Source organism: Corynebacterium aurimucosum ATCC 700975 (assembly GCF_000022905.1).
GTDB classification, from domain to species: Bacteria; Actinomycetota; Actinomycetes; order Mycobacteriales; family Mycobacteriaceae; genus Corynebacterium; species Corynebacterium aurimucosum_F.
This window is the reverse complement of sequence record NC_012590.1, coordinates 2,404,374-2,517,631: the sequence shown is the minus strand read 5'-3', so window position 1 is coordinate 2,517,631 and position 113,258 is coordinate 2,404,374. Positions and strand designations below refer to the sequence as shown.

Here is a 113,258-nt window from a genome sequence, read left to right as displayed (position 1 = left end):
TAACGAATTCACATTGTGAGAATGATGAGACAAAAGTGTTAGAGAAATGGTCCCACCGCGCCGACCTTGCGGAAACAGCCATCAATGAGCGCCACGCGCAGGCCGTGTGGGGCTTGCCCCGTACCAACCTTGCCGTGGTGAGTTGGCCACCCACCACCAAGGAATCACTCTTTGTGCACTGGCATTATTGGTGGCAGGCGCATTATCTGGACTGTCTTGTTGACGCGGCCCTGCGCAAAAACACCAAAGCACGCCGCGCACGCATCGCCGATACCATCCGTGGCATTCATGTGCGCAACCTCCGCGCGCTGACCAAGAACCGCTACTACGACGACAAAGCATGGCTCGCCCTGGCCATCGCCCGCGCTGGTGAGCTCAAAAAGCAGCGCCCCTACAAGAAGTTGGGCACCCTGCAGCACAACATCCGCGATGGCATCGACACCCAGGTGGGCGTGCTGCCCTGGCGCGAAGGCGAGACCTTCCTCAACGTTCCTTCCAACGGTCCGGGCGCCATCATGCTGGCCCGGATGGGGCGCGTGGACGAGGCCCGCCATATCGTGGATTGGATCTACGATCACCTCATTGATGACGATGGCTTCGTCATGGACGGCATCCGCATGCGTATGGACGGGCAGGAGATTGTCCGCAACATCCACCCCTACTGCCAAGGCGTGGTGCTCGGCGCCTGCTTGGAAATCGTGCTGGCGCTGCGAGAGAAGACCGGCCTGCGCTCCGTGGAGGATATCGACTCCGTCCACGAGGCAGAACTCGCTGCGGACATGATGGACTACACCACTCGCATCCGCGGCCTAGTCCAAGCGGTGGCCACGGGCATGGCGACGTACACGGGCGTCATCGACTGGCAGACTGGTGACGGCGACGGCGGCCTCTTCAAGGGCATCCTTGCCCGCTACCTCGCGGACGTGGCGGTGCGCCTGCCGGGCGATTCCCCGGCTAACCGCGCGACGAAGAAGCTAGCCGCTCGCCTCGTGACGGCCTCGGCGGAATCCGTGTGGGAACACCGCCTAGAGGTAGACGGCCTACCCATCTTCGGCTCCGATTGGACCGCGGATGCCAAGCTTCCCCATAACTACGGTTTCGGCCCCTCGTCATTGAGCCAGAAGATGGGCATTATCCGCGTGGCTGAGCGCGATTTATCCGTTCAATTGTCCGGTTGGATGTTGTTGGAGGCCTGCACCCGGATTGTGAAGTACAAGTCAGAATCCAAGAAATAGCAGAGTTTCCCCAGGTGGTCGGGGGATTTCTGCCCATGCGGAGCGCTGTTTAAGTGAGGTCACATCTCATCTCGCGGCGGAAAACCACAACAACAGGCATACTTGGGTGTTGGAACGTGTTGTTTCGCTGGTTTGTGAGACGGCACGGCTTACTGCACAGCAACTCCAAAGGATGGAATTTCATGCCTATTGCAACCCCTGAGGTTTATAACCAGATGCTGGATACCGCCAAGAAGGGCGGCTTCGCATTCCCGGCAATCAACTGCACCTCCTCCGAAACCATCAACGCCGCTCTCCGCGGCTTCGCCGAGGCTGAGTCCGACGGCATCATCCAGTTCTCCACCGGCGGCGCCGAGTTCGGTTCCGGCCTGTCCGTGAAGAACAAGGTTGCCGGCGCCAAGGCACTGGCTGCCTTCGCTCACGAGGCTGCACAGCACTACGGCATTAACGTTGCGCTGCACACTGACCACTGCCAGAAGGAAGTCCTGGATGAGTACGTGCGCCCGCTGATCGCCTTCTCCCAGGAGCGCGTTGACCGCGGCGAGCTGCCGCTCTTCCAGTCCCACATGTGGGATGGCTCCGCTATCCCGATCGATGAGAACCTTGTGATCGCTCAGGAGCTCCTCGAGAAGGCCCACAACGCCAACATCATCCTTGAGGTTGAGATCGGCGTCGTTGGCGGCGAAGAGGACGGCGTTGAGGCCAAGGCCGGCGCTAACCTCTACACCTCCCCGGAGGACTTTGAGAAGACCGTCGACGCCCTCGGTACCGGTGAGAAGGGTCGCTACCTGCTGGCCGCTACCTTCGGTAACGTCCACGGCGTGTACAAGCCGGGCAACGTGAAGCTGCGCCCGGAGGTTCTGGATGAGGGCCAGAAGGTTGCTGTGAAGAAGCTCGGCCTGGAGGAAGGCTCCCAGCCCTTCGACTTCGTCTTCCACGGCGGCTCCGGCTCCGAGAAGGAGAAGATCGAGGAGGCCCTGCGCTATGGCGTCATCAAGATGAACGTTGACACCGATACCCAGTACGCCTTCACCAACCCGGTTGCACGCCACATGTTCGCTAACTACGACGGCGTCTTCAAGATCGACGGCGAGGTAGGCAACAAGAAGGTCTACGACCCGCGCTCCTACCTCAAGAAGGCTGAGCAGGGCATGGCTGACCGCGTGGTTGAGGCCTGCCAGGACCTGCACTCCGTGGGCAAGACCGTTTCTAAGTAGCGGTTCCACGCTGCGGTTGACGGTGCCGTTCTTGTAGCGGTACCTCGCCGTTCTAGCACTGAGGCACGATAAATTCTTCCATTCTTTAAAATGGGGAAGCCATCGTGCCTTTTGTGTTCTCTAGCCGTACCTGTGGGTTGTTTCTGGCTGCGACACTTACCGCCGATGCTTGTCGCCGCTCACTGGTCCTAGCGTAGAAAAATTCTTCCGTTTGTGTGGGGGCGTTTCGAAGGGGCAATCAATTCGAAACACTGTCGTTGCACAATTCCCAACGGTTACCATAAAAGTCATGTCCGAGTTCTATGCTGAACATACCCCACCTGCTCGCTCTGCAGCTTGGCGTCAGTACGTCTACGACATCGGTTCATACCACTACAATTGGCATTCGCCCATCGAGCTTCTCACTATCCTTGGCGGAAGCGTTGAAATTAACCGAGCCTCGGGAACCCGGGTACTCTCTCGCGGAGATGTCGTCCTATTCAATTCCAACGAAGGACACGCCACGATGTCTCTGGAGCCTCGCGAAGGAACAGCCAGCGCGCAGGCGCTTTTAATTCATCTCGACACCTCCTACGTAGCCAGCTTCAATCGCGGCTTCATCCCCCAATTTTCTTGTTGTTCCACTGATTTTTCGGGCACTCACCTGGGGATTAGTGAACTACGGAAGCTGTCGTCGCAGATGATGTTAGAGGCGCAGAAGGTCGATTCTCTAAGCAAAGAGGTTGCGCAAGAATCGCGTTTAGCAGCCATATGTGCAGTTCTTTATCGGGACTTTTTTGAAGGTGACGCGCCAGCAGCACGATCGGCTGATGCAGAGCGACTCCAGGAAATGCGGCGAGTGATTGAATACGTGGATGAGCATTATCAACAGAAGATAACGCTGCGAAACCTTGCTGACTTCGCCGGCTATTCACCGGCCTATTTCTCAGATCTCTTTAGCTCCGTTGTAGGGATTCCAGTTAGTGAGTACATCACGAGGGTGCGGTTAGCCGAAGCCGTACAGCTTTTACGCCGGACCGATTGGCCCATTACTGACGTTGCTTTGGCCGCAGGATTTCCAGATAACAAGGCACTCAGCTTGGCTTTTAGAAGAGCGTTTAGCAAAACGGCGAGCCAGTACCGAAAGCAGCTGCGTTCGGTAGAAAAGACTGGTGTCAATGTGGCAGCGGTGGATGAACGATTTCACGAATATTTTGTGAGCACCACCGATTCCTTTGTTCGCGATACTCTTTCCGAGTTCGCGGGTGAAAGCGCAGAAGGGCGTGTGGCAGCTGAACGCGAGCAGCTCCAGTCTCTGCTTGCAGAAGTGTCACAACAGGCCGAAAAATCTGGCAGACACGGTGCGGAACGGGATGACGCGGTAGATCCGGTAAAAGCGGTAATTCTTTCGGAGCGCTACTGGAATTGAGGGTAAATATAACGTTTGTACTGCATAAACGCAGCGTAGAGTCCCAAAGTTTTGGGATGCCGGGTGCGTAGGTATTGGGAGATTCTGGAGTTGTTCAGTCCCCTGGATAGCAAAGGAAACTCACCATGACGACCACTGAATCTGAAGTACTGCGCGGTGTTCCACAGCGCGCTACCCGGCGTGCAGAGACTCCGAGCACGTCGACAGTGCCGGTAGAGATTGAGTTCGCTCCGTCCACCAAGAAACCTTCCGAGCTCGGGCACCAGTTCAGCCCTGAAGTTCAGCTTCTGATCGATCGTGTTGCCAAGTTCACCGACTTGGTATCGAAGCGTCTTCCAGACGACGTCACTGAGCGTCTTCGCCAGCTGGCAGAGGAAGAAGACCAGCCCATGGCAAAGATGATCTACAAGACCATGCAGCGCAACCAGAAGCTTGCGCTCGACCTGGACCGCCCGTCATGCCAGGACACCGGACAGATCCAAATTTTCGCACGTGTAGGTACCGAGTTCCCGTACCTTTCGGAGCTCGAGCCCGCGATGAAGGAGGCGATTGGTATCGCCTCAGAGACGGCGCCTTTGCGTCGCAACTCTGTTGAAACATTCAACGAGTACAACCCTGGTACCAACATCGGCACCAAGTCCCCGTGGCTCTATACCGAGCTGATATCTGGTTCGGATGAACTTGAGCTCGACGTCTACCTCGCCGGTGGCGGATGTTCTCTACCTGGCCAGGGAAAGACTCTGATGCCAGGCGAGGGCTATGAGGCGGCGATGAAGTTCATTCTGGATGTCATGACGTCCTACGGCGTCAACGCCTGCCCACCAATGCTGATTGGTGTTGGTATTGGAACGTCCATCGATACGGCTGGTTTCATGTCCAAGCTCGCGCTGATGCGCCCGGTGCAGTCCCACAATCAGAACGAGGTTGTCGCCGAGTTGGAGAAGAACCTGGAGACCGCCATTAACGACTTGGGGCTCGGACCACAGGGCCTGGGAGGTAAGCGTTCTGTCATGGGCGTCAACATCGAGAACTCTGCTCGTCACCCGTCCGTCCTTTCGGTCGCCGTCAATACCGGTTGCTGGTCTCACCGCCGTGGCACCATCCATTTGGACCGTGATCTCAACTACCGCCTGCTGACGCACTCCGGCTTCGAGCTTTAAACACCGTATTCTCTGAAAGAAGGATTCATCATGAGCGAGAACACTACTGCCAAGACTCTCACTACTCCCATCTCGCAAGAGGACCTCCAAGACATCAAAGCTGGCGATGTCATCTTCCTCGATGGCTACATCGTGACATGCCGCGACGTAGGCCACCGTCGTGTCGTCGAGCTGGGCCGCGAATTGCCTCTTGATTTGAAGGGCGGCGCAATTCTTCACGCTGGGCCCATCATGCAGAAGGTGGAAGGCACTGACCGCAACGGTGACGAGAAGTATGAAGTGGTTTCCGTGGGCCCCACGACCTCCATGCGCATGGAAATGTTTGAGTATGACTTCATCGAGCAGACCGGTGTGCGCCTAATCGTCGGCAAGGGCTCTATGGGGCCTAATACTGAGGCAGGCTGCAAGGAATTTGGTGCGTTGCACTGCGTGTTCCCCGCGGGAAACGCGGTCATCGCGGCAACTGAAGTTGAGGAAGTCGAAGAGTCTTATTGGCGTGAGCTCGGGATGCCTGAGGCCCTGTGGGTAATGCGGGTGAAGCAATTTGGGCCACTCATTGTGTCCATCGATGCCAACGGCAACAACTTGTATACCCAGAAAAAGGAAGAGTACAACGCACGCAAGGAGACGATCCTCGAGGATCTGTACGAAAAGGTTAGGTACATCAAATGAGTGCCGTGCTTCCTACGGACACACCTCCGGAGGATCATCATGCGGTAGCGGAGCGCCCACCTTCTGCTGAGGTTCACCCCATCGGTCTTGCCATAGCGGTGGGGGTAGGCGTTGCCGTATGGCTTGTGCCCACTCCTGAAGGACTTCAGCCGAATGCATGGCACCTTTTGGCAATATTTCTCGCGACCATCGTGGGAATCATCATCAAGGCAGCTCCCATGGGTGCGTTGTCTGTTGTCGCTATCGCGTTATGCGCGGGCACTCAAGTCCTCGCACCAGGGGAGCCTGGCGAGTCAATGTCGTTGGCGTTGTCTGGATTTTCCAATTCCACAATTTGGCTCATTGTATCCGCGTTCTTCGTCTCCCGGGCAGTGATTACCTCGGGTTTAGGCACACGCATGGCCCTGTGCTTCGTGCGGTTGTTTGGTAAATCGACGTTAGGCTTGGCCTATGGGCTCGGGTTAACGGATCTTGCTCTCAGCCCATTCATCCCTTCAAACACTGCCCGCGCCGGCGGAATTGTATATCCCATTACCAAGTCCATTTGCTTGAGTTCAGGCTCAGACCCAAACGATCCGAGTACGTTCCGCCGCATCGGCAGCTATCTCGCATTGACCGGCTACAACATGAATCTCGCGGTGTCCGTTGTCTTTTTCACCGGTGCTGCTCCCAACGCAATGGCAGCGAAATTTGCAGCAAATGACAACGTGTCGATTACGTGGGGCGGCTGGTTCCTCGCGGCTGCAGTACCGGCAATGGTAGGCGTGTTGCTCGTACCGCTTGTGGTCTATGCCATGAACAAACCTGAGCTGACCAAGACCCCGGAGGCCCCGGCAGCAGCCGCACGGGACCTGGCGGCGCTTGGGCCTATGCGGCGTTCAGAGTGGGTCACGCTGGGAGTTTTCCTCCTCATGATTGTCCTGTGGATCTTTGGCGGGCGTCTTGTCTCTGCTACGGCAGTAGCTTTCTTAGGGCTCGGCATCTTGCTCTTGACCAGTGCCCTGACCTGGAAGGACATGAAATCTGAGAAAGCAGCGTGGGACACGCTCGTATGGTTCTCTGCCTTAGTCATGATGGGCACGCAGCTGAACGAGCTTGGCTTTGTTGGCTGGTTTGGAGACAACGTCGGTTCGTGGGTAGAGGGGCTTAACATGGGGACGCTGGGCACGTTTGCTCTGCTCACAATTCTGTACGCACTGGCGCATTATATGTTTGCCTCTGGTACAGCGCATACCGCAGCCATGTTCACAGTCTTCTTCAGCGTCGGCTTAGCCCTGGGCCTTCCTGGGGTGCCATTGGCCGTCTTCCTCGGAGCGATTCCAACGATTTTCGGTTGTCTTACTCACTACGGAAATGGCCCTGCACCGATTTATTACGGCTCCGGTTATGTGGATCTGGGCCTGTGGTGGAAGGTCGGCGGCGTCCTCGGAGCCTTGTACGTTCTAATCTGGCTCTGTATCGGTATTCCTTGGTGGATGCTTTTAGGCCTGTGGTAGTTCGCACAGCCATGGTTTTCAGTTATGAGTAAAATACGGAAACCATGGCTGAGGAAACGTCGAGTTCGTCAAGTACCGTCAAGCGCGTTCGCAAAACTACCCGCGAGCAGCTGCGGTTGGTGGATAAGTCACTCAAAGCGCGCCTCACGCGTATCCGCAACCGGCTCGTGTTTATGCTTCAGTGCACCCTCGGTGCGGGCTTGGCCTTCTACGTGGCACACGACTTCTTCGGCCACGATCAGCCTTTCTTCGCACCGATGGCCGTGATCATCATCCTGGGCCTATCTGGCAACGATCGCCTCAAGCGCGCCATCGACATGTCCATTGGCGGCATCGTGGGCGTGCTGGTGGGCACGCTGCTTGTCGATGCCCTCGGGACCGGGCCTATCCATATGACCATCATCATCGGGTTGGCCCTGATTATCGGCTCCTTTGTCACCAGCTCGCAGCTGGTGAGCAACCAGATCGTCATCGCGGCCATCCTCATCGCCACGATTCTTCCACCGGAAGAAATGGGTGGGCTCTCCCGCGCCATTGACGCCATCATCGGCGCGGTCATTGGCCTCACAATGATCGTGTTGATCCCCTCCTCGCCCCTGCGCGCAGGGCGCTCGGAAGTCTCGAAAGTCTTGGGCATTACCTCACTGGTCCTGTCTGATGTGGCCAAGGGACTAGAGGAGAATGACCCCGAAACCATCACTGAGGCCCGCGATGCCGTGCGCGGCACGCAGGATGACATCAACAACATGCTCAACGCCACCAAAGGTGGTGCGGAGACTGCACGGCTATCACCCTTCCTGTGGAGCACGCAGCGCACCGTGCGCTCCCTGGAGCGCATCCTCACTCCTGTTGACAACATGGTCCGTGGCACCCGCGTGCTCTCCCGCCGTGCGCTTGTTCTCGCCGAGGACGGCGACCAAGCCACCGCCGAGCAAGTTGAGATCATCGACGAACTTGCTGAAATCACGATGGAGCTCTCCGACCTCTATACCCACCAAACAGCGCATGAGCGCCGCGTGGATGAAGCGCAAGCCATTCCGGAAATAGTCAACCGCCTGCGCCAGCTAGGTGCCCGCTGCTCGATGGACATCGCCGGCGAGGAAGCAGTGCTCTCCGCCTATGCCGTACTGGCCCAGACTCGCTCCATCATCGTGGACCTGCTCATGGTGTGCGGCATGTCCCGCGAGTCAGCCGTGGCGCAGCTCGTGCCCACCTCCAAGCACCCGGCCTATCCGCCGGAGGTCTGGGAAGAGGATTAGGGTTTGAGACTCGGGCAGTGAGAATTTTGGAGGAAATTCGAGCTATTTGCTCGGTGAGGGCAAATCAGAAGTGACTCTGGCGGCCAATAGCGAACTGCTTTGGAAGTACCGAGGTCTCTTCACAAATGCGGATCCACGACCGCTAGCTTCGTGCACGATGTCTTGCTTTTCAGCGGTAGTGAGAGTTGAGGGATGCTTGGACCCACTGAGATGATAAACCTTGTACGTATTCTCTGGAGGGTAGCTTTTAACGAATGGATCAGAGAGCGCGTGGCTCATAATTTTCCCGAGGCGTTTTTCCTCGGGGTCGGATGATTTCTTAAGCGCATCTGAAGTCTTTTTATTCCAGCTGGAAGCGATTTCAATGTCTAAGACCTTTGGATAGATTCCGACGATTTTCTGGCTGAAATAGAAGCCAATGTAATCCACTTTCGCAAGAGGCGTGGAGGCTTCCAGGATGACGGCACCTACCCTTTGATAAAAGGTGAAAAGAGAATCGTCGGCATGTCCCAAGATGGCGGTGTTGAGTTTTGGTGTGCGTTGAGCAGCCAGCTTGGTAACACGTTCGAGGTTTTCTAGCCATAGCCTTGCATCTTGGTCTATCCAACTGGCGAGTCTAAGAATTTTCTTTAATTCTACGGTTGGATCCACGTTGAGAAGTGAGTCCTGATGCGCACACCGGTTTCGAAGGACATTGAGGTCTGTCAACAGGGCTGCAACTATCTTTCTGCTGCCTTGGCCTGGAAATGCGTTGCGAAGGTATTTTCTCCAGATTTCCTCATTGGCATCGGATTTCGTGGAAAGAAGTGAAGCCCAGTACCCCATGTTCAGATGCGCGATGATGTCGTCTTTGGTGACAGGGCGCTTGTATTTCTTAGCTAGCTATCGTTGATAGTGCTGAAATATCGAAAGAATCTTGGTTCCAGCCGAAGTCAAATGGGTGAGCGTTGGCAAGTGAATCGCTCATAGCGTTTCGAAGCAAGACTTCTGTGTGATGAATTACTTCAGACAGCGCAGCTGCGATTTGTGCGTTCAGTTCATAGAGCTTCCATGCCTCTTCCACCGTTCCGCATTCTTCGAGGTATGGGGCGAATCTGGCATCAGATACCCAAGAAATTTTGTGCGTTAGTGGCATGGGTTTGTTCTTTCGGGAGTTGAGAGTGGTAGAGTCTTCCGCAGACCGCCTAGGTGCATTGCACAATGCGCATGCGGTGAGGATTCGGTTTCGAGCCTAGTGCCGAAAAGGTAATGCTGGCCGAATCCTCCTTTCGTTTTACATTCAACCCGAGAATCGTGCCCGCTTTCCCAGATAGTGGCGCTGCAGTTGAGGGCAGTTGTTCGAAGGCTGGGAAGTGAATTAGGGCCGCACTATCTGTAGGTCCCGCAGGTGACGGTAGAACGTCACGCGCTTGACCGGCCGCTTGGCGCGGACTCCATCGACGCTCACGCTTAGTGACGGCCCCCCGGCCTGCACCGCTCGGCCCTGTATGACGCTGGCGGGGTCGAGCTGGCCCGGTTGGGCAGGCTTGCGCAGGCGGGCGAAGAGTCCACGGCGCGGTGCTGCGTCCGCCTCAAAACTGGTAACCGCCTTCGCCGCCACGATGCCCGGCGCATCTGTCATTGGTACGAGCTTTGCACCGAAGACATTTTTCTTGCGGTCAGCACGCAGTAGTATGGCATCGTCGACGATAATTTCCCCGGTTATTTCCTCATTCGACCATTCCGCAATCGTTGCCGAACCCGCCACGGCAAGGCCCGCATCGTTGCGGATAAGCGGCACCGGCTTGACCGGTGCGGTCAGGGCAAAGGAGAGCGCCTCCTCGACAACCGCGACCTGGTCGGCAAGACCCTGGCCGGTTTCGTGTGTTTTCAGGCCCCAATTCATCGCCGCGGTGGAGTACTCGCCGGTGGGGACGAAGCCCACCTCGGCCCACAGGTAATCCGCTCGCATCATGCGGGTCAGTACGGCGCTAAGAGCGGCATCGTTGCCGATCACCACGATGCGCAGCGACTCGTTCAGGAATGGGGCTTGCGGTGCTGGCCCCGGTGCGCCGAGGTGGCTCACGTCCGGTTGCGCGGCAATCTCATCCAGCGATGGGGTGGGGTCCTCCGGCAGGATTTCCTTGGCCAGTGCATCAATAGTCTTCAGCTCTTGCCGGCTGGGAACCTCCGCGACGCGGAAGTACTCGATACGTACTCCGTGCCGGGCAGTCTCAGTGAGTGCAGTGGTATGAGCGTCGGTGAGGTGGCCGCCGCAGTCTAAAAGTGCACAGATCATACAAGAAGCATAGAAGCGTTGGAAGGGCTTGGCTAAAAAGCTCCTTCAGTGACGCACAAACAGCGGAGCTTTCCCCAGAAAAGTAGTGCGCGTCACATTCTGCCAGTAGGCTCCAAGGCAACGCCAAACTTCTTAATACTCAACTCTTCCACTCAATTCTTCTTTGTCTAACAGCTGGAGGTAATCACCATGTCCGCCCGTATGACAACCCTTGCGCTTGTATCCACCGCTGGTCTCTTGATGAGCTCGTGCAGCTTCATGGGAGGTTCGCTAATTGAAACCGAGGAGCCGGCATTCACTGAGGCCGCCGCTGAGTCGACGACGAGTTCTGCGACGACTACTTCTTCTAAGGCCACCTCGACGTCCAGCAGTGCATCCTCCTCAAGCGTCAACGCTGACTGCGACGAGAAGCAAGAACTCGAGGACACCAAACTCAGTAAGGTCCTAGAGAATGAAGAAGCCTACGTGAAGGGATCCACTGAGAAATTTGAAGACGTGAGCGTCGGTGAGGATGAATATGATCCCTGTAAGTTCCTCAGCTATGTGGTGTTGGAAGGCAAGTTTGATGGGAAGGATGTCAAGGTTCCCGTCTTCTTTTCCAAGGGTGCTCTCAGGGACGAGGATGCCCTCTACATCACGTCCTCTTCCTTAGAGGTGGAAGAGGATGGTGAAGGCTATACCTATGAGTCCGAGACCGATGGCGACATCGTCGGTGTCGAGGGCAAAGTAAACAAGCGTCCGGGCACCGAAGCCACGTCGATGGAAAATTCCTTCGACGGCGTGAACTCGGACATCTTCTTCATTGACGTCAAGTCAGAGACCACCGACTCGGCGGATCTAGCCCAGGATGAGGAGGATCTCCGCGGCGAAACGCTCTTCGATATTTCCGCTGATGGCTGGAACTTGGTGTGCGGTATTGATGCGTCTGAAAAATCCATTGACTGTGCACATGGCGATGACGGAGCCTGGGTCGTCAAAAGCGATAAGACTAACCTGCCGGAAGATATGGAATTCGATGTGGTGAGCCTCCGTCCGCTGGAGGGAGAAACCAGTTTCAACCAGGGCGGTGTCGACAACCTCCCAACTGATGGCAAGAAGATCGAAAGCAACGGTCTCTACCGAATTGGCGTCGATGACATCGAAGCCCAAATTGCCGTTGTTGACGATGGCGTCATTATCAGCACCCCAAACAATTCGAGGCTGATGTTCACCAATGACGCTATCTTCATCGAAGAGAAAGACAAGGGCGACGGTGCTAATTCAAACACCGAAACCGCTTAGGAGGGCTTAAAGGAGATTCGAGACGAACCTCTCCCCGGTGTGAGGGCGCATCATTTCCTGACGAGCTTGTCACAAACTCAACACTGCACCAATATGGCGGGTAAAGTAGGTGCGTATTTGACTTCAATAAATAGGAAGTGACACCAAACATGGCAGCGATCGTCATCGTCGGCGCCCAATGGGGCGATGAAGGCAAGGGCAAGGCTACTGACATTCTCGGCGGCAAAGTCGATTACGTAGTGAAGCCCAACGGCGGTAACAATGCCGGCCACACCGTCGTGGTCGGCGGCGAGAAGTATGAGCTGAAGCTCCTTCCCGCCGGCATTCTTTCTGAAAACGCCACCCCGGTCCTGGGCAACGGCGTGGTGATTAATCTGGAGGCCCTCTTCGACGAGATCGATGGCCTCGAAGCCCGCGGCGCTAACGCGTCGCGCCTGAAGATTTCCGCCAACGCGCACCTCGTGGCGCCCTACCACCAGACCTTGGACCGCGTGCAGGAGCGCTTCCTGGGCAAGCGTGCCATCGGTACCACCGGCCGTGGTATTGGCCCGGCCTATGCCGATAAGGTCGCGCGCATCGGTATCCGCGTGCAGGACATCTTTGATGAGTCCATCCTGCGCCAGAAGGTCGAGTCCGCCTTGGACATTAAGAACCAGATGCTGGTGAAGATGTACAACCGCAAGGCCATCGAGCCGGAGCAGGTTGTGGAATACTTCCTGAGCTACCGTGACCGCCTGCGCCCAATGGTTATTGAGGCCGAGCTGGAACTGAACCAGGCCCTGGATGAAGGCAAGCACGTTCTCATGGAGGGCGGCCAGGCCACCATGCTGGATGTTGACCACGGCACCTACCCGTTCGTTACCTCCTCGAACCCGACTGCTGGCGGCGCCGCTGTGGGCTCTGGTATTGGCCCGACGCGCATTACTACCTCCCTGGGCATCATCAAGGCTTACACCACCCGCGTCGGCGCGGGTCCTTTCCCCACGGAGCTTTTCGATAAGTGGGGCGAGTACCTACAGACCACCGGTGGTGAAATCGGTGTCAATACTGGCCGCAAGCGCCGCTGCGGCTGGTACGACTCTGTGATCGCCCGCTACGCCACCCGCGTCAACGGCTTCACGGATTACTTCCTGACCAAGCTGGACGTGCTCACCGGCATCGGTGAGATCCCCATCTGCGTGGCCTATGACGTTGACGGCAAGCGTTACGACGAGATGCCGCTGACCCAGTCTGAGTTCCACCACGCCGAGCCCATCTTTGAGACCATGCCGGCCTGGGATGAGGACATCACGGGCTGCCAGACCTTTGAGGAGCTCCCGCAGAAGGCTCAGGATTACGTTCTGCGCCTGGAAGAGCTCTCCGGCTGCCGCATCTCCTACATCGGTGTCGGCCCCGGACGTGACCAGACCATCGTGCGCCACGACGTCATGCAAGATCAGTAAGGCGCCGCCTAGTCCAGGGCGCTCATCGTCCCACCCCTTCCAAAACCATCGCATGGAGAGGGATGGGACGATTTTACTGTTTTGTTGTTGCTAAAGACTCTAGAACCGGATGATGGGAACGAGACGGGACGTCGCCAAGCAATGCAGTGCTAAAAGTATGCGATAATTCGAGAATGACTACCGTAGGCGACATCGCAGGCCAGATCGGAACCCCTCTAACAGGAAACGCCACCAAGGTGCTGCTCCTAGGAGCAGGTGAGCTGGGCAAGCAGTTGGTAATTGCCTTTCAGAACTTAGGGCTTGAGGTTCACGCCGTGGACCGCTACGCAGGAGCACCCGCGCAGCAGCTTGCGCACTTTAGCTACATCGCAGACATTAGGGACCCGTACAAGGTGTGGGAGCTGACCGAGCGCATCAAGCCGGACTACGTGGTCCCAGAGGTGGAGACTGTCGCGGTGGAGGCGCTGAAGCGCATTGAGGAATTCGGCACCACCGTCGTGCCCTCGGCGCGGGCGTGTGAGCTGACACAGTGTCGGGAGAGCGTGCGTGAGGTAGCTGAAAGCATCGGCCTGCCCGTCACTGCCTATCGCTTTGCTGAGTCCGCTGAGGAGCTGCAAGAGGCAGTGGGGGAGTTGGGACTGCCGTGCATCGTGAAGCCGGATATTACGACCTCCGGGAAGGGGCACGTTCTTCTAAAGGATGAGGAGGACGTGGAGGAGACCTGGTCCATGGTGCGACACGTGTCCTCGGAATATAAGCGCGTCGTGGTGGAGCGCTTCGTTGACTTTGATTATGAGGTCACGCTGCTTGCTGTGCGCTCCATTGACCCGGCTACGGGCAAGATGGCTACGTGGTTCAGTGAGCCCATTGGCCACCGCCACGAGAAGGGGGATCTGGTGGAGTCCTGGCAGCCTATGGCGATGAGTGAGGATGCCCTGGCGAACGCACGCTCCGTTGCGGCGCGTATCTCCAATGAATTGGGCGGGCGTGGCGTCTACGGCGTTGAGCTTTTTGTTGCGGGTGATGAGGTGTATTTCTCCTCCGTCTCTCCGCGTCCTTTGGACACCGCCATGCTGACTGGATATACCCAGCGCTTCTCTGAATTTGAGCTACATGTCCGCGCGATTCTGGGCTTCCCCATCGACGTGACGTTGGTCAGCCCCGGTGCTGCGGTTATTCTGCACGCAGACGCGGAGCTTGATGACGTTACCTTTACCGGCCTCGACACCGCCCTCTCCTACGAGGAGACGGATGTGCGCCTGTTTGGTAAGCCGTGGGCCTATGCCGGCCGCCGCATGGGCATGGTGGCCACGACTGCCGAGGACGTTGAGACCGCCCGTGACAGGGCGGCGCTGGCGGCGGGAAAGATTACTGTCGGGCCGAATGCTGATAGAACCGTTCACGGTGACTCGCAGCCCGTGGAGCCGACCGCCACGGTCGTCTCCGACATTGAGGTCATTGAAGTGCCAGAGCCGGTTATCGACGTCGACCCTAAACTCATGCGTTCCACCGATGATTAAAGAAACAGTGACGTTATAAGTTAAGGGGAATGTTACCCCACGCCTTGACTGCGAGTGGGGTGCTGAATGTGATTGGAGTGGCCGTGCGATACGTGCGGCCACTTCCGCGTATTTTTGGGGGCTATTTACCGGCGGGCCGGGGTGATGCGTGTGGGGTATCTTCCGTGCGGGAAGTTAGTCGGCGCAGCACCGCCTTAAGAAAATGCTTATGCAAAAATTAAGAAAGCTTAAATGAGCTAGCCTAAGAAAATCTAAGCTATGTGTCGTGTCAACATTAAGGGGAGCATAGTGGCGAAAAACGGACCAAAGGCGGTGTGCATAGCACGTTTTCCTGCTAAATTATTGCCCGATGGGGATATAGGGAAAGCTTATGCAGAAATCAACTATCTTGCAGCTAGCTGTGAGCGATGATAGTATCCTGAGCGGGCTATAAGATTATGTGAGATTCTTAAGGGGAATCGCCCGTAAGGGCATAAAACCCTACGTCCAGATTTCAGATTGTCGCAGCGGAAACTTGCTGCTGTGCAGAACAGCTTGTAGACATTCACATCATTCTAAGGGGAAACAATGGGTAAATTAAGCAATATTTCCAGAGAGGGGTGGATGGTCCTTACTGCTGTTTTCACAGCAATAGTAGTGATTGCGGCCATGGTCACCGTTCCCTGGGCTAAGGCCAATGCGGCTGAGCCAACTGACTTCGTACCGAATATGACGCTGGGAGCGCAAGCAGAGAATCCTTATGTTGACCACTCGTGGGGGGAATTGGTCTGGGCGGGAAAGCCGCCGCGTGTAGCCGGTAATGCCGAACGGGGGAACGAGGCTAACGATGTTGGATGGGCATGGTGTATCGATACGACTATTTATGGGCCCATGAATACCTACAGCGCCTACAAAGCTGAAACTGCCGGTAAGGCTCCCATTCCTGAAGGCTTCCGTGATGCTGCGATCAACTTAGCCGTGAAATTGCGGGATGCCACCGAGCGTGAAGACAAGGGCGCGGCCAGTCGGTACTCGGTGTATTTGGCTGCTGTTCTTGGTGCAGACCAAAAAACCAAACTGCCGCAGTGTTAACAATCACTGGTGAGGACCGTGCCTACAAGGCGCCCGGAGGTTTTGAATGGTATCCGTATTTCAATGGGTCTCCCGAGGAGTTTAAACAGCTTACAGGCTATGGGATCGAGACTTTCAGAATCACTGATGATTACGGATTTGAAACTGATGATTACGGATTTGAATTTGTAGCTGACCCTACAGTCGATATCCCGGCAGCTCCTGCCGATTCATTTATTACGATTGTTGGCCCGGACGGAAACCTCGAAAGGGGCGATCTCGATGCACAGCGTGTCATGCCGCCGGATCAGCCGGGACTGCCGGATGACGAGGGGGAGTCTGTTGAGCCGAAGATTTCGACGAATGCTGACTTTGCGAATGGTGCAACTGAGGTTGTTGCTGGTGCGCAGGTTAACGATACGGTGAAGTATGAGGGTCTGGTTCCGGGTAAGGAGTACACCCTTAATGCTGAGCTGATTTCTAAGAAGGACGGCAAGACCGTTCTGGGTGAGGGTGAAGAGACCTTTACTCCGGATGCTGCTAACGGCGAAGTTGTCGTTGAGATTGTTGTTGATGAGTCTGTGACGGAGCCGGTTGAGGCTGCGGTTGCTTTCGAGGAGTTGACTTCTGTTGAGGTCGACAAGGATGGCGAGGAGACCCCGGATGCTACTCCGGAGAACCCGAACCCCATCGCTGAGCACAAGGACATCAACGATGAGGCTCAGACTGTGACCTCTGAGAAGAAGCCTGTTGAGCCGAAGATTTCGACGAATGCTGACTTTGCGAATGGTGCAACTGAGGTTGTTGCTGGTGCGCAGGTTAACGATACGGTGAAGTATGAGGGTCTGGTTCCGGGTAAGGAGTACACCCTTAATGCTGAGCTGATTTCTAAGAAGGACGGCAAGACCGTTCTGGGTGAGGGTGAAGAGACCTTTACTCCGGATGCTGCTAACGGCGAAGTTGTCGTTGAGATTGTTGTTGATGAGTCTGTGACGGAGCCGGTTGAGGCTGCGGTTGCTTTCGAGGAGTTGACTTCTGTTGAGGTCGACAAGGATGGCGAGGAGACCCCGGATGCTACTCCGGAGAACCCGAACCCCATCGCTGAGCACAAGGACATCAACGATGAGGCTCAGACTGTGACCTCTGAGAAGAAGCCGTCCGAGACCCCGACTCCGGACAAGCCGGGCGAGTCCACGACTCCGGCAACGTCTGAGGAGACCACTTCGGAAACGACTTCGAAGACGCCTGAGGAGTCCACTTCCAAGACAACTGAGGAGACTACCTCGAAGACGACTCCGAAGACGACCGAGCCGGGTGACGAGACCTGCGAGTCGACAACCCCGAACAAGCCGGGGGAGTCTACAACTCCGGGTAAGCCTGGTGAGTCCACGACGCCGACCGATCCGTGCGAGTCCACGACTCCGAAGACGACTTCGAAGACTTCTGAGCCGGGTAACTCTACTGAGAAGACCACTCCGAAGACGACTGAGCCGGGTGACGAGACCTGCGAGTCCACGACCCCGTCTAAGCCGGGTGAGGAGACGACCCCGAACGAGCCGGGTGAGTCCACGACTCCGAATAACCCTTGTGAGTCCACCACGCCGGGCAAACCTGGTGAGGAGCCGTCTGAGTCGACGACTCCGCGTGAGCCGGGTGATGAGTCTGGTAAGCCGAAGATTTCGACGAATGCTGACTTTGCGAATGGTGCAACTGAGGTTGTTGCTGGTGCGCAGGTTAACGATACGGTGAAGTATGAGGGTCTGGTTCCGGGTAAGGAGTACACCCTTAATGCTGAGCTGATTTCTAAGAAGGACGGCAAGACCGTTCTGGGTGAGGGTGAAGAGACCTTTACTCCGGATGCTGCTAACGGCGAAGTTGTCGTTGAGATTGTTGTTGATGAGTCTGTGACGGAGCCGGTTGAGGCTGCGGTTGCTTTCGAGGAGTTGACTTCTGTTGAGGTCGACAAGGATGGCGAGGAGACCCCGGATGCTACTCCGGAGAACCCGAACCCCATCGCTGAGCACAAGGACATCAACGATCAGAACCAGACGGTTCCGAAGCCGACCGAGGAAACGACCCCGAACAACCCGGGTGAGGAGACCACCCCGAACGAGCCGGGTGAGGAGACCACCCCGAACCAGCCGGGCGAGGAAACCACTCCGAACAACCCGGGCGAGGAGACCACCCCGAACCAGCCGGGTGAGGAGACCACCCCGAACCAGCCGGGCGAGGAAACCACTCCGAACAACCCGGGTGAGGAAACGACCCCGAACCAGCCGGGTGAGGAAACCACTCCGAACAACCCGGGTGAGGAAACGACCCCGAACCAGCCGGGTGAGGAAACCACTCCGAACAACCCGGGTGAGGAGACGACCCCGAACGAGCCGGGTGACGAGCCGTCGGAGTCCACGACCGAGACCCCGGATAAGGGCGACGGCAATGACAAGGACGACAACGATGGCAGCTCGAAGAAGTCTGACCTGCCGTGGTGGCTGCTGCTCATCCCAGGTCTGGGCCTCATCAAGCTCATCATCGATGGTGGCAACGGTGGCAACGGTGGTGACCACGATGGTGGTAAGGGCACCTCTGAGGTCGTCGAGGAGAACGGCCGTGGCGGTGACCATGGTGAGTCCACCGGTGACAACGCTGGTGAGCCGTCCGAGCAGACTGGTGACAACACCGGTCGTGATGACCGTGAGGTCACGGTCCTGGACACTACCCCGCCGGAGGACGCTGGCATGCCGCTGCCGTCCAATGCTGAGCGTGTCGAGATCAAGCACGTACCGTCCGGTGCGACCAAGCTTGAGCCTGGCATGAAGGACTTCATCAAGTAGTCCGCCTCATCTGCCGGCCCCTAGCCCCACAGGGCAGGGGTTGGTAAGGGCAGAACTTGTGTAGGGCAGTCCCCTCCAGGGTTCATCGTGAACGCTGGAGGGGATTTGTCATCTATTGTTTAATTGGAAAATTTTTACTGAAGTGTGTTAGAAGCGCGCTGTCAGCTGTTTGGTGCTGTTGACTGCAGGTGTGATTTAAGGAGTTAGGAAGTTATGGCTGATTCGGAAGAGCCAAACGGTATCCCGGAGTACCCCGCGCAGGGCTCTGGGTCAGAATCGGAAACCGAGCCGACATCGTCGTCCGCGGCGGTGCCATCTGGTGGTGCGCACAGAAAGCCGGAAGACGGTGAGAAGAAGGGCGGTAAGAAAGCACTCTGGGCCATTCTGGCGTTGATTGCTATTGTTCTGGTGATCGTCCAGTTGGTGGTGTACTTCGGCCGTGGTGGCGACGATGACGATGCTGGCGATTCGGCGGCATCGTCCACGGTGGCTGAGCAGTCGGAGGAAGCCGCACCGACGACGAACAATGATCCCTTCGTGGATGACTCCGGTGAGCAGGATAAGGAGATTGATGCGGCACCGGGTGAGTTCCGTGGCTTCGGTGCCATGTCCTTGGGCATCAACGATGAGTTCGCCGCCGTGGACCCGATTCAGGTTACGGATACCGGCATGCTGATTCCGCCGCGCGATGTGCAGCGCTTGGGTTGGTACTCCGCCTCCGCAGTACCGGGCGAGGCTGGCCCGGTGGGGTCCAGCGTTATCACCGGGCACATCAACTACCAGGGTCAGGGAACGGGCTTTGCGGAGAAGTTCACCACCCTGGAGCAGGGCCAGGAATTCACCGTCTTCATCGACGGTGAGGAGCGCAAGTTCCGTGTGACGGAGGCGCCGTACCGTCTGCCGAAGGGCTCAGGCTTCCCCGACGTGGTGAACGATACGCAGGGAGATAACCGCTTGGTCCTCATCACCTGTGGCGGCAAGTTTGTCGGCGGCGAGCTGGGCTACGAGGATAACATCATCACCGTGGCAGAGCCGGTGGCGCCCGTGGAAGGCGGTGCTGAGGCGCCGACCGATGGTGCTGTTGACGCGCCCGCTGAGGGCGCTGTCGAGGCGCCGGCGGCTTAGCCTGGTTGGTGAATCGCCTAAGCGGGGGTGATGGCTTAGGCGGAGGCCTCCTCCAGGCGCGCTATGTGCAGCGTCAGGTAGGAGACCTCATCGGGGGTAAGGGTGTCATCGAGGCGCAGCTCAATAAGGTTAGCCACCATCTGGGCGGTCTCGACGGCGTCGGGGTAGCGGGCGGAGATTGCCGTGGCCACTTGGCGGTCGTCAGAGTCGAGTTGTTGGTGCTCCGCCATGCGCACGAAGAGGTAGCGCAGGTGCGTGATGAAGCGGGCGACGGAGATGTCCTCGCTGTTGAGTTCCGTATCGTTGTGAGAGCCGATAACGGCCAGGATTTGCTGAATCAGACCTGTCATGCGGTAAGTGCCGGAGAGATCCCCGACCGCGAAGCCGGCGTTGACCAGATGCAGGGTGATGGCCACGGCTTCATCTGGAGCCAGCGGCTTGTGCAGGCCACTGTTGATGGCAGTGAGCAGTTGCTGCGCGAGGGCAAAGTCATCGGCGTAGAGGTGGCGCACCTCAGCTTCCAATGGATAAGTCACAGGCTTGCCGCGGCTGACCGCACCGTGGATGTGATCCGCAATCGCTACGACGAGCGTGAGTTTGCCGCGCAGAGCCTCAGACATGTCGACGGAATGCATGGCATCGATGACCAGCTGCACGTACTCGCCGGGGATACCGGCAATCATGGCGGCGAGGTGGTCCGGATCGCGGCCGGAATCGGGAACAAAGACCTTAACCACCTTGGCCGGGTCAACCTCAGTGCCAGGCTTTGCCTGGAAGCCAATGCCGCGGCCGGTGACAATGACGTCCTCCGCGCCGCGCCGTGCGAGCACGACGTTGTTATTGAACACGCGCAACAGTTGCACAGAGCACCTTTCTGGTTGAGGTTAAAACGACTAAAGCCGGCCACGATGGTGATTACATCGAGCCAGCTTAGTCAGGGTTCGTTAAAGGCGTGCTAAAGGTTCCCTAGTGGGTCCTTTAGCGGGTCGTGGTGATGACCGTATCGCCAGCGGAGGCATGGTTGAGGCCAGCCGGGGTGACGGCAGACAGTGCCTTGGTGTTGGTCACGGCCAGGACAATGGTGGTGTCGTAGCCGGCTTCGGTGACCTTGGCAAAGTCAACGGTGGCAAGCAGCTCGCCCTGCTTGACGGTGTCACCCTTCTTGACGGCCGGGGCGAAACCTTCGCCCTTCATCTTGACGGTGTTGATGCCGATGTGGACCAGGACCTCCACGCCGTCCTCGGTCTTGATGCCGTAGGCGTGGCCGGACTTCATGGCGCTGACAATCGTGCCGCTCACCGGGGAGTAAACGTCGTTGCCCTCAGGGACGATGCCCACGCCATCGCCCAGCGTTCCAGCTGAGAAGACCGGGTCATCGATCTCAGCCATCGGGACAACCTTGCCGTTGGCAGGGGAGGCGATGTCGGTGGTGGTGCCAGCGGCAGGCTCAGCAGCCTTGGCCGGGGCGTCTGCCTTGGTAGCGGTTGCGGTGGCAGCACCAGCACCGGCGCCGGCAGTCGCGGTGGCTGCGGGGGCGTCGGCAAGCGCGGCGTTGTCAGCGTTGTCGGCGTTGTCGAGCTCGGCCTTCTCAGCTGCCTCGCGGGCGGCCTTGGCCTCAGCGCGCTCCTCCGGGGTGCGGTAGTCGGTGAAGAGGATGAGCAGGAAGGCCACGAAGAAGGCCACAGCAATGGAGATGGCGTACTTGGCCATCGGGGTGAAGACCGGGATGGTCAAAAGGGAGGTGAAGACGAAGGCGTCGGTCGTAATGCCGTTCGTGCCCAGGGTCAGCAGAGCCACGGTCAGACCACCAGCGAAGCAGCCCACCAGCATGCGCGGGTAAATGCGCTTGTAGCGCAGGTGGATACCGTAGAGGGAAGGCTCAGACACACCACCGAGCAGGCCAGCCAGGAGAGCAGAACCGGAGGTCTGGCGCATCACGTTGTCGTGGTCACGGATGGACAGAGCCAGCACACCAGCGGTGGCACCGAAGCAGGCGAAGTTCCATGCACCCATCGGGCCTTGGATGAAGTCATAGCCCAAAGTCTGAATGTTGACCAGCATGAGGGCGTTAAGCGGCCAGTGCAGGCCCAGCGGAACCAGGAACGGGTAGAGCATCGGGATGGCCAGGGCGAAGACGAACGGAACGTTGTCATTCATCCAGGACAGTCCGGCGCCAATGCCGTTACCGGCCCACACGCCGAAGGGGCCAATGAGGAAGGCCGTCAGCGGGATGAGGACGATCATGGTGAGGAAGGGAACGAAGACCATGTGCACCGCGGACGGGATGATCTTCTGGAAACCCTTGTAGAAGAGTGCGGCAACAGCAGCCATGATGAGCGGGACGAAGACGTTTCCGCCGTAGTCCTGCAGCTGCATGGTCATGCCAAAGATCTCAATGGAGCACTGCTCCGCACCGAGGGTGTCGTTGGTGACACACTGGACCGCGGGGTTCTCCGAGAGATCGAGGAACTCCGGGGTGAATAGTGCGAGCATGACTGCCGCGGGAACCCAGGGGTCGATGCGCAGCTTCTTACCAGCGTTATAGGCCACCATCACCGGCAGGAAGAAGAAGACGGAACGCCACATGGCATCCACGAAGAACCAGGAGGCCGGCTTGTCCGGGGAGCGGAAGTCCACGACGCCGAAAGCATCCAGCACCGAGGCGAAGGCGATGACCAGGGAGGCACCCAGCAGCACGCCCAGGATGGGGCGGAAGGAATCTGAGAGATACTCGAAGAAGGTATCCATCCACGGCACCTTGCCCTTGGACTTGGCGCGGGCCGCGGCCTTGACATCGTCGTTGGATTGGCCGGCGGAGGCGCCGGCGTTCTTCATCTGTGGGAGAGCGTTGATCTCGTCATAGACCGTGGCCACGTCACCGCCGATGACCACCTGGTAGTTGCGGCCACCCTGGGGCACAGCGCCCATTACCTTGGGGATAGATTCGAGTGCTTCCTTATCGGCTTTGGAGGCATCAGCCAGCTCAAAGCGCAGGCGCGTAGCGCAGTGCGTGAAAGAGGTGATGTTCTCCGCTCCGCCGATGCCATCCAAGATGGCCTCGGCTGCCGAGCGAGTCTCTGTCGACATGAGAATCCTTTCGAGAGTAGGCAGGCACTGTGGCTAAAAACCACGAAAGACCTAGGCCACAATGGTTCATAGCGAACCATCCCCACACGGCTAAGAGTGGGGAGCCTAGGTCTTGCCCGAAGTAACAATCCTGGTTAGGAGCCTACTCCGGGGTTTTAATGGAGACAAGTTTCTGTGGGATAACGCACTTTGTCTTCGGGTGGGGCGCCAGTGGCCTGGGGAGTTGCTGAGGGAAGGCGATGGATTGGCGGCGAGAAGAGGTGCGTTGCCGTACTGTGAAAGTGTCGTAGTGTCACTGTGTGCCCCACTATGTGAGCCCGGGTACACGCTTTCTAAGCAGAGAAAGGTTTCTTATGACCGCCAAGTCCTCACGGAATTCCGCCTTTATCAGCGTCATCGGGCGCGGCTTTGACGGTTTGGACGTTGCTGCTGTGGCTCAGGAACTGGGGGCCACCTTCGCCCAGGTAGATGACTTGGGAACCACGCTCAGCGAAGTCCTGGAGAATGCCCCTACGGGCAACCTGGTCCTCCAGGGCACCGGCGTTATGGACTTTGATGCCAAGGCCGCCGCCGCCCTAGGTCTGCCCTTCGTGTTGATTTCCGCTGCACCCGCACGCGCCGCGGAGTTGGCGCTGAACCACGCGCGTTCGGTGGGTGCCACGGTGGTGGGCGCGTTGACCGACGTCTCCTCGGTTCCTGGTGCGATTTCCTCCCTGGAGGAGATCGAACCTTATATGAGCGCTGAGCTTTTCCAGAAGCAGCTTTTGGATCAGGCCCGCGAGATTGGCGCGCACATCGTTTTGCCGGAGGGTGAGGATGACCGCATCTTGGAAGCCGCGGGTGAGCTCATCAAGGGTAAGGTGGCGAAGCTGACGATTCTGGGTGATGGGAACGTTGAGAAGCGTGCCCAGGAACTCGGGATCGACCTGTCCAGCGTGGACATCATCAACCACCTGGAATCCCCGCTGGCAGAAGAATTTGCGGCGGACTTCGCGGAGCTGCGCAAGCAGAAGGGCGTGACGCTGGAGCAGGCGCGCGAGACGATGAAGGACGTGTCCTACTTCGCCACGATGATGGTGCACAAGGGCTTGGCCGATGGCATGGTCTCCGGCGCGGCGCACACCACGGCGCACACCATTAAGCCTTCCTTCCAGATCATTAAGACCAAGCCGGAGGCCTCGGTGGTCTCCTCCATCTTCCTCATGGTGATGCCGGGCCGCCTGTGGGCCTTCGGTGACTGCGCGGTCAACCCGAACCCGACCCCGGAGCAGCTCGGCGAGATCGCCATCGTCTCTGCGCAGACCGCAGCGCAGTTCGGCTTGGACCCGCGCGTGGCGTTGCTGTCCTATTCCACGGGTACTTCGGGCGCTGGCCCGGATGTGGAGAAGGTGGGGCAGGCCGTCGAAGTGGCTCGCGGCATCGATTCCTCCGTGGCGGTGGATGGTCCGCTGCAGTTTGACGCTGCCTGCGACCCCGGCGTGGCCGCCAAGAAGGCGCCGGAATCCGACGTTGCGGGTAAGGCCACGGTCTTCGTCTTCCCAGACCTGGAGGCCGGCAATATCGGTTATAAGACGGCACAGCGCACCGGTGGCGCACTGGCGGTGGGCCCGATTCTGCAGGGGCTGAATAAGCCGGTCAATGACCTTTCGCGCGGCGCGACCGTTCCAGACATCATCAACACGGTGGCTATTACCGCAATTCAGGCAGGGGTGAAGTAGATGGCGTACGTACTCGTTCTCAACTCGGGTTCCTCCTCGGTTAAATTCCAGCTGGTGGACCCGGAAAGCTCGGCCACGGATACGCCGCTGGTCTCCGGTTTGGTGGAGCAGGTCGGTGAGCCGCAGGGCGCGGTGACCGTCAAGACGGGCGGTGAGGAATTCAAGGAAGAACTGGAGATCCCCACCCACTCCTTCGGCTTGGACCGCGCGTTTAGCATCATGCACGAGCACGGCGTGGGTCCGACGGATGTCGAGGTCATTGCCGTGGGGCACCGCGTGGTGCACGGCGGGCGCCTGTTCAGCGAGCCGCAGCTCATCGTGGACCAGATCGAGTCCATGATCGAGGACCTCATCCCGCTCGCACCGCTGCACAACCCGGCGAACCTGGACGGTATCCGCGTGGCGCGTAAGCTGCTGCCGGAGATCCCGCACGTGGCGGTCTTCGATACGGCCTTCTTCAATCACATGCCGCCGGCGGCAGCGCTCTACGCCATCAACAATGATGTGGCCTCGCAGTACGATATCCGCCGCTACGGCTTCCACGGAACCTCCCACGAGTTTGTCTCGCAGCAGGTGCCGAAGCTTCTTGACCGCGACCCGGGGCATGTTCACCAGATCACGCTGCACCTGGGCAACGGTGCCTCCGCCGCGGCGATTCGCAACGGCCGCCCGATCGATACCTCGATGGGCCTGACCCCGCTGGCAGGTTTGGCCATGGGCACGCGCTCGGGCGATATTGACCCGGGTATTATCTTCCACCTCTCGCGCGAGGCGGGTATGTCGATCGATGAGATCGACAACCTTCTGAACAAGCGCTCCGGTGTGAAGGGTATTGCGGGTGTCAACGATTTCCGGGTGCTGCGCGAGCGCATCAACAACGAGGACCAGGATGCCTGGCTGGCCTATAACATCTACATCCACCAGCTGCGCCGCTTCATTGGTGCATACATGATTGCGTTGGGCCGCGTGGACGCGATTACGTTTACCGCCGGCGTGGGTGAGAACGATACCGAGGTCCGCCAGGATTCGTTGTACAACCTGGACATGTACGGCATTGACTTCGATAAGGAAGCCAACCTGGTGCGCTCGAAGGAGCCGCGCATGATTTCGACCGCGGATTCCCAGGTCAAGGTCTTCGTGGTGCCGACGAACGAGGAGCTGGCTATTGCACAGAAGTCCGCGGGTATCGCGGCCATGGCCCGGGAGGCGGGCCTGTACTAGAACATCGTGACTGGGCGGACCTTGTTGGCCAGGTCCACCAGCGCGTAGCGGTGGCGAGCGAACGGCGCCTGGCGAGCTAGTGCCCGCAGGGTATCCGCCAGGCCATAGCGCAGGCCGCGCTGGGTAAAGGGGAACTCGAAGAGATCGTTGGGGGAGGCCGCAGCCTTGAGGTCTGATTCACGCAGGAAGGTCAGCCCGGCGGAGATGACCGCAATCTTGATCTGCAAAAAGCGCGGCTCGTTCTGCGGAATCTCCTCCAAGCGGCGGGCGGCGCGCCGGATGCGGGACTCGGAAAGGTCGTGCACGATGAGCTGCAGAACCGTGGTCAAGCGGGCCATGCGGTGGTGGCGTGACGCATTGGGGACCTTATCCAAGGTGGCCACGGCGAGCTCCACCTGGTGCTCGGCGCGCAGCTGGCGGGCCAAGCCGAAGGCGGAGGAGACCGTCGTCGGGTTCGTGGCCCACACGATGCCGTAGAGACGCAGCGAATTGAAACGCAGGTGGGCCGGATCATCGGTGATGTGGTCCCAGATGCCCGGCTGGTCCTCAAAAGCATCATTGGGCAAATCCGCCAGCGAGGTGGTCAGGTTGGCGCAGGCGCGGGCAACGGCAGCGTCGATAAGCGCGGCTTCCGAAAAACCCAGCTGCTGCAGGATGAGCTCGTTGACCGCGCCGATGGCCAGCTTCGGTGCGGCCTCACCGGGCAGGACGTCGAGGACGTGCGCGAAGTGGGCCTGGGCCTCACGGTATTTGTCCAAGAGCAGTTCGGTCACGCCCGAGTACCAGTGGAAGCGCCAGTCCTTGCCCAAGCGCTCCTCGATGGAGGTCAACCACTCGCGGGCCTGGCCGATATAGCCCAGGTCAATCATGGCGCGCACCACGCCGAGGGGAATCTCGGCGGATTCTTCGTACTCCGGGGCCTGCATGGCCTGGCGCAGGGTTTCTAGCGCTTCCTGCGGCTCGGTATAGGAGGAGCCCTGCAGCAGCGGGGCTCCGATATCGGAGCGGACAACCAGCGGGATGGGCAGCGCGGAGACCACCTCGGGGGCGGTGATGCGGACGGTGCGGTCGATGCCATCGATGAGCTGGTCTGTGCGGAAGACCAGGTGCTTCGTGCCGAAGGTCGTACGCTGCGGGGAGAAGACGGAGTGCTGGGCCGGGTGCTGGATGCCATCACGGAGCGCGATGACCTCGCGCAGGACGCCGAAGAGCTGGTCGCGCAGCTCGGAGACCGACGCGAAGCGCTGCTCCGGGTCAGGGTCAGTCGCGCGCAAGAGCAGGCGGTAGAAGGAGAGGTAGCGGCGCAGCAGCGGCTCCTCCGTGGGGGAGGGGAGGCCGGGCTTGTAGACGCCATCCTCCACCGGCAGTTTCAACGTCAGGCAGGCCAGGGTGCGGCCGATGGTATAAATATCGCTGGCCACCGAGGGGCCCTGGGTGGAGATCTCCGGCGCCTGAAAACCCTGTGTTCCGTAGATATGCCCGAAGGCACCGATGCCGGAGACCGCGCCCAGATCGATGAGTTTGACCTGGTCCTCGGTGACGATGATGTTGGAGGGCTTTAAGTCGTTGTAGACCACGCCGCGGGCGTGCAGGTAATCCAGGGCGGGCAGGATTTCCAAGATATAGGCAATGGCCGTATCGACCGGGAAGCGGTCATTGGCCTGGTCGTTGCGGCGCTGCTTCAGCGAAGGTCCGCCGACGTATTCCATGACGATGAAGCCGCCGGGCACGCGGGGATCATCGATGAAGTTGAAAATCTTGACGATATTCGGGTGCGTGATATCCGCGAGGAACTCACGCTCCGCCTCCGCAGTCGCCGTTTCCTCGGCGGAGTTGGTGGATTGCATGCCCTTGAGCACCACGATGCGCCCGGAGACGAAATGGTCATTGGCCAGGTAGATCCAGCCCAGCCCGCCATGCGCCAGCACGCCGAGGATTTCGTATTGGCCCGCCACCATGTCACCCGGCTTAAGCTGCGGCGGGGCGGCGCGGGGCGCATCCTGCGGATCGATGAGTGCTTGAGTGGGATCATCCGGGACGACGAAGGGCAAGGTGGCCATGCCATCGGCCACTTCGCGGTCGGTGCGCTTGGTGCTGCGGCGCTGGCGGAAGGTATCGAGCGCGCGGCGGCGGGAGGCCTGCGAAGGGTCCTCTGCTTTGCGACGATCTCGCAGCTGCCCCAGCTCCTCGATCAGTGCCGCGATATTGTCTGAATCGACGTATTCGCCATCGCCAGGCTTGTTCGTCGCGCTGCCGTGCGCGCCGGGCTGACCGGCGGGGGAGAGGACGGCGCCAGTGGCGGCGGGTTCATCCTCCCCGAAGTCATCGGCGAAAGGATCGAAAGGTACCGCCGCGGTGCGGTCGGAGGCTTCCGTGTTGTCGGCGCCGGAGGCTGCTGTTCTCGGATCGCCTGGTTTCGCAGGCGAGGTGCCGAGAAGGTGATCCTCCGAATAATCGTCATCGTCATCCGCGAAGGGATCGAAGCGGACGGCTTGCGTGGCGTCGGCAGGAGCTTCGGGCTCCGCGGTCTCGTGCTCTTCGGGCGTGAGGTGGTCGAGCTCATCCTCGCTGAAGCGGTGCGACATTAGTGTCCCTCCTTCTTCTCGCCGGGTGGGTTGCTGGTTGGGGAAGTCGGCTGGGATTCCGTCGCGGGTGGGGTCTCATCGAGGTACTTCGGCGCCGGGAGCACCGGCTGTTCCATATAATCCCCCAGCCACGTTGTGAAGAGCCTCTGCCAGGTCCCGTCCTTGCGAATGCGCTCCAGCGTGGAGTTCACCTGACGGATAAGCGGGCGCGAATCATACGAGCCATCGGGTTTGCGCACGGCCACGCCGTAGCTTTGGCTTTCGAGGGGACCACCGACAATCTCGGTGTAGCGATCCTGGGCCAGCATGCCAGAGAGCAGCGCATCATCTACCACGATGCCATCCGCTTGCCCCAGTTGCAGGGCCATGAGGCAATCGCCCCAGGCGCGGGTTTCTAGGATGTCGGAAGCAGGCGCGTGCGTGCGTATCGCGTCCACCATGGTGGAACCCTTTGTTGCACACAAGGTCATCCCAGCGGTATCCGCGATGGACTCAACGCCGGAGTTCTTCAGCACCAGCAAACGCGCGTCGGTTTGCATATAGGGAATGGAGAAGGAGACTTCGCGCTGGCGGCTGGGGCTAATCGTCATGGTGCGGATGACGATATCCACCGTGCGATCATTGAGCGCACGCGCGCGTTCGGAAGCCTCCACGAAGCGGAAGTCCACCTTGTTGGGATCCCCGAAGATATCGCGGGCGATTTCGCGAGCAATATCGACCTCGAAGCCGCGGACCTCGCCGCTGGCGGTATCGCGGTAGCTGAGCAGGTTATTGGAGCGATCCACACCCACGATAAGCCGGCCGCGCGCCAGGATATCGGGCACGCGCTCCTCCGGCTTCTTATCGTCCGGGCGGTAGGAGCCATAGGCCTCTTCGGTGCTTTGTTTGGACGCCTCACCGGCGCCAGCGGGCTCGATGATGGCATCCTCCGGCAGTGGTGGTCCCGGCGTGGAATCGAGGTTCGCGGTGGAGGGGAGGATGGGGTCCTGCGTGCTGGGCGGCTCCGGCTCACAGCCGCTGAGCGCCACGGCGCTGCTGAGCAAGAGCAAGGCTGTGGTCCACGCTAAGCGTTGAGGGTTTCGGCGGCGCATCACAGGTACTCCTGAAGACGGGGACGAATACCTAGCCACACGGCAATAATCGCACCAAAGGTGGCCAGGAGCACGCCGGTCGAGACCATCGTCATGGCATTGAGTCCCTGGACCAGATAGGTGCGCATGGCATCGCGGGCTTGATCGATGAGTGCTGCCAAGGAGCTATCCACGGCGTTGAAAGCACTGGCGGCGGTCGGGTCACCATCCGGATCGATGGCGGTGGCCTGGTACAGCGCGCCATCGTAGTCGCCCATGGCAAGGTCCTCGGTGAACTTCTCGTGCGTGGATGTCCAGTCTTCTACTGCCTGCTTGGCGCGGGGAATCAGGGAAGGATCGGAGGAGGGGAAGTCGTCGTCGTTAAGCGCCTGCTCATAATCCCGCAGGGCCTGGTCCACGGAGTACACCGTGGAGCTAAAGTGCACGGACATGTCCTGCTCGGAGGAGCGCAAGACTAGCGCGAGAGTCTCCGAGGTGCGCATCTGCTGGGCCTCGATGCGCGAGGCAGTCAGTGAATCCCAGGGGCGCGATACCGTCTCGAAACCCTGGTGGCCCGAGGCCCACGTGGCGAAGTTGGAGGCGGAGGCCCATACCAGCGCGAGGAACAGCAACCCCGTGGCCGCCACAAAGCCACGGTTGAAGCGGCGGCGGGTCAGCCGCCACAGCCACCACTGCGCCAAGCCGAGGAAAATGAGTGCGGCAACCAGCCCGGACAGCGGAACCCACTGCGGGCGGGTCAGACGCTGCTGCTGTTGGCTCACCTTCTCCGAGGTCAGGGTGAACAGCTCCGCGGCGGCGGGGAGAATCTGGGTCCGCATGAGCGCCGAGGCGTTGGACATATAGGAATTCGCCACGGCGTGGCCCGCGCGGTGATTGACACGCGCCTTTTCCACGAGGGCGGTGTACACCGGCAACTCGCGTTGGATAAAGGTGACGAGCTCGCGCACGCGCTCATCCTCGGCGGAGGTGCCCACGATGGCCTGCGTGGCGGCGACCGACGCGGCATCGATGGCCTCGTTATAGCGGTTGCGGTTATGCTCCGGTTCGACGCCCGCCTGCACGAAGCCGGTGGTGGCCACGGTATCGGCCAGAGACAGGTTGGTGTAGAGGTGATGCGCCGCATTCGACATCGGCTCCGTGGAGGTCAGCAGAGTATCCAGGTCATCGTGGCGCGCGGCCGAGGAAGAAGACATAGAAAACCCGGCTGCCGCGAGCGCGGCGGTCAGGATGACGGTGACCGTAAACAGCTTGCCGGGCGTGGTGGAAGCAAAGCTATAAAAGCGCCGGAGGACGCGCGCTGGGCCGGAGAAGGAACTCATGGCCAGCTGCGTGGGGCGGCTAAAAGCCGGGGCAGCAGGCTCGGTGACCTCATCGAGCCAATGATCGCCCCATGATTCGGGGGAGTGCTCGCGCAGTTCGGTGGCCGGGCCGGTCATTCCCTTAGGATAGCGCCCCGCACCCCATCGCGCGATGATTTGGGGCAGGGTGGCGTGGGCTTATTCTCGCGTATCGTATAAGGCATGTGTACACGCGTTAACCCAGAGCTTTCCGGTGATGGCTGGTCTAAAGGCCCGGGCGGGGTGCCGGTATGGGGCAAGTTTGGAGCAGCTGGCCTCTTCCTCGTGGCGGGGGACCAAGTGCTGCTGCAGCATCGCGCTACGTGGACGAATAACGGTGGGACCTGGGGAATCCCGGGCGGGGCGCGGGATAAGCCGGAGTCGCCGGAGCGGGCCGCGCTGCGGGAGACGGAGGAAGAAACCGGAATCTCGCCGGCGGACGTCGAGGTTCTAGGCTCGCTCGTTACCGCCGGGCCCTTCGAGGAAGGCTGGACCTATACCACGGTGTTAGCGCGGACGGTTTCGGGGCAGCGCTTAGCCACGACCGCCAACGAAGAATCCGCAGAGCTGCGCTGGGTGCCCTTTAACCAGATGGAAGAGCTGGAGCTTTTGGCTCCCTTCCGGGAAGCACTGCCGCGGTTGCTGAAGTATTGGGAAGAAAACGGCAGCTGATACAGGCGCGCGACGGGAACCTGTGGCACGCTGTAGGACATGATTGAAGTAGCCGGACTGACCAAACAGTACAAGTCTGTCCGCGCCGTCGATGACCTCACCTTTCAGGTGGAGCCGGGCCAAGTGACCGGCTTTCTGGGGCCCAACGGCGCTGGAAAATCAACGACGATGCGCATGATCCTGGGCTTGGACAAGCCCACCGCTGGCACCGCCCTAGTACACGGTAAACCCTACCGCGAGCTGAAGAACCCGCTGCGTGAGGTGGGCGCGCTTCTCGACGCCAAAGCGGTCCACGCCAACCGCACCGCCGCTAACCACCTGACGTGGATGGCGCAAGCCAACGGCATCCCCACCTCCCGCGTCGATGAGGTGCTCGGGCTTGTGGGCTTGGCTGATGTTGCGGGCAAGAAGGCCGGCGGCTTCTCCCTTGGTATGGGGCAGCGCCTGGGCTTGGCGGCTGCATTGCTGGGGGACCCGGGCGTGCTGATTTTGGATGAGCCGGTCAACGGCTTGGACCCGGAGGGCATTCGCTGGGTGCGCTCGCTCGTGCGCGCGCTGGCAGCAGAAGGCCGCACGGTGCTCATCTCCTCCCACCTGCTGGCGGAGATGGCGCAGACGGCCGACCACTTGGTGGTCATTGGCCGCGGCAGGCTCTTGGCTAATCAGCGCACCTATGACTTTGTGAAGGAGAATTCCAGCTCTTCGGTCATCGTGCGCTCGGAGCACCTGCGCGAGTTCGGCTCGGCGCTCAAGGAAGCCGGGATTTTTTACCACGAGTCGGCTGATGAGGAACAGCGACCAACGCTAGTGATTCCTCACCAGACCACGGACTACGTGGGCCAGCTGGCTTATTCCACGGGTGTGCCGCTGACGGAATTGACGCTCCACCGCGCCTCGCTGGAAGAGGCTTATGTGGCTATGACGGATCGCGCGGTGCAGTACCAGGCGGAGGCACCGCAGGAAGGGGTAAACCGCTAATGTTTCTCAATACTGTTCACTCGGAGTGGACGAAGCTGCGCACGACGAAGTCCTTCTGGTGGACCACGGTCCTCATCTTCCTCATTGTGACCGGCTGGACGCTGCTGAACTCGCTCAACGCGGGCGAAGCGGTTCTGGGTATTAGCCCGCTGCAGGAGCGCAGCCTGGGTTCCATCATCTTGCTCATGGGCATGCCGATCATCATGATCCAGGCCGCGATGGTGGTGACTACGGAGTACCGCTATAGGACGCAATCCCTGACCTTCATGGCTAACCCGAAGCGTTGGACCGTGGCCTGCGCCAAGCTGCTGCTCTACGGAGTCATTGCGGCGATTATTGCTTTTTTGGGCTTGGTGTACATCTTCGTGTTGGCGGATGTGACTACGAACGAATCTGCGGCGGAGGCCTTCCAGCCCTTTGCCAGCGAGGATGGCAAGTACATGCTGTGGGCCTTCCCGCTCGCCGCTTTTGGCGTGGTTGCCTTTGTCCAAGGCTTAGGCATGCTCTTGCGGCAGACCGCCGGCACGGTGGCCATCTGCCTCATCTTGTACTTGGGCTTGGAAAATATCGTGCGCGTGCTGCCGCTAGTGGGCGATAAGGCCATTCACTTCATGCCCTTTACCGCCTTCCAGAACTGGGCGGTGAACTATGTCGATGAGAACGCGCCGTGGTCATCGGTAGGCTTTGAGGCTCTCGTCTTCTTCGGCTGGGCCGCAGTTCTGTGGATTGTGGGCGTCATCGTGCTGGAGAAGCGCGACGCGTGATTCCATATCCACTCCTGGCTACATTGGCGCTGTTGTCCGCAACAGCGCCTTTTGCCACAGATATGTATTTGCCGGTGATGCCGGAGATCGTCGCCGAACTGGGCACTACCCGGTCCATGGTGCAGCTGACTATCTCGGGCTTCTTCATCGGCATGGGCGTGGGCCAGCTCGTGATGGGCCCGCTGTCCGACGCCATCGGGCGCAAACGCCTCCTCGTTGCCGGTGCCGCCCTCGCGCTGGCGGCCTCTGTCCTGGCAGCGATGGCTCCTACCGCCACCGTTCTCGTGGCTGCCCGTGTGCTGCAGGGCCTCGGTGGCGGTGCGTGCACGGTGCTGGCCCGCGCGGTGGTTCCTGACCTTGTGCACGGATCGGCGGCTGCGAAGGCTTATTCGCTGCTCATGGCGTTGCAAGGCATCGCACCGGCGGTGGCCCCGGTGCTCGGTGGCGTCCTGGCGGAGCCGTTGGGCTGGCGTGGCATCTTTTGGGTGCTGGCCGGGCTGCATGCGGTGCAATTGGTGCTGGCGGTTGCCATCGTCCCGGAAACCGCGGGCGGGCGCTCCCGCGCCGGGCTGTTTCGCACGGTCGCGGGCAACTACTGGGCGGTACTGACCAATGCCCGGGTGTGGGGCTACTTGGTAACCATGGCCTTCGGCTTCTGCTCGATGTTTTGCTACATCTCCGCCTCGGCCTTCGTGGTGCAGGATCAGTGGGGATTCTCGCCTTTGGGCTATTCGCTGATTTTCGGCGTCAACTCCGTGGGCCTCTTCGCGGCCACGCTGGTGAATTCGCGGGCGATGGATTCGGTCTCCCCGGCGGTCATGTTGCGCATCGGCGTGACCGGCGTTTTCGTGTGCGGGGTGCTCTTGTTGCTGTCGGTGCTGTTTGGCGCTCCGGTCTGGGTCTGCCTCACTGTGCTTTTTGCCTGCGTGGCGCCGACCGGCTTCATCATGGGCAACGCCACGGCGTTGGCCACGGGTCTCATGCGCCCGCGAGCGGGTAGCGTATCCGCGATCATGGGCTTCGGCCAGTCCATGCTGGCCAGCGCCATCAGCCCGCTCATGGGCTGGGACTCAAACGCGGCGCTGACCATGGCCATCGGAATGGTGTGCTGCAGCTTCATCTCGCTGTACGGCCTCGTGGTATCCACGCGGCTGGCCCGCGGCGCTGCGTGACGCGCAGCGCCGCCTAGTGCGGAGCTGTGCACCAGGACGTTGCACAAGGTCCCGAGTACAAGCCGCTGAGCAAACGGGTACCGTCACAAGACAACGAGCACCGCGTGCTACGCAGTTGGAGCCTTGCAAACGGCATCTCACAAAAGGCATCAGTCAAAGGGCGTCTTTGCCTCTGAAAACGCCTTTTGCGGGCGCTAGTTGGCGTTTTTAGGACCAAAAGCGCCTTTTGGTAGACGCCTTCTAGGAGACGCCTTCTAGGAGATGCCTTCTGCGTGCTGTTCGGCTCCCTTGGCAATAAGGGAACCATGTGCGGGTCCCCATGCATCCCCTACTGCAGGGCGGAGGTCAGGCGCATGACGTTGTCCACGTAGCGGCGCAGCAGGCCGCGCTCGTTCCACTCCTCGAGGGTGAGCTCGTGGCAGACCTTCTTGTAGTTGCTGGCCAACTGGGTGAAGTCATCGATGAGGTCGCCCTTGGCCACCAACATGGTCGATTCATAGTTGAGGCCGAAGGAGCGCATGTCCATGTTGGAGGAACCAAACATGCACAAGGAGTCGCGCTCCGGCAGGTTCGGGTCCGCAAGAATGAACTTGGAGTGCAGCACGAAGGGCTCGGGGAATTGGAAGATCCGCACGCCAGCCTCCAACAGTGCTTGGTAGTAGGAGGACTGCGCGTGGTTGACCATGAACTGGTCCGCCTTCGCGGACACCAACAACTCCACTTCAACGTCGCGGTAGCACGCGGTGGTGACCGCCTCCAAGAGGGACTCGTCCGGGATGAAGTAGGGCGAGCAGAGAATGAGCTTTTCCTTGGCGTGGTGCACCACCGAATTGAACATGCGCAGGTTGGGTTCCGTGGTGTATCCGGGGCCGGAGGGGACCAACTGGAGGTGGTTGGAATCCGCGGTCATGGCGTCGTCGTAGGGCTGCATGTCCAAGGACAGCTGTTCCTCGGATTCTAGGTACCAATCCACCGCGAACACCGCAGCCAAAGACGTCACCACCGGGCCGGTGAGCTCCACCATGTAATCGATCCACGCGCGGTCCTTGGTTTTGTATTCGCGCTTAATCATGTTCATCGAACCCAAGAACCCCGTGTGGCCGTCGATGACCACGATCTTCCGGTGATTGCGCAGGTCCGGGCGGCGGAAGCGGCCCTTGTGCAGCTGCAGCGGAAGCATGAGCCGCCAGTCGACGTCAATCTCGGTGAGGCGTTTGCCCAGCGTGAAGTAGCCCTTGTACTTCAAACTGCCGATCTGGTCTAGCAGCAGCTTGACCTCCACGCCGCGCTCGCGGGCGCGCGCGAGGGACTGGAAGAAGACATCGGTCACCTCATCCCAGGACTGGATGTAGATTTCAATGAGCACGTATTTCTCAGCGCGGTCCACCGCCCGCGCCATGGCCAGGATGGCTTCCTCATAGGAGGCATGCAGGCCTTTGTTGTGGCCAATGAGAGCTGGGTGGCCGGTGAGGTTGCGATTGAGCTGGATGAGGGATTCCACCTCCGGAGAGAGGCGGCCCGAGGGGTGGTTGGGGGTGGAGGCGGTGACGTCGCTAAGCAGCGCGTTGGCCTCCTGCTGGATGCGGTGGCGCCGGCGGTTGATATAGGGCGAGCCCATGAGCAAGAACAACGGCAGACCCACGATGGGCAGCACAAGAATGGCCAGCAGCCAGGCGGTGGAGCTGGAGGGGCGGCGGCCCTCGGGGACCACGCCGATGGCGATGATTTTGATGCCGTAATCAATAAGCAGCAGTACAAACTGCCAGACGGAGAGATCGATGTTGAGGTTCATGGCAGGCTAGCGCACTGACGCGAAATCGGGGACATCGAAATCCGCGATCAGCGGCACGTGGTCGGAGGTCTTGTCGCCGGCGCGCTCAACCATGTCCACCTGCGCTCCTTCGACGAGGCGTGCGAGGGGTTCGCTGGCCAGCTGGAAATCGATCCGCATGCCCTCGTTCTTCTGGAAGCGCAGGGACTTGTAATCAAAGTAGGTCCAGCGATCTTCCTCGGTGAAGCGGCGGGTGACTTCCACCAGCCCGGCCTCTTCCAGCATCTGGAAGGCCGCGCGTTCCGGTTCGGTGACGTGCGTCTTGCCACGGAAGGGGGACATATCCCAGACGTCCTCATCCCACGGCGCAATGTTGAAGTCACCCGTGAGCAAGAGTTTCGACTGCGTCCGGTTCTCCGCATAGCGCGCCAAGGAGTAGAGGAAGTCCAGCTTGTAATCGAAGTGCCGGTCCGTGATTTCGCGCCCGTTGGGAACGTAGAGGGACCAAATTTCAATCCCGCGGACGCGGGCCGAGACCGCTCGGGCCTCGCGCGCTTGCTCCTTGGCGGGGTCCTTGTGGAAACCAGGCTGACCGGGGAAGAAGGTCTGGACCTCTTCCGGTTCTTCCTTGGACAGGATGGCCACGCCATTCCATTGGTTGAGACCGTGGCAGGTCACGTGGTAGCCGACCTCCTCGAAAGGCTCGCGTGGGAACTTCGCATCCGCCACCTTGGTTTCTTGCAGGCAGAGCACGTCGATGTCGTGCTTGGCCAGAAGATCTACCGCGCGCTGAGCGCGGGTGCGAACGGAGTTGATGTTCCAGGTAGCGATGCGCATGTGGTTTAGGGTACTTGAGTCAGGCGGCGGGCGTAACGGTGGCGGTGTTGCTCTAGGAAGCCGAGCTTCTCATAGAGCCGAATTCCCGCCGTATTATGCGCTACGACCTGCAGGTAGGCCTTCTCCGCGCCGTGGGCCTTGCCCCAGGCCAGCATGTGCGCGCCCAAGGCGGTGCCCAAACCTTTGCGGCGCCAACCTTCGGCCACTTCCACGGCGGAGTAACCCAGCCACACGGTGCCGTCACCGGATTCAGTGAGCGTGCCGCGCGTAATAGCGATGGTCTCACCAGCAGGGGAGAGGAGGCGTCCGAAGCCCATCGTTCCCTCGATGTGGCTGCGCAGGTACTCCAGGGCTAGGGGCGGCAAAGCGTGGCCGCGGAAGTGGTAGAGATCGAGCCATTCGGAATCGGGCTGCGCATCGATGCGGAAGGTGACCTCTTCCGGTTCTGGCAGATCCTCCAAATCGCGCACCATCACCAGGATCTCCGGCTCGAGCTCCCAGGCTTCAGGCTCGGCAGCCACGAGCTTCTCAGCAGGCTTGCCGATGCGCTCCGGGAAGGCCAGGCACACAGGAAGATCGTGGCGCTCATAAAACGCTTCGATCTCCTCCATTGGCACCGGCAGAAATCCCGCCGAAGGCCCCAGCGGAATCGCGGAATTTGAGCGGCCCGTCACGCCATCACCCGCGCGCATGAGCCACTGGCCATCCGAGGTCCACTTGTGTTCCTTGCCCGGGAAGGCCGCCGCGGTGGCCACTTCGACGGCGCGGATATCGGAATTGCGGACCGTGCGTGGGGAGAGGCGCTTAATAATCTTGAGCTGCTCTGGCGGAATCTCCACCGCGTCGAGAGAAGAGGGGTAGCCGCCTACTTCCTGCGGGCGGATGACCAGCGGCTCCAGGCTGAGCACGTGGCCAATCACATCGCTGTGCACGCCGCCGAAATCGCGCCGGGCCACCACGCGCTCGCCCACCTGGACGGAATCGGAGCGGAAGATGCGGGACATTAGTCCTCGTGCCCGAAGGGATCTTCGTCCTCGCCCGGCAGCCAGGTAAGCCCGGCCTCGGTCCAGCCGTTGCGCTTAATGGCCTTCTTGGCCTGGCGCTTGTAGCGGCCGGTGAGCACGTCGGTGTAGACGAAGCCATCGAGGTGGCCGGTCTCGTGCTGCAGCATGCGTGCGAAGAAGCCGTAACCCTCGATGGAGATGTCCTCGCCCTTTTCATTCTTGCCGGTCACACGCGCCCAGTCGGCGCGGCCGGTGGGGAAGCCCTCGCCGGGGACAGAGAGGCAGCCTTCGTCCTCGGAGCCGTCATCAGCCGGCATGGTCTCCGGGATCTCGGAGGTTTCCAGCACCGGGTTAATCACGCAGCCGCGGCGCATGCCGCCTTCGGGAAGCTCGGTGCCATCTGGCCCGTCGGTGTCGGGGCAGTGGTAGACAAAGAGGCGCTTGTTCACGCCGATCTGGTTGGCGGCTAGACCGACCCCGTGCGCGGCGTCCATGGTTTCGTGCATGTCCGCGATGAGCTCCTGCAGCTCGGGGGAATCGATGGGCTCGGTGACCGGCTCGGTGGGATTGTGAAGGACCGGGTCGCCGTGGATAACGATGGGACGAATAGTCATGGCATACAGTCTAAGCATGCATTCCCTGTCAGACCTAGACGCCGCGATTTTGGAGTTCGAGTCCCACGCCCCGCGCGATATCGGAGCCAAGGAGGAGGCCATCCGTGCGCAGCTGGACATTACTCCGGTGCGCTATCACCAACGCCTCAACGTGCTCCTTGATAACCCCGCCGCGCATGCTTCCTACCCGCTGTTGGTGACACGTTTGCGCCGGCTTCGCGACGCCCGCGAGGACGTCCGGCGCGCCGCACGCGACAATACGCCGGACTGAGACCCATAGATACTAAAGTTGCCAGTGTGACTAATGTGAATCCGGAAAACTCTGCCTCGTCCGCTGACCGCGCGCGCCACGCCGCCGATTCCGAATCGGCGGCCGCCGCCCCGGCCTCCGCTAGCAAGCTACCGCTGCGTGGTGTTGCCATGGTGCTCATCGCCGTGGCCGTCATGCTCGGCATGTGGGCTCTCTACGCCATGACCTCGGATGGTTCCGAGGACACCGCGCAGGATGCGCCCGCCAACGACGCCGCCGTCTCCGGTCCCGCCACCGGTGGCGTTGAAGGCGATGCTGTCACCGGCGGTGCGGAGGGCGAAGCCGACAAGAACAAGGACGCCGCCGAGAACGAGCGCCCGGCTGATGCCGACGCTAACGCGGAGAACGCCGACCAGGCCGGCGCGGAGCACAAAGAGAACCGCGAAGGGAACGCCGAGGCCGGCGCCGCCGCAGGCAACGCTGACCGCCCGCAGGCCGAAATCCCCGTCAACGTTTTCAACAACTCCGGCCGCGCCAACTACGCAGCTGACGAGGCAGAGCGCCTCAAGACCGAAAAATTCAAGGTGGCCGAGGTAGGCAACATCAGCGGCGACGTCCTCGTCGCACCGCAGACCACCATCTTCTTCCCGCAGGGTGATGCGGCGGCCGAGAACCTGGCCAAGGAAGTCGCCGCCCAGTACTACGGCGGCAATGTTCCGGCGGAAGCCATTGCGCCTTACCCGGCTGAGCTGACCGGGGATTACACCAAGGGCGATGCCGTCGTCGTGGTCCTCGCCGTTCCCCAGGCCTAAGGAATAAAAACTTATTAAATTCACCCTGTTGGTGGATAGGATGAATGGGTGAATATTCCGGAAGAGAACTTCGCCCGCTCGCCTGAGCCCACGCTGGGCGTGGAGTGGGAAGTCGCCCTCGTTGACCCAGTGACCTGGGATCTCGTGCCGCGTGGTGCGGAGCTTATCGACGTTGTCCGCGCCTCCCACCCCTCCGTGCACCTGGAAAAGGAATTCCTCCAGAACACGGTGGAGCTGGTGACCGGGGTATGCCGGACGGTGCCGGAGGCGATGGGGGACTTGCAGACGTCGCTAAGCGCAGTGCGTGAAGCGGCCAATTCCATGGATGTGCGTCTGTGGGCCTCGGGCGGGCACCCTTTTACGGACTTCCGGAAGAACCCCGTCTCCGCGAAGGAGAGCTACTCCGAAATCATCAACCGCACCCAGTACTGGGGCCAGCAAATGCTGCTGTGGGGCACGCACGTGCACGTTGGCATCAGCCATGAGGAGCGCGTGTGGCCCATCATCAATGCGCTGATGACCAAATACCCCCACCTGCTGGCCATTTCCGCCTGCTCGCCGGGGTGGGAGGGGCTCGATACCGGCTACGCCTCTAACCGCACGATGCTCTACCAGCAGCTGCCCACTGCCGGCATGCCCTACCAGTTTGAAAACTGGGAGCAGTGGAAGTCCTACATGCGGGACCAGGCCATTTCGGGAGTCATCAACCACACCGGCTCGATGCACTTCGATGTTCGCCCGGCCTCGAAGTGGGGAACGGTGGAGGTGCGCATTTCCGACGCCGCCTCCAACCTTCGCGAGCTCTCCGCCATCGTGGCGCTGACGCACTGCCTGGTGGTGCACTATGACCGCATGATCGATGCGGGCGAGCAGCTGCCGACTCTCCAGCCTTGGCACGTGGCGGAGAATAAGTGGCGCGGTGCGCGCTATGGCATGGACGCGCTGGTCATCACCTCGCGCGAAACCGATGAGCGTTGGATCAAGGATGAGCTGGCGGACCTGCTGGTGGAGCTGGCCCCGCTCTCGGAAGAGCTGGGCTGTGCCCGGGAGCTGCAGCTGGTGCAGGAGATCATCGATTCTGGGGCGGGCTATGAGCGCCAGCGCCGCTTGTACGAGGAGACCGGCAGTTGGCAGAAGGTGGTCAAGGCCACCGCGGAAGAGATGGAGCAGCTCTTGCCGCTTTAGGGTGAGTACCGAACGATCAATTAAGGCCCGAAAACTGGTGGTTTTCAGGGCCTTAATTGATCGAAACGTACTTTGGGGAAGCTGTCTCGCCTCGACGAGGACGTTTCGATCACATAACGCCGCAAAACCGCTTTGGTCTCACCCCTTAATTGATCGAACCGACCTCCTAGCTCTTCTCCGCGGCACGCTTGCGCGGCGCCACGAAGCCCCACACGGCGTAGACGGCGATGAAGGCGATGCAAGACAGCGTCCACAGCGAGGTCGCCCACGGCTGGAAGGATTCGATCGCGTCGAGGTTGGCCGTGGACATGGTGAACCACACCGGCACCGACATGAACGGCAGCGACACCACGAACAGGGCCGCCACGGAGGCAAGGCCGGCGAGCTGCTCGCCGAACTTCCCGGATAGCCGTGCAGTTAGCGCCTGGTTGACCGATACGAAGACCATGACCACGAAGGGGATGGTCCACACGAAGTGGTGGTACCAGGAGAAGGGGGAGACCAAGCAGGTGCTCAGGCCCGTTAGCGCGAAGGCCGCCGAGCGGTTGCCGCGTAGGTATGCGGTGCGCAGCGCCAGGCAGGTAAGCGCGAAGACCACGATGACCGCCAGCAGCCACCAGATGCCACCATCGATACCAAGCTCGCGGAACATAAGCGAGCGCAGCGACTTCGCGCCAGGGTTGGCATGCTCGCCCACGCGGGAAGAATTGAACATGGCATCGGTCCAGAAATCCATCGCGTCCGGCACGAAGAGGAAGCCGAGCACCACGGTCACCAAGAAGGTGATGACCGCTCCCAGGGCGGCCCACCAGCGCTTCTCAAAGAGCAAAGCCAACCCCATATAAGCCGGGGTCAGTTTGATGCCCGCAGCCAGGCCAATTCCTACGCCCGGGAGGCGGCGCTTGAGCGGCAGGAAATCCAAGGCCACGAGCAGCATCAAAAAGACGTTGACCTGCCCGTAGTACAGCGAACCGTGCATCGCCTCATTCGCCGGGGTGAGCGCAGTAAGCAACACCGCGACGAGTACCGCGGCCGGGGTCACCTTCACGCCCCGCTCACGGAAGATCATGACGACGATGGCCAGCACCGCCAAGAACATGAGCGCGGGCCAGATAATGGTCAGCGCACCCTTGCTGAAGAAGGGCAAAACCTTGAACAGCAGGCCCGCGAACGGTGGGTAGGTGAAGGGGAATTGGAAGATATAGGGGGCGTCGTAAAGCAGGCCGCCCGCATTGAGGTCTTCGCCTGCCATGCGGTAGATGGAAAGGTCGAAGGGGAGGATATAGATGAAGGAGTGGGGTCCATCGAACTGGCTGAACTTGTACACCATCACAGCGATGCCCAGTGCGAGAACAGCGCATATCGTTGGTACGCCTTGCAGCTTCTTCACGTCGACTCTCCTCGAATGAGCACCTATTATTGCCTTTTGCAGCCTATATTAATGCTCCCTCTTTCCCGGGGAGAAGGAGCCCGTGTCCTTACTTTCGGCGCATGGAACGCGCGGCGGGGGCCTCGTTGCGCAGCATCGAGTCCGGCGTGCCGTACAGGCCCTCGCGGCGGGCGATACGGGTGGTTCTTTGTGCGGTCACCGGGCTGGTGATCATGGCGAAAAGGACAAGCAGCACCAGGATGCCCAAGTCGCCGCGCTCGGCCACGCTGAAATCCTCCGAGCCCGTTACCTTGATGATGGCGCCCAGAATGGTGAAGATGAGGCCAGTGGTTTGGGGTTTGGCGATGGCATGCACGCGCGCCATCGTGTCCCCAAAACGAGCCACTCCAATCGCGGCCGCCAAAATGAGTATCGAGCCGACGAGGATGAGGATGATGGAGAGGACATCGGCAATCAGTGCGTAACTCATGAATCCCTCTTCCTGAAGCGAGTAACGGAGACCGTGGAGATGAAGCCGAGGAGCGCTACGACCAGCATCGCGTTGGAGACTGTGGTGTCCAAGGTCCAACAGATATAGGTGGCCAGGGCACATTGGAACATGGCTACGAGCCCGTCCATGGCGATGAGCCGGTCGAGCGAGTTGGGGCCGATGACGATGCGCCACGTGGTGATGAGGAAGGCCACCACGAGGAAGCCCGCGGCCACGGTGAGCAGGATGTTATACACGTCAGTATCCATCAGGGGTGGCTCCTTTCGAAGATGGCAATCATATCGGCTTCCAGCTTGCGCACCGCCGCGATCTCCCGCTCCAAGTGTTCCTCAGAGTCAGCGTTGAGGAGATGGATGGTGAGCATGCGGTTGGCAATATCGATATCGGACACCGTGCCGCCCGGTTGCAGGTTATACAAGCTCACCGCCAGCGCGAGAACGAACTCGTTCTCCACGCGCATCGGCAACTTCACAATCGCGGTCTTCGGCACTTCCTGCGGGCGTACTGCCAGCCAGCCAACCTTGATGGAAGCTTCCATCAGCTCCACGAACCACTGCGCCATGAAGATGAAAAGCTTGCCCCAGCTCACCGAAATTCCTGCCACGGGCATGGCCGGCAGCGGTAGCGCGAAGACGATGAACAGGCTGGCCAACAGCCCGCCCACCAGGTTCGCCACGGTGACCTCGCCCATGAGCATGCACCACATGACGATGATCCACACCATGAACCAGGGGCGGAAGCGGTGCTTAATCCCGGCAAATCTCATCGCGATGCCTCCTTTTCATCCTTGCTCTCGGAGGTGGGCAGAGAGGGCGTAGCGCTTGGCGACGTCCTCGTCGTCGGCGCCACCGGCTCCGGATCCGGGATGGGCTCGCTCCGGTTCTTCCGGGAATCCGCGCCCTCCTCGTAGCGCTCAGCGGGGTCTAGGTGGCGCGTCGGGTCCTCAGCGGAATCACCCAGCACGGCATAACGGTAGATGGAGTCATCCTGCGCCGAGGTGGCCGCACGGGTGGTGACACCGGAGATGGGGCCCGCCAGGAAGGACATCGACACCGACGCAATGACGAGTAGGGAAGTGGAGGCCAGCATACCGAAGGGCACGCGGCCGACGTCATCGCGATCTGCCAGCTCGACGTACTCGGTGACCTCGCCCAGCGGGGAAGGACGCACCATGGCGAGGTTGCCCTCGGGTGCGTCGCCGCGGTCACGCAGGAAACCCTTGGCCCAGACGAGGACCATGACGTACAGAGTGAGCAGCGAGGTTATCACCGCGCCGCCGATGAGGACCCACGACATCCACGAGCCCTCGTTCGCGCCCGCCTGGAGCAGCATGATTTTGCCCAGGAAGCCGGAGAAGGGCGGGATGCCACCCAGATTCATGGCCGGGATGAAGTACAAAATAGCGATGAGCGGTGCGGTGTAGATCAGCGAGCCCAAGCGCCGCAGCGAGGAGGTGCCGGCTTGGCGCTCGATGAGGCCCACCACCAGGAAGAGTGCGGTCTGCACTAGAATGTGGTGCACAGCGTAGAAGATGGCGCCCGACAGGCCCTGCGCGGTTCCGAGGGCAACGCCGAAGATCATATAACCGATGTGGCTCACCAGCGTGAAGGACAGTAATCGTTTGATATCCGATTGGGCGATGGCACCCAAAATACCCACGAGCATCGTGGCCAGCGCGACCCACATGAGCAGGTTATCTAACCCACCAGCGGTGAAGATGGAAGTGCGCGCGCGGATGATGGCGTAGACACCGACCTTGGTGAGCAGGCCCGCGAAGACAGCGGTGACCAGCGAAGGCGCTGTGGGGTAGGAGTCCGGCAGCCAGGCGTCCAGCGGGAAGACGGCCGCCTTAATGCCAAAGGCAATGAGCAGCACGGCGAACACCGCGGAGCGGGTGCCCGCCGGGATATCTTCCATGCGGATACCAATCTGGGCCATGTTCATCGTGCCCACCGCAGCGTAGATATAAGCCAAGGCCAGCACGAAGATGAGCGAGGAGGCCATGGAGACCATGACATAGCCCACGCCCGCCCGCACGCGTGCAGGCGAGGCGCCGAGGGTGAGCAGCACATACGAGGCCACGAGGAAGATCTCGAAGCCCACGTAGAGGTTGAACAAGTCACCGGCCAGGAAGGACACGTTCACGCCCATGGTCAGCAACATGTAGGTGGGCAGGAAGACCGCCACCGGCTCGTCCTTGGTGCCGTCGCGCACGCCCTGGGAAATGGCGTACCACATGACGGAGAACAGGACGACGGAGGAGGTAAAGAGCATGACCGTGGACAACCGGTCCGCCACCAGCGTGATGCCCACTGGCGCGTCCCAGCCGCCCACCTGCACGGTCTGAATGCCGGTGGTATCCGCGATGAAAATCAACGCGGCGTTCACCGTGGCGAGCGTGAGCAGGGAGAAAAAGGCGATGCGACGCTGCGCATGGGCATTGCGTGCAAAGAGCATCGCCAGCGCGGCGGCTAAAGCCGGGATGATGATCGGCAGGGGGATCAGGTAGCTGATATACGGCAGCAACAGATCCACCAGGGGCGAGATGGTCTCACTCATCGGTGGCCTCCTTCACGGGAGCCTCGAAGAACTCGGGGCCAAACTTATCGCCTTCCTTGGTGTTGCGGCCGGTGGTCGGGTCATTGGAAGCATCGTGGTCTGGGGCAGCCGAGGCATTGCCCGGGCGCGAGGCCATCGCCGCGATGGCGGTGTCCTCGGTGTCATCCTCAATCACGTCCGCAGTGCGGTAACGGTACTGGCGGTAGGCCAACGTGAGGATGAAGCCGGTCAGCGCCATCGAAATGACGATGGCCGTGAGGATCATCGCCTGAGCCAGCGGATCGGCGATTTCCTCGCCATAGGGCAGGGAAGTCCGGCCGTCGATTGGCGGCGAGCCGGCTTTACCGCCAGCCATGAGTACGAAGAGGTTCGCGCCATTGCCCAGCAACAAGATGCCGAGCAGCATCTTGGTCATCGCGCGGTCCAGCAACAAGTAGACCCCTGCGCCGCAGAGCACGCCCGCAGCGAGCAGGAGCATGAGGTTGGCATCCATTAGGCGTGTCCTTTCTCTGCGGTGGCAGTGGCTTCTTTTCCTTTAGCACGGCGTGCCAGCGAGCGGGCGCGGTCGCGGGCGCGTTGCTTACGCATCTCTTCTTCCTCATCGAGTTTGGCACCCAAGGAAGACAAGACGTAGAGCGTGAGGCCGACGACGATGAGGTAGACACCGGCGTCGAAAATCAGCGCCGAAGGCAGCGAGACATCACCGATGAGCGGCACGCCGACCTTCGTGTACCCGGTGGTCAGCGGCGGATAGCCCAAGAGCATCGGGGTGATAACTGCGCTGAGGGAAAGAAGCAGACCCACCGCCATGGTGCGGCCGCCGTCGAGAGGCAGCGCCTCATCGAGCTCCTCGCGGCCGCCCGCAAGGTAGCGCAGAATCAGCGCCAAGGCCGCCACGAGGCCGCCGGCGAAACCGCCGCCGGGGGCGTTGTGGCCGCCGAAGAAGAAGTACAGGGACAGCACCATCATCGAGGGGAAGAGGATGCGGGTGCTCACGTCCACCATGAGGGAGCGGTTGAGGGCCTTCTCCGATTCCACGCCTGCGGCCAGCCAGCGGCGGCCGGTGACCTGCAAGGTTGGGCGGCGGGAGGAGCGGGTAAAGCTCTGCGTGCGGTAAATCAGCGAGGCAATACCCGTCGCGGCGATGATGAGCACGGTGATCTCGCCGAAGGTATCCCACGCACGCAGGTCCACGAGCAGGACGTTGACCGTGTTGGCGCCGTGGCCAATCTCCTTGGCTAGCTCCGGCATGTACTGCGAGATGGGCTCTTCGCGCCGAGCGTTGATAGCGAACATGCCCACTACGGTGACGGCCAGGCCCACGCCCACCGCTAGCCACGCGCGCAAGCGGCCGGTCTTGGGTTCCTGCTTCCACTCGGTGTTGGCCGGCATGCGGCGCAGCACCAGCATGAAGAGCACCATGATGATGGTTTCCACGAGGAGCTGCGTCAGCGCCAAGTCCGGCGCACCGTGAAGCGCGAAGATGAAGGACAAGGCGTAGCCGGTCACGCCCACGAGGATGACGCCGGAGAGGCGGTTATCCAGCACCGTGGCGGCGATGGCGGCGATGATGATGACCACCGCTGCGATGGCCTGCCAGGGGTTCTCGGCCACGATCATGTGCACGTTGGTGATATCACCGTTGATGAGCATGACGATGGGCAGCACCATGAGGGTGGCAAAGATGACCGTGAGGTTGAACTGCAGCGAACCGCGCTGCGTGGAAGCGGTGATGCGCAGGGAGAGTTGGCGCAGGGCGTTGATGACGGCGTCGTAGGAGTCATCGGCCGAGCCCAAGGCCGGGTAGGTGAACTGGGCCTTCGTGAGGGCTTGGCGCTGCCAGTGCAGGAGAGAACCGGCGACGATGATGACCACGGAGAGCAGCAACGGGATGGTGAAGCCATGCCACAGCGCTAGTTCGGACGCGTGCTTCGCGCCAAAGGTGTTGTCCAGGTGCTGCGTGATGCCGTGGGACAAAGGCAGCGGCAGCAGACCAAAGAAGATGGTCAGCAGAGTCAGTACCGTCGGCGGGATCCACAGGAAGGGGCCGATGTGGTGCATATTCGCTACCGCTTCAGAGGGCTCCTCCTGCCCCTTCGAGGAGAACGCGCCCCAGAGGAAGCGCAGCGCATAGGCCATGGTCAGCGCGGAGCCGACGACGACCGTCACGAGCAGCATGTTGCGCGGCATGCCGACCAAGAGCTCCTCGTGCATGATCGCCTCGAGCGTGGCCTCCTTGGACACGAAGCCCAGCAGCGGCGGGATACCGGCCATAGACATCGCGGGGAGGATGGCCAGGATGTACAGCGCGGGTTTCTTCTTGCCCAGGCCCGCAAGCTTGTCGATGTCCCGGGTTCCCGTCGAATGGTCGATAGCGCCGACGATCATGAAGAGCGCGGCCTTGAAGAGGGAGTGCGCGAAGGTCAGCGCCAGCCCTGCCTGCATGGTCTCGCGGGATCCGATGGCGATGATGGCGGTGATAAAGCCCAGCTGCGAGACGGTGCCGTAGGCCAAGACCAGCTTCAGGTCGCGTTGCTTCAGCGCCATCCAGCCGCCGAGCAGCATGGTGAAAGCACCCAAGGGGATGACCACCAGGTGCCAGGTGGAAATGTCATGTACCGAGGGGGCAAGGCGTGCGACGAGGTAGATGCCGGCCTTCACCATCGCCGCGGAGTGCAGGTAGGCCGATACCGGGGTCGGCGCGGCCATGGCGCCAGGCAGCCAGAAGTGGGCCGGGGCGATGGCGGACTTGGACAGCGCACCGCAGAGGATCAGCACGATGGCCACGGTGAGGTAGGGGGTGTTGGCTAGGTCTTCGGTGGCGGCTATACCGCTGAAGGACCACTCGCCGGTCTGGCGGCCGAGGAGCGTAATACCCACCAGCATGGCGAGGCCGCCCAGAACAGTCACCATGAGCGCCTGCTGCGCTGATCGACGCGACGAGGCTCGCTCGCCGTAATAGCTCACCAAGAGGAAAGACAGCAGGGAGGTGATTTCCCAAAAGACGTAGAGCAGCAGGAAATTATCGGAAATCACCAGGCCATACATGGCCGTGGCAAAGCCCACCATCTGGCTGCCGAAGAGAGCAAGGCGCCGCCGGGAGTGGTCGAAATAGCCCCAGCAATACAACAAAACCAGCGCGCCTACGCCCAAAATAATGAGGCTGAACAGCGCGGAAAGCGCGTCCATGCGCAGGCTGATGGTCAGGTGCGCAGCGGGCATCCAGTCGAGGTCATACGCCAGCTGATTGCCGTCACGCAGCGCTCCAGTGGTGAGCTGTTGGAGCACCCAAAAGAAGCCCACCGCGGGCATGACGGCAAGGAGGCCGAAGGCGCGGCGGCCGAGATAGAAAAGAAGGAATGGAGCGGCGATGGTAGTAATTACCAAGGCGCTGAAGAGAGTGAGCACGAGGTTGCGGTGGCGTCCTTTCCTTGTAAGGGACTGGGTTAAACCCACCGCAATGGCGGGCGTTCACTAGTGCTCACGATACAGACTGAAATCCCAATTTTCACATTTTCGTTTCATACAGTTATATATGTGTCTCCTGTTGGCGTTCCGCCACGTCGCCAAGCGGCCAATTGAAAAGAAGACGATCCCTGCCCGGCGGATCGCTCGGCCGGGCAGGGATCGTGTCGCCTAAGCGAAACGCTGGAGGAAGAGAGCCTCAGCGATCGCAATCTTCTCAATCTCAGTCGGGTCGACTGACTCATTAGCGGAGTGGATCGTGCACTGCGGCTCCTCGACGCCAAAGAGCGCAATCTCGGCATTCGGGTGCTTCTCCTGCAACTCCACGGTCAGCGGGATGGAGCCGCCCATCCCCTGGGTGATGGTCTCGGAACCGTAGGCCTCGCCCAGGCACTCGCCGAGCAGGGCTACGGCGGGCTTTTCCGGATCGGTTTCGAAGCCCAGGTTGGCCTCCAGGATGGTGACCTCGATGTGCGCGCCCCACGGAACGTGCTTCTTCAGGTGCTCGGCCACGGCCTCCGCGGTGGCGCGGGGATCCATGGTGGCGGGGGTGCGAAGGTTGATGTTGGCCTCGGCGGTAGCGGGCACGGCATTGACGGCCTCGGCCACCGGGGTAGAGGTAAAGCCGGTCACCGTCACCGCCGGGCGGGCCCAAATCATATCCGCGATGGCGGTGGCACCAGCCGGAACCTTCGCGCCCATCACCTCGGTGCCTTCAAGCATCTGCGCGTCGGCACGGAAGTTCTCCTCGCTGTAGGCAATGTCCTGGCCCTCGGCCAGAGGCCAGGTGCCCGCACAATCGACGCCGTCGATAGTCGTGCGGCCGTACTCATCCGTCAGGGAATCCAGCGCGCGCATGAGCGCCTTGACGGCATCGGGAGCCGCGCCGCCGAACTGGCCGGAGTGCACAGCAGAATGGAGGGTGGAGACCTTGACGTTGATCTGGGAGCCGCCGCGCAGGGAGGTCGTCAGCGTTGGCACACCCACCTTGGCGTTGCCGGCATCGGCGATGAGGATGGCATCGGCAGCAAAGAGCTCCGGGCGCTCCTCGATGAGCGCGGACAGGCCCTCACCGCCACGTTCCTCGGAGCCCTCGATAAGCACGGTGAGGTTTAGGTCGGTTCCACCGTTCGCGTCGAGCGCGCGCAGGGCCGCCAGGTGCATAGCAACGTTGCCCTTGCAGTCCGCAGCGCCGCGGCCGTACCAGCGGCCATCGCGCTCAGTTAGGGTGAAAGGATCGGAGTCCCAGGCCTCCGGGTTGCCGGCAGGCACGACATCATAGTGCGAGTAGAGCAGCACCGTCTTCGCGCCCTCCTTGCCGGGGCGCTTGGCGACGATCGCCGTGGAACCATCAGCGGTGGTGATGGCTTCGGGGGTGAAGCCGACGTCGACAAGCGCGGCGTGAACCCACTCCGCTGCCTTCGCGGTCTGCTCCTCTAGACCTGGCTCGTTGTGGACGGAATTGAAGGAGACGAGCTCCTTGAGCTGCTGGAAAATGGTATCGCGGTCGTTGCTGACAAACTCAGAAATCTTGGTCATGCCCTCCAACCTACTCGTATCCCCGAATCGGTCTATCAACAAGTAGGGAGTAATATATTCCGGGTTCTAGTAACTATTCCTTAGAAAGGACCTGACATGGCGACGACGACCGCCGAAGGTTCCCAGTCCACGCTCCGCGAGCTCACGCTGCGCGGCATTATTATCGGTGGACTCATCACTCTGATCTTTACTGCCGCCAACGTGTATCTCGGCCTCAAAGTAGGCCTGACATTTGCCACGTCCATTCCTGCCGCCGTGATTTCCATGGCGGTGCTGCGCCGCTTTGCCGGGCACAACGTTAAAGAGAACAACATTGTGCAGACCATCGCGTCCGCAGCCGGTACCTTGTCCGCCATCATCTTCGTGCTCCCAGGCCTGGTGATGGTGGGCTATTGGCAGGGCTTTTCCTTCGTTGATACCGCCGCGGTGTGCGCCATCGGTGGCGTGCTCGGCGTGATGTACTCCATCCCGCTGCGCCGCGCGCTGGTGACGGGCTCGGACCTGCCCTACCCGGAGGGCGTGGCCGCGGCCGAGGTCCTCAAGGTGGGCGATAGCTCCGGTGAGGACGGCGAGGCCGCCCACGAGGAAAACGCGAAGGGCCTGCGCGTCATCGTCTTCGGTGGCATCCTCTCCGCGTTCATGGCTTTGCTGGCGGCAATGAAGGCGGCTGCCTCTGAGGTGGCGACCTACTTCAAATTCGGCTCGGGCGCGACGACGCTGGGCACCTCCCTCTCGCTGGCGCTGGTCGGCGTGGGCCACCTCGTGGGTCTGGCCGTCGGTATCGCCATGCTCGTCGGCGTGGTCATTTCCTACCTCATCCTGCTGCCCATCCTCACCGGTGGTGAGGGTCTGGGCGATCCGGCTGCCATCATGGAGACCGTGGATACGGTCTTCTCCGATAGGATCCGCTTCATCGGCGTGGGCACCATGGCCATCGCGGCCGTGTGGACGCTGATTAAGATTACGGGCCCAATTGCCAAGGGTATGGCTGAGTCCTTCGCCTCCTCCCGCAACCGCAAGGATGGCCAGCAGGTGGCAGTAGAGGAGCGCGATATTCCAGCGCCCTATGTCATCGGCACCATCTTGGTCCTGATGATTCCGATTGGACTTCTGCTGTGGAACTTCGTGCGCGGTACCGATATTCACGACCACATGGGCGTGCTGATTACGGTCTCCGTGCTCTTCACCTTGCTGGTGGGCCTCGTTATCGCGTCGGTGTGCGGCTATATGGCTGGCCTCATCGGTGCGTCTAACTCGCCGATTTCCTCCATCGGCATCATCGCGGTCATCGCCGCTGCGCTGCTGATTGCTGCCGTCACCCGCGGCACGGATGCAGAGCCGCTCTCGCTGGTGGCTTACACGCTGTTTACCGCGGCCATCGTCTTCGGCATTGCGACTATTTCTAATGACAATCTGCAGGACCTCAAGACTGGTCAGCTGGTTGGTGCGACGCCGTGGAAGCAGCAGGTAGCGCTCATCATCGGTGTTCTCTTCGGCTCCTTGGTGATTCCGCCGATTCTGCAGGTCATGCTCACCGGCTTTGGCTTCCAGGGCATGGAGGGCGCTGGCGAGGATGCACTGGCTGCCCCGCAGGCTGCACTAATGTCCTCGGTGGCTTCCGGTATTTTTGATAGCTCGCTGCCGTGGGATCTCATTGGTCTGGGCGCGGCGATTGGTGCCGTCATCATCATCGTGGATGAGTGCCTGCGCCACTTCACCGACAAGTACTCCCTGTCCCCGCTGGCGGTGGGCATGGGCATGTACCTGCCGGCGGCGATCACCATTGTGGTGCCGATTGGTGCCTTCTTGGGCTACTTCTACAACCGTTGGGCGGCACGCCAGTCCAAGCCGGATTTTGTAAAGCGCATGGGTACGTTGCTGGCCACCGGCCTCATCGTGGGTGAGTCCCTCTTCGGTGTGGTCAACGCGGGCATCATTGCGGCCTCGGCCGGCGACTCCCCGCTGGAGATCTTCGAGGGCGGAACGGCAGCCAAGTTCGTTGGCGTCATCCTCTTTGTTGGCGGTATCGCTGCGGCATATAAGTGGACGGCGAAGAAGGCTGCTTCTTAAGACAGCGTGATTGGTTCTTTTTAATGAGCAGTTCGATCTAATGGGCGGTTCGTCTTAACGGGCGGTGCGAAAGCACCGCCCGTTCGCTTATAGCGTTCGTGTTGAACCTTGCAGTCGGTAGGCCTGAGTGCCAGAATGGTCGCTAGCACTTCCACATGGCAAGTGCCAGAAATAAACAAAGTCATCTATGTGGTTGGGGCTGGAGAACACTCGCCAGCCGTGCCGTCGCGGGCGTCCGTCATAGATCAGACGTGAGTGTCGTCCTCAACAAAGCTTAAGGAGCACAAACACATGGCAAAGATCATTGCCTTCGATGAAGAGGCACGTCGCGGCCTCGAGCGTGGCCTCAACACGCTTGCCGATGCCGTCAAGGTCACCCTCGGCCCCAAGGGTCGTAACGTCGTCCTGGAGAAGTCCTGGGGCGCCCCGACCATTACTAACGACGGTGTCTCCATCGCGCGCGAGATCGAGCTCGAGGACCCGTACGAGAAGATCGGCGCTGAGCTGGTCAAGGAAGTAGCCAAGAAGACTGATGACGTTGCCGGTGACGGCACCACCACCGCTACCGTTCTGGCACAGGCTCTCGTGCGTGAGGGCCTGCGTAACGTAGCCGCTGGTTCCAACCCGATGGGCATTAAGCGTGGCATTGAGGCCGCCACCAAGAAGGTTGTTGATTCCCTGCTCTCCTCCGCAAAGGAAGTAGAGACTCAGGAAGAGATCGCCACCACCGCAGGTATCTCCGCCGCTGACCCGGCAATCGGCGAGAAGATCGCCGAGGCTATGTACACGGTGGGCAACGGCTCCGTAAACAAGGACTCCGTTATCACCGTTGAGGAGTCCAACACCTTCGGCGTGGACCTTGAGGTCACTGAAGGTATGCGCTTCGACAAGGGCTACATCTCTGGCTACTTCGCTACCGATATGGAGCGCCAGGAGGCAGTCCTCGAGGATCCGTACATCCTGCTGGTCTCCTCCAAAGTCTCCAACATCAAGGACCTCGTTCCGCTGCTGGAGAAGGTCATGCAGACTGGTAAACCGCTGCTGATTATCGCGGAGGATGTTGAGGGCGAGGCCCTGTCCACCCTGGTGGTCAACAAGATCCGCGGCACCTTCAAGTCCGTTGCTGTGAAGGCTCCGGGCTTCGGTGACCGCCGCAAGGCCACCCTGCAGGACATGGCTATCCTCACCGGCGGCCAGGTCATCTCCGAGGAGGTCGGCCTCTCCCTGGAGACAGCTGAGATCGAGTACCTCGGCCAGGCCCGCAAGGTTGTCGTGACCAAGGATGAGACCACCATCGTTCAGGGTGCTGGCTCCCAGGAGCAGATCGACGGCCGCATCAAGCAGATTCGCGCCGAGATCGAGAACTCCGACTCCGACTACGACCGCGAGAAGCTGCAGGAGCGCCTGGCCAAGCTGGCCGGCGGCGTGGCAGTTCTCAAGGTTGGTGCTGCTACCGAGGTCGAGCTCAAGGAGCGCAAGCACCGCATCGAGGATGCCGTGCGCAACGCCAAGGCTGCCGTTGAGGAGGGTATCGTCGCCGGTGGTGGCGTGGCTCTGCTGCAGGCTGCCGAGGTTCTGGATTCCCTCTCCGACCTCACCGGTGATGAGGCAACCGGCGTCAAGATTGTCCGCGAGGCGCTGTCTGCTCCGCTGAAGCAGATTGCTCAGAACGCTGGCCTGGAGCCGGGCGTTGTCGCTGACAAGGTCGCCTCCCTGCCGGCTGGCCAGGGCCTCAATGCTGCGTCTGGCGAGTACGTGGACCTGATGGCTGCAGGTATTAACGACCCGGTTAAGGTCACCCGTTCCGCACTGCAGAATGCTGCGTCCATCGCGGCTCTGTTCCTGACCACCGAGGCGGTTGTGGCTGATAAGCCGGAGCCGGCCGGTGCAGGCGCTGGCATGCCGGATGCTGACGCAATGGGCGGTATGGGCTTCTAAGCCTCCTGAAGGCCCCGTACGTCGCCCTAGCGGCAGCCGATGGAGCCGAACCATCAAGGAATTGAAGCGCCCCACAAATGGCGATAAACGCTGTTTGGGGGGCGCTTCGGCGTGTCTCGGCCACTTCGCTCTTCAGGTGTGCCTGTAGAGGGCTTTTCGGTATCAATATGAGAGATTTGCACCTCATCATATAGATCACGGCGAGGAGTGCGGCCCCACTCCCTTTAGTAACAAGCGTCCCACCATTAACTCTAAACCCCCAGATGGGGGTGTTCCTTCAAGAATTATTTTCGACAGAAAGTGATGCGGTTGAAAGAGGATGGCTAAAGGCTATCGCTTGCTAGAGCGAAAAACGTTACGCAATGTCGTGAGTTTTCCATTACTTATTCCTGTGGCTTTCCTAAAGGCCCAGCTAGAACGCTTTTTAAATTGTGCACTCCGTTGGCGGGAAGGCGATGGAGCGCTTGAATATGGATTGCCGAGATTTAGAATTGGCGAAACTTGTGGCCCAAAAGAACTTGATTTGTTGTCATCTTGTGTCAAAATACTTCTTGTGACGCCCACTGAGGGTGTCTGCAAACTGCAAACCCCTCTGGGGCACTGAATAGCTTCGGACCTAAAATAGGAGTTCAATTATGGATCTCTCCCTCGTTCAGACTCACCTGGACAACTTCGTTAACACCTGGGAAGGCTGGGGTAAGATTGCCGCTAACCTGCCGACCGTTCTGAACAACGCTGTTGACATCTTCTTCGGTCTTCAGGGCGGCGAGTACGAGGTTGGCGACGCTTTCTCCAACACCTCTTCCGCTCTACTGAGCAGCAAGTAATAATCGGGTTTACCCCCATCCCCTACTAATTCATCATAGGAGAATCTATGTCTTCCGTTCTGTTTGATGCCTTCAACCTTTCTTCCGCAATTGCTCTCGACTTCTCCGGCATCGCCGCTATCATGCAGCCGCTGGTTCAGGTCGCTAAGGGCGCTTCCCAGCTGATCGGCATGTTCGTTTAAGAACATCCTGCAGCTCTGAGCTTTAAAGCTCACTGAAGCAAGAAGGCCTACCGTTTCGGTGGGCCTTCTTTTTGTTTTGACTGCCGTTTTGAGGGAAGGGGTAACTGCGAAGGTTTAGGGCACTTGCGGTGTTGGTTCGGGTTAAACTAAAAGTATGGCTGACATTAAAGACGACGAACTCCCCGAGATCGACCTTGCGCAGACCGACGGCTACGTCGTCGATGACTCTGATGAAGATGATCCTTCGCTCATCATGCCGGATGGCTCGCCCGTCGAGACCTGGCGCGAGAACTACCCCTACGAAGAGCGCATGACGCGCGATGAGTACGAGTCCATCAAGCGTGCCCTGCAGATCGAGCTGCTGAAGTGGCAGAACTGGACCAAGGAAACCGGCCAGCGCCACATCATCCTTTTTGAGGGCCGCGATGCCGCGGGCAAGGGCGGCACCATTAAACGCTTCAACGAGCACCTCAACCCGCGTGGTGCACGCACTGTAGCGCTAGAGAAGCCATCCCCGCGCGAGTCCACCTCGTGGTACTTCCAGCGCTATATTCAACACTTCCCGTCTGGCGGTGAAATCGTCTTCTTTGACCGCTCCTGGTACAATCGCTCCGGTGTGGAGCGCGTCATGGGCTTCTGTACGGAGTCCCAGCACGCAGAGTTCCTGCGTGAGGTGCCGATGCTGGAGAATATGCTTCTGGGCTCTGGTATTTCGCTCACCAAGCTGTGGTTCTCCGTGACCCGCAAGGAGCAGCGCACCCGCTTTGCTATTCGCCAGATCGACCCCGTCCGTCAGTGGAAGCTTTCGCCCATGGACTTGGCATCCCTAGATAAGTGGGATGATTACACCCGCGCCAAGGAGGAGCAGTTCCGCTACACGGATACTGAAGAGTCTCCGTGGATCACCATTAAGTCCAACGATAAGAAGCGTGCCCGCATCAACGCGATGCGCTACGTGCTCTCCAAGTTTGAGTACACCAACAAGGACCATGAGCTTGTTGACCAGGTAGATGACAAGATCGTCAAGCGTGGGCGCGACCAGATCGGTGACTAAGCACCACGCACCGACCGCGCATTTGCGGCTCGTGCATACATAAAGAAAGAGGCGGCCAGGTTTCCTGGCCGCCTCTTTCTCTATCTAGCTAGTGCTTCCACCTAGCTAGTGTTTCCACGGTTCAATCGGGTTGCCCTGCCACTCGGAGCTGCCCGGGACTTGGTCGCCGCGCATCACCAGGGAGCCAGGGCCCACCGTTGCCACGCTGCCGATGACCGAGGCGGGCAGCGCCACCGAATGCGAGCCCAAGGTAGCTCCGGCCTTGATGGTCACGGTGTCCAGGCTCATCACGCGGTCCTGGAAGAGGTGCGTTTGCACCACGGTGCCGGGGCCAACGGATGCGCCTTCGCCCACGAAGCATAGGTCCGTCTCTGGGAACCAATAAGAATCAATCCACGCGCCGCGGCCAATCGTCACGCCCAGCGCGCGCAGGCCCTGGTTGATTTCACCCATGCCATAGGTGTGGCTAAAGAACCACGGTGCGGCAACCGCCTCAACAAAGGTGTCCTGCAGCTCGTTGAGCCACACGAAGGCGGACCACAGCGGGTGGTCGCCAGCGGTCTGCGTGCCCACACAGATCCACTTCACCGCCACGGTGATGGTCATGGCGATAGCGCCCGCCACCATGAGGATGAGGCCGCCGAGGGCCCAGGCGGCGGCGATGCCGAGGGCGTCGGCAAGCGCGTAAAGCGATGCCAAAGTGCCTGCCAGCAGCATGGCCGAGGTCATCGGCGCCAGCAGGCGCATGGTCTCAATCGCACCACGCGCGGCCTTGACCCCAAAGCCTGGGTTGTAGGTGAGGGATTCGCCCTCCACACCGTCCACGTGGGCCTCAACACGGCGCATGCGCTCCGGCGGAGAACCCCACCAGTTGGCGCCGGATTTGGTCTTCTTCGGCGTCGAGGAGAGCACGGCAACCAGCGAGTTCTTCGACAGCTTGCGGCCCGGGCCGGTGATGCCGGAGTTGCCCACGAAGGAACGCTTGCCCACCTTGGTCTCACCCGTGAGCATCCAACCGCCACCGAGCTCATAGCCGCCGATCATGGTGTCATCCGCCAGGAAGGCGCCGTCTTTGACCTCAGTGAGCTTGGGCACCATGACGGCCGTGGAAATCTCCACGTCCTTGCCAATCGTCGCACCCAGCGAACGCAGCCACGCTGGAGTGAGCTGCGAGGCATAGATGGGGAAGAGCTGCGTGCGGGCCTCGTCCATGAGGCGCTCGATGGCCCACAGGCGCCAGCCCTTGGCGGAGCGCACAGGTGCCACGCCGGGCTTGATGCCCAGTGACAGGATGCGCACGCCCAGCCAGGTTTGCAGCATGAAGGTGGCGAATGCGGCAAGCGCGCCCAGCGGTGCGAAGAAGATGGAGCCGACGAAGGCAGAGCCCTCGGTCAGCGCGATGAGAGCGACGACCACGGCCGCGCCCACGGCCAGCGCCACGATGGGCTGGAAGGCCAGCAGGATGGAGGTGGCGCCGTAGATGGCCACCCACCACGGGCGGCGCTTCGGCGCGTGTGATGGGAAGCGGTGCTTGGAGCGGCCCACCTTCTTGGCAGGAGAGCCGGACCAGCGCTGGCCGTCCTTAATCTTCTTGCGGGCAGTCACGGTGGAGCCGGCCTCGACGTGGGCATCCTTGCCCACGACGGTGCCCGGAAGCAGCGTCGAGCGCGCGCCCACGCGGGCACCTTCCTTGACCTCGATGGCGCCAACCCGCAGGATATCGCCGTCGAGCCAATAGCCAGAAAGGTCCACCTCGGGCTCAATCGCGGCGTGCTTGCCCAAGGTCAGCAGGCCAGTCACAGGCGGCAGCGAGTGCAGGTCCACTCCGCGGCCCATCTTCACTCCCAGCGCGCGGGCATAGTTATTGACCCACGTGGCACCCGCAATCGAGCGCGAGCCAGAAGCATCTGCCCAGCGCTCCGCTGCCCAAATACGCAGGTGCGTAGATCCGCCGCGCGGATAGTCGCCGGGTTGAATCCCGGCGGTGATCAGCCGCGCGCCGAAACCGCCGATGGGGATGCGGCCGATGGGAGTGACAAAGATGACGAGGAGAAGAATGACCAGCCACCATGGCGTGGTCATGGCCCACTCCACACCGAGCAGGTTCGCCAGGTTGGAGCTCAGCAGCAGCCAGGCCAGCCACGTCGTGGCGGCCAGCGTCATCACGGGGATCTGGATGAGTGTTTGCGCGATGCGCGTGCCGGCGCCGACGGGCTTCACCTCGCGTGCGGGTCCGGCGTCCTCGACAGACTCGGCACCAGCAAGCTGCTCCGCCAGGGAGCCCAGACGCGGGTGGTCGTAGAGATCGCGTACGGCCACGGTGGGGAAGCGCTCGCGGATGCGGCCGACCAAAGTCGCCGCGGCCAGCGAGGTGCCGCCAAGGGAGAAGAAGTCTGCGTTGACGTCCTCGACGGAAACACCCAGGGTGTCCACCCACAGTTCCGCCAACCACTGCTCGGTGGGGTTGAGGCCGTCTGCCTCCACTCCCACTCCCGGCAGCGGCCACGGCAGGGCCTTCTTATCCACCTTTCCGGAGGTGCGAATCGGCAGCTCCTCCATGACGCAGATGCGCGGGACGAGCGCTGCCGGCATGGTCTCCGCCAGGCGGGCATGCGCGGCCTCGTGGTCGAAGCCGGCATCCGGGTCATCCAGGGAGACGTAGCCGACGAGCACGGACTCGCCGCCCGGTGTCTTCTGCACGGCCACGGCGGAGTTGTATACGTTCGGCAACGCGGCAACGTTAGCTTCCACCTCACCGAGCTCAATGCGGCGGCCACCAATCTTGACCTGGTCATCGACGCGGCCCACAAAATACAGGCCATCCTCTTCCAAACGCACGTGGTCGCCGGTGCGGTAGGCGCGCTCCCAGCCCATCGATTCCAGCGGCGCGTACTTCTCTGCATCCTTCACCGGGTCCAGGTAAGCAGCCAGGCCCACACCACCGATGACGAGTTCGCCTACCTCACCGATGTTTACGGGGACGCCGTGCTTGTCGACGACCACCAGGTCCCAGCCCTTCAGCGGCAACCCAATCGACACAGGCTTGCCTGGCAGCATGCGCTGCGCGCAGGCCACGACGGTGGCCTCGGTAGGACCGTAGGTATTCCACATCTCGCGGTCTTCGGTGGCCAGGCGGTCCGTGAGCTCCTGGGAGCAGGCCTCGCCGCCAACGATGAGGAGACGGATGTTGTCTAGGGCCTCGGCGGGCCAGAGGCCGGCCAAGGTCGGCACAGTGGAGACCACCGTGATGTCGCGGCGAATCAGCCAGGGACCCAAGTCCATCCCGGAGCGCACCAGGGAGCGAGGGGCCGGGACCAAACAGGCACCGTGACCCCAAGCCAGCCACATCTCCTCGCAGGAGGCATCGAAGGCCACGGAAAGGCCAGCGAGGACGCGGTCGTCCGGGCCGAGGGGGCCATGCGGGCTATCCACCAGAAAGAGGGCAGCCTCGGCGTCAACGAAGGCGGCCGCGGAGCGGTGGCTCACGGCCACGCCCTTGGGCTTGCCAGTGGAGCCGGAAGTGAAGATGATCCACGCGGTGTCTTCGGGGCGCGGCTCCTCGAAAGGTGCGCCGTCTCGCTCGTCCTTTTCATCGAACGTGGGGCGCGCCGCCCCGCCTTCCCGCAGCATGCGGAAACCTTCGTCGGTGAAGACGCCATCGATATCGGCCTCACCGAAGACCATCTCGGCGCGCTCATCGGGGTCGTCAGCATCGACGGGCACGTAGGCCGCGCCGGCGGCGAGCGTGGCCAGGATGGCCAGGTAGAGCTCGCGCTTGCCGGAGGTCATGCGGATGCCGATGCGGTCACCGCGGCGCACTCCGCTGGCGTAGAGTTCGGTGGCCCATGCGGAGACGTCGGCAAGCAGCTCGGCGTAGGTCAGGATTTCACCCTCGTCCAGGGCGGCGGCATCAGGGTAGTGCTCGGCGGTGGTTTGAACGATATCCCAGAGGGTGCGCGCGGGGGCAGCCTCGGAGCCTAGCAGGTAGTGTTCGGGGACCTCGGGCATCGCCGGGGCCTCGGGCTCGTCTGTGCGGAGGGCGTGGCGGCCCCCAGTACTAGGAAGGTTATCGGGCTCCGTCATTTAAGCATCACTGCTTTCCGCATCAGCCGGTGCGTCAGCCGCGATAATGGCGGTGGCGAGCTTGCGCAGGTGCTTGAGCTGCTTGTTGGTGGACGCGTCGAGGGCTTCGTCCTCGGCCTTCGCTACCAAAACGGTGAGCTCCTTGTGCGCCTTTACGCCTTTCTTGGTGGAGGCAATGATTTGGCGGCGCCGGTCTTTGGCATCGCGCTCACGCTTGACCCAGTTGCGAGACTCCAGGGAATCGAGCAGGCGCACCATGTCGGAGGCGTCAATGGCCAAGGTTTCCGACAGTGCGGACTGGGAGGACGCGGTTTCCGCAACGAGGCAGGTGAGAACCCAGTACTCGCGCAGAGTGGTTTTCTGTGTTTGCAGCGCGGCCTCGACGCCCTCGCGGGTGCGGCGGCGGAGGCGCTCCAGCTGGAAGGAGGGGGACTCCAGGAGCGAGGTGGGAATAGACACAGAATTCAATGAAGGCATGCCGACGATACTACGCGCCTAAGGTGGCAAACTTAAATCATGGGTTGTGGCCCATTAGTTTCAGGCTGAGGCTAGCTTCTGCACGATGAGTGTGTTGAGAGAAACGCCTTCCCGTTCTGCTTCGATGGTTAGGTCTCGGTGAAGTGACTGAGGTATGCGGAGGTTGAACTTCCCCGAAAAGCTTCGCTGCCCGAATGGTTCCGGGATGCGTTCATTGTTGCGTTGCATATCTTCTAGAGTTTCTTCGACGACGCTGCGCAACTCGGCTTCTGCGGTGGCCGCGGTTGTGTCCAGCCATGACAGGGAAGGGAACTCTAGGACTGTGGCAACGAACTCGCCATCTTCTTCTGACCAAGCGGTTTGGTAGGTGTATTTGTCTGCGAGATTCATGATCTGCTCCTAGGGGAGGCGGTCGATGGCGGCTAAAACTTGGCGAATCTGAAAGGGCTTCGCTTTCCCATTGCGGCCCTCTTGGATATTGACTCGGGGGTCTCCCTGCCATGGGGTTTTGTAAACAACGTGCGAAGTTCCACGCCGCTTATTCCCGGCGCTTTCTTGGCGTTCGAAATAGAAGTCACACACAAGTTGCAGCTCTGAGAAGCGGACGTTTGTCCGTGAGGTCCGCATCTTTGTGAGGATCTTTTCTATCTTGGAAACCACACCTGTATGGTACCGCAAATGGTACCACTAGTGGTTTGGGTAAACCATAGGGCAGCCTTGTGCTTTCCAACCATCCGTGCCGCCCTCGACGTTGATGACGTCCCAGCCCTTCGCCTGCTCGAGGTACTGGCAGACCTGCATGCTGCGCCCGCCTGCATGGCAGATGACGTAGATATCGCGGTCCGGGTCAATCTCGTCGAGACGCTCGACTAGGTCTCCCATCGGGATGTGGGTGGCGCCTTGGGCGTGCTCGGTGTTCCACTCGTGGTCCTCGCGGACGTCGATAAGCTGGGCGTTCTCGGGTACTTCGGTGGGTTGTACGTTCTGCATGCGCACCAGCTTACGCGGGTGCGGTTGTGAGGCTGGTGGGACACTGTAGCGTGAGTAGCACTTTCGGCCCCGGCGCTCCCTTATGCCACACTTATTCAGGTGATGAACTCCAGCACTGTCGCGCTTATCCCCGGAGACCCCTCGGGTCGCTTCTTTGGCTCTCGAGTGCTCGTGGTGGATAACTTTGACTCCTTCACCTTCAACATCGTGGACTACCTGGTGCGATTAGGTGCTGAGGTGACGGTCACCCCTAACACCGAGCCCGTGCCGCTGACTGGCTACCACGCGGTGGTTCTCTCACCGGGGCCGGGAACCCCTGAGCGTGCAGCGGACATTGGCTTTTGTGCTGAGGTGTTGAAACGTGCTGCGGTGCCGGTGCTGGGGGTGTGTCTGGGCTTCCAGGCGATGGCCCAGCACCTCGGCGCGCGGATCGTGTTGGCGCCGAAACCTGTACACGGGCTGGTAAGCAGCATCCACTGCGCCGAGGACCCGCTCTATGCCGGGATTCCTTCCTGCCACGACGTGGTGCGCTATCACTCCCTAGTGGTGGATGAGCTGCCAGCCGGTATGAAGGCGCTTGCTCATACAGCAGAAGGCCTCATCATGGCCGGGTGTAGTGAAGAACGTCGCTGGTGGGGTGTGCAGTACCACCCGGAATCGATCTGCAGCGACCATGGCCTCCGGCTGTTCGAGAACTTCCTCGCTATCGCTTGCCCTGAAGCAATAGAGGCGGCCGCCACTGCCAGCACAGCCGGTACAACTCCTGCTGCGTCCCTGCCATCACTGCATGTGGAGGAGCGCCACCTCACCATCGATCCCCTCGACGTCTTCGATGTCCTAGGCGGCAAAGGGGCGCTGCTAGAGTTCGAGGGCACCTCACTCATCGCCCCGTTGGGGGAATCGGTGGGCCTCGAAGCCCTCGCGGAGCCCCCTCGCTTTTCCCGCCCCGCGGGGTGCCTCGGCGTTCCGGGCGTGTTCGGCTTTCTGGGTTACGAGGCCCTCGGCGGTTTGCCCACACCCCACCCTCATGGTCTCTTCCGCACGCTAGGCGTGGTGGCCATCCAAGGGCAGCGAGTGCAGCTGATTTGCGAGGATTCCGCGGCCTCCTGGCTGGCACAGACCTGGCGGCTCCTTGAAAGACTCGCAGGCCACCCTGTTCAGCAACGGCGAATCGACACCAGTACGATTAGCCCGCTGAGCTGCCGCGATACTGCCGCCGCCTATAAGGAGAAGATTCGCCGCGCTCAAGAGCTCATCAGTGCGGGTGAGACCTACGAAGTCTGCCTCACTACCAGTCTCGAGGCGGCAGCCGATCTCGATCCGCTGGCCCTCTACCAGCGCCTTCGGCAGCAGGTGCCCGCGCCGATGCGTTCGTTGTTGGTGCTCCCTGAGCTCGCAGTGGCTAGCGCCTCCCCGGAACGCTTCCTTAAAGTGTCTGGCGGCGTCGTCTGCTCGGAGCCGATCAAAGGCACCCGCCCACGTGGCCACAACCCCACCGCCGATGAACAGCTGCGGGCGGACCTGGCCAGTAACCCGAAGGATCACGCGGAAAACCTCATGATCGTTGACCTAGTGCGCAACGATCTCACCCGTGTGGGGATTCCAGGCACCGTGCATGCCGAAGAACTCTTCGTGGTTCGCAGCTTTGCCACCGTGCACCAGTTGGTCTCCACCGTTTCTGCTCGGTTGTGCCCGGATGCCTCGCTTATCGACGTCCTCCGCTCCACCTTTCCCGGTGGCTCTATGACCGGTGCGCCGAAAGTCCGCACCATGGAGATCATCCGTGAGCTCGAGGCCGCGCCGCGTGGGGTGTACTCCGGTGCGATCGGCTATCTCGGTTGCGATGGCAGCGCTGATTTCGCTATGACTATCCGCAGCATCGTCCTGCATTCCGGGAGACTGCATTATGGCGTTGGTGGAGCGGTGCTGGCTCTTTCGGACCCGGATGCCGAGTGGCAGGAGATCGTGGATAAGTCCGCCCCGCTCCTCAAACTTTGCGGGCAGGCCTTCCCCGGGGAGCACTGCTACCGCTTCGAAGCGGGCGAGCTGCTTCCCGTCCCATCGCTTCCCGAGCCCGTGCTGATCGACTCCTTCCGTCTTGAAGAGGGCCAGGTGCGCGGCTTTGAGCTACACTGCGAGCGCTTTACCGCGGGTACAGAGGCCTTGGGGATGGACTCCCCTCGATCCTTCCTCCACGCAGTCCAGGAACACCTGCCCGCTCGGGGGCGGTGGTTCCCGCGTCTGGAGGCCGGCCCCAGCGGCTTCGCACTCCGCCTGCGCCCCCTTCCCGAACAGCGGAAAACTACCCGCTTGCACAGCGCCACGGCAACAGTGGAATATCCGCATGTCAAGGGGCCGAATCTGGTGCTGTTCTCAGAGCTTCGTGAGCAGGACGATACCTTGCTCATCTCCGACGAGGGCGTGGTCTGCGAAACCACCACCGCAGCGCTCATCGCCTGGGATGGCGACACGATGCTCACGATGGACGCGCCTCGGCTGCGTTCGGTCACTGAGTCTCTGCTGGTTGCTGCGGTGGGAGAAGAGGGGAGCGTCGAAAAGCGCAAGCTCGGCCTGTCCGATCTTGCCGGCCTAGAGTTGTGGACCCTCAACGCCTTGCACGGGATTACCCCGGTGGTGCAGCTCGACGGGAAGCCGCAGCCGGCACCCGACGCCGCACGCCTTGAGCACTGGCGCAGCGTGCTAGATAGTATGTGCGCTACAATTCCGCGAACCCAATGAGCACGATCCCGCTCTATCTCAACGCCTCATAGCAGCATTCGATGCTCGCCTTGGGCTTTAGCGGTGCGCTGAGAGGTACTCCAGAATGGCTTTCACGCGGCGGTTGTCCTCGCTGGGGTCCAGCCGCAACTTGGTGAAGATATTGGAGACGTGCTTGGCCACCGCGGCGGAAGACAGGACGAGCTCGGCGGCGATGTCCTTGTTGGACTTGCCGCGCGACATGAGTTCGAGGACCTCGCGTTCGCGCGGGGTGAGCTCGCCTAAGCCGCTGCGCCCAGAGCTCATTAAAGCCTGCGCCACGGTGGGATCGATGACGGTGCCGCCCTGGGCCACCACGTCCAGGCTGGAGAGGAAGTCCCGCACCTCGGAGACACGGTCCTTCAACAGGTAGCCGGTACCGGCATCGGGGGAGTCGAAGAGCTCCACCGCGTAAGCCGGAGCTACATACTGGGAGAGCACCATGACGGGTAAGCCCGGGTATGCATTTCTCAAGTTTACGGCGGCTTTCAAGCCATCATCACCCATGCCCGGCGGCATGCGCACGTCCGTGATGACGATATCCGGAAGCTCATCGCGCAGCTTGTCCACCACGGCTTCCAACGCCGGGGCGGAATCTGCCTGGCCCACAATCGAATGCCCGCGGCGCTCCAACAAGCCGGCGAGACCCTCGCGCAAAATGGCGGAGTCATCCGCCACCACGATTCTCAAACTCATTTCTTAAACTCCTGACTGTCCGCGATCGAGAAGAAGAGGAATCGAGCACGCCAGCCTCGTGGGCCCGCCCGGGGGAGAGGACAGCGTCATCTCTCCGCCAAAGGCGGCGAGGCGCTCCGCCATCCCCGCCAAGCCGTGACCTTGTAAAACCTGCGCGCCACCCGGGCCCTCATCCACCACGGTGATTTTCAAGGAGGCATCCGCGGTCACTAAAACAGACACCGGCGCGCCGGGCGCGTGCTTGGCCGCATTCGTCAGAGCCTCCGTGCCGAAGAAATAGCCGCAGGCCAGCACGGAGGCGGAAAGCTTGGGCAAAGGATGCGGGGCGAAGACGCTGACGTGGGGGCCGTGGGAGGAAGAGACGTCGGCAAGCGCGGCGACCAAACCGTGATCCTGTAGGACTTGCGGGTGGATGCCGTGCACCGTGGCGCGCAGGGAGTGCAGGCCGCGGTCCACGTCCTGCTTGGCAGCGGTGAGAAGCTCGGCGATTTCAGAGGGGGCGTCGAGAAGAGCCTCCCCCAACTTCATGCTCGCGGCCACAAGATACTGCTGCGCGCCGTCGTGCAAGTCGCGCTCGATGCGTGCGCGCTCCACCTCATAGGCATCCGCGATGGCGCGGCGCGAGGCCGTGAGCTGCGCAATCTTCTGCGCCTGCTGCTGCTCATGGTTGGTGGGCTGGGGCTTTCTTCGGAACACGGCTTTCAGCATAACGGGCGCTACCGACTACAGGGGTAGTGCTGGCACTACCTTAAAGAGCAACGCTAGGACTGTTCTTTATGAGGGCCCTTCACGGTGAAATGAGAGACATGGCACAGACACTTTCCCTGACAGACATCACCAAGGATTTCGGCGGCGGCCCGGTGCTCGCCGGAATCTCCCTCGACGTTGAAACGGGCGAGCTCGTGGCCGTCATGGGGCCGTCTGGTTCCGGCAAGTCCACGCTGCTGCACTGCATGTCCGGCGTGCTGACCCCCACGCACGGCAGCGTGCGCTACGGGGATGAGGAGCTCTCCGCGCTTGGCGACGGCCCCCGCTCCCGCCTCCGCCTTCGCAACTTCGGCTTCGTCTTCCAAGACGGCCAGCTCTTGCCGGAGCTGAGCAACGTGGACAACGTGGCACTTCCAGCGATGCTCAACGGCGCTTCGCGTGGTGCGGCCCGCAAGCGCGCGATGGAGCTGCTGGACCAGCTGGGCCTGGGTGGTTTGGCGGAGCGTCGCCCGGCGCAGGTCTCCGGCGGCCAGGCACAGCGCGTGACCATTGCGCGTGCGCTGGTGGCTTCTCCGGGCGTCGTCTTCGCCGATGAGCCGACTGGTGCGCTGGATCAGTCCACCGGTCACGAGGTCATGCAGATGCTGACCACCATCGTGCGTCAGTCCGGTGCCAGCCTGGTCATGGTCACGCACGACCCGAAGGTGGCCGACTGGATGCAGCGCCGCGTGGAGATCCGCGATGGCATCATCCACGATGACCGCCGCCTCGAGGTGATCCGATGAACACCGCGACTTTAGTCTTTGACCTGCAGCGCGAATCGATTCGCGCGCGCTCGGGCACGGGTATTGTCTCGCTTCTGGCAATTGTGAGCCTGACCATTGGTTCCGCCATCGCCTTCCTGGTTGCGGGTGGTACCTGGATGTTCTGGGAGCGCGCTCAGCATGTCGAGGAGGCTGCGCCGACTCTCCAGGAGGCCTTCGGCAATGAGATGGAGGCCTTCCTCTATCCCTGGTTCGCCCTGGCCCTGCTGGCCTGCGCGTTTATTCTTCCGGCGCTGTTCAACCTCACCGCCCAAGCCGCCGTCCTGGGTGCTTCCGGCCGGGAGCAGCGCCTGGCCACCCTACGCTTGTTGGGATTGAGTTCCCGCCAGGTGGAGCGCATGGTCATCGTCGAGACGGGCCTGCAGGCCATCATCGGCATCGTGCTCGGCGGGCTTATCAGCCTGCTCGTCGCGCCGGTCTTTACCCAGGTGGATTTCCAGATGCGTTCTATTGCTGTATCCGAGATTCTCCTCCCGTGGTGGGGCTACCTGGCCGTGGCCGGTGTGCTCTTCCTGCTGGCCATCGGCGCCGCACTCGCCGGCATGCAGCGCGTGCGCGTGAGCCCGCTGGGCGTCGCCAAGCGCCAGATGCCTGCGGCCTACCGCTGGTGGCGCGTCATTGTCTTCCTCATCATCGCGGGTATCGGTGGTGTTCTGCTTTCCGGCAAGGCGGGGCCGCCGACCGCTATGGTCATCGTGGTCATGTTCGGCATGGTGATGAGCATCAACCTCATTTCCCCTTTCATCCTGCAGCTCGGCGCACACATCATGTCCCTCTTTCCTGGAAACGCGCACTTCGTGGCCTGCCAGCGCGTAGCGGGTAACGCACGCCCGGCATGGAAGCGGAGTGCTGCCATCGGCTTCTTCGGATACTTGACGGGCTTCCTCGTTGCCGCGCCCCTGGGCTCTGATGCCTTGGCCATGGTTCTGAAGGAAGACCCGGGGATGAACGTGGTGTTCAAAGACATCTCCACTGGTGTTCTATTAACCCTCATTTTTGGCTTCACACTGACCACCATGTCCATCATCCTGGGCCAGGTTTCCGGCATCTTTGAGGACAAGGAGCTCATCCGCTCCCTGGATCTCATGGGCGTGCCGCGCGGATTCCAGTTCCGCTCCGGTGCCCTGACCATCATGGGGCCGGTGGTGGGCTTGAGCTTCTTCGGTTTCCTTTTTGGCGGCAGTATCGCCGCGCTGATGTTCTTCTCCAGCGTCGAGCAAAGCAATGTCGACGTTCTCGGCCGCATGCTCATGGCCTTTGGTTTCCTGGCCGTAGGCTGGCTGGTCACGCTGCTCGCCATTGTCCTTGTTGAACCCTTGCGCGGCTACGTGCTGCGCACGGGAGGAAGGAAAGAATGAAAACTGTACTGAAAATTTTCGGCGGACTCTTTCTCGTTGCCCTCATCGCCGTGGCCGCGGCTGTGTACTTCTTCGGCCCCTCCTATGGTGGGGCGCTGCTGGGCAAGCCCTATTTCCTCTTCAATGCCAGTGAGAAGCGCATCAACACCGCGATGGTGGACACCGCAGCTATCTCCGGAATTTATGGCGAGAGCGAGGAATTCCAGCGCGCCCGCGAGGCCTTCAAGGAGGACCCCACGAACGCCGAGCTCCTCGATGCCGCCATCAACGCCGCCGGCGGCAAACACTCCAACGTTTTTAGCACCGAAAAGGAGAAAGCCGCCGAAAGCACTGAGCCTTCGGTCGACTTCAAAGACGGCGTCCTGCGCGCTGCCGTGCCCTCCATCGGCCGCCACGATGACGGCCAGGCCTACGCCGACACGCTCGCTCAAGGTCTGACCGCCCACCCGGAGGCCTGTGCTGCCGTGGTGGACCTGCGCGGCAATGGCGGCGGTGACATGGGCCCGATGTACGCGGGCTTAAGCCCCCTGCTGCCGGATGGCACCGCGCTCTCCTTCGTTAGCCGCATGGGCACATCTGATGTGGTCATCGATGGCAATTCCGTCACCGGTGGCGGCACACCCACCACCACGTCGGGCGGCAAGCTCGACGTTCCCGTCGCCGTGCTTACCGACGACGAGACCGCCTCCTCCGGCGAGGCCACCCTCCTGGCTTTCCGTGGGCTTGACAACGTGCGCACCTTCGGCGAGCCGACTGCCGGCTATGCCTCCGCCAACGTGGTCCTGGATTATCCGGATGGCCGCTCGCTCATGCTCACTACGGCCAAGGACAAGGCGCGCACGGGCGAGGAATTCGCCGAGGACCCCATCGCTCCCGATGCCTCGGAATCTGAGCTCGACGGCTGGCTCGCATCCCACTGCAGCTCCTAATTACGTTGCGGCTCCCAAGTACGTTGCGGCGACCTAGCCGCAACGCTCGCCTTCCCACCGCCAGTAGTGGTGCCACTTCCACGGCGGAGGAATGAACTCACCCCGCCCTTTAATGACCGCGAGAACCTGGTGAACAGCGACGTCAAGGTGGTGCTCAATCGTGGCGGCGGTGAAGTGGAGGGGCCGGTAGCCGCGCTGGATGGCGTCGTTAAGCTTCTGGCGGTCGATTTCGAAACGCTGCCGGTTCTCGCCTTTGTGATAGGCGTATCCGTCCACCTCGATGGCCACCTTGTGCTCCTCTAGGAGCAGGTCCCAGCGGTAGGGCCCAACCCGCACGTTGTTGCGGACCTTGACGTGGGGCTCGAGACCCCGGGTCAGGTCGCGCTCCGGCTTGCTATCCGCCCCGACGATGGCCTTTTCCAGCACCTCACGCGTGTGCTTGGGCAGGCGGCGAAAGTCCAACTGCTCGGTCTCGATGCGCGAGCGCCCGTGCGGCCCAGCGAAGAAGGCCTCGATGAAGGCCACGGCATCCTCCTGCGCCATCGCCTCGATACATTGCAGCGGGCTGCAGACGTTCACCCCGTTCATGCTGCCCAGCGCCTTGGGCCGCGCCCGCCTGCTGCGAAAGTACGTGCTTGATGCCATCGTTCCTGCGCGCAGGAAGTGAAGCGGAAAAGTCAGCTCTTGGCCAAGATATTGCTGGGCGGCAGAATAGCCATCCAAGGCTGAGTCTGGCCAACGCCGCGAGACGATTTCAGCGAGCTCGCGCGGCGTTGGCACCGCAGATAAATACAGACCGCGACAAATCTTGATTGCTTGCCCCTTAGCCGCGCGGCGAGTGCCCGCGTGTCCCTCGAAAATTTCCATGTGCCCCCGATGAGTACGTTTCTAACAAATAAACCCCCAGAAACCGCTGTTTTCGGCCCCCTATTTGATCGAATCGTACGTCACGAATGAGGAGTTGTCGCGGTGACAAAGAAAAAGGACGTTTCGATCAAATAAGGCCTCTCAACCCCCCGAGTCTGGGGCCCTATTTGATCGAAACGTCCCTAGAAACGCGAATTACTTGAAGCGAGCCTTAGCCTCTTCGAGGATCTTCTCTGCCTCAGCCTTGTCGCCCCAGCCGGAGCCGGTAACTTCCTTGTTCGGCTCCAGGTCCTTGTAGCGGGTGAAGAAGTGCTCGATCTCATCCTTGATGTGCTGCTCCACATCGTTGATGTCCTGGTAGCGCTCCCAGCGCGGGTCATCGACGACGGCGAGCAGCTTGTCGTCGCCGCCGGCCTCATCGGTCATCTTGAACACGCCGAGGACACGAGCCTCCACAACAACGCCGGGGAAAACCGGCTCCGGGAGGATCACCAGTGCATCCAACGGGTCGCCGTCCTCACCCAGGGTGTGGTCGATGAAGCCGTAGTCAGCCGGGTAGGCCATCGGGGTGAACAGGTAGCGGTCGAGGTGGACCTTGCCGGTCTCGTGGTCGATCTCGTACTTGTTGCGGGAGCCCTTAGGGATCTCGATGGTTACTTCAACGCTCACGGCTGAATCCTCCATAACTAATAGGTTGGTATGTGCTCCGCTTAGTCTACCGCGCTAGTCTAAAGGGCGATGAAAGCTAAGCATGTCTGGTGGAGTACTGCGGCCCTCGTCACGGCTGGTGCCGTGGCGGCGACGGCCGCCGTGGGCGTAGAAGTCCAGCGCACCTACGATCACCTGGACCACGGCCAGCCCTATAAGCAGGAAGAACCCACAACACTGGTCCAGCCCGTCGAGCCCGGCGATATCGACGCCGCTGCGCTTAAAGCCAGGTTGGATGAGCTGGGCAAGGACAAGGCTTTAGCCACCTTCGGCGGGCAGGTCATTGACACCACCACCCACGAGGTGCTGTGGGAGCGCGAGCCTGCGAAGCCGCTGACCCCGGCCTCCGCCACCAAGGTCCTTACCCTCGCCGCAGCAACACTTGCTCTCGATGAGGAAGAACGCCTCACCACCGAAGTGGTCACAGGTGAGCACGAAGGCGAAGTCGTTATCAAGGCCACTGGCGATGTCTGGCTGACGGACGAGCGCCTCGATGAGCTGGCGGAACAGATCCAGCAGAAGATGGATACCGTCACGCGGGTCTCCATCGACACCTCCATCTGGGCCGGCCCCGACCAGGCACCGGGCTGGGACGATGACAATATCGACGGCGGTTATGTCGCCCCCATCCAGCCGGCCATGCTCTATGGCGGGCGCATCGGGGAGAAGACCGGTGACGTTCCGCGCTCCCGCGAGCCTGCCCTCGATGTTGCCCGCGCGTTGGCCACCCGCCTGGGTACCGACAAGGCGGATATCGCCGCTTCCCCTGAAAACTCCGAGGTCATCGCCACTACGGAATCCGAGCCGCTGGCCTTGCGAGCCCAGCAAGCCGCGAAAGATTCTGACAACGTCATGGCGGAGGCCATCGCCCGCGAGCTAGCCGTCAGCCAGGGCACGGAAGCAAGCTTCGAGGGCGCCACGACGGCCATCCTCGACGAGCTGCGCGGCGCCGGCATCGACGTCAATGGCGTCACCCTCAAAGACGGCTCCGGCCTCTCCCGCGATAACCGCATTCCCGCCGGGCTCCTCGCCCACATCGCGGACCAAGCCGTAGGCACCGACGAGCTACGCCCACTCCTGGGCTACCTCCCTCTCGCCGGCGGCGAAGGAACCCTCTACGAGCGCTATCACGAGTCGCCCGCCCGCGGGTACGTCCGCGCCAAGACCGGCACCCTCACGGGAACTTCCGCGCTGACCGGCACCGCCCAGGGGCAGTCGGGCCGCGTTTACGCCTTCGCCTTCTTAGTCAACGATGGTGAAGTCACCTCCGCCCGCCAGGCCCAAGATGCTCTCGCCGCTGCGCTCCATGACTTCTAAGAAACCTTTTTGGCCGCGCACAAGCCCCAACTTCTTGGCCTGCCGCGTCGCTGCGCGCGCCGTGGTGGGTGAGCAACCGCGCGCCATCGCGGTGGGCCTGTCCGGCGGCGCCGATTCCTTGGCGCTGACCGCAGCACTCCTCGCGGAGGGGCACGATGTGACAGCGCTGTGCGTCGACCACGGTTTGCAGGAAGGCTCGGCCGCGCAGGCGCGCCGGGCTGCCGAGCAGGCCCGCGCCTTGGGAGCGGGGGCGGAGGTGTTGCGGGTGGACGTCGGCAAGCAAGGCTCCGTGGAGGCCGAAGCCCGCGCCGCCCGGTACCGTGCCTTCGCGCCCTGGGGTGAGGTGGCGGTGGCGCATACCGCCGATGACCAGGCCGAAACCCTGCTGTTGAGCGTTCTGCGGGGAAAGGTCGCGGGCATGCGCGAGCGCTCCGCGGTCGAAGGTGTACACGTCCTGCGCCCCCTGCTCAGCGTGCGCCGCGCCCAGACCGAGACCGCCTGCGCGGAGCTGGGGCTGGAGGTCTGGCAGGATCCTCAGAACCAGGATGCGTCTTTCCGGCGTGTGGCGCTGCGCCGCGAGATCCTCCCGCGCCTGCAGGAGATCGTGGGCGGAGACCCCGTGCCGGCCTTGGCTCAGGCTGCCCACGACGCCGCGCTTGACGACGCCCTCCTCAGCACCCACCCCACCACCGACTGCACCGCGCTGGCCGCTCTCCCAGAACCGAAGCGCCGCCGGGCGATCGCCGCGTGGCTGCGCGAGGAAGGAGTAGAGGTTACTCGCGAGGCAGTGCGCGGCATCGATGCCCTGTGCACGCGGTGGCATGGACAGGGCCCCGTCGCCGTCCGCAGCGAAAAGAGAGGTACAAGGTTGGAAGTCGCACGCGTTGGTGGCAAACTGTCACTATTGCCTCGGTCAGCAAAGGAGCGCTCACGTGCACGATAACCATGATTTAGCCGTCCCCGCCAATCCTTATGGAGAGGACATCAAAAACGTTCTCATCACCGAAGACGATCTTCAGGCGCGCATCCAGGAGATGGCGGATCGCGTGTCCGAGAAATACAGCAACACCGACGAGGACCTCATCTTGGTCTGCGTGCTCAAGGGCGCGGTCTTCTTCCTGACGGATTTCGCCCGCAAGCTGGCTATCCCGTCCCAGCTGGAGTTCATGGCGGTGTCCTCCTACGGTAATTCAGCCTCCTCCTCGGGTGTGGTGCGCATTCTGAAGGACTTGGACCGGGATATCGAGGGCCGCGATGTGGTCATCGTGGAGGACATCATCGATTCCGGCCTGACCTTGTCCTGGCTCATCCGCAACCTGCAGGGCCGCCAGCCGCGTTCCCTGGAAGTGGTCACGCTGCTGCGCAAGCCCGAGGTGGTCAAGGCGGAGCTGGATCTCTTCGATGTCGGCTTTGATATCCCGAATGAGTTCGTCGTGGGCTATGGCCTGGATTTCGCGGAGCGCTACCGCGACCTGCCTTACGTGGGCACCCTGGAGCCTGCGGTCTACAGCAACGACTAGTCTTTTCTTGCCCTCTTTGGTTTGAGGCCTCGAATTTGCAAGGTAATTAATGAAAAACAAGAACATCATCCGCTATGGCTCGATTGCGGGCCTGGTTCTCATTCTGCTGTACGCCTTTACGTTCTTTAGCAACGATGCCCGGAGCTTCAAGCAGGTCGACACCTCCGTGGCCATGGAGCAGTTGAGCTCTAAGAACGTCGAGGAAGCGCAGATCGATGATCGCGAGCAACAGGTGCGCCTCAAGCTCAGAGAACCGGTGACGGTAGAAGAGCAGGAGGGCATCGAGGAAGTCATTGCCAAGTACCCGGCACGCGCCTCCGAGCAGGTCTTCAACGCGGTGAAGGATTCTGGTGCGGATAAGTACCAGACCAAGGTCACGCAGGACTCCTTCATTGGCTCCATGATCAGCTTCCTGCTGCCGATGCTGATCCTCTTCGCGTTGCTGTTCTGGATGATGACCCGCATGCAGCAGGGCGCGGGCGGCATGTTCGGCATCGGTGGCTCCAAGGCGAAGGAGCTGACCAAGGACATGCCCACCAACACCTTCGCGGATGTGGCCGGCGCGGATGAAGCTGTGGATGAGCTGCAGGAGATCAAGGACTTCCTGGATGATCCGGAGCGCTACCATGAGCTGGGTGCGAAGATCCCGCGCGGCGTGTTGCTTTATGGCCCGCCGGGTACCGGTAAGACCCTTCTGGCCCGCGCCGTTGCGGGCGAGGCTGGTGTGCCCTTCTATTCCATTTCTGGTTCCGACTTCGTGGAGATGTTCGTCGGCGTGGGTGCCTCCCGCGTGCGCGACCTGTTCAAGCAGGCCAAACAGAATAGCCCGTGCATCATCTTCGTCGATGAGATTGACGCCGTGGGCCGCCAGCGTGGTTCCGGCACCGGCGGTGGACACGATGAGCGCGAGCAGACCCTGAACCAGCTGCTCGTGGAGATGGATGGCTTCGGCGACCGTGAAGGCGTCATCCTCATCGCCGCGACCAACCGCCCCGATATCCTGGACCCTGCGCTTCTGCGCCCCGGCCGCTTCGACCGCCAGATCCCGGTGACCAACCCGGACCTGGCCGGCCGCGAGCAGATCCTGCGCGTGCACGCCAAGGACAAGCCACTGGCCAAGGAAGTCGACGTGGCACAGCTGGCCAAGCGCACCGCTGGCATGTCCGGTGCGGACCTGGCCAACGTGCTCAACGAGGCCGCCCTGCTCACCGCGCGCATCGGCGGCAACGTCATTACCTATGACGCGTTGGAGGAGGCCACCGACCGTGTCGTCGGCGGCCCGCGCCGCCAGGGCAAGATCATTTCCGAGCACGAGAAGAAGGTCACCGCCTACCACGAGGGCGGCCACACCCTGTCCGCGTGGGCGCTGAAGGATATTGAGCGCGTCTACAAGGTGACCATCTTGGCCCGCGGACGCACCGGCGGCCACGCCATGACCGCGCAGGAAGACGATAAGGGCATGTACACCCGCGATGAGCTTTTCGCTCGCCTCGTCTTCGCCATGGGCGGGCGCGCCGCAGAGGAGCTCGTGTTCGGCGCACCCACCACCGGTGCATCCTCCGATATCGAGCAGGCCACCAAGATCGCGCGCTCCATGATCACGGAGTACGGCTTCAGCCCGGATTTGGGCACCGTCAAGTACGGAAAGGAGCAGGGCGATCCCTTCGCCTATGCCGCCGGCGGCGGCTCCATCGACTACTCGGATGCCGTGGCCGCCAAGATTGATGAGCAGATGGCCTACCTGCTGGACCGCGCGCACCAGCAGGCCTATGACATCCTGTCCGAGCACCGCGACTACCTGGATAAGCTCGCCGAGATGCTCTTAGAGAAGGAAACCCTGCGCCGCCCGGACCTCGAGGGCATCTTCGAGGGCATCGAGCCTCGCGAGGCTTTTGACGTCTTCCCGAACGAGGACGATCGCTTCCCGCGCCAGGCTGGCCGCGAGCCGGTGAAGACCCCGGTCGAGCTTGCCCAGGAGCGCGGTGAGGAGCTACCGAAGCGCATGACGCTTCTCGACGCCTCCCGTGCCGCCCGCGAGCGCCGCCAGGCGGAGCTCGAGCGCGCGAAGGAGAACGGCGACGAGACGGCCGCCGCGACAGCGGCGGCGCCGGTCGAGGAGATCGGCTTCAGCTTTGGCCAGCACGCAGGTGACTACGTGGATCCGGAGAAGGGCAATACCTTCTTCGGCGAGTCCGATATCACCGAGCCCACCGGTCGCGAGCTCAGCGCAGACGAGGCCGCCAGCGATGGGGCGCAGGAGGAAACCGTGGCCCCAGAGCAGGCCGGACCCAGCCACGAGGACACGCAAGAGATTCCGCGTGTGCCGAATGCCGCTGCTCCGCAGCCAGAATCCCAGCCGCAACCAGAACCTCAGCCGCAGCCGCGCGAACCGGAACGCCGCGGTCGCCATGCCAAGCCAGAAGGCCACTCCTGGGGAGCACCCGGCTGGGGAGAGAACGAATACCGCAACAACCCATACAAGGACGGCCAGAACAATGAGCGATAACATCCCGGCGCAGCGCGAGTTCGATCACGAGCGCGCCGAAGCCGCCGTCCGTGAGCTGCTCATCGCGGTGGGCGAGGACCCCGACCGCGAGGGCCTGCGCGAGACCCCGGCCCGCGTGGCCCGCGCCTATGCCGAGGTCTTCGCAGGACTCCACCAGGATCCGACTGAGGTCCTGCACAAGACCTTTGCCGAGGAGCACCAAGAGCTCGTCCTCGTGCGCGATATCCCCATCTACTCCACCTGCGAGCACCACCTCGTGCCCTTCTACGGCACAGCGCATATCGGCTATATCCCTGGCACCGACGGACACGTCACCGGACTGTCCAAGCTGGCTCGCCTGGCGGACATGTACGCCAAGCGCCCGCAGGTGCAGGAGCGGTTGACCAGCCAGATCGCCGATGCACTGGTGGAGGTTCTCCACGCGCAGTCCGTCATCGTCGTCATCGAGTGCGAGCACCTGTGCATGGCCATGCGCGGCATCCGCAAGCCGGGGGCGACCACGACGACCTCCGCGGTGCGCGGCGGATTCAAGAAGAATGCCGCCTCCCGCGCGGAGGTCATGAGCTTGATTAGGAGCTAGCAGCAATGGCAGTCAGCGATCTCACTGTTCCCGGCCGCACGCTGGTCATGGGCATCGTCAACGTCACCGAGGATTCCTTCTCCGACGGTGGGCGCTGGATCAATATCGACGATGCACTCAACCACGCCCGCCACCTTGTCGCCTGTGGCGCGGACATGATCGATGTCGGCGGCGAGTCCACCCGCCCGGGTGCGGTGCGCGTAGCGGCCGAGGAGGAAGAGCGCCGCGTCGTGCCCGTTATCAAGGCGCTGCGCGAGGAGGGGATTAAGACTTCCGTGGACACGATGCGGGCCTCGGTTGCTCAAGCCGCCGCGGAGGCAGGTGTCGACATGATCAACGACGTCTCTGGTGGTGCTGCCGACCCAGACATGTACCGCACCATGGCGGCCACCGGCCTGCCGGTGTGCCTCATGCACTGGCGCACCGTCCAATTCGGCTCGGCCGCCGGTGTGGCCGACCACGGCGGGGACGTTGTGCGCGATGTCCACGAATCCCTGGCGAAGCTCGCCGATAACGCCCTGCAGGCGGGTGTGTCCCACGACAATATCGTCGTGGATCCGGGCCTGGGATTTGCCAAGTCCCCGCAGGATAACTGGGCTTTGCTCAAGGCTCTTCCGGAGTTCCTCCAGGGCGAATTCCCGCTGCTTGTGGGCGCGTCCCGCAAGCGCTTCCTCGCCGCCATCCGGGAGGATCGCGGTGCCGAGTCCAGCCCGCTGCTCGCGGACCCGGCAACTGCAGCTGTCACCGCCATCTCCGCGCAGATGGGGGCCTGGGGCGTGCGCGTGCACGAGGTGGAAGTCTCGCGCGATGCTGTGGATGTCGCCGCGGCGTGGAACGCGGGCGCGGCTTACACCGGTGGCGCGCATGCCTCCGGCAGCTATGCCAACGGCGCGGACGGCGGCACAGTGGTGTCCACCTCTTTGGGAAAGGCTTAAATTATGGCGGATCGCATCGAACTCACCGGCCTGGAGTGCTTTGGCTACCACGGCGTCTTCGAGGAAGAGAAGAAGACGGGGCAGCCCTTCATCGTGGATATCACCTGCTGGTTGGACACCGCGGGCATCGAGGATGACCTGTCCCGCACGGTGAATTACGCCGAGCTTGCCGACGTCGCCGCAGACATCGTCGAGGGCCCCTCCCGGGACCTCATCGAGACGGTGGCTGAGGAGGTCGCCGAGACCGCCATGCAGCGTTTTGAGATCCTCCACGCTATTGAGGTGACCATCCACAAGCCGAAAGCACCCATCCCACGCACCTTCGCGGATGTGGCCGTCGTGGCCCGCCGCTCCCGGAAGAGGATGGCAGGCTAATGCGAGCTGTCTTGTCCATCGGTTCCAACATGGAGGACCGCCGCGCGCTGCTGCAGACCGTCTTTGATGAGTTTGCTGCCGAGACAGTCGCTGCCTCCCCGGTCTTTGCCACCCCGCCGTGGGGCGTGACCGACCAAGATGAATTCCTCAACGCGGTGCTCATCGTAGACGTGGAATGCACCCCGCTGGAGTTGCTGCGCCGCGGCCAGAAGCTGGAGGAGGCCGCTGAGCGCGTGCGCGTGCGGCACTGGGGTCCGCGCACCCTGGACGTGGACATCGTGCAGATAGACGGCGTTACCTCTGATGATCCGGAGCTCACCCTCCCGCACCCCTATGCGCACGAGCGCGCCTTCGTGCTCGTGCCGTGGTTGGCTGCGGATGAGCACGCACGACTCAACGGCACCCCGGTGCGCGAGCTCATCGCGGGCCTCGATGAGGACGAGGTCGCAGCGGTGAAGGAAGTGGGGTAGGCGATGAAGAGGACGTCGATCGGCGCGCTCGTCGGCGTGGCCCTCTTCGTGGCCGCAGCGGCCGCCATCCTCACCACCCGCTTTTATGGCTCCATGCTGGCCATCCCAGCAACGGTATCGATTTCCCTGTGGGCCATGGCCGTGGTGTGCGGCGTCCTTACCCTCAAAGTCCGCAACGCTAAAAATGATGAGCACGGCATCGGCCTGGACAACTCGCAGCTGAATCCCATGACCATCGCGCAATTCCTGCTCGTCGGTAAAGCCTCCGCGTGGACGGGCGCCATCGTGGGCGGGGCCTATGCGGGCATAGCGGTCTACGTGGTGCCGCGCGCCGGTGAGCTCGTCGCTGCGGCTGGTGACCTGGCCGGGGTGGTGTCCTCAGCGCTGGGTGGTGCAGCGATGTGCGTTGCCGGAGTGGTGTTGGAGCGACACTGCGAGGTGCCACCTCCAACTGATGCGGCACAAGCGGTAAGTTAGTGGGCATGACGAGCCCGCACTACGCCCCTGAGCCCCAGCACGAGTCGGCCCCGGACGATCATCCGACGACCCAGTTTTCTGCGCAGCTGGACTCCCAGCCGCCAACGTCGGCAGAGACTTCAGAGATTTCTGAGTCCGGTTCGAAGACGGATGCTGGCTCCATTGGGCTCATCGTCTTAGTCATCCTCGCGGTCATTGCCAGCCTGGTCATGCTGATCTCAGGTTCGGCGAACGCACTGAAGATCGCCCTGCTGGCTTCCCTGTGGGCCGCGGTGCTGGGCTTCTTCCTGGTGGTGCGCTACCGCCGCCAGGCCCATGAGGCCAAGGAGCTTTTGGCAGTAGAGCGCGCCCATGCCGCATCCACCGTGACCGCTTCCGGAGCTTCCACTACGGACAACAGTCAGGTCCTGGCGGAAATCCGCTCTGAGCTGGAAGCTATCCGCGCCCAAATCGAGGAGATCTCCGGACGCGAGTGGGTTTATGAGCCTGCCGCCCTGTATGCGGAGGCTCGCCGCATCCAGGAGCTGGAGCGCAAGGCCGGCGGCGCAGGCGTGGATGAGCGCGGCGATGCCCCCAACGTGAACTTCACCCAGAAGTCCGGTGGCGCGCCGTCTGCCGACGCCGTGGCAGGCCGCCTCGGCACGCAGCCGACCCACCCGGTGAGCAACCCGCTGGATAACCTGCTCGCAGATAATGCTCGTGGCAATGCCCAGCAGCCTGCTCCGAAGCCAGCCGCGAAGCCTGCTCAGCAACCCACTCCGAAGCCAGCGGCGAAACCCACCGAGCGGCCTTCCGCGAAACCCGCCGGGAAACCCGCAGATCAGCAGGGCACCCGCCCAGCTCCGTCTTCCTTCGGTGCACCACAGCCCTCTCAGCACCGTCCCCCGGCGTTTCGCCCCATGGGTGAGCCGCAGCAGAAGCCGCAGCAGAAGCCGCAGGCGCCGCAGCCGCAGCCGCAGGCCGAGAAGCCACAACCCAAGGCAGAACAGCCACAGGCACGCGCGGAGCAAAAGCCGCAGCAGTCCCAGCCAAAGGCCCAGTCGAAGCCGCAGCCGAAGGCGCCGGAGTTTAAGACCGATAGCTTCCAGGCCGTGCAGTGGAACCAGGGTGCCGCGGGTGCGCAGCACGTCAAGGAGGATGCTGGCGCCGCGCAGCAGCCCCACCACCGTCACCGCAAGCCGGATGTAGACAGTGCACAGCCCGATACCCGTGGCCGTCGCCGCAGCGATGAACGCCGCGAGGGTGCTGTCTCCGTGGCGGAGCTCATGGCACGCAGCAAGCGCCGGAAGGAACAGCAGAACAAGGGTGACAAGAAGTAGATGCAGGCACCACGCATGCGGGTGGCGGTCTGGGGTAACTCCCGGGCCGGCCGCAACTTCGCGCAGCGCTTGGAGTGGGCCGGGCATACAGTCGAGAGCCTTGAGGACCCCGCCCAGTTGGACCGCTTCGATGCACTGATTATCGCTGCAACGGCGAGAGAGCTGGAGGCGGCTGTGGGGGATGTGGCCAAGCACGTGCGCCCGAGACAGATCGTCATCCATACCTCGTTGCTGGCCGGTGTGGAAGCACTCGATGACCTGGAAACGCGCGGGTGTGTGACGATTGCCGCAGCGCCCCTGGGTGACTCCTACGCGGTGGGCACTCTCGATGAGGTAGCGGAAACCGTCATTGGTCTGCTGCTATCGGAGATTTCCCAGTCCGCAGAAACGGTGCCGGAGGAGCAGCGCGCCGAACGTGCCGCACGGTTGTACTACGCGGAGATGCTCGGTGCACTCAGCGTGTGGGCGGCGATAAAGGCGGGGATTATCGAAAACTTTATGGGCAGCGCCTTCGACCTCGACGCCGGTGACATCATCGATTCCTATCCCGCCGCCGTAGAACTCGGTATGGCGCGCAACTACCGCGACGTCGCCCGCATGGTGGGCGAGCAGGAGAAGATTGAAGAATTGGAACTGTGGGCAGTAAGAAAGGAAGCGCCGTGGCAGAACAACTCCTAGTGGAGGACATTGAGCGCATCCGCATGGTCGGCAGCGCTTACCGCAAGACGGGCAAGCGCGTGGTGCTCGTGCCGCTGGGCCGCGACATCCATGCCGGGCACCTGGCCTTGGTGCAAGCGGCGCAGCGCGTCCGCGGTGGCATCGTGGTCGTGGCTGTGGACCCAGAGACGGACATCTCTGCCCTCGACGGTGTTGATGTGGTGTGGCGCTATGGCGAGCAGAGCCAGCGCACGCGGGTCCTCGCGCCCGATCACGGCATGGAGGATGTGAGCGCGGAGCTGACCCGCATTGTGGCGCTGACCTGTGCCTTGGGTCCTAGCGATGTGTTCATGGGGGAGAAGGACTACGAGTTGCTCGTGGCCACCCAGCAGGCTTTTACGGACCTCCACATCGCGGCGCGTGTGCAGGGTGTGCCTTCGGTGCGCATGCCCGATGGCGTGGTGATGAGCCTGCGCAATGCTGACGTCGCACCCGAAGCCCGCGAGCAAGCCAGCGCGCTGTCAGCGGCACTTACCGCCGGTGCATACGCGGCGGAGTCCGGGGCCGAAGAGGTCGTGCGCGTGGCACGTGAAGTGTTAGCTGCCGCGGGCGTTGAGCCGGAGTACGTGGAGCTGCGCGGACGCGACCTAGGAGAGCCGCCCGCAGAGGGTGACGCCCGCCTCTTTATCGCCGCCACCATCGGCGGCGTGCGGCTTATCGATAACGCGGGCGTGCCGTTGGGAATTGGGTTCCGTAATCTAGAACAGCGCGGATAAAAAGTCTGTGGCGCAGGTCTCCACCAGTTAGGTTGGAGACATGAAGATTGGAATTCTGGGAGCCGGCGCCATCGGCGGATACTTTGGCGGAAAACTGAAAGCAGCGGGCCACGACGTCGCCTTCGTCGCCCGTGGTGAGACCTTGCGGGTGCTGGGGGAGACGGGCGTGACGTTGATCGACGCCCACGCGGAACCCGCTAGCACCGAGGTGATTAAGGTCCCGGCTGCGCAAACCTTTGCTGAGGTCAAGAAGCTCTTGGGTGGACTGGACGTGGCGATTATCGCGTCGAAGGCGCTGCCAGGCAATGAGACCTTTGGCAGTGCGGAGGACCGCGAGGCCCTGCAGGGGATCCCGGTGGTGACTACGCACAACTCGGTCGAGATTCCGTACTTGGCGGCCGAGGAATTCGGGGAGGAAAACATCCTTGCCGGTGTCGCTCGCGTTTATGCCACTCGCCTGGGGCCGGCGCAGATCAAGCGCAACCCAGGGCCCTTGGCATTAGCCTTTGGGCCGCTGAGTGCCAACGCCCCGGAGTCCCTGCGGCGTACGGGCGAGGAGCTGGCGGCCGCGCTGAAGGAGGCGGGTGCCTCCAGCAAGTTCCACGACGCCGCGCTTGTCGACGTCTGGTCGAAAGCCATGTTCGTCACCCCGACCGGAACCTTGGGCGCCTTGGCGGATAAACCGATTGGGTACCTCTGCCAGGAAATCCCCGGCCAGCTCGAGGCCTTCATGCGGGAAGTCGAGGCTGTCGGCCGCGCTCTCGGCGTGGAGCTGCCGGAGAACGTGGTGGAACAGACCATGGAGTTTGCCCGCCAGCAGCACCCGGACAGCACGTCCTCGATGCAGCGCGATATCAAGGAGGGCCTGCCGAATGAATTAGACGCCCAGGTCGGAGCGATCCGACGCATGGGCGTCAAGGCTGGGGTTGCAACCCCGTTGTGGGACTTCGCGCAGGAGGTGCTGGAGGCGCAGCTGCGCACCGCTTAAAGGTAATTAGGCGGTAAGGCGGCGGTGCCTTATTCGGTACCGATCTTGCCGTCCTTCTTCCACACCACAACCACGGCCGGGCGCGGGGTGGACTTACCGCCGTCGGGCCAGTGGGAGGTGGCGTTCTCAAAGGTGGCGTCGTCAGCCTCGCCCGGGTGCTGAACGTTGACCATGACGCGGTCATCGTCGACGATCGGCCCACAGGTCTCCGCACCAGCCGGGACGGTGAGGAAGCACTTGAGCTCGCCGCGGGTCTCACCCTCGGTGGTCACAGCGTAAAGGCCGTCGTTGGAGTCCAGCGCGTTGCCGTCAGTGGAGATCCACAGGTTGCCGTGATTGTCGAAGGCCAGGTTATCCGGGCAGGAAATCGGGGAGACCTTCTCTTTATCGAAGCCACCGAAGTAGGTGCTGGCCTCACGCGGGTCACCACAGACCAGGAAGAGGTTCCAGGTGAACTTCTCGCCGGCGTGGTCATCCTCGAGCTCCATGACCAGGCCGTTCTTGTTCTCCTTAACCGGAGCCCATTCCTTGGCGTCTTCCTTGTTCTTCTTGGCGTTCTCGCCGGTGGCGCCGCGGTACTTGTTGTTGGTCAGCGCGATGTAGACCTTCTCGGTCTCCGGGTGAACTTCAACGTCCTCTGGGCGGTCCATCTTGGTGGCGCCCACCTTGTCGGCGGCCTCACGGGTAAAGACGGCGACCTCCTCTGCGGACATGCCGTCCACGTGAGACTCGAACTTGTTGTTCTCCGTATCGGAGGTCAGCAGCTTGACCCACTCGCCGCTGCCGTCGAAGGCGCCATCCTCCGGCAGGACACCGGAGCCGTCGATTTCCTTCTCCGGGGAGTTTCCTTCCATCTTGGCCACGTACAGGGTGCCGTGGTCCAGGATGGTCATGTTGTGCTCCAGGTCGCCTTCCTTGTACTTCTTGGAGGAGACGAACTTGTAGACGTACTCAAAGCGGGAGTCATCGCCGGAGTAACAGACCACGGTGCCATCCTTGGTGATGTGGATGTTGCCGGCCTCGTGCTTGAAGCGGCCCACAGCGGTGTGCTTAATCGGGGTGGACTTCGGGTCCAGCGGGTTGATCTCCACGAGCCAGCCAAAGCGGTTCGGCTCGTTCGGCTCCTTGGTTACATCGAAGCGGTCATCGTACTTTTCCCACTTACGGTCGGACGGGCCCTCCTCGATGCCGAAGCGCTTGAGGGATTCAGCGGCCTTCTCATCCTTGATGTCGCCACCGGCGAAGTACTGGTCGAAGTTCTCTTCGCCGGAGAGCATGGTGTTCCACGGGGTCACGCCACCGGAGCAGTTGTTGAGGGTACCCAGGACCTTCTCACCCTTCGGGTCAGCGGAGGTCTTCACCAGGTCGGTGCCCTTAGCTGGGCCCACCAGGGTGAACGGGGTGGTGGCGGTGATGCGGCGGTTGAGCGGGCCGAATTCGCGCTTGAGCTCGCCGGAGCCCTTCACCTTGGATACCTCGAGGATGGTGTGACCGTGGCCAGCCCAGCCGATCTTCACCTGCTCCTCTGTGGGGTTCTCCGGGTCGTAGTTCGGGAACATCATCGGCTCGGTGGTGTACTCGTGCGAGCACATGTAGATCATGCGGTTCTTATCATCCGGGTGCTCGATGAGGCCGGCGAAGTCATTGTTGAAGCCGAACTGCTTCTCCGCATCCGCGGCGGTCTGGTTGTTGACGTCGAATTCCGGCGCGCCCTCGATGACCGGGTCACCCCAGGCAATCAGGACGGTCTGCTCATAGCCCTTCGGGATGACTACCTCATCTTTGGTATTGGCGTCCACAGCTTCAAAGTGCATGCCCTCGGCGGAGGTGAGCTCGATGTCAGAACCCTTGACCTCGCTGGTCTTGTTAGAGGAGCCGCCAGCCGCAGATCCATTGTCATCCGGTGCAGCGCACGCAGCCAGCGCAGAGGAACCACCGACGGCGACGACGGCCAGGCCACCGGCGCGTAGGGCGGTACGGCGGGGGAACTGGTCACCGAAGTAAGGGTTATCGGAGGTGTTCTCGCACTCGCCGAAGCAGGCATTACCGCACTTGTAGGTGCAGGTAAGAGAAGAACGAGAAGAGGTAAACATGTTAGCCAAGAGATTACGGCCGTTGAGTGCCATGAAAGTTATGCTCCAAAAATCGAACTCGTTGGTTGCGCGGGGATGGCGCAACGGACGCCCCGAGTTAATACGGTTGAGGTGGCCGCGCGGTTGATGCTGTCTAACCACCAGATGAACACTCTGTGAACCGGGATCGCGCCAGCGTATGGGGATCGACTACCCTAGACAACCGTGAGCGAGAAGAAGAATACTGAAGTTACTGACGTCCCCGAGCAGCTGCGCATTCGCCGCGAGAAACGCGCCCGACTGTTGGAGTCCGGCACCGAGCCTTATCCGGTGACCGTAGACCGCACGATCTCCCTGCGGGATCTCCGCCAGCAGTTCCAGGTCGTTGCCGAGGGCGAAGAGCCGGCCGCGGAAGAGGGCGTCACCTACCTCAGCGCGGGTGAGGAGACTGACGTCGAGGTAGCCATCGCCGGCCGTCTTATCTTCATGCGCAATACCGGCAAGCTGTGCTTTGCCACCTTGCAGGATGGCGATGGCACCCAGGTGCAGGCCATGCTGTCGCTGGCAGAGGTAGGGGAGGAGCGCCTCGCCGCGTGGAAGTCCGACGTTGACCTAGGTGATTTCATCTCCGTCCGGGGTCGCGTTATTGCTTCGCGCCGTGGCGAGCTCTCCGTCATGGCCTCCGAATGGACCATGGCGGCGAAGTCCCTGCGCCCGCTCCCAGTTTCCTTCGCTGACATGAACGAGGAAACTCGCGTGCGTCAGCGCTACAACGACCTCATCGTGCGCGAGGAGGCCCGCAAGAATGCCATGACCCGCGTGAAGGTAATGCGTGCGCTGCGCAACTACCTGGAGGATCAGGGTTTCATGGAGATCGAAACCCCGATGCTGCAGACTCTCCACGGCGGTGCCGCAGCCCGCCCGTTTGTGACCCACTCCAATGCCCTGGACATCGACCTCTACCTGCGCATCGCTCCGGAGCTCTTCCTCAAGCGCGCTGTTGTCGGCGGCATTGACCGCGTCTTTGAGATCAACCGCAACTTCCGCAACGAGGGCGTTGACCGCTCCCACTCCCCGGAGTTCGCCATGCTGGAGACTTACGAGGCATGGGGCGATTACAACGACTGTGCCCGCACCATCCGCGAGTCCATCCAGTCCGTGGCCCGCGCAGTCTTCGGTTCCACCACCGTCACCCTGGCGGATGGCACTGAGTATGATTTCGGCGGCGAAGAGTGGCCGGAGATTGAAATGTACCCCTCCCTCAACGAGGCTCTGCAGCGCAAGTTCCCGGGCCAGCCGGAGGTCACCATCGACTCCACCGTCGAGGAGCTCAAGGCGCTTGCCGACGTCATCGGGCTCGACGTCCCGAAGAACGGCGGTTGGGGCCACGGAAAGTTGGTGGAGGAGATCTGGGAGGTGCTCTGCGAGGACCAGCTTGAGGGCCCGATCTTTGTGAAGAACTTCCCCGTTGAGACCTCCCCGCTGACCCGCCAGCACCGCTCGCAGCCAGGCGTGACGGAGAAGTGGGACCTCTACGTGCGCGGTTTCGAGCTGGCCACCGGCTACTCGGAGCTGGTGGATCCCGTAATCCAGCGTGAGCGCTTCGAGGACCAGGCCCGCTTGGCCGCCGGCGGTGATGAAGAAGCCATGGTTTTGGATGAAGACTTCCTTGCTGCCATGGAGCAGGGCATGCCGCCGACAGCTGGCGCTGGTATGGGCATGGACCGCCTGCTCATGGCCCTGACCGGCCTGGGCATCCGCGAGACCGTGCTCTTCCCAATCGTGAAACCTGAGCACTAGTCTCCGCGCTAGCTTTCTACCTCAACGCACAAGCCTCCGGCCCCGCAGCCGAAGGCTTGTGCGTTGTTTTTGAGGAGCTTTCAGGTTGCTGCAGCCAGGAAACACTCAGCGCGAAGACTGCCTGCGTGGAACAATACAAAACATGAAGAAGCTTCTCTCTATCCTCTCTGCCTCCCTCATGGCCTGCGCCGTGGCCTCGTGTTCTTCGACGAGCGAACCGGCCAGCGATGAGCCACAGTTTCAACAGAACTCAGCCAGCTCTGCAAGCTCTGAATCTGCCTCCAGCAGCTCTACTGAGGCCGCGGCGTCGAGCAGCGCCAAGCCCGATAAAGACAAACCCGGCGGGTTGAAGGAACGCGATCCGCAGGACTTCATGACCGGTGGTGATCTGGCGACCATTCCGAACCCCATCCCAGCCGTCAAGAGCCCGGATGGGCGCGTCCTCTGCCTCATTCACGAAGAGGCTGATGCCCCGAACTGCAAAGTCGAATTTGCCGATCCGCCAATTTATCCAGGGCCGGTTATGCAGAGCTGGAGGGCAAACGCGGTGAGCTACCTCGGCGACCGCGGCTTCTTCCCGGTGTGGGCCATTGAGTTCTATACACCGACAGAGGTTGCAACGCTCAACGAGGGCGAGACCGTCAGCTTTGACGGTGGCACCTTTGAGGCGCTCAGCGGTAACAAATTCGTGGTCAAGGCGAACGGGCACCACTTCACCGTCGAGGACGATGGCCAGTACTACTCCGATACCTTCCCAGCGAAGCCAGATGCGAACGGCATGGCCAACACCGGAGCGGTGTGCGGTGAGAGCGGAACACGCGGGGAGGAGACCGGTTTGGTCTACGTGCAGGAAGATGGCACCGACTGCAATGATGCCATGGAGCTGCTGGATGAATACGCCAACCATGATTGGCAGGCTGGCGAGGGCGGAAACCGTGGCCACCTCACCACTGACCTTGGACACTGTTCCTACGGTGCACCGAAACTGTGGGAGGATACCCCTGAAAACCGTCTGCTGGGCTGCAGTCTGGACAGCGGTGGCAGCATCGTGGTCATCACACCCCGCAACATGGAGACCATGCCCTAAGGCGTATCACGAAGTCATCGCCAGCCGCGGCGGTCTTAAGAAGGCCCGCGGCTTCGCTCATGTGGCATGCCCGGTGACCTTGGGAGTACTCTAAAATCTTCGCGCGCTGACTTTCACAGCTCCAGTGCGAGGTCCACAGAGTTAAGTAGTTGAAAGGTGTGGCTGGCCGCATGTCCGCTGAGATTCCCTCCAAGGTAGTGATCAACCTCAGCATCCTAGTGCTGGGGGCGATGGTCATGATTCTCAACGAGACCTCGCTCTCTGTTGCACTACCAGCCATCATGGCGGACTATGGAATTCCCGCCACGAGCGCGCAGTGGTTGTTGACGGGATTCATGCTCACCATGGCCGTCGTCATCCCGACAACCGGCTTCCTGTTGGAGCGGCTCACCACACGGCAGATTTTCATCGCCTCCGCAGGACTCTTCCTAGCCGGAACCGTGGTGGCGGCCCTCGCCCCGAGCTTCATCGTTTTACTCTTGGGGCGCGTCCTTCAGGCCGGTGGAACCGCGCTGATGATCCCCACTCTCATGACCGTTGCCATGACGTTGGTCCCAGCGCAGCGCCGTGGCACGGTCATGGGCATTATTTCCGTGGTGATTTCCGTCGCCCCGGCACTGGGGCCAACGGTTGGCGGGGCCATTCTCAACCACTTCACCTGGCACGTCATCTTTTGGGCCATGGTGCCGCTCATCGCCCTCATCTTGGTTGCCGGGCTCTGGCGCCTGAGCGATGTTGGTGAGAACCGCGATACCCCACTCGACGGTCTCTCCGTCATCCTTTCCGCGTGCGCTTTCGGCGGTCTGATTTATGGATTGTCCTCGATAGAGAAAATGCTGCAGGGCGGCGCTTGGGTGGATATCGCCGTCACCGTGGTGGGCGTTATCGCGCTCGTCGTCTTCATCCGCCGGCAGAGGCGCCTCGCGCTTGAAGACCGCGCCCTGATGGATCTGCGACCTTTTCGCGTACGCAACTTCACTCTTGCGGTGATCATCCTCGTCCTGTCCTTTGGACTCATGCTGGGAATGGTCACGGTCCTGCCCATTTACCTGCAAACTACCCTGGGCGCTACGGCCTTCGCCACGGGGCTCGCGGTGATGCCGGGAGGCATCCTTCAAGCTTTCCTTTCCCCGATTGTGGGCCGTCTTTTTGATTCCTATGGCCCGCGCCCCCTGATGATTCCGGGCTCACTGTTCATGGTGGCCAGCCTGTGGCTCATGGCCACCTTGGGAGAGAACTCAGCCGTGTGGATGGTCGTGGGCATGCACGTAGTTTTCTCCCTCGGCATGTGTTTGATGATGACGCCGCTGATGACCACCGCGCTGTCCTCACTTCCGGAGAAGCTCTACTCGCACGGCTCGGCCATCATGAACACCTTCCAGCAACTGGCTGGTGCGATGGGAACGGCCTTCCTCGTTGTCTTCCTCACGCGCGGCACCCAGGCCGGCGTCGCGGCGGGGATGGGCCCGGCCGCAGCGACGGCACAGGGAACGCACTGGGCTTTCCTTTTTGCCGGCGTGGCCGGCACCGCCATTGCGGTGATTGCGCCGCTGCTCAAGCGCGTGAATTAGCCGTGAATCAGCACAGCGGCATGTTCAGGCGAAGTTTTTCGGCGTCCTCGCCCCACACGAGGACGGCGTCAGCGGAGTCCTCGGTGCTCATGTAGAAGACCGGCTCGGAATCGGAAACGTCATAACTGTGCACGGTGCACTGCCCGTTGGACAGTTCCTGTGCATCCTGTGTCGGGGCAGCCGCGTCGCGCTTGGTGACGTCCCCGTACCTCGCCACGGAGTAGCCCACGCCGTCGCGAACGCAGGTGATCTTTGCATCCTGACCATCCTCCGGCTCGCGGGACTCGCAGGTGGCACCGTCGAAGCCCTCCCCGCCGGGACGGGAGCTGATGAGGCCTGGGTGGTCGTCGACCAGCGCCTGCTCCTCCTCAGACCACGCCGGACGGCCAAAGAAGAACCACAGTAGGCCGCCGATGAGGGCTAAAAGGAGAAGGCCTACACCAAGGCCAGCAAAGACCTTGCTCTTCGAGGTCGACCCGCGCTGAGCGGAGTCTTCCGCGGGGGCGGAAGCGGGGACCGGCGGTTGCGGCTGGGTTCCCCATTCCCCCTGTGGGGCGGCAGCGTAATGCTGTTCCGGTTGCCACTGCGGAGCAACCGGGCTTGAGGTGCCGGTGCCAGCCGCGCTGGCGTTGGAGGTCCCCGCGCTAGCATTTCGGAGAGAATCAACCACGGCGGCCGCCGAGGTATAAGCGCCTGCTGCGCGGAAGGAAGGATAGGCGGCGGCGAGGAGCTGTGCCAGGCGGTCGATTGCCTCCTTCGCCGTCGCCTTGGGGGAATCGGAGCCTGTGGCTGGGCCGACCGCTGCGAAGAAGGCGTTCGAGCGGTTATTGGTCAGGATGATGCGGCGCGGATTGAGCGCGCGGAGAGCGAATTTATTCTGGCCCTTCTGGAGCAGGAAATCGATGGCGTCGGCCAAAGGGGCGAAGACAGCGACGGCTTCCTCCCGGGAAAGGTGCTGCGCGCCAATTCCAGAGGAAGTGAAATTCGCCAGCTGCTCACCGGGCAGGCTGCGGCGCACGAAGAATTCCTGACCGTTGTTCATAGTTCCCGTGCCCACGATGGGGGCGATGGCGCTGTGCTGTAGTTGCCCCACGACGCCGGACTGGCGGAGCACACCGCGGTTCTCCGGGTTGTATATCTCCACGAGCAGCTCGTTATGTGAGGGATCTTCCACGAGGAAGAGCGTGGAGTCCGCTCCTTGGTCCAAGACTGCCTTTTGGCGCAGCTGGTGCTGGGTGGTGAAAAATTCTGGGAGCATAGTCACGATGAGAGGAAATCCTTCGTGGAGGGGTCGATGATGAGATATATAGAATCCTCCTCATTCTAAGGTGGCGGAGCTTCTGTGGCAGGTTAGTGCGAAAGGCGGCTTCATCATGACCTGTTCGCTACCGGCGTACAGTGCCTTTACCTGCAGAAATGTTGGTTTAGGTGAAGAGGGGAGGGAAATCGTGAATGGAGTGTCCTCCCCGCGCGTTAGAGTGGATGACACATTTAGAGCGAAAGGTAAGAGGTAATGTTCGAGAGGTTTACGGACCGTGCTCGCCGCGTCATCGTTTTGGCGCAGGAGGAAGCACGCATGCTCAACCACAATTACATCGGCACCGAGCACATCCTCCTGGGGCTCATCCACGAAGGCGAAGGCGTAGCAGCCAAGGCCTTGGAGTCCATGGGCATCTCGCTGGAGGATGTCCGCCGTGAGGTGGAAGAGATTATCGGTCAAGGTTCTCAGCCGCACACCGGCCACATCCCATTTACCCCGCGCGCAAAGAAGGTTCTGGAGCTCTCACTGCGTGAGGGCCTGCAGATGGGCCACAAGTACATCGGCACCGAATTCCTGCTGCTCGGCCTCATCCGTGAGGGTGACGGTGTAGCAGCCCAGGTGCTGACGAAGCTGGGCGCTGACTTGCCGCGTGTTCGCCAGCAGGTTATCCAGCTGCTCTCCGGCTATGAGGGCAACGAAGGAGAGGGCAACCAGTCCCAGGGTGGTGCAGGTCCGGTGGGTGCCGGTGCCGGCGCTGGCCCGGGTGGACGTGGTGGCCCAGGTGGCTCCGGTGAGCGTTCCAACTCCCTGGTGCTGGACCAGTTCGGCCGCAACCTCACCCAGGCGGCGCGCGATGGCAAGCTGGACCCGGTGGTGGGTCGCGATTCCGAGATCGAGCGCATTATGCAGGTGCTGTCCCGCCGCACCAAGAACAACCCGGTGCTCATCGGTGAGCCCGGCGTGGGTAAGACTGCTGTGGTCGAAGGCTTGGCTCTCGATATCGTCAATGGCAAGGTCCCGGAGACCCTCAAGGATAAGCAGCTTTACTCGCTGGACCTGGGCTCCCTGGTGGCCGGTTCGCGCTACCGCGGTGACTTTGAGGAACGCCTGAAGAAGGTGCTCAAGGAGATTAACCAGCGCGGTGACATCATCCTCTTCATCGATGAGATCCACACCTTGGTTGGCGCCGGTGCTGCCGAGGGCGCTATCGACGCGGCGTCGCTGCTGAAGCCGAAGCTGGCCCGTGGCGAGCTGCAGACCATCGGTGCTACCACCCTGGATGAGTACCGCAAGCACATTGAGAAGGACGCCGCTCTCGAGCGCCGTTTCCAGCCGGTCAAGGTGGAAGAGCCTTCTCTCGATGACACCATTCTGATCCTCAAGGGCTTGCGCGATAAGTACGAGGCACACCACCGCGTGTCCTACACGGATGAAGCTCTCAAGGCTGCCGCCTCCCTGTCTGACCGCTACATCAACGACCGCTTCCTGCCGGATAAGGCCGTGGATCTCCTCGATGAGGCCGGTGCCCGCATGCGCATCAAGCGTATGACCGCTCCGGAGGGCCTGCGCGAGGTCGATGACCGCATCGCCGAGGTCCGCAAGGAAAAGGAAGCGGCGATCGACGCCCAGGACTTTGAGAAGGCCGCTGGTTTGCGCGATAAGGAGCGCAAGCTCGGTGAAGAGCGTGCGGAGAAGGAGAAGCAGTGGCGCTCCGGTGACTTGGAGGAAATCGCCGAGGTTGGTGAGGAGCAGATCGCAGAGGTACTCGCTCACTGGACCGGCATTCCGGTTCTCAAGCTCACTGAGAAGGAATCCAACCGCCTCCTCAACATGGAGGAGGAGCTGCACAAGCGCATCATTGGCCAGGACGATGCCGTCAAGGCTGTCTCCCGCGCCATCCGCCGCACCCGTGCTGGTCTGAAGGACCCGCGTCGTCCTTCTGGTTCCTTCATCTTCGCCGGCCCCTCCGGTGTGGGTAAGACGGAGCTGTCGAAGTCCTTGGCTAACTTCCTCTTCGGTTCGGATGATGACCTCATCCAGATCGATATGGGTGAGTTCCATGACCGCTTCACCGCGTCTCGCCTCTTCGGTGCCCCTCCGGGATACGTTGGTTACGAAGAGGGCGGCCAGCTGACTGAGAAGGTTCGCCGTAAGCCTTTCTCCGTGGTGCTCTTCGATGAGATCGAGAAGGCCCACAAGGAGATCTACAACACCCTTCTACAGGTGTTGGAGGATGGCCGCTTGACCGATGGTCAGGGCCGCGTGGTGGACTTCAAGAACACGGTGCTCATTTTCACCTCCAACCTGGGCACCCAGGACATCTCGAAGGCAGTGGGACTTGGCTTCACCGGCTCTTCGGAGAATGACGCCGAGGCGCAGTACGAGCGCATGAAGAACAAGGTTAACGATGAGCTGAAGAAGCACTTCCGCCCTGAGTTCCTCAACCGTATCGATGAGATTGTGGTCTTCCACCAGCTCACCCAGGAGCAGATCGTCGAGATGGTGGAGCTGCTCATCGCCCGCGTGGAGAAGCAGCTCTCCGAGCGTGACATGGGCATCGAGCTCACCCAGAAGGCCAAGGATCTGCTGGCTCAGCGTGGCTTCGACCCGGTCTTGGGTGCTCGCCCGCTGCGTCGCACCATTCAGCGCGAGATTGAGGATCAGCTCTCCGAGAAGATCCTCTTCGGTGAAATTGGCGCCGGTGAAATCATCACCGTGGACGTTGAAGGCTGGGATGGCGAGTCCAAGGACAACTCTTCCGCCACCTTCACCTTCACTCCGCGTCCGCGCCCGCTGCCGGAGGACATCTTCGACAAGGATCTCGAGGAGACCGCCGTGCGTGAGGCCGATGAGGAACTGGCCACCGAGATCGACGCCGAAACTCACGGCCCAGACTCCGATGGCTCTGACACCGTCACCCCGGACGTCCTCGACGAGTCGGGCAGCGACTCCGCTGAGGAATCGCACAACGATGATGGTGATGACGGCAACCCGCCGCCGGCTGGTGCCGGTGCTGGCCAGCCGCTCTAAGCGCTGACTTGGGCCCCGCGCTGGGCCTATAAGGATTAGCCCCGAACCGCACGCGAGTGACGCTCCGTGCGGTTCGGGGCTTTCTTTGCGCGATCGGGCGCGGCGGAATCTAATCCCTCTTTAACACCATGACCGGTCCAGTATTGAACTGAATCAGCACACTGTCTCGTGGGATTCGTGTTCCGGGGGCTCGATTTGGATGGTGGAGTGCTCGATGCCGTGTTCGCGCAGAACGTGCTGGGCGGCATCCAACAGCGGACCGGTGTCGACGGTGCCGTCGCGCACGATGTGCACGGTCGTGAGAACGTTGACTCCGTCCAGGCTCCACAGGTGCAGGTCATGGATGTCGGCAACGCCTTCGACCCGACGCAGCACGGGTTCGATCACGTTGGCGTCGAAGCCCGCCGGAACCTGCTCGAGCAGCACGCTCGCCGACAAGCGCATGAGCTGCCAGGCGCGCGGCAGCACCATCGCTGCGATCACGAGGGAGGCGATCACGTCCGCCGCCACAAATCCCGTGGTCAGCACCACGATGCCCGCTACGATCACCGCGACCGAGCCGAGCAAATCCACCAGCACGTGCAAGAACGCGCCTTCCACGTTGATCGAGGACTCGCGGTGCCGGTGCAGTACCCACGCCGACAGAGCATTCGCCACGAGACCGATCACCGCGATGATCAGCATTGCCTTGCCCTGTACCTCGGCCGGGCTCTGCAGGCGGTGCACCGCCTCGACGACAATCCATACTGAGATTGCCAGCACCATGACCGCGTTGGCTAGCGCCGCAAGTACCTCTACTCGCCGGTAGCCGTAGGTGGCCTGGGCTGATGCTTGGCGCCGTCCAACCAACACCGCGATCACCGCAATGATGAGCCCCGCGGCGTCGGAAAGCATATGCATCGCATCCGCCATCAGCGCCATGGACCCTGCCAACCAGCCGCCGATCAGCTCGGCGAAGAAGACAATGCCGGTGATACTGAGCGCAGCCAGGAGCGCGCGCAGCGGCGTGCTGGAGTGATCATGGTCGTGGTGCTCGTGTGCCATGCACTCAGCCTATCACCGCCGGTGACTATTGACAATTAAATGAAAATGGAAAATGGTGGGCGAACCGATCTGGTTTTTACTTGGCCACGCCGAGGTCTACCAGTGCTTTCTTTGCCACCTCAGGGTCATCACTCTTGATCATGTACTCAACGATGCCCTTATCGTCAGGGAGGATTTCCTGAACAGTGAACATGGCCTCCAATCGCTGGGCCTTGAATGTGGAACCGCGCGTTGATTCTGCGGAAATCTCAGCGGCCTTCAAGACGGGTTTGCCGTCACGAACGGCAGCGGTGGCGGCAGGGTCATCGGTGAAGACTACGTAACCAACCTCAGGTGCTTTCGTAGTATCCACGGAACAGTTGATGCCCTTCGCTTCTGGGGCAGGGGAGTTATCCGCGCCGTAGTAGCTGAACATCACTTCATAATCTGTGCACACTTCCACGAAGTCAGCAATCGGCTCCGGTGCTTGGTCGGCGGAGGTGAGGCCGCTTTGGGCGTCGCCAGCAGTATCGCCACCGGTCTCGCCGGCGGTGTCACCGTCGGAAGCCCCGGAATCGGCAGGTGCTTCAGCGGCGGGCTGTGCAGGCGCGGCCGAGTCTTCTGACTTGTCACCAAAGAGGGCGTCTTTAGCTGCGACGTAACCAATCGCTACCACCACGATGACCGCGATTACTAGCGGAAGGAGCAACAGCTGCTTCTTTACACTGAGGCCTTGCTTCGGGCCATCGGTGTGGGTACCTGTCTTGCCCGCGGTGGGGTTTGACGTGGAGGCGGTGCCCGATGCACTCTTCGAAGCCGCGCCTGGATCTAGTAGTGAGCCATGCTTGATGAAATGGCGGTAGCCATTATCCGCAACTGTCTGGCCTTCTTTGATGTGTGATGTGTCTTCCGCCCCGTTTAGGTGATCGGGCGAACCTGGGTATGCAAGTCGGCTCATTATTTAGTCCACCACCGTGAATCAATATCGGTATACAGGGAGCGCATCGACTCAACGTGCTCTTCAAAGCTACTGCGATCGAGACGGTGCTTGTTTTCTTTCCACCGCTTAAAAAGCTCCTCCGAAGACACCGCGCGCGAGGCCTCCGTCCGTGCTTCACGGCCTGCGGTCAGGGCCCACTGGGCAGCAAACTGCACGCGACGCGCGGCCTTTTCCGTGAATCCGCTCCACACTTTGTACGTGTTATAGAGCTGAGCCACGACGGCCCAGCCATCCTGGTAGGGCAGAACTGTGACGTTGCCCAGGTTGTCAAGTTCAAGGAACTCAAAATGAGATGGATCCTTCTTATCGGCGGTCACGAGGATCCTTCGGTTGGTGGCAAACGCGGCACCATCCACCCCGCTAGCTTTCGTAGCGGCGGCTTCCAGCACAATTTCGTCGACACCAAGGCCTTCTACAACGGCTGTGGCGGCAGCGTGCACAATCTCGGAATCACCAGCACGTTTAAGTGCAGCACCGAGATCTGGCCGGTCTGTCAATGCAATCTGGGGTCCTGTCATGCACACGAGACTAACAACACATCAAAAACTTTGACTGGGTGCACTGAGTTATGGCGTAGATCACCCCCGGCATAGGGGTGATGGATGGAGCACCACGGAACCGTGCCAGAAACCTCGGTACGTTGTGTGGGTATGAGCTCAACGTTCACGCCAGCAAAGTTTGATGATACTTGGATCTACCGCCTTACAAAGTTCCCATGGCCGGAACCGGCGCCGAGCAAAGATGAGGTGCGCCGCCACTCTTGGGGAATGGTGTACAAGAGCAATAAGGCGTTTGCGACCCCGCTAGGGGTTGAGGCCATCAATGCAAGGGCGGCCAAGTACTACAAAACATCTCTCGAGCAAAACTGGGGGGTCACTGGTGCACAGGAAGCGTATCAGGTTATTGATGCTCTGCTCGAAGGTGGCCAGCACGTGGAAGATGACCTGGTTTTACCCCTCGCATACGCCGTGAAGGACGTCCCCGAGCGCGAGCTAGATGCGGAAGTGGAGGAAAAGGTCGAGTTCATCAAAGACTTCTTTGTTGCCCAAGGCGCGGATCCGCGTCGTGGTGAACATAAGTTCCGCTACCTCGTAAGGATGTTGCGCTCGGAGGGCTTTGCCAAAGCAGCGGCCCCGGCACTGCCCACCACTACTCGCGCATGGGACATAATCCGAATTCACAACGTTGGTGGCCCGGCAACGGAGCTGGGTTGGATTTCTCCAGAAGAGTTCCTTCAGATTTCGGATAAGGCCGTGGCGGCGCTGCAGCGCTACTTCGTGTCGTGGGCAGACGTAGCCGCAAGTTTCTGGTGGGGCCGAATGATCTGGGCAAGTGATGGTGAGCCCGACGTCGCCGCTGCGATGAAGGATCAATCGCAACGGCTCACCGAGCTGCTCGCACACAGTGATTCGCCTTGGGTGCGCGTGCCCTTGCACGACATCCAGGCCGAGGAGCCATTCTCATCCTTGGGTGGTTTGCACTAAGTCTTAGGAAACCTGGCAGTTGGTGGGCGCCGGCTCATCCCGGAAACGGTCAATCAGATAATCCACGCCGCGTGGAACCGAGCTGATGATGCCAACGGCGTGGTTGGCCCCAGAGTGGGGAAGAACGTCGACGGGGTCGGCGGCTTCAAACTGGACGGTGCCGCCGAGTGAGCAGTAGTTGCCCGCCATCGTGCGGGACTGCTCGTAGGGGATGAGGTCATCGGTGGGGGAGTTCATGACCAGCATCGGGGCGTTGAGGGCACGCTGGCCCAGTCGTTGCTCCGCAAGCATCTGGGCGGCAGCCGGTTTGCGGCGCACGAGTTCACCGAAGGACTCGCCCGTCTTGGTCAGCTGGCTGGTGCGGGTAAAGCCCCACGTAGCAATCGAATCACCAATGCAGGCGTGGGCAGCGCTGGCAAGGAAGTGCATGCCGCGCGGGTTCATTTCGGTGACGATCTCGTTATAAAACTCAGGGCTGCGCTCCGCATAGCCATTGATGGCATAGCCCAAGACGTGGACGATGGAGGAGCCATCGACCGCGTTCATGACCTCGAAAAGATCTGCCGGCGGGGCACCGGCATAAGTGCCCTTGACGTTGAGCTCAGGAGCATAGGTTGCCGCGAATTCAGCGGCGGCCGCGGCCGCACCGCCACCCTGGGAATAGCCGGCGAAGCCAACGGGGGCATCCACCGGCGCGTTCACGTGGCGGAGGGTAGCGCGGGCGGCGTCGAGAACCGCGTGTGCTTCCTCAACGTGGTTGACGTAGGTGTGGTGACCTGGCGTGCCGAGACCAACCAGGTCGGTCGTGACCACGCGCACGCCCTGTTGCGCGGCGTATTGATAGAGCGCGTACTCGTAGTTCATATTGAGGGTGACCTGGTTGGCCGGCCCCAGGGCGAGGTTGCCCACCGATTGTGCGGCATTAGACGGTGCACACTGATCACCCGCGCCGCGGGTACCGGGCGCGAAGACGATGGTGGGGCGCTCACCCGGGCCGTTCCACGCAGCGGAAGGCTCGTAAATGACACCCGTGACGGTGGTGGGGCGGCCGTCCATGAGGGTGGATTCGTAGGAAATTTTCTCGGCTTTGACACCGGAGATGGCAGCCACGTGATCGATCGGATGCGAGGAGACCGGCGTGCCGGGCGCCGCCGATGCCACTGCGGGTGCCAGTGCGGTAGCCGCGAGTGCGAGAGCAGCTAGGAGGGCGCGGGGAGAGATCAATTTCATGTCGTTAGACTAATACTTCTTTCGCTGGGGTGCAGCGACTGCGCTGCGCTAAGCTAACGCGCATGGGAATCTATTTTCGTAAGCGCAAGAAGACCGGAAAGAATAGCTGGATCAACGTTTCCGGCTCCGGTGCGTCGATGTCGACGAAGGTCGGCCCCGTGACCTTTAACTCCCGCGGCGGCATGTGGGTCAACCTGCCCGGCGGCCTGAATTTCCGGGGACGCTGGCGCTAATGACTTCTCACCCCAACAGCGACTATGTCCGCATGGGGTACGAGGCCGACGTCGTCCTGCGCCTAGGCATGATGCTCATGGGCGCGGGAACGTCCGGCTACCGCGTGCTGCGCGGCATGAAACGTGCCGCCCGCGCGCTCGGTTTTGATCGGCTCGATGCCAACGTCGGCGTCACCCAGATAACATGCACGTTTCACCGTGGCCGCGAGTTTCGCACCGTGGTGGCCCAGCAGCATTCGCCGGCAGTTGACGCCTCCCGCATCGAGGCGCTGGAGGACCTTACCCACCACAGGCTGTACGCGGGCATTACGACCGAAGAGCTCACGGAGATGCTTGATTCCATCGAGTCGACGGTGGTCAAGCGGTGGAACCGTTGGTTCTTGGCTGTAGCGGCGGCGATTGCGTGCGCCTCTTTCGCGGTCCTGAACTTCTTTACGCCGCTGGCGATTCTGCTGGTAGCCCTCGCCGCCTTTTGTGGCCAGCTCACCCGCGCGGTTTTACATGGCAAGCACGTCCACCAGCTCGGCTGCATCGTGGCGGCTGGCACGGTGGCTAGCCTCGTGTATTTCTTCACCACCGAGGCCGTGGCTGCCGCCGGGGTGGCGGACCCGTCGGAGTTTTCCTCGGGCTACGTGGCCGCCGTACTTTTCCTCATTCCCGGTTTCCCGTTGTTCTCCGCGCTCATTGACCTCGCGCGCTTCGACTTCGAGGCCGGGCTATCCCGCCTGACCTACGCGCTGACGGTGATCACCGCCGCCACCTTTACCGTGGCTCTGGTCAGCTGGACCACGGAGCTCACACCGGAACCGGGCATCCCGGACTATGCGCCCGTGTGGTACCTCGCCGCCGCGGCGGCCAGCTTCCTGGGCATTTCCGGATTCGCGTTCCTCTTTAACTCCTCGCGCCGGATGGTGCTCGTAGCGGCCGCGGTGGGAACGGTGGCCAACCTCGTGCGACTAGTTCTCATCGGGGTCGGGGCCACGGCCTACGTCGGAGCTTTCGCCGGTGGTCTCATCGTCGGGCTCTTGGGTGCGGTGGCCTCCACACGCGCACACCTACCGCGCATCACTACGACGGTGCCCGCGTCCGTCATCATGATCCCGGGCACCTCCATGTTCCGCACCGTCTATCACCTTAACGTAGGCAACATGGACCAGGCGTTGAGCAACTTCGCTACCGCCTCGATGGCCGTGGCGGCCATCGGCTGCGGGCTTATCCTCGCCCGCCTGTTGACCGACCGCGATTGGACCTTCGGCCACCTCATCGACTTCTCACACGTGCCTAGTGCGGAAGGTGGAACAAACCCTCGTCGTTGACATCCATCAACCCATCCTCGAGCAGCGAGGCTTGTGCGCGCGAGCGCTGTGCCGCATCTGGCCATACCGCATCCAGGTCGGCCTGGGTAACTGGGTGGGGTGAGCCTCGGAGGACGTCGAGAAGCAGCCCCCGCACCTGCCGGTCCGTGCCGGTGAACTTTTGTACGCGTTTCTTAGCCCGCGCGGCCTCCTCCTCACTGGGCTCCGGGCAGCCCGCGAGCTGCCAAGCGCACGTGGACTTGATGGGACAGGCGGCGCAGTCCGGGGTCTTGGCCGTGCACACCAAGGCTCCGAGTTCCATGAGTGCGGCCGAAAAACGCGGGCCGTTCTCTTTCGGAAGCAGGGCTTCTACCTGTGCCAATTCGCGCTTCGCGGGACTCGGGGCGAGGAAGCGCCCGTCCTCTGCGCGGGCATAGACGCGGCGGACGTTGGTATCCACCACCGGAACGTTGTGGCCAAAATGGAAACAGGCCACTGCACGGGCGGTGTACTCACCGATCCCCGGTAACGCCAAGAGCTTGTCGACGTCCCCCGGAACCTCTCCCTCACCAATCTCCTTAGCACACTCCCACAAGCGCAACGCACGGCGAGGGTAGCCCAGCTTGCCCCACGCGCGTAAGACATCCGCCTTGGACGCCGCCGCAAGGTCCTGTGGGGTAGGCCAGCGGCGCATCCATTCCTCCCACTGCGGGGCGACGCGCGCGACGGGGGTTTGCTGGCTCATGACCTCACTTAGGAGCACGCCCCATGCCGAGGTCCCTGGCTCGCGCCACGGTAGGGGGCGTTCATGGGCATCGAACCATTCCACGACAGCTTGGGTATCCATAGGAACCTCAGTGTAGGGCGGTGGGGACTAGAGTAAGAAACATGCCTTTAGTAGATGTCCCTCAAAACCCACAGAAGGTGTGGGAAGCCCTCCAGGAAGGTAACCACCGCCTGGTGACGGGTAACCTCATCGACGTTAACCAAGACGCGAAGCTGCGCGCTGGCCTGACTCAAGGCCAAGACCCACGCGTCATCGTGCTGGCCTGCTCCGATTCCCGCGCGCCCATTGAGCACGTGTTCAACATTGGTTTCGGTGATGCCTTCGTCATCCGCACCGCCGGTCACATCCTGGACAGCGCGGTGATGGCCTCGCTGGACTATGCACTGGAAAACCTGAAGGCCAACTTGCTCGTGGTTATGGGCCATCAGTCCTGCGGTGCGGTGGGCGCAGCCTCAGACTTCCTGGCGGGTGGCGATCTGCCGACGGGCCTGCAGCGTCCGATCATTGAGCGCGTGGCCGCTGCCTCGATGGTGGCCAAGCGCGATGGACGTGAGGAGCGCGCCGATTTCGAACGCGAAAATACCGCGCAGACGGTGTCCCAGATCATCTCCGATGTGCCGGCTGCACGCCGGCTTCTCGACGCCGGCACGCTCGGCATCGTTGGCCTGCGCTACCTCCTGGAGGATTCCAGTGTGGAGACCGTCGTCCTGCACGGCGTTAAGTAGCGCGTGTGCTCACCCGGTTCCTCGGATGAGCACATAGAAGCCGCTGCTCAAGACACGCGGCCCCGGGCTGGCCCGGGTTGGGCTCTAGTCCCCTTAAACTAAGAGCTGTGACTGAGCCATCCCGTACCCCGAAGCAGCTACCGCGAGAGATCTATGTTCGCCGTCGCGTTGCCGCGCTCGTGGCGATCTTGGTACTCGTGATTGTTCTTATTTGGGCTGCCACCGCGCTTTTTAGCGGTTCGGAGGAACCGGGAGCGGAATCGCAGCAAGCAGCGGCTTCGGATACCTTGGCCACGTCGCAGGAAGCAACCTCGGCGGTGGAGACGACCGAGTCCACCGCGGCCGAGGGATCCACTGAAGCCCCGGAATCTACTGAGCCGAAGGAAGGCGAGCAGGACAAGGAAGCGCCATCCTCTGAGGCGAAGCCGGAGGAGTTGACCGTCGATCCCACCAAGACGACGTGTTCCCTCCAAGACCTCAAGGTGTTGGCCAAGACCAACGAGGACAGTGTTCCGGCTGATAAGATGCCGACCTTCTACTTGGAGGTCTTTAACCCGACGACGGCAGATTGCTCCATCGATCTGGATGAAGAACAGCTGCGCTTCGAGGTCTACAAGATGGGCTCTAACGAGCGCGTGTGGGCCGATACCGATTGCTATGCCTCGGTGGAAACCGGCAAGCAGACCTTCAAATCAGGTGAGACCCGCTACTTCCAGGCGGATTGGTCCCGTAAGCGCTCTGAGCCGGGCAAGTGCACCGACCGCGAGGACGCTGAGCCGGGTGCTTATTTCTTGCACTCCGTCATCGGTGAGAACTACTCCCCAGCGCTCCCCTTCAATCTGCTTTAAGAGCAGCGATTGCTTCGCTCAGCGTCGCTGCTTGACGCACCTGCATGCCCCCGCTGACCTCCACCTTTCCGGGCGGGACGATGGCGTAGCGGTAACCCAAGCGGGCAGCTTCTGCCAAGCGGCGGTCCAGGTTCGGTACGCGGCGAACTTCGCCAGCGAGGCCCACCTCGCCGATGACCACTGTCTTCGGTGGTAGCGGCTGCTCGTGTAAGGAAGACCACGTGGCAAGGGCTACGGCTAGGTCCGTGGCCGGTTCCTGAATCTTCATACCGCCCACCGTGGCCACATAGGCATCCTTGTCGTTGGTGCGTTCGCCCGCGCGGGCCTGCAACACCGCGAGCACCATGGGAACGCGGTTGGCATCAAGCCCCGTCACCACGCGCCGCGGGTTCTTTGCGACAGGATCCACGGTGAGCGCCTGGACCTCAGCCAGAATGGGGCGCACACCATCCATGGCGACGGTCACCGCCGAGCCATCTGGGGTGCTGCCGCGGTGGGAGAGGAAGAGGCCAGAAGGATCCGCGACCTCCCGGATTCCGGCCGCAGTTTGCTCGAAGCAGCCCATCTCATCGGTGGCACCGAAGCGGTTCTTTAGGCCTCGGAGAAGGCGCAGAGAGGATTGACGGTCACCCTCAAAATTCAGGACGACGTCCACGAGGTGCTCAAGCACGCGAGGTCCGGCGACGTTGCCGTCTTTGGTTACGTGCCCGACGAGGAGGATGGGGATGCCGGTGGTTTTGGCCAGCGTGGTCAGGGCGGCGGTCACTGCGCGCGACTGCGCCACGCCGCCCGCCACGCCTTCGACTCCGGCGGCGTGCATGGTTTGGACGGAGTCCACGATGAGCAGGCTGGGTTTGAGCTGCTCCACGTGCCCAAAGACAACGTCGAGATTCGACTCAGCCGCAAGATAGAGCGTCTCGTGCAAAGCCCCTGTGCGCTCAGCGCGGGCGCGGACCTGCCCAGCGGATTCTTCCGCGGTGGCATAAAGCGCAGTGCGCCCTAGCTGCGCCCAGCGGGAAGCAACCTCGAGCAGGAGCGTGGATTTGCCGACCCCCGGCTCACCCGCCATGAGCACCACCGAGCCAGGGACGATGCCGCGGCCCAAGACTCGGTCTAGTTCCCCAATACCGGTATTGATGGCCTTCGTTGCTGACGCGCCCACCTTGGTTATCGGCACCGCCGGGCTCGTCGGCGTTAGGCCTGTGGGACGGCGCCCAGACACCGCAGCCTGGGCAGCAGTACCGCTCTCAGCCGCCGCGGTTTCCTGAAGCGTTCCCCACGAGCCGCACTCGGGGCAGCGGCCAAGCCACTTGGGGGAGACGAAGCCACACTCGGAGCAGGTGTGGACGGGACGAACCTTTTTTGCCATGCCTTAACGCTATCTAAAAATGAAAAAGAAACCGCCCCACTTGCCAAAGTTGCAGCCCGTGATTCAAAGATCCGGGAAAACTTTGGCAGCTGGGGCGGTTTCTGTAAAGAGAAGGCTTACTTGTTCTCGGCGTAGCCCTCGGTGGACTGCGGGTCGCGGTCATAGTTACCGGACTGCAGCGGGGAGGCAGACACGGTGGCATCAACCTCAATGGTGCCGGTGTTGAAGGTGAAGGTCACCGGGCGGGAGCCGCCGAAGCCATAGTCCTCATTCTCCAGGGAGGTGGTCACGTAGGTGATGTTCTTGTCCTTGCCGTCCTTGGGGAGGCGGTCCAGGTTCGCCTGGGAATCGGCGTAGAGGGCATGATCGCGCGGAAGCGGCTCGACGCCTTCCAGAGGGACATCCTGGCCATCGACGTTGACGGACTCGAGGGTAACGTCATCGACCTTGTAGCCCTGGTTAACGGCAACGAACTTCAGGGAGGTCTCACCGGTGTCCGGCTCAACCTGAATGGTGACGTCACGTACGGCCACCTTGCCATCTTCGGAGCTTGCGGATGCGCCGTCGACAGCAATCACCTTTTCCGCGGTCTGCGCAACATGACCGGCCGAGCAGGACGCCAAGGCCAGCGCGGAGAGGGCGGTAACTGACATGATGGCACCGCAGCGAGCGGCGGACTTCAGGGACTGCACTGTGAGTGTCCTCCATTGAATTGCGATCACAAAGCTTATCAACGCTTTAGCCTAGTACCTCTGGGGGGAAAGCACACAGTTTCCAGCAAACCCCTTGGGTAGACCGGGGGTAGCCGGGCTTTATATCAGCCGCCATAGTGGTGTATTGCAGGCAGCGTGCGGCACCTGGGCGGGGGAGCGGTGCCGGAAAGTCGCGTGCTAGAATAGACTCCCTGTATATGCGGCCCACCGAGAGCACGCCGAGAGCACACGATGGGCACCGTCTCAAAGGCTTCACAAGGAGTGGCAATGGAATTTAAGGTCGGAGAGGTCGTCGTCTACCCCCACCACGGCGCCGCCAAGATTACGGCGATTGAAACGCGGGAGATGGGCGGCGAGGAGCTCGAATACCTCGTTCTCCAAATCAACCAGTCCGACCTGGTGGTTCGTGTTCCTTCCAAGAACGTTGAGATGGTGGGCGTGCGCGACGTTGTGGGCAAGGAAGGCCTCGAGAAGGTTTTCTCCGTCCTGCGCGAAGTAGACGTCGAGGAAGCCGGCAACTGGTCCCGCCGCTACAAGGCGAACCAAGAGCGTCTCGCCTCCGGCGATATCAACAAGGTGGCGGAAGTCGTGCGTGACCTGTGGCGCCGCGACCAGGACCGTGGCCTGTCCGCCGGTGAGAAGCGCATGCTGGCTAAGGCCCGCCAGATTCTGGTCGGTGAGCTCTCCCTGGCCAAGCCGGTTGATGAGAAGAAGGCTGACACCATGATGGAGGAAATCAACGCCACCATCGAGCGTCACCGCGCCGCCGGCCTGGTAGAGGACAAGTCCATTACCACCGATATTGACAATGACGTCGATCTCGATGACCTCTCCTTCGACGACGAAGACTAATACCCGTTCCACCGCCCGCGTCATTGCTCTCGTCGCGGCCGCCGGTCAGGGGACGCGCCTCGGGGCCGAGGTTCCCAAGGCCTACGTGGAGCTGCGCGGGCGCACCTTGCTGGAGCGTTCCGTCCGGGCCATGATCACCTCGGAATTCGTCGATGAGATCATTGTTCTCGTTAGCCCCTCCATGGAGGGCTATGCTGCCAGTATCCTCAACCGCATCGATTCTGATGTTCCCGTGCGCATCGTCCACGGCGGGGACGAGCGCGCCGATTCCGTCTGGGCGGGTCTGCAGGCCATCCCAGATGAGGATGCCGTGGTGCTCATCCACGACGCCGCCCGTGCGTTGACGCCGCCGGGGATGATCGCGCGCGTCGCCAAGCGCGTGCTCGACGGCGCCACCGCAGTCATCCCGGTCCTTCCCGTGGCGGACACCATCAAAGAGGTGGAGGGCCAGACGGTCCTGTCCACCCCTGATCGTTCCCGCCTGCGCGCTGTGCAAACGCCGCAGGGCTTTAACCTGGCCGCGCTGCGCCGCGCCAACCTAGACTATTGGGCGCAGGACCCTGACTTCGTCGCCACGGATGACGCCAGCCTCATGGAATGGCACGGCGAGCGCGTGGAGACCGTGCAGGGAGATACCTTCGCGTTTAAAATCACCACCCCCATCGACCTCGTCCTGGCGAAGGCCGTGACGGATGAGGCCGAACCAACCATCTTCGAGGTGCCTAGTGACTAACCCGATTATCCCGCGCGTGGGAATCGCCACCGACGCCCACCAGATTGAGCCCGGAAAACCCTGCTGGATCGCAGGTCTCCTCTTCGAGGACGTGGATGGCTGCGAGGGCCACTCCGATGGTGACGTGGTGAGCCACGCGCTTGTCGACGCCTTGCTCTCCGCCTCCAACCTCGGCGACCTCGGCTCCTTCGTCGGTGTGGGACGGCCTGAGTACGACGGGGTTTCCGGCGCTCAGCTGTTGCGCGAGTGCCGCGAGCTGCTGGAAAAAGAAGGTTTCATCATCGGCAACGCCGCCGCCCAATTGGTTGGTCAGAGCCCCAAGATGGGCCCGCGGCGAAAGGAAGCCGAGGCCGTGCTGAGCGAAATCCTCGGCGCTCCGGTGTCTGTTTCCGCAACGACGACGGATCATCTCGGCTTTACTGGCCGCAAGGAGGGCCGCGCTGCCGTGGCCACTGCCGTGGTCTGGCGCGCCTAAGCCGTCTCGCGCTAGCCGCCGCGCCCGAGTCAATTAGACTAGGCCAGGTGAGTACTTTGCGCATTTTTGATACCGCCACCCGCAGCCAACGTGAGTTCGAGCCGGTTCGCCCCGGCCACGCGTCGATCTACCTGTGCGGTGCCACCCCGCAGTCCCAGCCGCATATTGGCCACCTGCGCTCCGGCGTCGCCTTCGACATCCTGCGCCGCTGGCTTAGCGCGCAAGGCTATGACGTGGCACTCGTGCGCAACGTCACCGATATCGATGACAAGATCCTCACCAAGGCTGCTGAGAATAACCGCCCCTGGTGGGAGTGGGTATCCACCTATGAGCGTGAGTTCACCAAGGCCTATAACACCCTGGGCGTTCTGCCCCCTTCCGTGGAGCCGCGCGCGACGGGCTTTGTCACCCAGATGGTGGAGTACATGCAGCGGCTTATCGACGCCGGCTTTGCTTATGCCGTGCCTAACGGCACAGCGGGGGGAGAGGACGATTCCGGTTCCGTTTACTTCGACGTCGCGGCCTGGAATGCCACGGAAGGCTCGGACTATGGTTCGCTGTCCGGCAACCGCGTCGAGGAGATGGAACAGGGCGAAACGGACAACGCTGGCAAGCGCAGTCCCCAGGACTTCGCGCTGTGGAAGGCGGCCAAGCCGGGCGAGCCGTCCTGGCCTACCCCGTGGGGTCGTGGCCGGCCGGGCTGGCACTTGGAGTGCTCCGCCATGTCCACCTACTACCTAGGCGGCGAGTTCGATATCCACTGCGGTGGCTTGGACCTGCAGTTCCCGCACCACGAAAATGAGATCGCGCAGTCCCATGCGGCGGGCGACAAGTTCGCCAACTACTGGATGCACAACCACTGGGTCACCATGGCCGGTGAGAAGATGTCGAAGTCCTTGGGCAATGTGCTCTCCATTGCCAACATGTTGGAGATCGTCCGCCCGGTGGAGCTGCGCTACTACCTGGGCTCTGCGCACTACCGTTCGGTCCTCGAATACTCCGAGGCAGCGCTGACCGAGGCCGCGGCCGGCTACCGCCGCATCGAGGACTTCGTGGGCAAGTTCGAAAACGTGGAAAAGGGCGAGTGGACCCCGGCCTTCGAAGAAGCGATGAATGATGACATCGCTGTGCCGAAGGCGTTGGCGGAAATCCACACCACCGTGCGCGCGGGCAATAAGGCACTGAGTGAAGGCAACCGTGAGGAGGCCAAGCGCCTCGCCGGGGCGGTGCGCGCCATGGCTGCGGTTCTTGGCTTTGATCCGCTGGACGAACAGTGGAAAGATAGTGGCGAAGAAAGCGGCGCTGAAGCGGCCCTGGACGTCCTCGTCCGAGCCGAATTGGAGCGTCGCACCACCGCCCGCGCAGAAAAGGATTGGGCTACTGCGGACGCCGTGCGCGACCGCCTTGCAGCCGCGGGTATAACCATCACCGACACCGCCGACGGCCCCACCTGGTCCCTGGCGGATTAGCCGTCCTTGGCATAAGCCGAGGACAACAAAGGAGAAGAATTATGGCACGTACCCACGGCCGCGGCGGCGCAGGTATCCGCAAGACGAATAAGAAGGGTGCCACCAAGGGCTCTGGCGGTCAGCGCCGCAAGGGACTGGCTGGCAAGGGCCCCACGCCTAAGGCGGAGGACCGCGTCTACCACGCCAAGCACAAGGCGAAGCTAGAGCGCGAGCGCCGCAATTCAGGCCGCCACGACAAGGAGACCGCGGAGATGGTCGTCGGCCGTAACCCGGTCATCGAGTGCCTCCACGCCAAGGTTCCGGCAACGTCGCTCTACATCGTGCAAGGCACGCGCAACGACGCCCGCCTTTCCGAGGCCGTAGCCATGTGCAATACTCGCAACATCCCGATCCTGGAGGTCCAGCGCCACGAGATGGATCGCATGACCGGCAACGGCATGCACCAGGGCATTGGTCTGCAGATCCCGCCGTACAAGTATGCTGACGTCCATGACCTGATGGATCGGGCCCGCGATGCTCAGGAACCGGGTATGTTCGTCATCCTCGATAACATCACCGACCCGCGCAATCTCGGCGCAGTCATCCGCTCCGTCGCGGCCTTCGGCGGCCATGGTGTCATCATCCCAGAGCGTCGCTCCGCCTCCGTCACCGCGGTGGCCTGGCGTACCTCCGCCGGCACCGCCGCGCGCTTGCCGGTGGCTCGCGTGACCAACGTGACCCGCACGGTCCAGGACTTCCAGAAGGCCGGCTACCAGGTTGTTGGCCTGGATGCGGGAGGCGAGCACACCCTCGATACTTACAACGGTGGCACCGACCCCGTTGTCATCGTCATCGGCTCTGAGGGCAAAGGCATTTCGCGCCTCGTCCGCGAGAACTGCGATGCCATCATGTCCATCCCCATGACCGACTGGGTTGAATCCCTCAACGCCTCCGTGGCGGCAGGTGCGGTGCTTTCCGAGTTCGCCCGCCAGCGTCGCGCGGCCCAGAAGTAGGCTCACGCTTTCGTCGCCATGTTCCTCACGAGTGTGCGTCCCGCCCCGGAGCTTATTGGGGAGGGACTGCCCGGCGTGCCGGAACACATGCGCCGCCTGGGCGTGCTCATCGCAGCGCTGCCCGGCGGCGCCTTGCGTTTGCCTACGCCCGTGACCGTCGTCGTGGGGGATAACGGCGCCGGAAAATCCACGCTGCTCGAGGCCATCGCCGTGGGGCTTGGCGTCAATCCCGAGGGCGGCTCGCGCCACGCCCGGTTTGCCACCGGCGACGAGGACTATCCCGAGTGGCTCATCTGCTCGCGGGCGCACAACCCGCGCGACGTGTACTTCTTGCGCGGCGAGACCTTCCTCAACTTGAGCGAGTATCACCACCAGATCCACAGCCCGGAGAATCCCGATCCGCTCAGTGACCTGCCGTTTCTCAGCCACGGCCAGGGTCTGCTCGCCCTCGTCGAGAGACGCTTCCATTCTGACGGAATGATCATTCTCGACGAGCCGGAAGACGGCTTGTCCTATCCCCGGCAGGTCGAGGTTGTCACGCAGCTCGAGCGCCTCGCCGCCCAGGGCGCGCAGGTCATCCTCGCGACGCACTCGCCAGTCTTCCTCAGCATGCAAGGCGCGACCGTCTACGCGTTCGGCGACAAGGGGATTGCGCCCGTCGCTCCCGAAGCGACGGAAGCTGTCCACGCCGCGCGCGAGTTCCTTGCCGATCCATTGGGAACCGCCGCGTTTCTTATTGGGGAGGGCGAATGAGAGACTTCTATGTCGACGCCTATGCCGCGCTGGACGGCGGCCACGGACCTGAGTGGGTGTCCTCCGTTCCTGGTTTCGTGGCGCTGCGACGCCAAGGACTGGACCTGCGTGCGCCGGTGACCGTGCTGACCGGGGACAACGGGGTAGGAAAGTCGACGCTCGCCGAGGGCATTGCCTTCGAGTACGGCTTTCCTGAGCGCGGTGGGATATGGGGTGTGCAGCGCTCCGCCGGTCCCATCAATCCCCTCCGGAGGTGGGCGAGCCTGCGGCTAGGTACCGCGCCCAAGGACGGCTACTTCCTGCGAGCGGAGGCGCACTACAACGTTGGTTCGACCGCGATGTCGCATGGCGAGTCCGTCATGGACGTCGTGCAGCGTTCCTTTGATGGGCGCGGGCTCTACATCCTCGACGAGCCGGAATCTGGGCTTTCGCTCGTGCGGCAGATGACGCTCATGGCGGAAATCCATCGCGCCGCGGAGGCGGGTGCGCAGTTCATCGTGGTGACGCACTCGCCGATTGTGGCAGCCATCCCCGGTGCGCGGATTGTTGAAATTACAGAAGATGGGTTCTTCCTTGAGCTGCGCGACGTGACACAGACGCTGGCGTTTCAGTCGTTGCGTGAGTTTCTCTACGCCTCCGGATGCTAGATTCAGGGCGGAGAAAGCTGGATGGCGATCTTTACTTCTTGGTTGCTGGCCAGTACTTCACATCTTGAACATTCAGATTGCGTGCGTGTGCCGAATACAAGGTTCTGGAGGATTGGGGTTCCACGGCTTAGAGACGAGGACGACTCGGTCCTTTGCCTGCCGTTTTCACCTTGTACAGATTCAGCTGCGGGTAACTTGAAGAATCTTCGCCAGCAAACCGTGACATCGAGAGTACATACATGCACAGACGTGTGCAACATCACGCTGGGACGTAATAATTCTCTAGATAACAACGGGTCGCAAGTGTGATTAGTCAGTACGCGAGAAAAGAAAACCTACGCGATGGAACGCGACCTCTACGCGATCGTCAACGACATTGCCGACCACTACAACAAGGTTCACTGAATGATGAACTGAAGGATCTTTTATCCCTTGTAGGCCTTTCATTGCACCACAGTGTTTCCTGCGAGCATGCTTCGCTCGGTATGAAACAGCGTCTAGGAATCGCCAAAGCACTGGTCGGTAATCCACAATTATTGCTTCTCGACGCTCACCTACGAACGGCCTCGACCCGAGGTTGGGGCTGAGTGGAGTGAGACACGATGGGGCGCACGTGCAGTCTAGAGCCCGAAGAATTCCTCCACGAGCTCGGCAGCGATGAAGGAATCCGTGTTTTTACCCAGGCGTGGGTCCAGCTCGTTGCCCGACGGGATGACGTGGCCCATGCCCTCGACGCTCACGAGCTCGACCGGCGCGCCGGTGGCGTCTGCCGGCTCCCAGCGGTCGACAACGGTGTCGGGGAAAAGGTGGGTGCGCTCTGGGCCGGCGGCATGGTTGAGCTCCGCGAAGCGTGCGGCGTTCTCCTGCGCGCCGGTGACGGCACCGCGGGTGCGCTTCGGGTCAATGCCCGCCGTTCCGCCCGTATAGGGCGCGAGCCGGTCGCCCGTGCCGTGGACGAACATGACCGGGGTGGGTTGGTACGCCGAGTCCGGATTGGTGGGCGCATGGTTGGCGCCGGCGCCGAGAGTGGAGGCGAAGACGCAGGCGGCATCGGCAAGCCCGGGGGCGTCGAAGAGCAAGCGGATAACCATCTGCCCGCCGTTGGAGAAGCCGCAGAGGAACACGCGGCCAACCTCCTGCTCCGCGCGCAGCTCGTCGAGGATGGCGCGCGTGAAGGCGACGTCATCGATGCCCAGCTCGCGCGCGGCGACGGGCAGGGTGGCGCGGGCATCGTTAAAGTGCTGTTCCACGCCGGTGGGGTAGACCGCAAGCATGCCGTGGCGGGTGGCGAGGTCATCGAACGTGCCGTTAGTGAAGCGGCGGATGACGTTCGCGGATTGCAGGGAGCCGTGGAAGAACAGGAGGAGGTCTCTCTGGCGCTCGACGTCATCATTCGGGCGGTACACGAGGTACGTGCGGGTGCGGTCTTGTAATTCGAGGCTACGGCGTTCCAAAGTCACGCATCTAGCCTAATCCTGATGCGCGCAGTGCTCATCGTGCGTCGAGGTGTGGTGTGTCTCGGCGTCGGCGCGATCGGTGGCGGCGCGGAAGTGTTCCTGGGAGGCGCGGCGGGCGGCGACGTCGTCGCGGACGGCCTTGCGGCTGCGAGCCCAGCCGATGCCGCGGCAGACCAGGTAAATAACAAAAGAGATGCTCGTGACGAAGACCGAGACGGGCAGGCCCGGCGCCAGGGAGAGGACCAGGCCGCCCACGGCGGAGACCTCCGCGAAGATGGTGGACCACACCACCGCGCGCAGCGGGGAGGATGTAATCTGTACCGCCGCTGCGCCCGGGGTAATGAGCAGCGCCATGACGAGAAGGGAACCGACGATCTGCACCGACTGCGCGGCCGTCAGGCCCACGAGGATGGCGAAGCAGACCGCCAAGGACTTCACCGGCACGCCGGCGGCTTGGGCCATGACGGGATCCGCAGAAGCGAAGAGCAGCGGGCGCCAGAACAACGCCACCACGGCAACGATGATGGCGGTCGTGGCGGCGAGCAGCCACACCGACGCGGAAGAAACGCCGACGATCTGTCCCGTCAGGAGCGTCATCGCGGTCTTGGCGTTGCCGGGGTAGAGGTGCAGGAACAGCACTGAGAGGCCCAGGCCAAAGCTCATGACCACGCCGATGGCGCTGTCTTGCTGGCCCTTGAGCCCCAGCACCGCCAGGATGATGGCCGCGACGATGGCGCCAGCAATCGCGCCAAAGCCGATGTTGAGGCCGAACAGCAAAGCCGCGGCCGCGCCCATGAGCGCGAGCTCTGAGGTGGCGTGTACGGAGAAGGACATCTGGCGCAGGACGATAAGTGAGGTCATCACTCCGGAGAGGATTCCGAGCAGCGCGCAGGCGATGAGTGAGGATTGCACGAAATCAACACCCAGCAGGTAGTGGGTATCCTCGATGAACTTAGACAACGATGAGCCTCCCATCGACGTTGAGGACGGTCACGGAGGAGCCATAGAGTTCCGAGAGCACCTCAGAACGCATGACCTCATCGACCGTGCCGAAGGTGTGGCCATTGGGCGCGAGGTAGAGCACCTTATCCACCACGCCTAGTACCGGGTTGATGCCGTGGGTAACGAAGAGCACGGAGGTGCCGCGCTCGTGCCGCCAGGCGTCGAGCTTGGCGACGGTCGCCTGCTGTCGCGCCGGGTCCAAGGACAATAGCGGTTCGTCCGCGAGGATGAGCTCTGGGTCGTTGGCTAGGGCCTGGGCTTGGCGGATGAGCTGTTGCTGCCCGCCGGAGAGCTGGCCCACGCGGCGGTCAGCGATGCCGGTGGCGCCAACTTCGGCGAGGACCTCATCGACGCGGCCCCGAGCAGGCCGTCGGTTACGCAGCGTGCCATGCGCCAGGGAGAGTGACACGAGATCCCGGGCGCGCAGGGGCAGGTCTTGGGGGA

The 113,258-nt window shown here is 61.7% G+C and carries 102 protein-coding genes (1 of these 102 only partly in view); 62 read left to right on the top strand and 40 right to left on the bottom strand.

What is annotated here, in order from left to right; translation table 11 throughout:
- Positions 1-35: 35 nt before the first annotated feature.
- From CAURI_RS12060 to CAURI_RS12030, 7 genes are all read left to right on the top strand, one after another.
- Positions 36-1,235, top strand: coding sequence for a glycoside hydrolase family 76 protein (locus tag CAURI_RS12060; RefSeq protein ID WP_010188694.1), 1,200 nt, complete (start codon positions 36-38; stop codon positions 1,233-1,235).
- A 182-nt stretch (positions 1,236-1,417) separates the two neighbouring features.
- Positions 1,418-2,452 carry a class II fructose-bisphosphate aldolase gene (gene fbaA, locus CAURI_RS12055; RefSeq protein ID WP_010188696.1) on the top strand — a complete coding sequence of 345 codons (1,035 nt, stop codon included), beginning with the start codon at positions 1,418-1,420 and terminating at the stop codon, positions 2,450-2,452.
- 289 nt (positions 2,453-2,741) lie between these two features.
- Complete coding sequence (locus CAURI_RS12050) at positions 2,742-3,860, top strand: AraC family transcriptional regulator (protein ID WP_100067427.1); 1,119 nt, start codon at positions 2,742-2,744, stop codon at positions 3,858-3,860.
- Positions 3,861-3,985: 125 nt separating this feature from the next.
- Positions 3,986-5,020 carry a L(+)-tartrate dehydratase subunit alpha gene (gene ttdA, locus CAURI_RS12045; protein WP_010188701.1) on the top strand — a complete coding sequence of 345 codons (1,035 nt, stop codon included), beginning with the start codon at positions 3,986-3,988 and terminating at the stop codon, positions 5,018-5,020.
- Positions 5,021-5,050: 30 nt separating this feature from the next.
- Positions 5,051-5,692, top strand: coding sequence for a L(+)-tartrate dehydratase subunit beta (ttdB, locus tag CAURI_RS12040; RefSeq protein WP_010188703.1), 642 nt, complete (start codon positions 5,051-5,053; stop codon positions 5,690-5,692).
- Positions 5,689-7,188, top strand: coding sequence for a DASS family sodium-coupled anion symporter (locus tag CAURI_RS12035; RefSeq protein ID WP_010188705.1), 1,500 nt, complete (start codon positions 5,689-5,691; stop codon positions 7,186-7,188). Before ttdB ends, CAURI_RS12035 begins: the two co-directional genes overlap by 4 nt.
- 44 nt (positions 7,189-7,232) lie before the next feature.
- Positions 7,233-8,447, top strand: a complete 1,215-nt coding sequence (locus tag CAURI_RS12030) for an FUSC family protein (protein WP_010188707.1) — start codon at positions 7,233-7,235, stop codon at positions 8,445-8,447.
- 42 nt (positions 8,448-8,489) lie between these two features.
- Here the strand turns inward: CAURI_RS12030 and CAURI_RS12025 are convergent, their stop codons facing one another.
- From CAURI_RS12025 to CAURI_RS12020, 3 genes are all read right to left on the bottom strand, one after another.
- Complete coding sequence (locus tag CAURI_RS12025) at positions 8,490-9,098, bottom strand: hypothetical protein (RefSeq protein ID WP_236660803.1); 609 nt, start codon at positions 9,096-9,098, stop codon at positions 8,490-8,492.
- A 223-nt stretch (positions 9,099-9,321) separates the two neighbouring features.
- Positions 9,322-9,582 carry a hypothetical protein gene (locus CAURI_RS13865; protein WP_157753255.1) on the bottom strand — a complete coding sequence of 87 codons (261 nt, stop codon included), beginning with the start codon at positions 9,580-9,582 and terminating at the stop codon, positions 9,322-9,324.
- 222 nt (positions 9,583-9,804) lie between these two features.
- Positions 9,805-10,725: a hypothetical protein gene (locus tag CAURI_RS12020; protein ID WP_010188710.1), complete on the bottom strand. Its 921-nt coding sequence runs from the start codon at positions 10,723-10,725 to the stop codon at positions 9,805-9,807.
- Between the two features lie 189 nt (positions 10,726-10,914).
- On the opposite strand from CAURI_RS12020, the gene CAURI_RS12015 reads away from it, so the two are divergent.
- The 6 genes from CAURI_RS12015 (at position 10,915) to CAURI_RS11990 (ending at position 19,977) form a co-directional block, all read left to right on the top strand.
- Complete coding sequence (locus CAURI_RS12015) at positions 10,915-12,006, top strand: hypothetical protein (protein ID WP_010188712.1); 1,092 nt, start codon at positions 10,915-10,917, stop codon at positions 12,004-12,006.
- Between the two features lie 149 nt (positions 12,007-12,155).
- Positions 12,156-13,448 (top strand): adenylosuccinate synthase, encoded by a 1,293-nt coding sequence (locus CAURI_RS12010; RefSeq protein ID WP_010188714.1) that lies wholly within the window; start codon positions 12,156-12,158, stop codon positions 13,446-13,448.
- 173 nt (positions 13,449-13,621) lie between these two features.
- Entirely contained in the window at positions 13,622-14,968 is a 1,347-nt protein-coding gene (gene purT, locus CAURI_RS12005) for a formate-dependent phosphoribosylglycinamide formyltransferase (protein WP_010188716.1), read from the top strand.
- 567 nt (positions 14,969-15,535) lie between these two features.
- On the top strand, positions 15,536-16,039 hold the full coding sequence (locus CAURI_RS12000; RefSeq protein ID WP_010188722.1) for a hypothetical protein: 504 nt from the start codon (positions 15,536-15,538) through the stop codon (positions 16,037-16,039).
- Positions 16,040-16,314: 275 nt separating this feature from the next.
- On the top strand, positions 16,315-18,852 hold the full coding sequence (locus CAURI_RS11995) for a VaFE repeat-containing surface-anchored protein (protein WP_157860615.1): 2,538 nt from the start codon (positions 16,315-16,317) through the stop codon (positions 18,850-18,852).
- Positions 18,853-19,065: 213 nt separating this feature from the next.
- A complete protein-coding gene (locus CAURI_RS11990; protein ID WP_010188735.1) occupies positions 19,066-19,977 on the top strand; it encodes a class F sortase in 912 nt (303 codons plus the stop codon).
- 35 nt (positions 19,978-20,012) lie between these two features.
- Here the strand turns inward: CAURI_RS11990 and CAURI_RS11985 are convergent, their stop codons facing one another.
- Positions 20,013-20,840 carry a PRD domain-containing protein gene (locus CAURI_RS11985; RefSeq protein WP_010188737.1) on the bottom strand — a complete coding sequence of 276 codons (828 nt, stop codon included), beginning with the start codon at positions 20,838-20,840 and terminating at the stop codon, positions 20,013-20,015.
- Between the two features lie 115 nt (positions 20,841-20,955).
- On the bottom strand, positions 20,956-23,064 hold the full coding sequence (locus CAURI_RS11980) for a glucose PTS transporter subunit IIA (protein ID WP_010188739.1): 2,109 nt from the start codon (positions 23,062-23,064) through the stop codon (positions 20,956-20,958).
- A gap of 353 nt (positions 23,065-23,417) precedes the next feature.
- Between CAURI_RS11980 and pta the strand changes: the two genes are divergently transcribed.
- Both pta and CAURI_RS11970 read left to right on the top strand, forming a co-directional pair.
- Positions 23,418-24,782, top strand: a complete 1,365-nt coding sequence (pta, locus tag CAURI_RS11975; protein WP_010188741.1) for a phosphate acetyltransferase — start codon at positions 23,418-23,420, stop codon at positions 24,780-24,782.
- The gene (locus CAURI_RS11970) at positions 24,783-26,003 is read left to right on the top strand and encodes an acetate kinase (RefSeq protein WP_010188744.1); all 1,221 of its coding nucleotides are present in this window, start codon (positions 24,783-24,785) and stop codon (positions 26,001-26,003) included.
- Here CAURI_RS11970 and CAURI_RS11965 read toward each other — a convergent pair.
- Genes CAURI_RS11965 through CAURI_RS11955 form a run of 3 tightly spaced genes read right to left on the bottom strand, consistent with a single transcriptional unit; the run spans position 26,000 to position 31,115 of the window.
- Positions 26,000-28,588 (bottom strand): serine/threonine protein kinase, encoded by a 2,589-nt coding sequence (locus CAURI_RS11965; protein WP_010188747.1) that lies wholly within the window; start codon positions 28,586-28,588, stop codon positions 26,000-26,002. The two genes, CAURI_RS11970 and CAURI_RS11965, sit on opposite strands and share 4 nt — an antisense overlap.
- The gene (locus CAURI_RS11960) at positions 28,588-29,679 is read right to left on the bottom strand and encodes a glutamate ABC transporter substrate-binding protein (protein WP_010188748.1); all 1,092 of its coding nucleotides are present in this window, start codon (positions 29,677-29,679) and stop codon (positions 28,588-28,590) included. Before CAURI_RS11960 ends, CAURI_RS11965 begins: the two co-directional genes overlap by 1 nt.
- On the bottom strand, positions 29,679-31,115 hold the full coding sequence (locus tag CAURI_RS11955) for a hypothetical protein (RefSeq protein ID WP_010188750.1): 1,437 nt from the start codon (positions 31,113-31,115) through the stop codon (positions 29,679-29,681). Before CAURI_RS11955 ends, CAURI_RS11960 begins: the two co-directional genes overlap by 1 nt.
- A gap of 84 nt (positions 31,116-31,199) precedes the next feature.
- Between CAURI_RS11955 and CAURI_RS11950 the strand changes: the two genes are divergently transcribed.
- From CAURI_RS11950 to CAURI_RS11935, 4 genes are read left to right on the top strand one after another with little or no spacing between them, the layout of a single operon-like run.
- A complete protein-coding gene (locus CAURI_RS11950; RefSeq protein WP_012715327.1) occupies positions 31,200-31,688 on the top strand; it encodes an NUDIX domain-containing protein in 489 nt (162 codons plus the stop codon).
- Positions 31,689-31,727: 39 nt separating this feature from the next.
- Positions 31,728-32,666: an ABC transporter ATP-binding protein gene (locus tag CAURI_RS11945; RefSeq protein ID WP_010188752.1), complete on the top strand. Its 939-nt coding sequence runs from the start codon at positions 31,728-31,730 to the stop codon at positions 32,664-32,666.
- On the top strand, positions 32,666-33,430 hold the full coding sequence (locus CAURI_RS11940) for an ABC transporter permease (protein ID WP_010188753.1): 765 nt from the start codon (positions 32,666-32,668) through the stop codon (positions 33,428-33,430). The genes CAURI_RS11945 and CAURI_RS11940 overlap by 1 nt, the downstream gene beginning before the upstream one ends.
- The gene (locus CAURI_RS11935) at positions 33,427-34,602 is read left to right on the top strand and encodes a multidrug effflux MFS transporter (protein ID WP_012715326.1); all 1,176 of its coding nucleotides are present in this window, start codon (positions 33,427-33,429) and stop codon (positions 34,600-34,602) included. The genes CAURI_RS11940 and CAURI_RS11935 overlap by 4 nt, the downstream gene beginning before the upstream one ends.
- A gap of 328 nt (positions 34,603-34,930) precedes the next feature.
- Here CAURI_RS11935 and CAURI_RS11930 read toward each other — a convergent pair whose 3' ends face one another.
- The 4 genes from CAURI_RS11930 to CAURI_RS11915 are packed head-to-tail and all read right to left on the bottom strand — an operon-like array spanning position 34,931 to position 38,828.
- Positions 34,931-36,394 (bottom strand): phospholipase D-like domain-containing protein, encoded by a 1,464-nt coding sequence (locus CAURI_RS11930; RefSeq protein WP_010188755.1) that lies wholly within the window; start codon positions 36,392-36,394, stop codon positions 34,931-34,933.
- Positions 36,395-36,400: 6 nt separating this feature from the next.
- Entirely contained in the window at positions 36,401-37,210 is an 810-nt protein-coding gene (locus CAURI_RS11925) for an exodeoxyribonuclease III (protein WP_010188756.1), read from the bottom strand.
- 5 nt (positions 37,211-37,215) lie between these two features.
- Positions 37,216-38,214, bottom strand: coding sequence for an N-acetylglutamate synthase, CG3035 family (locus CAURI_RS11920; RefSeq protein WP_010188757.1), 999 nt, complete (start codon positions 38,212-38,214; stop codon positions 37,216-37,218).
- The gene (locus CAURI_RS11915; RefSeq protein ID WP_010188758.1) at positions 38,214-38,828 is read right to left on the bottom strand and encodes a peptide deformylase; all 615 of its coding nucleotides are present in this window, start codon (positions 38,826-38,828) and stop codon (positions 38,214-38,216) included. The genes CAURI_RS11920 and CAURI_RS11915 overlap by 1 nt, the downstream gene beginning before the upstream one ends.
- Before the next feature lie 16 nt (positions 38,829-38,844).
- Between CAURI_RS11915 and CAURI_RS11910 the strand changes: the two genes are divergently transcribed.
- From CAURI_RS11910 to CAURI_RS11900, 3 genes are read left to right on the top strand one after another with little or no spacing between them, the layout of a single operon-like run.
- Positions 38,845-39,099 carry a DUF3263 domain-containing protein gene (locus CAURI_RS11910; protein WP_010188760.1) on the top strand — a complete coding sequence of 85 codons (255 nt, stop codon included), beginning with the start codon at positions 38,845-38,847 and terminating at the stop codon, positions 39,097-39,099.
- A gap of 26 nt (positions 39,100-39,125) precedes the next feature.
- A complete protein-coding gene (locus CAURI_RS11905) occupies positions 39,126-39,890 on the top strand; it encodes a LytR C-terminal domain-containing protein (protein WP_010188762.1) in 765 nt (254 codons plus the stop codon).
- Positions 39,891-39,938: 48 nt separating this feature from the next.
- Positions 39,939-41,075: a glutamate--cysteine ligase gene (locus tag CAURI_RS11900; protein ID WP_010188764.1), complete on the top strand. Its 1,137-nt coding sequence runs from the start codon at positions 39,939-39,941 to the stop codon at positions 41,073-41,075.
- Positions 41,076-41,241: 166 nt separating this feature from the next.
- Here CAURI_RS11900 and CAURI_RS11895 read toward each other — a convergent pair whose 3' ends face one another.
- The 8 genes from CAURI_RS11895 to CAURI_RS11860 form a co-directional block, all read right to left on the bottom strand.
- Positions 41,242-42,465, bottom strand: a complete 1,224-nt coding sequence (locus CAURI_RS11895) for a glycosyltransferase 87 family protein (RefSeq protein ID WP_010188766.1) — start codon at positions 42,463-42,465, stop codon at positions 41,242-41,244.
- A gap of 88 nt (positions 42,466-42,553) precedes the next feature.
- A complete protein-coding gene (locus tag CAURI_RS11890; protein ID WP_010188768.1) occupies positions 42,554-42,934 on the bottom strand; it encodes a monovalent cation/H(+) antiporter subunit G in 381 nt (126 codons plus the stop codon).
- Entirely contained in the window at positions 42,931-43,203 is a 273-nt protein-coding gene (locus CAURI_RS11885) for a monovalent cation/H+ antiporter complex subunit F (protein WP_010188770.1), read from the bottom strand. The genes CAURI_RS11890 and CAURI_RS11885 overlap by 4 nt, the downstream gene beginning before the upstream one ends.
- On the bottom strand, positions 43,203-43,721 hold the full coding sequence (locus CAURI_RS11880) for a Na+/H+ antiporter subunit E (protein ID WP_010188772.1): 519 nt from the start codon (positions 43,719-43,721) through the stop codon (positions 43,203-43,205). The genes CAURI_RS11885 and CAURI_RS11880 overlap by 1 nt, the downstream gene beginning before the upstream one ends.
- Positions 43,718-45,514, bottom strand: coding sequence for a Na+/H+ antiporter subunit D (locus CAURI_RS11875; RefSeq protein ID WP_010188773.1), 1,797 nt, complete (start codon positions 45,512-45,514; stop codon positions 43,718-43,720). The genes CAURI_RS11880 and CAURI_RS11875 overlap by 4 nt, the downstream gene beginning before the upstream one ends.
- Positions 45,507-46,007 carry a Na(+)/H(+) antiporter subunit C gene (locus CAURI_RS11870; protein ID WP_010188775.1) on the bottom strand — a complete coding sequence of 167 codons (501 nt, stop codon included), beginning with the start codon at positions 46,005-46,007 and terminating at the stop codon, positions 45,507-45,509. The genes CAURI_RS11875 and CAURI_RS11870 overlap by 8 nt, the downstream gene beginning before the upstream one ends.
- Complete coding sequence (locus CAURI_RS11865) at positions 46,007-48,922, bottom strand: Na+/H+ antiporter subunit A (RefSeq protein ID WP_010188777.1); 2,916 nt, start codon at positions 48,920-48,922, stop codon at positions 46,007-46,009. Before CAURI_RS11865 ends, CAURI_RS11870 begins: the two co-directional genes overlap by 1 nt.
- 228 nt (positions 48,923-49,150) lie before the next feature.
- A complete protein-coding gene (locus CAURI_RS11860; protein ID WP_010188779.1) occupies positions 49,151-50,518 on the bottom strand; it encodes a dipeptidase in 1,368 nt (455 codons plus the stop codon).
- Positions 50,519-50,614: 96 nt separating this feature from the next.
- On the opposite strand from CAURI_RS11860, the gene CAURI_RS11855 reads away from it, so the two are divergent.
- The 5 genes from CAURI_RS11855 (at position 50,615) to ppk2 (ending at position 56,589) form a co-directional block, all read left to right on the top strand.
- Entirely contained in the window at positions 50,615-52,588 is a 1,974-nt protein-coding gene (locus tag CAURI_RS11855) for an OPT family oligopeptide transporter (RefSeq protein ID WP_010188781.1), read from the top strand.
- Positions 52,589-52,879: 291 nt separating this feature from the next.
- On the top strand, positions 52,880-54,526 hold the full coding sequence (groL, locus tag CAURI_RS11850; RefSeq protein ID WP_010188783.1) for a chaperonin GroEL: 1,647 nt from the start codon (positions 52,880-52,882) through the stop codon (positions 54,524-54,526).
- Positions 54,527-55,161: 635 nt separating this feature from the next.
- Positions 55,162-55,353, top strand: coding sequence for a hypothetical protein (locus CAURI_RS11845; protein WP_010188785.1), 192 nt, complete (start codon positions 55,162-55,164; stop codon positions 55,351-55,353).
- 47 nt (positions 55,354-55,400) lie between these two features.
- Positions 55,401-55,535, top strand: coding sequence for a hypothetical protein (locus CAURI_RS14200; RefSeq protein ID WP_010188786.1), 135 nt, complete (start codon positions 55,401-55,403; stop codon positions 55,533-55,535).
- Positions 55,536-55,689: 154 nt separating this feature from the next.
- On the top strand, positions 55,690-56,589 hold the full coding sequence (gene ppk2 / locus CAURI_RS11840) for a polyphosphate kinase 2 (RefSeq protein ID WP_010188788.1): 900 nt from the start codon (positions 55,690-55,692) through the stop codon (positions 56,587-56,589).
- A 105-nt stretch (positions 56,590-56,694) separates the two neighbouring features.
- Here the strand turns inward: ppk2 and CAURI_RS11835 are convergent, their stop codons facing one another.
- The 4 genes from CAURI_RS11835 to CAURI_RS11820 form a co-directional block, all read right to left on the bottom strand.
- Entirely contained in the window at positions 56,695-60,672 is a 3,978-nt protein-coding gene (locus tag CAURI_RS11835) for a Pls/PosA family non-ribosomal peptide synthetase (RefSeq protein ID WP_010188790.1), read from the bottom strand.
- The gene (locus CAURI_RS11830) at positions 60,673-61,149 is read right to left on the bottom strand and encodes a MarR family winged helix-turn-helix transcriptional regulator (protein WP_012715321.1); all 477 of its coding nucleotides are present in this window, start codon (positions 61,147-61,149) and stop codon (positions 60,673-60,675) included.
- Between the two features lie 60 nt (positions 61,150-61,209).
- Positions 61,210-61,539, bottom strand: coding sequence for a type II toxin-antitoxin system HicB family antitoxin (locus CAURI_RS11825; protein WP_010188794.1), 330 nt, complete (start codon positions 61,537-61,539; stop codon positions 61,210-61,212).
- Between the two features lie 297 nt (positions 61,540-61,836).
- Positions 61,837-62,139: a rhodanese-like domain-containing protein gene (locus tag CAURI_RS11820; RefSeq protein WP_010188796.1), complete on the bottom strand. Its 303-nt coding sequence runs from the start codon at positions 62,137-62,139 to the stop codon at positions 61,837-61,839.
- A gap of 102 nt (positions 62,140-62,241) precedes the next feature.
- Between CAURI_RS11820 and pabB the strand changes: the two genes are divergently transcribed.
- Positions 62,242-64,878: an aminodeoxychorismate synthase component I gene (gene pabB / locus CAURI_RS11815; RefSeq protein ID WP_012715320.1), complete on the top strand. Its 2,637-nt coding sequence runs from the start codon at positions 62,242-62,244 to the stop codon at positions 64,876-64,878.
- A 57-nt stretch (positions 64,879-64,935) separates the two neighbouring features.
- Here the strand turns inward: pabB and CAURI_RS11810 are convergent, their stop codons facing one another.
- Both CAURI_RS11810 and CAURI_RS11805 read right to left on the bottom strand, forming a co-directional pair.
- The gene (locus CAURI_RS11810) at positions 64,936-65,592 is read right to left on the bottom strand and encodes a LuxR C-terminal-related transcriptional regulator (RefSeq protein ID WP_012715319.1); all 657 of its coding nucleotides are present in this window, start codon (positions 65,590-65,592) and stop codon (positions 64,936-64,938) included.
- 3 nt (positions 65,593-65,595) lie between these two features.
- A complete protein-coding gene (locus CAURI_RS11805; RefSeq protein ID WP_010188803.1) occupies positions 65,596-66,300 on the bottom strand; it encodes a sensor histidine kinase in 705 nt (234 codons plus the stop codon).
- Between the two features lie 98 nt (positions 66,301-66,398).
- On the opposite strand from CAURI_RS11805, the gene CAURI_RS11800 reads away from it, so the two are divergent.
- Genes CAURI_RS11800 through CAURI_RS11790 form a run of 3 tightly spaced genes read left to right on the top strand, consistent with a single transcriptional unit; the run spans position 66,399 to position 69,411 of the window.
- Positions 66,399-67,085 carry an ABC transporter ATP-binding protein gene (locus tag CAURI_RS11800; RefSeq protein ID WP_010188804.1) on the top strand — a complete coding sequence of 229 codons (687 nt, stop codon included), beginning with the start codon at positions 66,399-66,401 and terminating at the stop codon, positions 67,083-67,085.
- Positions 67,082-68,482, top strand: a complete 1,401-nt coding sequence (locus tag CAURI_RS11795; protein ID WP_010188806.1) for an FtsX-like permease family protein — start codon at positions 67,082-67,084, stop codon at positions 68,480-68,482. The genes CAURI_RS11800 and CAURI_RS11795 overlap by 4 nt, the downstream gene beginning before the upstream one ends.
- The gene (locus CAURI_RS11790) at positions 68,479-69,411 is read left to right on the top strand and encodes a S41 family peptidase (protein ID WP_010188808.1); all 933 of its coding nucleotides are present in this window, start codon (positions 68,479-68,481) and stop codon (positions 69,409-69,411) included. The genes CAURI_RS11795 and CAURI_RS11790 overlap by 4 nt, the downstream gene beginning before the upstream one ends.
- 33 nt (positions 69,412-69,444) lie before the next feature.
- On the opposite strand, the gene CAURI_RS11785 is transcribed toward CAURI_RS11790, so the two are convergent.
- Together CAURI_RS11785 and CAURI_RS11780 are read right to left on the bottom strand one after the other, a co-directional pair.
- Entirely contained in the window at positions 69,445-70,278 is an 834-nt protein-coding gene (locus tag CAURI_RS11785; protein WP_012715317.1) for an endonuclease domain-containing protein, read from the bottom strand.
- 195 nt (positions 70,279-70,473) lie between these two features.
- Positions 70,474-70,947, bottom strand: coding sequence for an inorganic diphosphatase (locus CAURI_RS11780; RefSeq protein WP_010188812.1), 474 nt, complete (start codon positions 70,945-70,947; stop codon positions 70,474-70,476).
- Between the two features lie 69 nt (positions 70,948-71,016).
- Between CAURI_RS11780 and dacB the strand changes: the two genes are divergently transcribed.
- Genes dacB through CAURI_RS11715 form a run of 13 tightly spaced genes read left to right on the top strand, consistent with a single transcriptional unit; the run spans position 71,017 to position 82,906 of the window.
- A complete protein-coding gene (gene dacB / locus CAURI_RS11775; protein WP_010188814.1) occupies positions 71,017-72,303 on the top strand; it encodes a D-alanyl-D-alanine carboxypeptidase/D-alanyl-D-alanine endopeptidase in 1,287 nt (428 codons plus the stop codon).
- Complete coding sequence (gene tilS, locus CAURI_RS11770; protein WP_012715316.1) at positions 72,293-73,246, top strand: tRNA lysidine(34) synthetase TilS; 954 nt, start codon at positions 72,293-72,295, stop codon at positions 73,244-73,246. The genes dacB and tilS overlap by 11 nt, the downstream gene beginning before the upstream one ends.
- Positions 73,236-73,823: a hypoxanthine phosphoribosyltransferase gene (hpt, locus tag CAURI_RS11765; RefSeq protein WP_010188817.1), complete on the top strand. Its 588-nt coding sequence runs from the start codon at positions 73,236-73,238 to the stop codon at positions 73,821-73,823. The genes tilS and hpt overlap by 11 nt, the downstream gene beginning before the upstream one ends.
- 49 nt (positions 73,824-73,872) lie before the next feature.
- Positions 73,873-76,329: an ATP-dependent zinc metalloprotease FtsH gene (gene ftsH / locus CAURI_RS11760; RefSeq protein WP_010188818.1), complete on the top strand. Its 2,457-nt coding sequence runs from the start codon at positions 73,873-73,875 to the stop codon at positions 76,327-76,329.
- Positions 76,319-76,909 carry a GTP cyclohydrolase I FolE gene (gene folE, locus CAURI_RS11755; RefSeq protein ID WP_010188819.1) on the top strand — a complete coding sequence of 197 codons (591 nt, stop codon included), beginning with the start codon at positions 76,319-76,321 and terminating at the stop codon, positions 76,907-76,909. Before ftsH ends, folE begins: the two co-directional genes overlap by 11 nt.
- A 5-nt stretch (positions 76,910-76,914) precedes the next feature.
- Entirely contained in the window at positions 76,915-77,844 is a 930-nt protein-coding gene (gene folP, locus CAURI_RS11750; RefSeq protein ID WP_010188820.1) for a dihydropteroate synthase, read from the top strand.
- Positions 77,845-77,847: 3 nt separating this feature from the next.
- Positions 77,848-78,219 carry a dihydroneopterin aldolase gene (gene folB, locus CAURI_RS11745; protein WP_010188821.1) on the top strand — a complete coding sequence of 124 codons (372 nt, stop codon included), beginning with the start codon at positions 77,848-77,850 and terminating at the stop codon, positions 78,217-78,219.
- Complete coding sequence (gene folK / locus CAURI_RS11740) at positions 78,219-78,689, top strand: 2-amino-4-hydroxy-6-hydroxymethyldihydropteridine diphosphokinase (RefSeq protein ID WP_010188822.1); 471 nt, start codon at positions 78,219-78,221, stop codon at positions 78,687-78,689. Before folB ends, folK begins: the two co-directional genes overlap by 1 nt.
- 3 nt (positions 78,690-78,692) lie before the next feature.
- Positions 78,693-79,166, top strand: a complete 474-nt coding sequence (locus CAURI_RS11735; protein ID WP_010188824.1) for a DUF3180 domain-containing protein — start codon at positions 78,693-78,695, stop codon at positions 79,164-79,166.
- 5 nt (positions 79,167-79,171) lie between these two features.
- Positions 79,172-80,485, top strand: coding sequence for a DUF4229 domain-containing protein (locus tag CAURI_RS11730; protein ID WP_010188826.1), 1,314 nt, complete (start codon positions 79,172-79,174; stop codon positions 80,483-80,485).
- On the top strand, positions 80,486-81,163 hold the full coding sequence (locus CAURI_RS11725; RefSeq protein ID WP_012715315.1) for a Rossmann-fold NAD(P)-binding domain-containing protein: 678 nt from the start codon (positions 80,486-80,488) through the stop codon (positions 81,161-81,163). It abuts the gene before it with no gap.
- On the top strand, positions 81,145-81,918 hold the full coding sequence (locus CAURI_RS11720) for a pantoate--beta-alanine ligase (RefSeq protein ID WP_041729627.1): 774 nt from the start codon (positions 81,145-81,147) through the stop codon (positions 81,916-81,918). Before CAURI_RS11725 ends, CAURI_RS11720 begins: the two co-directional genes overlap by 19 nt.
- A 40-nt stretch (positions 81,919-81,958) precedes the next feature.
- The gene (locus CAURI_RS11715; protein WP_010188837.1) at positions 81,959-82,906 is read left to right on the top strand and encodes a 2-dehydropantoate 2-reductase; all 948 of its coding nucleotides are present in this window, start codon (positions 81,959-81,961) and stop codon (positions 82,904-82,906) included.
- 29 nt (positions 82,907-82,935) lie between these two features.
- Here the strand turns inward: CAURI_RS11715 and CAURI_RS11710 are convergent, their stop codons facing one another.
- A complete protein-coding gene (locus CAURI_RS11710) occupies positions 82,936-85,032 on the bottom strand; it encodes a PhoX family protein (protein WP_010188839.1) in 2,097 nt (698 codons plus the stop codon).
- Positions 85,033-85,203: 171 nt separating this feature from the next.
- Here CAURI_RS11710 and lysS point away from each other — a divergent pair, with 171 nt between their 5' ends.
- The 3 genes from lysS (at position 85,204) to CAURI_RS11695 (ending at position 89,436) form a co-directional block, all read left to right on the top strand.
- Complete coding sequence (gene lysS / locus CAURI_RS11705) at positions 85,204-86,778, top strand: lysine--tRNA ligase (RefSeq protein ID WP_010188841.1); 1,575 nt, start codon at positions 85,204-85,206, stop codon at positions 86,776-86,778.
- A gap of 142 nt (positions 86,779-86,920) precedes the next feature.
- Positions 86,921-87,865: a hypothetical protein gene (locus CAURI_RS11700; protein WP_010188844.1), complete on the top strand. Its 945-nt coding sequence runs from the start codon at positions 86,921-86,923 to the stop codon at positions 87,863-87,865.
- Between the two features lie 170 nt (positions 87,866-88,035).
- Entirely contained in the window at positions 88,036-89,436 is a 1,401-nt protein-coding gene (locus CAURI_RS11695) for an MDR family MFS transporter (RefSeq protein WP_010188846.1), read from the top strand.
- A gap of 7 nt (positions 89,437-89,443) precedes the next feature.
- Here the strand turns inward: CAURI_RS11695 and CAURI_RS11690 are convergent, their stop codons facing one another.
- Positions 89,444-90,694: a hypothetical protein gene (locus CAURI_RS11690; RefSeq protein WP_010188848.1), complete on the bottom strand. Its 1,251-nt coding sequence runs from the start codon at positions 90,692-90,694 to the stop codon at positions 89,444-89,446.
- A gap of 255 nt (positions 90,695-90,949) precedes the next feature.
- Between CAURI_RS11690 and CAURI_RS11685 the strand changes: the two genes are divergently transcribed.
- Positions 90,950-93,727, top strand: a complete 2,778-nt coding sequence (locus CAURI_RS11685; protein WP_010188849.1) for an ATP-dependent Clp protease ATP-binding subunit — start codon at positions 90,950-90,952, stop codon at positions 93,725-93,727.
- 153 nt (positions 93,728-93,880) lie between these two features.
- Here CAURI_RS11685 and CAURI_RS11680 read toward each other — a convergent pair whose 3' ends face one another.
- The 3 genes from CAURI_RS11680 to CAURI_RS11670 form a co-directional block, all read right to left on the bottom strand.
- Positions 93,881-94,771 carry a cation diffusion facilitator family transporter gene (locus tag CAURI_RS11680; protein WP_010188851.1) on the bottom strand — a complete coding sequence of 297 codons (891 nt, stop codon included), beginning with the start codon at positions 94,769-94,771 and terminating at the stop codon, positions 93,881-93,883.
- 76 nt (positions 94,772-94,847) lie between these two features.
- Positions 94,848-95,708, bottom strand: coding sequence for a hypothetical protein (locus CAURI_RS11675; protein ID WP_010188853.1), 861 nt, complete (start codon positions 95,706-95,708; stop codon positions 94,848-94,850).
- Entirely contained in the window at positions 95,708-96,268 is a 561-nt protein-coding gene (locus CAURI_RS11670; RefSeq protein ID WP_010188856.1) for a hypothetical protein, read from the bottom strand. Before CAURI_RS11670 ends, CAURI_RS11675 begins: the two co-directional genes overlap by 1 nt.
- 84 nt (positions 96,269-96,352) lie before the next feature.
- Between CAURI_RS11670 and CAURI_RS11665 the strand changes: the two genes are divergently transcribed.
- Positions 96,353-97,234 (top strand): DUF1266 domain-containing protein, encoded by an 882-nt coding sequence (locus CAURI_RS11665; protein WP_012715311.1) that lies wholly within the window; start codon positions 96,353-96,355, stop codon positions 97,232-97,234.
- A 3-nt stretch (positions 97,235-97,237) separates the two neighbouring features.
- Here CAURI_RS11665 and CAURI_RS11660 read toward each other — a convergent pair whose 3' ends face one another.
- Entirely contained in the window at positions 97,238-98,464 is a 1,227-nt protein-coding gene (locus CAURI_RS11660) for a lipase family protein (RefSeq protein ID WP_010188859.1), read from the bottom strand.
- Between the two features lie 62 nt (positions 98,465-98,526).
- Between CAURI_RS11660 and CAURI_RS13685 the strand changes: the two genes are divergently transcribed.
- Complete coding sequence (locus tag CAURI_RS13685) at positions 98,527-98,697, top strand: DUF4236 domain-containing protein (RefSeq protein ID WP_010188861.1); 171 nt, start codon at positions 98,527-98,529, stop codon at positions 98,695-98,697.
- Entirely contained in the window at positions 98,697-100,013 is a 1,317-nt protein-coding gene (locus CAURI_RS11655) for a threonine/serine exporter family protein (RefSeq protein ID WP_010188863.1), read from the top strand. The genes CAURI_RS13685 and CAURI_RS11655 overlap by 1 nt, the downstream gene beginning before the upstream one ends.
- Here CAURI_RS11655 and CAURI_RS11650 read toward each other — a convergent pair.
- Entirely contained in the window at positions 99,979-100,839 is an 861-nt protein-coding gene (locus tag CAURI_RS11650) for an HhH-GPD family protein (protein WP_010188865.1), read from the bottom strand. The genes CAURI_RS11655 and CAURI_RS11650 overlap by 35 nt on opposite strands.
- Before the next feature lie 41 nt (positions 100,840-100,880).
- Between CAURI_RS11650 and CAURI_RS11645 the strand changes: the two genes are divergently transcribed.
- Together CAURI_RS11645 and CAURI_RS11640 are read left to right on the top strand one after the other, a co-directional pair.
- Positions 100,881-101,504 carry a carbonic anhydrase gene (locus tag CAURI_RS11645; protein ID WP_010188866.1) on the top strand — a complete coding sequence of 208 codons (624 nt, stop codon included), beginning with the start codon at positions 100,881-100,883 and terminating at the stop codon, positions 101,502-101,504.
- A 107-nt stretch (positions 101,505-101,611) separates the two neighbouring features.
- A complete protein-coding gene (locus tag CAURI_RS11640; RefSeq protein ID WP_010188869.1) occupies positions 101,612-102,352 on the top strand; it encodes a hypothetical protein in 741 nt (246 codons plus the stop codon).
- On the opposite strand, the gene radA is transcribed toward CAURI_RS11640, so the two are convergent.
- The gene (gene radA, locus CAURI_RS11635; RefSeq protein WP_010188871.1) at positions 102,339-103,721 is read right to left on the bottom strand and encodes a DNA repair protein RadA; all 1,383 of its coding nucleotides are present in this window, start codon (positions 103,719-103,721) and stop codon (positions 102,339-102,341) included. The two genes, CAURI_RS11640 and radA, sit on opposite strands and share 14 nt — an antisense overlap.
- Between radA and CAURI_RS14345 the strand changes: the two genes are divergently transcribed.
- A complete protein-coding gene (locus CAURI_RS14345) occupies positions 103,617-103,856 on the top strand; it encodes a hypothetical protein (RefSeq protein ID WP_374703991.1) in 240 nt (79 codons plus the stop codon). The genes radA and CAURI_RS14345 overlap by 105 nt on opposite strands.
- Here CAURI_RS14345 and CAURI_RS11630 read toward each other — a convergent pair.
- A complete protein-coding gene (locus CAURI_RS11630; RefSeq protein WP_010188873.1) occupies positions 103,838-104,413 on the bottom strand; it encodes a hypothetical protein in 576 nt (191 codons plus the stop codon). The two genes, CAURI_RS14345 and CAURI_RS11630, sit on opposite strands and share 19 nt — an antisense overlap.
- A 288-nt stretch (positions 104,414-104,701) precedes the next feature.
- Between CAURI_RS11630 and CAURI_RS11625 the strand changes: the two genes are divergently transcribed.
- The 8 genes from CAURI_RS11625 (at position 104,702) to CAURI_RS13680 (ending at position 110,942) form a co-directional block, all read left to right on the top strand.
- Positions 104,702-105,286 (top strand): CarD family transcriptional regulator, encoded by a 585-nt coding sequence (locus tag CAURI_RS11625; protein ID WP_010188874.1) that lies wholly within the window; start codon positions 104,702-104,704, stop codon positions 105,284-105,286.
- A complete protein-coding gene (ispD, locus tag CAURI_RS11620; protein WP_010188877.1) occupies positions 105,258-106,019 on the top strand; it encodes a 2-C-methyl-D-erythritol 4-phosphate cytidylyltransferase in 762 nt (253 codons plus the stop codon). The genes CAURI_RS11625 and ispD overlap by 29 nt, the downstream gene beginning before the upstream one ends.
- Complete coding sequence (ispF, locus tag CAURI_RS11615) at positions 106,012-106,494, top strand: 2-C-methyl-D-erythritol 2,4-cyclodiphosphate synthase (RefSeq protein WP_010188879.1); 483 nt, start codon at positions 106,012-106,014, stop codon at positions 106,492-106,494. The genes ispD and ispF overlap by 8 nt, the downstream gene beginning before the upstream one ends.
- A gap of 47 nt (positions 106,495-106,541) precedes the next feature.
- Positions 106,542-107,963, top strand: coding sequence for a cysteine--tRNA ligase (gene cysS, locus CAURI_RS11610; protein WP_012715309.1), 1,422 nt, complete (start codon positions 106,542-106,544; stop codon positions 107,961-107,963).
- A 41-nt stretch (positions 107,964-108,004) separates the two neighbouring features.
- On the top strand, positions 108,005-108,955 hold the full coding sequence (gene rlmB, locus CAURI_RS11605) for a 23S rRNA (guanosine(2251)-2'-O)-methyltransferase RlmB (RefSeq protein ID WP_010188882.1): 951 nt from the start codon (positions 108,005-108,007) through the stop codon (positions 108,953-108,955).
- Between the two features lie 18 nt (positions 108,956-108,973).
- On the top strand, positions 108,974-109,708 hold the full coding sequence (locus CAURI_RS11600; RefSeq protein WP_010188884.1) for an AAA family ATPase: 735 nt from the start codon (positions 108,974-108,976) through the stop codon (positions 109,706-109,708).
- On the top strand, positions 109,705-110,355 hold the full coding sequence (locus CAURI_RS11595; protein ID WP_010188886.1) for an AAA family ATPase: 651 nt from the start codon (positions 109,705-109,707) through the stop codon (positions 110,353-110,355). Before CAURI_RS11600 ends, CAURI_RS11595 begins: the two co-directional genes overlap by 4 nt.
- Positions 110,356-110,660: 305 nt before the next feature.
- Positions 110,661-110,942, top strand: a complete 282-nt coding sequence (locus tag CAURI_RS13680) for an ATP-binding cassette domain-containing protein (protein ID WP_080550367.1) — start codon at positions 110,661-110,663, stop codon at positions 110,940-110,942.
- A gap of 33 nt (positions 110,943-110,975) precedes the next feature.
- On the opposite strand, the gene CAURI_RS11590 is transcribed toward CAURI_RS13680, so the two are convergent.
- The 3 genes in view from CAURI_RS11590 to CAURI_RS11580 are tightly spaced (at most 9 nt apart) and all read right to left on the bottom strand, a layout consistent with a single transcriptional unit that may run on beyond the window.
- Positions 110,976-111,815 carry a CE1 family esterase gene (locus CAURI_RS11590; protein WP_010188888.1) on the bottom strand — a complete coding sequence of 280 codons (840 nt, stop codon included), beginning with the start codon at positions 111,813-111,815 and terminating at the stop codon, positions 110,976-110,978.
- Between the two features lie 9 nt (positions 111,816-111,824).
- On the bottom strand, positions 111,825-112,787 hold the full coding sequence (locus CAURI_RS11585) for a metal ABC transporter permease (protein ID WP_012715308.1): 963 nt from the start codon (positions 112,785-112,787) through the stop codon (positions 111,825-111,827).
- On the bottom strand, positions 112,765-113,258 hold the 3' portion of the coding sequence (locus CAURI_RS11580; protein ID WP_010188893.1) for a metal ABC transporter ATP-binding protein. The gene runs 208 nt beyond the window's last position; 494 of the gene's 702 nt are visible here — the last part of the coding sequence; its start codon lies off the right edge, out of view; it ends in the stop codon at positions 112,765-112,767. Before CAURI_RS11580 ends, CAURI_RS11585 begins: the two co-directional genes overlap by 23 nt.

What these genes read in the sequence shown, in the direction of transcription:
- fbaA (WP_010188696.1), top strand. Translation starts at nt 1,418, where the DNA reads ATGCCTATTGCAACCCCTGAGGTTTATAACCAGATGCTGGATACCGCC.
- CAURI_RS12050 (WP_100067427.1), top strand. Translation starts at nt 2,742, where the DNA reads ATGTCCGAGTTCTATGCTGAACATACCCCACCTGCTCGCTCTGCAGCT.
- ttdA (WP_010188701.1), top strand. Translation starts at nt 3,986, where the DNA reads ATGACGACCACTGAATCTGAAGTACTGCGCGGTGTTCCACAGCGCGCT.
- ttdB (WP_010188703.1), top strand. Translation starts at nt 5,051, where the DNA reads ATGAGCGAGAACACTACTGCCAAGACTCTCACTACTCCCATCTCGCAA.
- CAURI_RS12035 (WP_010188705.1), top strand. Translation starts at nt 5,689, where the DNA reads ATGAGTGCCGTGCTTCCTACGGACACACCTCCGGAGGATCATCATGCG.
- CAURI_RS12030 (WP_010188707.1), top strand. Translation starts at nt 7,233, where the DNA reads ATGGCTGAGGAAACGTCGAGTTCGTCAAGTACCGTCAAGCGCGTTCGC.
- CAURI_RS13865 (WP_157753255.1), bottom strand. Translation starts at nt 9,582, where the DNA reads ATGCCACTAACGCACAAAATTTCTTGGGTATCTGATGCCAGATTCGCC.
- CAURI_RS12020 (WP_010188710.1), bottom strand. Translation starts at nt 10,725, where the DNA reads ATGATCTGTGCACTTTTAGACTGCGGCGGCCACCTCACCGACGCTCAT.
- CAURI_RS12015 (WP_010188712.1), top strand. Translation starts at nt 10,915, where the DNA reads ATGTCCGCCCGTATGACAACCCTTGCGCTTGTATCCACCGCTGGTCTC.
- CAURI_RS12010 (WP_010188714.1), top strand. Translation starts at nt 12,156, where the DNA reads ATGGCAGCGATCGTCATCGTCGGCGCCCAATGGGGCGATGAAGGCAAG.
- purT (WP_010188716.1), top strand. Translation starts at nt 13,622, where the DNA reads ATGACTACCGTAGGCGACATCGCAGGCCAGATCGGAACCCCTCTAACA.
- CAURI_RS12000 (WP_010188722.1), top strand. Translation starts at nt 15,536, where the DNA reads ATGGGTAAATTAAGCAATATTTCCAGAGAGGGGTGGATGGTCCTTACT.
- CAURI_RS11995 (WP_157860615.1), top strand. Translation starts at nt 16,315, where the DNA reads ATGCCGCCGGATCAGCCGGGACTGCCGGATGACGAGGGGGAGTCTGTT.
- CAURI_RS11990 (WP_010188735.1), top strand. Translation starts at nt 19,066, where the DNA reads ATGGCTGATTCGGAAGAGCCAAACGGTATCCCGGAGTACCCCGCGCAG.
- CAURI_RS11980 (WP_010188739.1), bottom strand. Translation starts at nt 23,064, where the DNA reads ATGTCGACAGAGACTCGCTCGGCAGCCGAGGCCATCTTGGATGGCATC.
- pta (WP_010188741.1), top strand. Translation starts at nt 23,418, where the DNA reads ATGACCGCCAAGTCCTCACGGAATTCCGCCTTTATCAGCGTCATCGGG.
- CAURI_RS11970 (WP_010188744.1), top strand. Translation starts at nt 24,783, where the DNA reads ATGGCGTACGTACTCGTTCTCAACTCGGGTTCCTCCTCGGTTAAATTC.
- CAURI_RS11965 (WP_010188747.1), bottom strand. Translation starts at nt 28,588, where the DNA reads ATGTCGCACCGCTTCAGCGAGGATGAGCTCGACCACCTCACGCCCGAA.
- CAURI_RS11960 (WP_010188748.1), bottom strand. Translation starts at nt 29,679, where the DNA reads ATGCGCCGCCGAAACCCTCAACGCTTAGCGTGGACCACAGCCTTGCTC.
- CAURI_RS11955 (WP_010188750.1), bottom strand. Translation starts at nt 31,115, where the DNA reads ATGACCGGCCCGGCCACCGAACTGCGCGAGCACTCCCCCGAATCATGG.
- CAURI_RS11950 (WP_012715327.1), top strand. Translation starts at nt 31,200, where the DNA reads ATGTGTACACGCGTTAACCCAGAGCTTTCCGGTGATGGCTGGTCTAAA.
- CAURI_RS11945 (WP_010188752.1), top strand. Translation starts at nt 31,728, where the DNA reads ATGATTGAAGTAGCCGGACTGACCAAACAGTACAAGTCTGTCCGCGCC.
- CAURI_RS11940 (WP_010188753.1), top strand. Translation starts at nt 32,666, where the DNA reads ATGTTTCTCAATACTGTTCACTCGGAGTGGACGAAGCTGCGCACGACG.
- CAURI_RS11930 (WP_010188755.1), bottom strand. Translation starts at nt 36,394, where the DNA reads ATGAACCTCAACATCGATCTCTCCGTCTGGCAGTTTGTACTGCTGCTT.
- CAURI_RS11925 (WP_010188756.1), bottom strand. Translation starts at nt 37,210, where the DNA reads ATGCGCATCGCTACCTGGAACATCAACTCCGTTCGCACCCGCGCTCAG.
- CAURI_RS11920 (WP_010188757.1), bottom strand. Translation starts at nt 38,214, where the DNA reads ATGTCCCGCATCTTCCGCTCCGATTCCGTCCAGGTGGGCGAGCGCGTG.
- CAURI_RS11915 (WP_010188758.1), bottom strand. Translation starts at nt 38,828, where the DNA reads ATGACTATTCGTCCCATCGTTATCCACGGCGACCCGGTCCTTCACAAT.
- CAURI_RS11910 (WP_010188760.1), top strand. Translation starts at nt 38,845, where the DNA reads ATGCATTCCCTGTCAGACCTAGACGCCGCGATTTTGGAGTTCGAGTCC.
- CAURI_RS11890 (WP_010188768.1), bottom strand. Translation starts at nt 42,934, where the DNA reads ATGAGTTACGCACTGATTGCCGATGTCCTCTCCATCATCCTCATCCTC.
- CAURI_RS11885 (WP_010188770.1), bottom strand. Translation starts at nt 43,203, where the DNA reads ATGGATACTGACGTGTATAACATCCTGCTCACCGTGGCCGCGGGCTTC.
- CAURI_RS11880 (WP_010188772.1), bottom strand. Translation starts at nt 43,721, where the DNA reads ATGAGATTTGCCGGGATTAAGCACCGCTTCCGCCCCTGGTTCATGGTG.
- CAURI_RS11875 (WP_010188773.1), bottom strand. Translation starts at nt 45,514, where the DNA reads ATGAGTGAGACCATCTCGCCCCTGGTGGATCTGTTGCTGCCGTATATC.
- CAURI_RS11870 (WP_010188775.1), bottom strand. Translation starts at nt 46,007, where the DNA reads ATGGATGCCAACCTCATGCTCCTGCTCGCTGCGGGCGTGCTCTGCGGC.
- CAURI_RS11860 (WP_010188779.1), bottom strand. Translation starts at nt 50,518, where the DNA reads ATGACCAAGATTTCTGAGTTTGTCAGCAACGACCGCGATACCATTTTC.
- CAURI_RS11855 (WP_010188781.1), top strand. Translation starts at nt 50,615, where the DNA reads ATGGCGACGACGACCGCCGAAGGTTCCCAGTCCACGCTCCGCGAGCTC.
- groL (WP_010188783.1), top strand. Translation starts at nt 52,880, where the DNA reads ATGGCAAAGATCATTGCCTTCGATGAAGAGGCACGTCGCGGCCTCGAG.
- CAURI_RS11845 (WP_010188785.1), top strand. Translation starts at nt 55,162, where the DNA reads ATGGATCTCTCCCTCGTTCAGACTCACCTGGACAACTTCGTTAACACC.
- CAURI_RS14200 (WP_010188786.1), top strand. Translation starts at nt 55,401, where the DNA reads ATGTCTTCCGTTCTGTTTGATGCCTTCAACCTTTCTTCCGCAATTGCT.
- ppk2 (WP_010188788.1), top strand. Translation starts at nt 55,690, where the DNA reads ATGGCTGACATTAAAGACGACGAACTCCCCGAGATCGACCTTGCGCAG.
- CAURI_RS11835 (WP_010188790.1), bottom strand. Translation starts at nt 60,672, where the DNA reads ATGACGGAGCCCGATAACCTTCCTAGTACTGGGGGCCGCCACGCCCTC.
- CAURI_RS11830 (WP_012715321.1), bottom strand. Translation starts at nt 61,149, where the DNA reads ATGCCTTCATTGAATTCTGTGTCTATTCCCACCTCGCTCCTGGAGTCC.
- CAURI_RS11825 (WP_010188794.1), bottom strand. Translation starts at nt 61,539, where the DNA reads ATGAATCTCGCAGACAAATACACCTACCAAACCGCTTGGTCAGAAGAA.
- CAURI_RS11820 (WP_010188796.1), bottom strand. Translation starts at nt 62,139, where the DNA reads ATGCAGAACGTACAACCCACCGAAGTACCCGAGAACGCCCAGCTTATC.
- pabB (WP_012715320.1), top strand. Translation starts at nt 62,242, where the DNA reads ATGAACTCCAGCACTGTCGCGCTTATCCCCGGAGACCCCTCGGGTCGC.
- CAURI_RS11810 (WP_012715319.1), bottom strand. Translation starts at nt 65,592, where the DNA reads ATGAGTTTGAGAATCGTGGTGGCGGATGACTCCGCCATTTTGCGCGAG.
- CAURI_RS11805 (WP_010188803.1), bottom strand. Translation starts at nt 66,300, where the DNA reads ATGCTGAAAGCCGTGTTCCGAAGAAAGCCCCAGCCCACCAACCATGAG.
- CAURI_RS11800 (WP_010188804.1), top strand. Translation starts at nt 66,399, where the DNA reads ATGGCACAGACACTTTCCCTGACAGACATCACCAAGGATTTCGGCGGC.
- CAURI_RS11795 (WP_010188806.1), top strand. Translation starts at nt 67,082, where the DNA reads ATGAACACCGCGACTTTAGTCTTTGACCTGCAGCGCGAATCGATTCGC.
- CAURI_RS11790 (WP_010188808.1), top strand. Translation starts at nt 68,479, where the DNA reads ATGAAAACTGTACTGAAAATTTTCGGCGGACTCTTTCTCGTTGCCCTC.
- CAURI_RS11785 (WP_012715317.1), bottom strand. Translation starts at nt 70,278, where the DNA reads ATGGAAATTTTCGAGGGACACGCGGGCACTCGCCGCGCGGCTAAGGGG.
- dacB (WP_010188814.1), top strand. Translation starts at nt 71,017, where the DNA reads ATGAAAGCTAAGCATGTCTGGTGGAGTACTGCGGCCCTCGTCACGGCT.
- tilS (WP_012715316.1), top strand. Translation starts at nt 72,293, where the DNA reads ATGACTTCTAAGAAACCTTTTTGGCCGCGCACAAGCCCCAACTTCTTG.
- ftsH (WP_010188818.1), top strand. Translation starts at nt 73,873, where the DNA reads ATGAAAAACAAGAACATCATCCGCTATGGCTCGATTGCGGGCCTGGTT.
- folE (WP_010188819.1), top strand. Translation starts at nt 76,319, where the DNA reads ATGAGCGATAACATCCCGGCGCAGCGCGAGTTCGATCACGAGCGCGCC.
- folP (WP_010188820.1), top strand. Translation starts at nt 76,915, where the DNA reads ATGGCAGTCAGCGATCTCACTGTTCCCGGCCGCACGCTGGTCATGGGC.
- folB (WP_010188821.1), top strand. Translation starts at nt 77,848, where the DNA reads ATGGCGGATCGCATCGAACTCACCGGCCTGGAGTGCTTTGGCTACCAC.
- folK (WP_010188822.1), top strand. Translation starts at nt 78,219, where the DNA reads ATGCGAGCTGTCTTGTCCATCGGTTCCAACATGGAGGACCGCCGCGCG.
- CAURI_RS11735 (WP_010188824.1), top strand. Translation starts at nt 78,693, where the DNA reads ATGAAGAGGACGTCGATCGGCGCGCTCGTCGGCGTGGCCCTCTTCGTG.
- CAURI_RS11730 (WP_010188826.1), top strand. Translation starts at nt 79,172, where the DNA reads ATGACGAGCCCGCACTACGCCCCTGAGCCCCAGCACGAGTCGGCCCCG.
- CAURI_RS11725 (WP_012715315.1), top strand. Translation starts at nt 80,486, where the DNA reads ATGCAGGCACCACGCATGCGGGTGGCGGTCTGGGGTAACTCCCGGGCC.
- CAURI_RS11715 (WP_010188837.1), top strand. Translation starts at nt 81,959, where the DNA reads ATGAAGATTGGAATTCTGGGAGCCGGCGCCATCGGCGGATACTTTGGC.
- CAURI_RS11710 (WP_010188839.1), bottom strand. Translation starts at nt 85,032, where the DNA reads ATGGCACTCAACGGCCGTAATCTCTTGGCTAACATGTTTACCTCTTCT.
- CAURI_RS11700 (WP_010188844.1), top strand. Translation starts at nt 86,921, where the DNA reads ATGAAGAAGCTTCTCTCTATCCTCTCTGCCTCCCTCATGGCCTGCGCC.
- CAURI_RS11695 (WP_010188846.1), top strand. Translation starts at nt 88,036, where the DNA reads ATGTCCGCTGAGATTCCCTCCAAGGTAGTGATCAACCTCAGCATCCTA.
- CAURI_RS11690 (WP_010188848.1), bottom strand. Translation starts at nt 90,694, where the DNA reads ATGCTCCCAGAATTTTTCACCACCCAGCACCAGCTGCGCCAAAAGGCA.
- CAURI_RS11685 (WP_010188849.1), top strand. Translation starts at nt 90,950, where the DNA reads ATGTTCGAGAGGTTTACGGACCGTGCTCGCCGCGTCATCGTTTTGGCG.
- CAURI_RS11680 (WP_010188851.1), bottom strand. Translation starts at nt 94,771, where the DNA reads ATGGCACACGAGCACCACGACCATGATCACTCCAGCACGCCGCTGCGC.
- CAURI_RS11675 (WP_010188853.1), bottom strand. Translation starts at nt 95,708, where the DNA reads ATGAGCCGACTTGCATACCCAGGTTCGCCCGATCACCTAAACGGGGCG.
- CAURI_RS11670 (WP_010188856.1), bottom strand. Translation starts at nt 96,268, where the DNA reads ATGACAGGACCCCAGATTGCATTGACAGACCGGCCAGATCTCGGTGCT.
- CAURI_RS11665 (WP_012715311.1), top strand. Translation starts at nt 96,353, where the DNA reads ATGGAGCACCACGGAACCGTGCCAGAAACCTCGGTACGTTGTGTGGGT.
- CAURI_RS11660 (WP_010188859.1), bottom strand. Translation starts at nt 98,464, where the DNA reads ATGAAATTGATCTCTCCCCGCGCCCTCCTAGCTGCTCTCGCACTCGCG.
- CAURI_RS13685 (WP_010188861.1), top strand. Translation starts at nt 98,527, where the DNA reads ATGGGAATCTATTTTCGTAAGCGCAAGAAGACCGGAAAGAATAGCTGG.
- CAURI_RS11655 (WP_010188863.1), top strand. Translation starts at nt 98,697, where the DNA reads ATGACTTCTCACCCCAACAGCGACTATGTCCGCATGGGGTACGAGGCC.
- CAURI_RS11650 (WP_010188865.1), bottom strand. Translation starts at nt 100,839, where the DNA reads ATGGATACCCAAGCTGTCGTGGAATGGTTCGATGCCCATGAACGCCCC.
- CAURI_RS11645 (WP_010188866.1), top strand. Translation starts at nt 100,881, where the DNA reads ATGCCTTTAGTAGATGTCCCTCAAAACCCACAGAAGGTGTGGGAAGCC.
- radA (WP_010188871.1), bottom strand. Translation starts at nt 103,721, where the DNA reads ATGGCAAAAAAGGTTCGTCCCGTCCACACCTGCTCCGAGTGTGGCTTC.
- CAURI_RS11625 (WP_010188874.1), top strand. Translation starts at nt 104,702, where the DNA reads ATGGAATTTAAGGTCGGAGAGGTCGTCGTCTACCCCCACCACGGCGCC.
- ispD (WP_010188877.1), top strand. Translation starts at nt 105,258, where the DNA reads ATGACCTCTCCTTCGACGACGAAGACTAATACCCGTTCCACCGCCCGC.
- rlmB (WP_010188882.1), top strand. Translation starts at nt 108,005, where the DNA reads ATGGCACGTACCCACGGCCGCGGCGGCGCAGGTATCCGCAAGACGAAT.
- CAURI_RS11600 (WP_010188884.1), top strand. Translation starts at nt 108,974, where the DNA reads ATGTTCCTCACGAGTGTGCGTCCCGCCCCGGAGCTTATTGGGGAGGGA.
- CAURI_RS11595 (WP_010188886.1), top strand. Translation starts at nt 109,705, where the DNA reads ATGAGAGACTTCTATGTCGACGCCTATGCCGCGCTGGACGGCGGCCAC.
- CAURI_RS11585 (WP_012715308.1), bottom strand. Translation starts at nt 112,787, where the DNA reads ATGGGAGGCTCATCGTTGTCTAAGTTCATCGAGGATACCCACTACCTG.